The sequence below is a fragment of the Rhizobium sp. CBN3 genome, assembly GCF_030518245.1.
GTDB lineage: Bacteria > Pseudomonadota > Alphaproteobacteria > Rhizobiales > Rhizobiaceae > Rhizobium > Rhizobium aethiopicum_A.
The window spans coordinates 1-115343 of record NZ_JAULSE010000008.1 but is presented as its reverse complement, the minus strand read 5'-3'; the positions used below and the strand labels follow the sequence as shown (position 1 = coordinate 115343).

Here is a 115343-nt window from a genome sequence, read left to right as displayed (position 1 = left end):
CAGCAGCGGGTCGCGATCGCTCGGGCGCTGGCCATGGATCCGGAGGTCATCCTGTTCGACGAGGTGACGAGCGCGCTTGATCCCGAACTGGTGAAGGGCGTGCTCGACCTGATGGCCACGCTCGGCCGTCAGGGCATGACCATGGCCGTCGTGACGCACGAGATGGGATTTGCCCGCCGCGTGGCCGACCAGGTGGTCTTCATGGACGAAGGCCGCATCGTCGAAGCCGGCTCACCGCAGCAGATTTTCGACACGCCGCAAAGCGAGCGGCTGAAGCGCTTCCTTGCGGAAGTTCTCTGAGGCGCCAGCCGTAACGCGTTCAATTCAGTTCGATCAAGCAAGAGCAGGAACAGGGTACCCGCATGAATGCTTCCACAAAACCTTCGAAGGTCGTTGTCATCGGCGGCGGTATTTTCGGCGTCTCGACCGCGCTCCATCTGGCCCGGCTCGGGGTTGATACCATGCTCATCAATGACGGCCCACTTGCCAACGGGGCGTCCGGCCGGTCGCTCGCCTGGTTGAACTCGGCGCGAAAACGCTCCGATGCCTATCACCGGCTGCGTCTGGCAGGCATCGACCGCTATCGCACGTTGGCTGCTCGATATCCCAACGCGCCGTGGCTGCGCTTCGACGGCGGTCTGACCTGGGACGCGGACGACGCCAGCAACGAGATCGCCGAAGTCTTCGAATACGAACGTCACCTCGGCTATCACGCACAATGGCTCACCTCGGAGAAGGTCGCTGCGGTGACGCCCGGCGTCGACCCAAGCGCCGTGACGCCGCAAGGCGCAATCTTCAATCCCGGGGAGGGGTGGGTCGATCTTCCATCCCTGATTGGTAGGCTTGCGGAAGAATTCCGTGCGCTGGGCGGCGAGATCATCACAGATGCCGGGCCAGCAGCGGTCGATATCAGAGATGCGCGTGCCCGCGGCGTGATCACGGCGGACGGCACGCGCCGCGACGCCGACGCCGTGCTGCTCGCTGCAGGCAGCAAGGTTCCCACGATCGTAGCGGAGGCCGGCCAGCAGATCGAGGATGCGACGCCCATCGCCCTCCTTGTCAGGACAAAGCCGATCCGCCACCCGTTGAAGGCTGTGCTCAACACGCCGCGCGTCGCCATTCGACCGATGCCCAATGGCGGCTTCGCACTCGATTCCGCCTGGTCGGAGGACGAGGTGAGCGCCAACCCCGACGGAAGTTACAATGTCAGGCAATCGACGCTGCAGGGACTGCTGCGAGAGGCATCGAGAGTCCTCGAAGGCAATCCGGTGCTTGAGATCGAAGATTATGGCGTTGGTCCGAAGCCTATTCCTGGCGATGGCGAGCCTGTTTTCGGCGAGCTGTCATCGGCCCCCGGTTACTTCGTCGCCTTCAGCCATAGCGGCGCCACCCTTGGCCTGATTGCCGGCGAGCTGTTGGCGGATGAGATCGCCACGGGCCGCCGCCACCCGCTGCTTGCGGACTTCCGCCCTGAGCGCTTCAGCACATCGTGCCGGTGACGTCCTCGATATGGGTGGCTGCCCGCCTGATCGGCGCACGGATCATTTAGAGCTATCGTGCGTTCTGCCGCAAGGAACCAACGGGAGACGCATCATGTTCAAGGATCGAGCCGTCGTTTTCGGTGCGGAAAATAACCGCGGCGATGCCGCTGCTTCAGGGCCGAATGGAGAAGAGCCGACCATCAATCCGGATCTCGTTCGCCGTGAGGGCTTCGCGAACGAGGCGGAATACCGAGCCTACTTTGCCACATTAAGCGGAGATGTGTCTGCCCCGACCGACGATCATGTCGGGGAAGCGGTGCGGACCTCGGGGCAGCACATTCTGGAACGCCGGCTGCAGGAATTGAGGTGGGAGCTCGAGATCCTTCGAGCTCGCCTTCATGGGATCAGGCGCCAGGCCGCAACGATTGTCACCGAAAACGTCCGGTGGGCTGATTCCAGCGCCCATGCCCAGCTCGGCGATCAACCGTGGCTGAAGCTCGCCGGCGCGATGGCGGGTGCCTTCGTCATCACCAGGGGGCTGAGACGGCTGCCTTGGGGAACCGTTGTGACAACGGCGCTGCCGCTTGCCGTCGCTGCGATGAATCGAAAGCTTGCGCGGCGGTGATGGCAGTAGTGGTTCTCTGTGAGATCGCGCGTCGGTTTCTTCACCATGGAAGGGACGCCATCATCTCGCCGAAGTGTTCGTGACATCCTACCGCTTTAACGGAGGCGAACATGGCTGGACATGACGATCGCTACGTCGAGATTACGACGCGTCTTCGCTCGGTGCGGTCGTTCTGCGACTTCCTCTCGCAGGGCGGAACTGTCCGCGTCGCCGTATCGGAGGGCGAACCGTACAAGGATGTTACTGCCGTGCTGCTGGAGCGGAACCGCCGGGAGGCGGAAGCACTCGCCCGCACGCGCAGACATCTTTACCCGGAGCTCGCCGACGAAGAAGTAGCGCCGCCGCTCTACAGCCGTCACTGACGCACCCGCCATCACGACCTTCACCTGCCGCGTGGCGAACATCTGCAGTTCGGGCAGCCTGTCGACGGTCTGAGTGGCATTATCCCTCAAGGGGCGAAGTCGAATGTCGTTTTTGTGCCGGATGCTTCGGAGTGTGGCCCGCGCGGGCGACGGCGAGTGATCAGGCGAAACTGATTTCGGCAAGGAGAGGCAGGTGGTCGGAGGCGACCTTCGTCAGACGGGTTTGGAGGACCATTGCGCGTCGGACAACAAGGTCGTCGGTGACGAAGATGTGGTCGAGGCGCATCAGCGGGTAGCGGGAGGGGAAGGTCGCTTTCGGGGCATCCCCGCCGGCAAGCTGCGCATCCCTGAGGGAGCGCGCGACGAGCCGATATGTCGCCGACGAGGGAATGGCGTTGAAATCGCCGCAGAGAACAGTTGGCAACGGAGCTTCCGCGGTTCCGTGCAGCCAGCCGGAATTCAACAGCGTCGTCATCTGTTGGATGCGTTCGCGGCCGCGAAGGCCGAGATGGGTGTTGACGACGAGCAACTTCCTGTCACCGGCGATGATTTCCACCGAGAGCGCCCCCCTGGTCTCGCCGACCGAGGGCAGCGGGCCGGCCTTGATCACGCCTGTCGGTAGGGCGGTGATGATCGCATCGCCATACTGTTCTTCGGCGACCGACAAGGCGGGGTGGAAATGCGCCTGCATTTTCAGAAGCGAAGCGATAACGTGTGCCTGATCGATGCCGCCTGTCCGGCGCCTGCCGACGTCGACCTCCTGAAGCGCGATGATGTCGGCCCCCGTCTCGGCAATGACGGAAGCGATGCGGCCGGGATCGAGTTTCCGGTCACTGCCGATGCAGCTATGTACGTTATAGGTCAGGAGTTTGATTGGTCTATCCTGCATGGCCCTGTAAATGCTCGTTCCCCGAGGAAGCGGATAACCGTTCCTTCTCCGGGGAACACTGAACTCCTTTGATCGTTCCAGAAGACGAGCCTCGCCGCCCTAATGTCGGAATGATGATCGATGAGCCTGAAAAAAATTATCTTGAATGGACTGCTCGTTGCCGGGCTTTGTCTTGCGTTCTTCCTTCTCTACCGCGTGTTCCAGAAGTATAGCCTGGACCAGATCGTCCAATCGGTGCGCAGCATTCCTCTGTCGACCTTCTGCATCGCGCTGCTCTTCGCGGCCGCATCCTATCTCTGCCTCACTTGTTTCGATCTGCTGGCGATCCGTTCGCTCGGCAAATCTCTGCCCTTCCGAAAGATCATGCTCGCCTCGTTCATCAGTCTTTCGCTCGGCCACAATATCGGCTTTGCGGGCCTGAGCAGCGGTGCCTTCCGCTATCGCTATTATTCCAGCTGGGGGCTGACTGCCGAGGATGTAGCGAAGATCGTCCTGTTTTGCGGCGTCACTGTGGGACTCGGGCTCGTCACGCTCGGTGGGCTGGCGCTGACCATCAATCCTGATGATGCAGCACGCCTGCTGCACACCGATGCGGCAAGCACACGCATCTTCGGGCTGCTGGCGCTGATCGTGCCGGTTGTCTATTCAGGGCTGGCGTTCTTCATTCGCGGCCGGCTCAAGCTGTGGCGCTGGTCGTTTCAACTGCCACGCTTCTCCATCGCTGTCGCGCAGGTGTGTGTCGGCACGACCAATTTCATGTTGGTGTCCGCCTGCCTGCACCAGATGCTCTCGACCTTCGGCGACGTGGCCTTCTTCAGGTCGGTCACGGCTTACGTCCTCGCCAATTCGGCGATCCTGGCGACGCATGTGCCGGGCGGCCTGGGGGTGCTGGAGGCGACCGTCTCTTATGCCGTGCCGCAAGAGGCATCGATCGGGGCGCTGATTGCGTTCCGATGCGCTTATTTCTTCATCCCGCTGGCGCTCGGCACTGTGCTTCTTCTCATCACCGAGTTTGTCTTCCGCCGGTCACGCGGTGCGGACGAAGCGGCGGAGGAGAGCGCCCAGGCCCAATCGGTGTAGGAGCAGGAAAGGCCGCGCGGGATCGAAGATCGCCGTACCTGTGATCGGCGAAATTCTGCCGGAAAGATCGACGGGAAACTCTCTGAGGCCTGGAGCGCCGTTCAGCGCGTCGATCGCCGCAATTACCGAACCGCTTTGCCCGTAAGCCGCGGCAAAGGTATCGGTGGTCGTTCCCAGATATTCCGCCAGCAGGCGATTGCGCAGATCCGCGATGGCGCGCCGATGTTCGCCGTCACCAGCCTCGAGCAGAAGATCGCATTCCGTATCAAGCCCCTCCGAGCGATTGTTGAGATTCGAGGAGCCGATTCGGATCAGTTCGTCGTCGGCGATTATCAGTTTCGAATGAATGAGCACCTCAATCTCGCCTTCATTCCCCGGCGCAGGTCCTGATACGACCGCATAATACACACGCAGCCGGTTTGCCCGATCGGCGCGTTTGAGGAGGCGGATGACGCGATCGCGATTGGTTCCCATAACGAGCTTTTCGATCAGCCCGTGAGAGCTGCGCGTGCAGATGACGATGACCTCTGGTCCATTCTCCTCCTGCAGCCGTTTGGCAATGGCTTCGGCAACGCGGAAGGAAGCGAGATATTGCGCCTCTATATAGAGTTGGCGCCGGGTGCGGGCTATGATCTCCAACGTTGAAGCAATCCCGTCGCAGATGCCGGTGCGCCAGGTGGTCGCGGGCTCCGTCAGCACGAAGCCAACGGGAATGTCCCGCATGGCAACTGCAAGATCATCCGGCCAGGCGAAGGGCATGTCCTCGGAAAGCGGCTGATGCTTTTCGCCGGTCGCCGCTTCCCAGCGCCGTCTGGCGATATCGCCGATCAGCCGGGCGGCGTCACCAGTGACCATGGCCTGCACGTCATGCAGCGGATCGTAGGGAGTTCCTTCGGGGTCGCGCCGCAGCCTGTCCTTGGCGCGATGGCGCTTGGTATCCCATCGCCTTGCCGTCAGGTCGATGCCGCCGATGAAGGCGACGGTGTCGTCGATGCAGACAAGCTTTTGATGATGACAACCGCGCAGGACACTCTGAAGATCGAAGCGCAGATCGATCCTGGCATTCCTCGGGAAGTTCTTCTTCCGGAGCAGATCGATTGATTTGTCAGAATAGATCGGCCCCAACGTCCAAACAAGAATGCGTATCTCGAGCTCGGGATTTGCCGCAGCCAGAGCATGCAGCAGGTCGGCCAAGGTTTCATCGGACTTTTCGGGCTCCATGCGAATATCGGGATGGAAATCCCATCCAACGATCCAGACGGCACGTCGCGCCTGCCGCAGCGCCCGTGAGACTTCGGCGAAATATTTGTTGCCGTTGATCAGAAAGGCGGCTTTTTCCGCACGTCCCTGGAGCCGCAATGCCGTAGATCCCTCTTTTTCGCCGCTCGGATGTTGCGCTTTTGTTCGGGTCAGGTACGGTTGATCGGACATGGTTTGAAATGCGGTCATGTTTGCCTCGGCGTTTCGACTGAAAGCAAACGCCTGAAATTTCGAGCGGTTCCCGACTAGGACGCTGCTGCCGGGGCGGACTGGCATAGACGATGTAGGAAAAGAAATGTCACGACGAGCAGGCAGTGCCGACCTTCCCCTTCACGGGGGGCGCGTCCCGCATTGGCTCGGCGACCGGATGACGCGGCTGGGAACGCTGATCACAGAAGCGATCGTTCATCATTACGGCCGCGATGAATTTCTGCGCCGGCTCGCGCATCCTTTCTGGTTCCAGTCCTTCGGCGCGGTCATGGGCATGGATTGGCATTCCTCCGGCATTACGACAAGCGTTCTCGGTGCGTTGAAGCGCGGGCTGAAACCGCGCGCCGGCGAGCTCGGCCTGCATGTCTGCGGCGGCCGAGGCACGCATTCGCGCAAGACACCGCAGGAGCTCGTCTCGATCGGCGAGCGCGTCGGTCTCGATGGGCAGGGGCTGGCGACGACGAGCCGGCTTATCGCCAAGGTTGACAGCGCCGCGTTGCAGGACGGCTTTGATCTATATCTGCACGGCTTCATCGTCGCCGATGACGGACACTGGGTGGTAGTGCAGCAAGGCATGAATGGCGACAGGCGGCAGGCCCGGCGTTATCACTGGCTCTCCGAAGGGCTCGAAAGTTTCGTCGACTCGCCGCATGCGGCAATTGAAGGCAGAAGTCAGGGCGAAATTGTCAATCTCGCCGATAAACGCGCCGAGCGCTCACGGCGTGGTCAGCTCGACCTCTTGGCAACGCTCGGCCCCGACAGGATCATTCGTGAGGCTGCCGCGCTGATGCGTGCGGAGGAGCCGGCGCCCGAACCCGCCGATCAGCCGATGCTGCCGCATTTGATCATGCCCGCCCATCACGACGTGCGCGAGAGCGATGTTCACATGCGGCGCCTGCATGGAAATCTGGCGGCTGCGGCCGACCGCGGGCCGGTGGACTTTCAGGAGCTGCTCCTCGTTCCCGGTGTCGGCGCCCGGACGGTGAAGGCGCTGGCGATGGTGGCGGAAGTGGTACACGGTGCGCCCTGCCGTTTTTCCGACCCGGCGCGCTTCTCCATCGCCCACGGCGGCAAGGATCGTCATCCCTTCCCGGTGCCGCTCAGGGTCTATGACGAGACGATCGGCGTGATGAAATCGGCGGTGCTGAAGGGCAAGCTCGGGCGCGAGGAAGAACTGCAGGCGCTCAAGCGCCTGGACGAGCAATCCCGGCAGATGGAACGCTATGTTACGGGTCCCGATCTCAAGGAGATCATCGCCGGCGAATTCCGCCAATCCGCCGATTTCGGCGGCCGCAGCGTCTTCGGCTGGGAGCCGCCGCCGGCCGCGGACGATTAATTCTCAGTGCCCATCCGGCGGGACGGCTTCGGCCGGAATCGTTTCCTTCAAATTCTTCCGATGGAAGATGAAGAGACCGGCAAAGACGATGATTGCGGCACCGATGATGATCTGCGCATCGGGAATGTCATTGAAGAAGATGTAGCCCAGTACGATCGCCCAGAGCAGCAGCGTATATTGCAGCGGCGCCAGCAGCGATGCCGGGGCGAGCTTCAGCGACCGGGTGATCAGCAGATGGGCGCAGGTGGCGACGATGCCGAGCAACAGCATGCCGGCCCAATCGATCGATGTCGCCGGCTGCCAGTGGCCGATGCTGAGCAGGATCCCGGTGGCAAGGGCGGCGACCGTCTGCCATGTCACCAGCGTCGTGTCGCTGGTCGAGCGCAGATAGCGGCTCATCACCAGTGACAGCGCGAAGCAAAGGCTGCCGGCAAGGCCGAAGAGTGAGGGAAGCGACAGCATTGCCGTCGACGGACGCAACGCGATAATGACGCCGGCAAAACCGACCAGAACGGCGAGCCAACGGCGCCAGCCGATCTTTTCCCCGAGAAAGACATGCGAGAGCGCCGCAATGTAGATCGGCCCGGCCATGTAGAAGGTCATGACATCGGCGAGCGGCAGATAGGCGACGGCGGCGTAGAACAGGGCGACATCCCCGGTCGCCATGACGACCCGCATGAACTGCAAGCCCTTCTGCTCGACGCGGAAGAGCGCCATCGGTCCCTGCCGCAGGATCATCGGCCCGAGCAGGATGAAAGCGCCGACCGAACGGATCACCAACACCTGGCCGACGGCAAAGCTCGTCACCAGCCACTTGCCCATCGCATCGTTCAGCGCAAACAGCAGATCGCCGAGCAGCATCAGCACGACGCCCGTCATGATCAGGTTTCCGGCATTGGCGACGGCCGTGTTGGTTTTCATCTTTCGAATCCTCGCAAAAACGGCCGCGCGTGCGCGGCCGAGTGCGGCTTCGGCTTTAACACGGCCGATGTCAAGCATTCGATGATGCTGAAATGCATTCCGACTGCTTCGGGTTAAAGCCGAGTGATCTGAGAGGCAAGGATCGCGCATAGGCCCGTCGCGTGTTCGGGTTGCGGATCTGGGCGGTGAAGAATTCCAGGAAGTGGTACGCCGTGCGATCGCCGGCGCCGGGAATCAGTGCTGGCAGGGGTGTTTCGACATTAATGATGGTTAGGTTCTTTCATTGGAAGGGCTCGCGCATCGTGGACGGAATTGCATCAAAGCCTGCGGCGATTGAGCCGAAGAAGCGATGCATGCCGTCCAGCAGGCCAAAGGTATAAGGCCTATAGAGTGCGTCGAACTTCGGAATTGCAATCAGGCTCACCGGCGGCAGCGATGTGCCGTTGGAAATAGCAGTCAACACACTGACCATGCGCACGCGGTCAAACCCACGGAAATCCTTTGGCGCCATCGCATTACGAAAGGCGGCGCAATGTCCCGTAGCGAGATCGCCCAAGAGGCTGCATCCTCCGCTAGGTAGGTCGGCGCCGATGGCATGAAGCCTGCCATGCCGGCATCAGTCCACCAGTCATCAGGAATTTCGAATTCGGCTGGAAAATATGAAAGAAAAACCGCATTCGACGGCGGCAGCCTCAATTCACGATGGAAGACATTATCATGAATTGAATCACGGCGACAACGGCGCGCGGAGCCGTTGTCATAAATTCGAGAGCAGGGAGCCAAAACGCCAAACACGCGGAAGCCACCATTCTTATGATGCCCGACCATACATCCTGCTCGCCCGCAGCAGGCGCTGCGAATAGGGGTGCTCGACGGCCCCCTTTCGCAAGGCTTCGATCTTAACCTCTTCGACGATCTCACCCGCTTCCATGATGGCGACGCGGCTGCACATGTGGGAGACGACGGCGAGGTCGTGGCTGACGAGGAGATAGGTGAGGCCGCGCTCCTTGCGCAGGTCCTGCAGCAGATTGAGGATTTCGGCCTGCACCGAGACGTCGAGCGCCGACGTCGGTTCGTCGAGAAGCAGGACATCGGGGTTCAGCATCAGGGCCCGGGCGATCGCCACACGCTGCCGCTGGCCGCCGGAGAGCTGATGCGGAAACCGGTAGCTCAGCGCTGGGTCGAGGCCGACGGATCTCAGCACGGCGTTCACATCGACAGAATTCCTATCCAGACCCTGGTTGCGCAACGGCTCCTGCAGCTGCGACCGGATGGTCTTGCGCGGATGGAGCGATCCGTATGGATCCTGGAACACCATCTGCACCCGGCGGAAGAACGGTCGGCCGCGCCGCCGGTCCAGCGTCTCGCCGTTGAGCGCGATCTGCCCGTCGTAATTGGCGTTGAGGCCGGAGAGCGCCCGAAGGACGGTAGATTTGCCGCAGCCGGATTCACCGACGAGGCCGAAGGCCGTGCCGCTCTCGACGGCGAGATTGACGTCTCTGACCACAGGCCTTTGCCCGTGTCCGAAGCGGATGGTGAGATTGTCGATCCTGATCATCGCGACGGCTCCACTGCAATATCGTCAAGCCAGGCGGGATCACGCTTCAGGATCGGCAGCCGCGCCGGTGGATCCTCGATCTTCGGCAGGGAGGCCAGCAGCCCTTGGGTGTAAGGGTGCCTGGCCTTGTCGAGATCACGCGCCTCGAGCACTTCCACGACGCGGCCGGCATACATGATGAGGACGCGGTCGCAGAAATTGCGAATGAGGTTGAGGTCGTGGCTGATGAAGATCAGGCCGAGATTGCGGCGTAGGACCAGCTCGTCGAGCAGAGCCAGGATCTCGAGCCGCACCGTCACGTCGAGCGCCGATGTCGGCTCATCGGCGATCAGCACTTCGGGTTCGGCAATCAGCATCATGGCAATCATCACGCGCTGGCCCATCCCGCCCGAAATTTCGTGCGGATAGAGACGGGCGACGCGCTCGGGATCGCGGATCTGGACGGCTTCAAGCATTTCGAGCGCCTGGGCGTGAGCTTTTCTGACGCTCGCCTTAGGATGGTGGAGGCTATAGGTCTCGGCGATCTGTTCGCCGACCCGCATGACGGGGTTGAGCGAATATTTCGGGTCCTGCAGGATGAGCCCGATCCGTCTCCCTCGGATCGTCATCATCGTTTTCTCGTCCGCCTTCAGCAGATCGAGTTCGCCAAAGCGCATTCGATCGGCGCTGACCTCAGCCGTCGGCGGCAGGAGTTTCATGATGGCGCGGCCGACGGTGGACTTGCCCGATCCGGATTCGCCGACGATCCCGAGTTTTTCCTGTTCGAGCGTGAAGCTCACGCCGCGCACCGCGCGCATGTGGCCGCCGCCATAGGCGATTTCGAGGTTGCGAATATCAATCAGCTCGGTCATTCCGCCCCCCTGGGATCGAGGACGTCGCGAAGCGCATCGCCGACGAGATTGAAAGCGAGGCTGACGAGCGCGATGGCCATGCCGGGCGCGGCGATCACCCAGGGGCTGTCGAGCATGAATTCGCGCCCGCTTGCGGCCATCGAGCCCCATTCCGGCCACGGCGGCTGTGCGCCGAGGCCGAGAAAGCCGAGGCCGGCGGCGGTGATGATGATGCCGGCCATGTTGAGGGTGACGCGGACGATCACCGAGGGAATGCACATCGGCAGGATGTGGCGGGTGATGATCGAGATTGAGGTCGCGCCCTGCAAGCGTACGGCGGCGATGTAATCCGCCTTGCGCAGGCTGAGCGTCTCGGCGCGCGCCAGCCGCGCGATCGGCGGCCAGGCCGTCAGCGAAATCGCAATGATCGCATTTGTGATGCCGGGGCCGAGGGCGGCGGCAAAGCCGAGCGCCAGCACCAGCCCGGGGAAGGAGAGGAAGATATCGGTGATGCGCATCAGGATCTCGTCGACGATGCCGCCGAAATAGCCGGAGAAGGTGCCGATCAACAGGCCGAGCGGTGCGACGATGATCGTCACGAGCATGATGATGTAGAGCGTCGTGCGCGCGCCGTAGATCACCCGGGAAAAGACGTCGCGGCCGAAATTGTCGGTGCCGAGCCAATGCTCGGCCGAAGGCGGCGCGAGCCGCCCGGCCATATCCTGGACGATCGGATCGTAGCTCGTCAGCAGGGGGGCTGCGGTCGCCACCACGATCAGGAGCACGATGACGATGAGGCCCGCCAGCCCCAGCGGATGCAGGCTGAACTTCTGCCAGCCCTGATGGAGCTGCTGCGCCGACGAATGGAACCAGCCCTGCGGCTCCGGCGCCAGCAGCCATCCGCGAAAGCCATCGGCATTACTGCTGTCTGCGTCTTCGGTGGAGATCGTCATGGCGTCACCGTGTTCTCGGATCAAGGATACGATAGAGGACGTCGGACAGGATGTTGATCGTCAGGAAGACGGCGCCGATCGTCAGCACCGAGCCCATCACGACGTTCATGTCGTTCATCTGCAGTCCGCGGGTGAGGTACTGGCCGAGCCCCGGCCAGCCGAAAACCGTCTCGATCAGCACCGCGCCTTCGAGCAGCCCGCCGAAGGTCAGCGCCAGGATCGTCAGCAGCTGCACGCGGATATTCCCGAAGGCATGGCGCCAGACGACCTTGCGGGTGCCGAGCCCCTTTGCCCTCGCGGTGACGATGTATTCCTGGCTCAGCTGTTCCAGCATAAAGCTTCGCGACATGCGGCTGATATAGGCGACGGAGTAATAGCCGAGGATCGCCGCCGGCAGGATGATGTGGCCGAGCGCGTTGTAAAATACGTCCCATTGGCCCTGGATCGCCGCGTCGATCAGCAGGAAGCCGGTCATCGGTGTGACGAGGCCCTCGTAGAAGACGTCGACCCGGCCCGATGCGCCGACGAGCTTCAGCTTCGCATAGAAGACGAAGAGCGCCATCAGACCGGTCCAGAAGATCGGAATGGAATGGCCGGCAAGGGCAACGATGCGGGCGATGTGGTCGATCACGGTTCCGCGCCTGACGGCGGCGGTGATGCCGAGCGGGATGCCGATGATCGCGCCGATGATCATGGCGATGATGGCAAGCTCGATAGTCGCCGGAAAGATCGTCATCAGGTCGGTCAGGATCGGCTGGCCCGTCGTCGCCGACGTGCCGAGGTCACCTGTGGCGATCTTCCCGACATAGGAGAGAAACTGCATCCATATCGGCTGGCCGAGCCCCAGCTCGTTATAGACCCGATCGTAAACCTCCTTGCTGACCTCCGCCCCGGTGATCGATAGCACCGGGTCGGCGGGCAGCAGGCGGCCCATCGAGAAGGTGAGGAAGAGCAGGCCGAGCAGCGTCGTGACGACTGCCACCACCCGCCCCGCCAGGCGCCGCAGCAGGCTGATCAGAGGGTGCGGGGCCGCCTCGGCGAACCCGCCCTCCGCCAAGCGGCGGCTCGCCTCCTGCTTCGATAGCAGATCGGCGCTCGCCACGCGCTCTACTCCTTGGTCACATCATGCCAGCGCGTCGACCATGTCGTGTGCCCGTGATAGCCCTTCACGTTAGCGCGCACGACATAAGGGTCGGTGCGCTGGAAGAAGATGACGAGCGGGGAGGCCATGCCGGCATAGATGCCGTCCATCTTTTTGAAGATGTCGGTGCGTTTGCCCGTGTCGCGCTCCTTCATCGACTGATCGATGAGCGTGTTGAGCTCGTCCACCTTCATGCCGGTACGCCAGAGATAATAGCTGCCGAGACGTGCCTCGTCGCTATTGTCGGGGTTGAAGGCGTATTGGGTGGCGACGGCGAAGGGATCGGGCAGACGGGCGCCGGAATTGCCGAGCAGCACCTCGAATTTGCGCTCGCGGAAGGCGGGCGTGAATTCGCCGGGCACGAGGTCGAGATTGAACCCGGCGGCCCGTGCGCTCGCCTGCAGCGCTTCCGCGAAGGGCAGGGTTGGTGCCCCCGACGGATTGAGCACTTTCTTCAGGCCATTGGGATATCCGGCCTCCGCGAGCAGCTGCTTGGCCTTGGCGGGATCGTAGTCATAGCGGACACCAGCCTCTTCGGGAGCACCGATCATCCCGCGCGGAATCATAGACTGCCAGGGAAAACCGGTATAGCGCATGATGTTGCCGGAGATCGCCTTCCAGTCGAAGGCGTGCTGGAAGGCCTCGCGAACCTTCGGCTTCTGCAGGTCGGGATCTTTCTGGTTGAGGGCGATATAATAGAAGCCGAGACCCGGAACGTTCTCGATGACCATGTCCTTGTTGGTGGAGAGTGCATCGAGATCGCCGCTCGCCACATACTGGCCGACATCGACGTCGCCGGCCTCCAGCTGAAGCCTGAGATTGCCGGATTCCGGAATGTGGCGGGCGACGACGCGCGCCATGGCGGGTTTGCCGCCCCAGTATTTCGGCTGCGCGTTGAAGATCGCCACGTCGTTCGGCCGCCATTGCGCCAGAGTGAACGGGCCGCTGCCGGCGGAATTGGCCGAGAGCCAGGCGCCGCCGAAATCGCCGTTCGCCTCGTGCGACAGCACCGTCTTTTTGTCGACGATGCCGATCGAGGAGCCTGCCAGCGAATAGAGCACCAGATCGGTATTGACCGCCTGCGGCAGCTCGATCTCCAGCGTGTGTTCGTCCTTGGCGCGGACGAGCTTTTCGACGTTATCGGCCGTGAAGCCCCAGAGCGCGACGTCGGTGGAGCCGACCTGGCCCATCTTGATGACGCGCTGGATCGACCAGGCCGCATCCTCGGCGGTCACCTTGTTGCCGCTCTGGAAGACCGCGTCGTCGCGAAGGGTCAGCGTGATGACCTTACCATCAGGTGAGACCTCCCATTTCGTCGCAAGCATCGGCTTCAGCGTCTTGAGGTCATCAGGCGACAGCTGCACGAGATTGTCATAGAGGTTCGAGATCAGCTCGGAGACCGTACGGGCGTTGTTCTGAGCCGGATCGAGCGTCCGGATACCTGTCAGATTCGTGCCGATGACAAGCATGTTGGGTGGCGATGCCGCCAGGCTAGGCTGCGCCGCCATCAGGGCGCCTGTCATTGCGATCGTCGTCAGTAGCTGTTTCAGCATCTCAAGACCTCCCAATCCTGTTGTTTGCGGATTAAAGTTTCGAACTCAGCCGGCCGCCTTCACGTCCTGCCGGTCCGTTTGGATGGCGCCCTCGGCCTCCCAGCCTCGAAGCAGCCGATGCAGCTCGTCGCGATCCTGCGCGTCGAGCCGCGATAATCCCGGCACGCGCACCGGGCCGACATCGAGGCCGGAATAGGTGACGGCCTCTTTCACGACGGTGACGTTCGCGCCGTTGCGGAATTTGGTGCGCATCCGCTCGAAGGGTTCGAGCTTGTTGACGATCGCTCTGGCCGCGGCGAAATCGACTTTTTCAAGCGCTTCGTGGACGGCAAGCGAAAGTTTCGGCGCGACGTTGACGAGGCCCGAGGTGAAGCCGCGCGCGCCGGCTGCGGTGAATGTCGGCGCCCAGCTCTCCGCCAGGCCGCAGACGAACAGCGCGCCATTCGGATCGGCCGCGGGGATCGCCCGCGACAGCAGCATCAGATCAGTGGTGGCGAACTTGATGCCGGCAATATTGCCGTGATTGGCCAGGCGGACGATCTCGGCGACGCTGAAGCCTTCCGCCCTGACATAGGCGACGAGCGGCAGGGCGGATGCATCGGCGAGATTGCAGAAATAATCGATCTGGGCCGATGGTGCCGCGAAAGGATCGACGGGCTGATGCGACATGACCGCGGAGGCGCCGATCGCGGCCGCATCCCTGGCCATGCCGATCGCCTCGCGCAGCGACCGGCCGATCGCCGCCGTCACCGGCGTGCGGCCGTCGACTCCGGATACCGCCGCCTCGTGGACGATTCGGATCTCCTGCGGCGTCAGGGCATAGAATTCCCCGGTGTTGCCAGCGGCGACGATGTTGTGAATGCCGGCCACGGCCACCCGCTCATAGACCTTCGCGGTAATCCGGGGCTCGACTTCACCTCCGGCGTCATAAGCCGTGACGGGAACGCCCGACACGCCCCTAAGCGCCTTGCGCATGATCGCGATGCTCATTTTTCTCCCCCGTTCGCCTTTCTTCCAGTTGATCGTCAGCCGAAACGGAAGGGCGGCAGCCCCTCCGCATTCACATCGAAGGCAATGACCGTGCCCGCCTCGAAACGTCCGGTGCGGTCGCTCGACAGGCTCGTGACGTAGAGGGTTCTGAGGTCAGGTCCTCCGAAGCACGGCATTGTCGGTGCTGCGACCGGCAGAATGTAGATTTCGACGATTTCGCCGTCGGCCGATATTCTGTTCAGGCGACCGGCGGAAACGCCGGCGCTCCAGTAGAATCCATTGCGATCGGTCGCCGCCCCGTCCGGCCGCCCTTGTTCCTCCGTGAAACTGCGAAGGCGGCGTCCTTCGCCGAGCTCACCCGTTGCGGGATCGAAATCGAAGGCCTGCAGAAAGCACTGCCGGCTGTCGGAGTGATACATCCGCCGGCCGTCCGGCGACCAGGCAAGGCCGTTGGAACTTGTCAGCCCCGTTGTCACCGTCCTCGTGCTGCCATCGGCGCCGACGCGGAAAAGCGCCGCGTCATTCACCTGCGGCTTGGCCTCGCTGATCGAGCCGACCCAGAAATGCCCATCGGGGCCGACCTTGCCGTCGTTGAGGCGGCCATTGATGTCGCGCCCGACCGGATCGCAGAGAAACTCGATATCGCCTGAGACGGGATCAAAGAGATGGACGCCCGTCTGCAGGGCAACGATGATCCTGTTGTCGCGGCAGAGCCCGAGGCTGCCGACCGCAGCCGGCATGTCGAAACGATCGACCTTGCCTTGCGGGGAAACCCGCAGAATTGCCGGCGCCAGGATGTCGACAAGCCAGAGAGCGCCGGTTTCCTCGTTCCATACCGGCGATTCACCGACCGTCAGCGGTTGCTGCAGCACGGAACGGATCTTCGGTTCAATGATGCGCGGCGCCGTCACGAAACCGTCTCCAGATCTTTGACCAGGCCCTCGGCATCGCGTATGCGGATGTTGCCGTCGTGATTGAATTCGCAGAAACCGCCGCCCTGGAACGCGCGGGCGACCCGCCCCTCCGCTCCGTCCTCGATACGGGCGTGATCACGCGGCCGATCCTGCGGCTGGTAGCCAAGCCGCGTCGCCAGATCGTTGTCCCACCATTTCGTGTCGGTGTCGGAAACACCGTAAACAACCGTTGCGGCGATCTGCGGATGGGTAAGGCCGATCCGCACCAGTTGCGCCAAATCCCGGGCGCTGATCCAGATCGCGATCGTGCGCTCGCTGTTGGGGTAGGTGCCGGCATTGCCGATGCGGATGGAAAGGGAGCGGATGCCCGATGTGTCGTAATAAAGCCCCGCCACCAGCTCGCCCCAGCATTTGGAAAGTCCGTAGGGACTGTCCGGTCGCATGGGATCGAGCGGCGAGATGACCTCGCCGCGGGGATAAAAGCCGGTCGCATGGTTGCTTGAGGCGTAGACGACCCGCTCGACCTTGTTGATCCGGGCGGCCTCGTAGAGGTTGTAGGTGCCGAGCACATTCGCCTGCAATATCGCGTTGATATCAACGCCGCCCGCAAGACCGGCGAGATGAACGACACCGTCGATGGCGCTCAGCGCAGCCGTCGTCTCGTCGAGCTTTGACAGATCGGCGCCAACGAAGCCTTCATTCTCGGCCAGATCCGCAGGCTCGTGAATATCGACCAGGCGGAGATGCTCAACATGCTGCCGGAGAAACGGGCGCAGCAGCGTCCCGACACGTCCGGCGGCACCCGTCATGGCAATCCGTCTCATCGTCCTTCCTCCCATTGTCGCTCAAACCCCCTGAAACATGCGGGCGCGCGCATTCAGTATGTGTGTCTTCATCGCATCATGCGCTTCGGCTTCCCGCCGCGCGAAGATCGCCTCCACGATGACCGCATGCTCGTCCTGAACGCTGCGGATCTGCTCCGGAGTCCGTTTCAGGCTCAGGCTTCGCGTTACGGAATGGCCGATGGCGAAATGCGGCTTGAACCATTCGCGCACGGTGATGTGAAACTGATTGCCTGTCGCCATCGCGATCGCGTCGTGCAGGGCCTGGTCTTCGTCGGCGCCGAGTTCGCCGTTCCTCAGACATTGTTCGATCGCAAGAAGCGCCTCCGTGATCCGCTCCTTGTCCGCCGGCTGCCAGTTTCGCGCTGCAAGCTCCGCAGCTTCGGCCTCGAGACCGGCGCGGAATTCGAAGAACCGCTGGACATCAGCAAGCGAGCCGACCGGAACCATTTTCAGCATCGACGAATCCGGCCGCTGCCGGACATAGGAACCGGAGCCCTTGCGGGAAACGACGAGGCCGTCGGCTCTCAGACGTTCGAGCGCTTCTCGCACAACGGGTCTCGATGCGCCGAAATCGGCTGCAAGCCTGGTCTCCGACGGCAGCCGCTCGTTGACGGGAAAATTGCCGTCCGCGATCATCCCCACGATCTTCTCGTAGATGATGTCGCTGAAGCGCGTTGCGCCCCGGTTCGAAACGGCATCGACTGCAAACGTCATTATCGCTCTTTTCTCCCCCGCCAAGTGGCGAATCCGCCCCGTCGGCTCTTCGCCCGGCGAGCAGAAGCCGGATATGCCTTCTCGACCGTGCGCCGGGATGGCGCCGCGCCGTCACCGGCCGCGATGCGGCCCGTATACAGCTTCTGACAGGTCTGTCTTCTTTCCCTATCCAAGGCAGGATTGCCAATGGCTTGGCGTTGTGTCTGATACGGCATGGCTATCCAATCTGTAATTATCTGTCAACTCTTGTAATCATTTGAGAACGTGTCTATGGTTTCGTTCCGGCGCCGAGGAGGGCGCAAAACGGCAGGTCGGAAGCCCGCCTGTGCCGGCATAAAAGGGGAGGAATCAATGCCCAATGAAATTCTGTCTCGCGGTGTCACCCGCCGCGCCGTTCTCGGCGGCATGGCTGGTGCTGCAGCACTGTCCATCGCCGGTCGTGCCTTCGCCGCCGGCGGCGAAGCACCTGCGCTGGCGCAACTGGTCAAAGACGGCAAACTGCCGCCGCTGGCCGAGCGCCTGCCGAAGAAGCCGATGGTGGTAACGCCGTTCGAGAAGGTCGGCACCTATGGCGGCACGTTGCGCCGGGGTCTGCGCGGTTCATCCGACCATAACGGCATTCTGCGCATGGTCGGCAACCAGAGCCTTGTGCGCTGGAACCTGGAATTCACCGCCGTGCAGCCGAACCTCGCCGAGCGCTGGGAAGTCAGCGACGACGCGACGCAATTCACCTTCCATCTGATCGAAGGCGTGCGCTGGTCAGACGGCCACCCGTTCACGGCCGACGACGTCGTTTTTGCGATCGAAGACTGCGTGAAGAACACCGAGCTTTACAGCGCGACGCCGGCGCAGCTTGCCGTTGCCGGCAAGCCGGTCACCGTCGAGAAGATCGACGATTATACGGTGAAATTCACCTTCGCGGCGGCCAACGCGCTTTATCTCGAAAATCTCGCCACGCCGCTCGGCCAACATCCGACGCTCTTCCCGAAGCATTACTGCAGCCAGTTCCTGCCGAAATACAATCCCAACATCGAGGCCGATGCGAAGAAGGCGGGTGTCACCAGCTGGACGGAGCTCTTCCGCAGCCGCTGCGGCGACATCGAAATTCCGACGCGCTGGGGCAATGTCGACAAGCCGACACTCGATCCCTGGGTCGTCAAGGAACCCTATGTCGGCGGCGCCACGCGCGTCGTCATGACCCGGAATCCCTATTTCTGGCAGGTCGATACATCTGGCAACCAGCTTCCCTACATCGATGAGATCAACTTCGGCATTTCGCAGGACGTCGAGTCGCTGATGCTGAACGTCATCTCCGGCAAGATCGACATTCAGGAACGGCACATCAGCGTGCTGGCCAACAAGCCGACGCTCTCCCAGAACATGCAGAAGGGCGATTATCGCCTGTTGACGCTCGTGCCTTCCTCCTCCCAACAGTGCCAGATCTACTTCAACATCACCCACAAAGATCCCGCCATGCGCAAGATGTTTGCGGACAAGTCGTTCCGGCAGGCGCTCTCGATCGGCATCAATCGCCAGGAACTCATCGACATCGTGTATTTCGGGCAGAGCGAGCCTTATCAGGCCGGGCCGCGTCCGACCCATCCCTGGTATCATGAGAAATATGCGCGTCAATTCACCGAATACGACGCCGACAAGGCAGGTGCGATGCTTGATCAGGCCGGCTACAAGAAGGGGCCTGACGGCTTTCGCCTGCGGCCCGACGGTCAGAAGGTGTTCTTCTCGGTCGACGTCATTCCGACGCTTTATCCCGATCTCGTCGATGCCCTGGAACTGGTCAAGACGCATTGGTCGCAGATCGGCATCGACATGAAGGTCAATACGATCGAGCGGGCGCTCTACTATACCCGCGGCGACGACAATGCTCATGATGCGCAGGTGTGGCCGGGGCCGGGCGGTCTCGATCCGATGCTCGACCCGCGCGATTTCTTCGCATTCCACCCGCAGGGATCACGTTACGCCATCCCGTGGACGCTCTGGTATACCTCCAACGGGGCGCGCGGCGAAGAGCCGCCGGAAAGCCAGAAGAAGCGCATGAAGCTTTTCGACGAGGCGCGTTCGACGGCCGATCTCGACAAGCGCGGCGCGGTCATGAAGCAGATCTTCGATATCGCTGCGGAGGAATTCGAGACAGTAGGGCTTTGCCTCGCCGTCGGCGGCTTCGGCATCATCCGCAATAATCTGCGCAATGTTCCCGAGAAGCAGCCGGATAGCTGGTCCTGGCCCAATCCGGGACCTGCGATGCCGCAGCAGTTCACCTTCACGAGCTGATTTTGATCGAGCGCCGTACCGACGGTACGGCGCTTTCTTCGGTTCGCCTTCCGATGCCTTGCCGGCGATGAGAGCCGGTTAGGCCCGGAGGGCGGTACTCAATGCAAGAGGCGCCCATGCTGGTCTTTATCGCCAAACGTCTGCTGTGGATGATTCCATCGCTCTTTGCCGTCAGCTTCCTCGCTTTCGTGCTGATCCAGCTGCCGCCGGGCGACTATGTCACGACCTATATTGCGACGCTGGCGGCCTCCAACGAAATCGTCGATCAGAACACCGCGGCACAATTGCGCGAACGCTTCGGACTCGATGACCCGATGCTCATCCAATATTTCAAATGGATCTGGGGCATCCTCTCGCGCGGCGACTTCGGCATTTCCTTCGAATGGCAGCAGCCGGTGTCGGATCTGATCTGGGAGCGTATGGCGCTGACCCTCGTCCTGGCTCTCTCGACATTGATCGCCACCTGGGCAATCGCGCTGCCGATCGGTGTCTTTTCCGCCGTGCGCAAATACTCGATCGGCGACTATTTCTTCACCGCCTTCACCTTTTTCGGTCTGGCCGTTCCGTCCTTCCTGCTGGCGCTGGTGCTGATGTATATCGCGGCAGTCGAATTCGGCCAGGACGTCGGGGGATTGTTTTCGCCGCAGTATGAGAATGCGCCCTGGAGCTTTGCCAAGATGGGCGATCTCTTCTCGCATCTCTGGCTTCCCGTCATCATCCTTGCCGTCTCCTCGACGGCGAGCCTCATCCGCGTCATGCGCGCAAACATGCTCGACGAGCTGCCGAAGCCTTACGTGACGACGGCACGGGCAAAGGGGCTCTCGGAATTCCGCCTGCTGATGAAATATCCGATGATGATCGCGCTCAATCCGTTCATCTCGACGATTGCCTGGCTACTGCCCAATCTCATCTCCGGCTCGGTCGTCGTCGCCATCGTCCTCAACCTGCCGACGGCAGCCCCATTGCTGCTGCAGGCGCTGATGGCTCAGGACATGTATCTGGCAGGCGCCTTTGTTCTGCTCATCTGCGCGCTGACGCTGATAGGCTCTCTGATCAGCGACATCCTGCTTGCGCTGGTCGATCCCCGCATCCGGTTGGAATAGGAGCCCGATATGGCCGACATCGCCGTCACAAACATTCAGCCGGACCGCGCCGCCGTCGCATCGCAGTGGCAGCTGATCTGGTGGGCTTTCCGCCGCCACAAGCTGGCCATGGTGGCGCTCGTCGTCACCGTGATGATGTACATCGTTGCCCTGGTTCCGGGCTTCTTCGCCATCAACGATCCGAACCTGCAAAATGCGCGGGCGACCTTTCATCCGCCGCAGCAGTTGCACCTGATCGATACTGAGAACGGATTTTCCTTCGGTCCGCACTATTATCCGATGAAGCTGACCCGCGATCCGGAAACGCTTGCCGCCATCTTCAAGGAAGACACGACGAAGCGCGTCGACGTCCAGTTCTTCGGGCGCGGCTATGAATATTCCGTGTTCGGCCTGTTCAACACCAACATCCATCTGATCGCCTCGCCCGACAAGACGACGCCGCTGCTTCTCTTCGGCGCCGACCGGCTTGGGCGCGATGTCTTCAGCCGGACGGTGCAGGGTTCGCAGGTTTCGCTGTCGATCGGCCTGGTCGGCGTCTTCCTGTCATTGATGCTCGGCATCGTGATCGGCGGCATCTCCGGATATTACGGCGGCCGCATCGATTTTTTCATGCAGCGGGTAATCGACTTCGTGCTGTCGCTGCCGACAATCCCGATCTGGCTCGCCATGGCTGCCGCCCTGCCGCAGGATTGGCCGGCGACGCTGCAATATATGATGATTACGATCATCCTGTCGCTGACCGGCTGGGCCCAGCTTGCCCGGGTCGTTCGTGGTCGTTTCCTGTCGTTGCGCACCGAGGAATTCGTCGCTGCCGCCAGGCTGGATGGCGTTCGCGAAGGCCGCATCATCTTTCGCCACATGCTGCCGAGCTTCGCCAGCCACATCATCGCGTCGATCACGCTTGCTGTGCCGGCGATGATCCTTGCCGAAACCTCGCTTTCCTTCCTCGGGCTCGGGCTGCAGCCGCCGACCATTTCCTGGGGCGTGCTGTTGCGCGAGGCACAGAACATTCGCTCGATCGCCACGGCGCCCTGGCTCTTCCTGCCGGGCTGCGCGGTCGTGGTCGCCGTCATGGCGCTCAATCTCCTCGGCGACGGTCTGCGCGACGCAGCCGACCCCTACAACAAATGAGGACGGCATGACCGACATCGTTCCCATTGCCGGCAGACCGCTGCTCGAAGTGAAGAACCTCACCGTCGAGTTCCCGCTGCGCACCGGCGTCTTTCGCGCCGTCAACGACCTGTCCTTTACAATCGCGCCGGGCAAGACGCTCTGCGTGGTCGGTGAAAGCGGATCCGGAAAGTCGGTGACGGCGCGCTCGATCCTGCAGATCGTCGATGCGCCCGGTCGCATCGCCGGCGGCTCGATCACACTGAACCATCCGAAGGGCGGCTCGATCAATCTAACCAGCCTCAATCCGCGCGGGCGCCAAATCCGCGCAATCCGCGGCCGCGATATCGCCATGATCTTCCAGGAGCCGATGTCGTCGCTGTCGCCCATCCACACCGTCGGCAACCAGATTATCGAGGCGCTTCGACTTCACACCAGGATGAGCAAGGCGGAAGCGCGAGCGGAAGCCATATCGCTGCTCAAACAGGTTGAAATTCCTGCGCCTGAGAAAGCGCTGGATCGATATGCCTTCCAATATTCCGGCGGCATGCGCCAGCGCGCGATGATCGCCATGGCGCTCGCTTGCAAGCCGCAGCTGCTGATCGCCGACGAGCCGACCACGGCCCTCGACGTGACGACGCAGGCCGAAATTCTCGACCTGATCGCCCGGCTGCAGAAGGCCAACGGAATGGCCGTTCTCTTCATCACGCATGATATGGGCGTCGTGGCGCAGATCGCCGACGATGTGCTTGTGATGCACAATGGCGTTGCCAAGGAATATGCACCGGTCGAGCAGATCTTTCACGCCCCGAAAGACGACTATACCCGCATGTTGATCGGTTCGGTGCTGAAGCTGGAGCAGAAGGCCGAGATTCGCCTGGCGCGCGCGCCGCTGGACAGGACGGCGGCGCCGATCCTGGAATTGCGTAATCTTTCGATGGACTTCGGCGAGGTAAAAGCACTCGACGACGTCTCCATTTCGCTTTTGCCGGGCGAAACTCTTGGCATCGTCGGCGAAAGCGGATCCGGCAAGACGACGATGGGCCGCTCGATCATGCGGCTGCTCGATCCAACCGCCGGTGAAATCCTCTATCGCCGGGCTGATGGCGGCATCATCGACCTGGCAACGGCAAAAGGCCAGACGCTTGCCGCCGCGCGCCGCGAATTGCGCATGGTGTTCCAGGATCCCTTCGGCTCCCTCAATCCACGCATGACCGTCTCCCAGATCATCGGCGAACCGCTGCTGGTCAACGGCGTCGCCAAGGGACGGGCGCTGGACGAGCGCGTCTGCCACCTGATGGAGCAGGTCGGCCTTGATCCCAGGGCGCGCGAACGTTATCCGCACGCCTTCTCCGGCGGCCAGCGCCAGCGCATCGGCATCGCCCGCGCCATCACCCTCAATCCGCGCGTCATCGTCGCCGATGAGGCGACGTCGGCGCTCGACGTCTCCGTACGCTCGCAGGTGCTCGATCTCCTGATGCGCCTGCAGGACGAACTCGGGCTCGCCTATATCTTCATCAGCCACGACATCGGTGTCATCCGCTACATGTGCGACCGCGTCGGCGTGATGTATAAGGGCCAGCTCGTCGAAATCGGCGAGGCGGAGAAGGTCTGCCGCACGCCCGAGCACGCCTACACGCAAGCGCTCATATCAGCCATTCCGCGCCCCGATCCACGGGACCGCGATCGTTCGCGGCGCTTCCGCTATGTCGCTCCAGACGGTCTGAAGAACGGGAGCTCGCAGCGATGAAGATCACCGGCATCAGAACTTTTCTCATGCATGTCGGTCAGCCGAGCGGCGGCAATGTCTCCGTGCCGGTGCCGGAGACCTCGGGTTCCTACAATCCCGGAACCTATAACGAGCACGTCTACGTGCAGACACGCGTGGCGCGCCACTGCTATTTCAATCGCTAGAAGGACAGACTGATGAAGATCGACCGCATGCGGGTGTTCATGACCCGCGACAAGGACCGTCCCCGCGTGATCGTCGCACTGGACACCGATGACGGACTGACGGGCTGGGGCGAATGCTACAATCACGGCCCCGACAAGGCGCTGCCGCCGCTGCTCGACTATCTCTATGGCTTCCTCTCCGGCCAGGATCCGACACGCGTCGATTATCTCGTCAACCTGCTGATCCAGCAGAGCCGCTTCCCGCCGGGCGCACTCGGCCTTGCCGCGATTTCGGCGCTCGACCATTGCCTGTGGGATCTGGCGGCCAAAGCAGCGAACGTTCCCGTCTACAAGCTGCTGGGTGGCGAGGTGCGCGACCGCATCAAGGTCTATGCCGGGGTCTATACCGCCCCCGACGCGCCCGCTGCCCGCGACGAGTTCGATCGCCTGAAAGAGGAATGGGGCTTCACCGCCTTCAAACTCAGCCCCTGGCGTATCGACATGCATTCCCATCGTTGGGGGAATGTCGTGAAAGCCTCGGCCGATTATTTCCGCTCACTTCGCGAGACGGTCAATGACGAATACGAGATCGCCTTCGATGCTCATGCCAAGATTTTCGAACCGATCGCCGCAAGGCAACTCGGCAATGCACTGGCGCCCTATGATCCGCTGTTCTACGAAGAGCCGCTGCGTCCGGAGAATATCGAGGCCTGGGGCGATCTGAAACAGGGGCTCAACTGCGTGCTGGCCACCGGCGAGTCGCTTTATAACAGGAACGAATTCCTGCGGCTGCTGCAGGTCAAGGGCGCCGATCTGATTCAGCCCGACATCTGCGTCGTCGGCGGCATCAGCGAAATGCGCCGCATCGCCACGCTTGCCGAAGCCTATTTCGTCGGTGTCGCTCCGCACAACCCGATGGGACCGCTGGCGACGGCGGTCAATGTGCATTTTTCGGCCGCGGCCCAGAACTTCCGCATCCTCGAATACCGGCTGCCAAAGGGCCAGGCCTATGTCTACGGCGGCCTCGATATCGAGAAGCGGCAGGGGGAAACGCGCTATGTGGTCGATCCCTATCTGCCGAAAGACGGCTATCTCGAACTGCGCCCCGACCGGCCCGGCTGGGGCGTCGAGATGGACGAGAAGGCAATGGAGGAGGAAGGCTATATCCACTGGCAGCGGCGTGTGCCGAAGCGGCCGGATGGTTCTTACGCCTTCGCTTAGAGACGCCGCTCGAAAGAACCGGGACAGGCCGCTGCCGCACAGCAGCAGCCTTTTCCTTAGTTGTCAGGCGACACCGACCTTATGCCTGATCATGGCATCTCCAACATCTCGCATGTTAGAGGACCCAGTCATCCCGATTTTGGACTTCGGCAGCTCTGTCCTCGCGGCAAATCGTTTCCAGCGCCAACGAGGCACGGCTGGAGTGTCTTTGTTTGTGCCGCAGGATTGCGAACTGGCGGGACGGCAAGGGAAAACGCGCCTTTACCAACAGACCTTGCATCAAGAGCGGCGCGGCCACTGCTCCGGAAACGACCGTTGCGCAGAGGCCTTATCTTGCTGCCGATATGACGGCTTCGTTCGATGGCAGCTCAAGCGCGACAGTCAGATCTCCGGAGCCAATGCCAAGATTGGAAATCGCCGCCTCGAAAGCCGACCGGGTTCCGGACCCCTTTTCCCGCATGACCCATTTTGTGCCCGAAACCAGCTCCGCCGGGGCGATTGGTTTGCCACGCGCCCAGGGATGGCGCGGACCGACAACGACAAGGAGTTCGTCCTTGGCAAGCGGCTGAACATTCAGTGCCGGCTCATCAACGCTGCCTTCGACGAAACCGACTTCCGCCAATCCATCGAGAACCGCTTTTGCCGCCGTGGTCGTATTGCCGATCACCAGCTTCAGGTCGATGCCCGGATAGCGGGTCTTGAGACGCATCAGCATCGCGGGTAGCCAATAGCTTGCGATCGTCTGACTGGCAAAAACAACGAGCTCACCCTTTTGCAGGCCGCCGAGATCGGACAAGACGAGCGCTGCGGCTCTTGCGCGCGCGAGTGTGGCTCTTGCCTCCCCCAAAAACACCCGCCCTTCATATGTCAGCTCTATGCGCCGTCCGACACGGTGAAAAAGCTGGACCCCATAGGAGGCCTCGAGATTGCGGATGGCCGAACTGACGGCTGATGGCGTGAGACCGATCGCCGAGGCGCCGTTGGTCAGGTGCTCGCGTTCGGCAACCGCGACGAAAATGGAGAGCTGTTCGAAGGTCATGACGCGATCGTTCGATTTCACCGAATGAACTATATAAAACTATTCAATGGAAGGCGACAATCGAATATGGGACAGTGAAGCATTCCGCAAGGTCTTGCCCATGCTCGTTTCCGTCTCACGTTCCCCGTCGCTTGCTCTGTCCTGCCGGGACTTTTCTTTTGCGCGGCAGTCGCGATCATTGCGCAGTTGGTCGAGCGGTTGCAGCTGATGATGTTCGGCGCGCACTGGATCGAGAGCCTCGTGCCGGCCATTCTAATCGGCATTGCCGTGCGCTCCTCGATCCGTCTTCCGCAGACTTTCACTCCAGGCATTCACTTCGCCGCCAAGACGCTGCTCGAGATTGCCGTCGTGTTGCTAGGCGCCTCGCTCAGCACGGCTGCCATCCGGCAGGCCGGATTGCCGCTTGTCGGCGGAATTGCCGTCCTGGTTGCTCTGTCCCTGGCCGGCAGCTTTCTGCTCGGGCGGCTGCTGGGGCTGTCGACCGGCCTAGCGACCTTGGTTGCCTGCGGCAACTCGATCTGCGGCAATTCAGCGATTGCCGCTGCAGCCCCTGTCATCGGCGCGAAACCGGAGGATATCGCTGCCTCGATAGCCTTTACCGCGCTGCTCGGCGTTGGTGCCGTGCTGGCGCTGCCGCTTCTGCATCTGGTCCTGGGGCTCAGCACCGTACAATATGGCGTTTTCGCAGGGCTGACAGCCTATGCCGTGCCGCAGGTGTTGGCAGCCACAGCCTCTGCCGGAGCCGTCAGCACCCAGGTAGGCACGCTCGTCAAGCTGATCCGCGTGATGATGCTCGGACCCGCCATTCTTGTGCTCGGCGCAGTTCATCGCCGCCCTCCCGGTGGCTCCGCAGTCAATCTCCGCCATCTTCTGCCATGGTTCATCCTCGGTTTTGCAGCCATGGCGGCGCTTCGCTCCTTTGACGCAATCCCGGCGCCGCTGCTGGCCGGGATGTCGGCTCTCTCCGCTGCCTTCACCGTCACCGCCATGGCCGCGCTAGGTCTCTCCGTCGATGTGAGATCCATCACCCGTGCCGGCGGCCGGGTCCTTGCAGCGGCGGCGCTGTCACTGCTGGCTCTGGCGGCTCTTGGGTTTTGCTTGATGGGGCTGCTTGACATCGGCTGATCGAGGCGATCTGCCCAAAATACCGGCAAAGATTCCGGTTGCCTTCCAAACGATCGGCCGTTAGCCTGTATATACAGGTCGGTTGGAAACAAAGATCGTCATGCGGGTCATCTCTTCACAGCAGGCTGCGGATCTCCTCGAAGACGGGATGACGGTCGCTGCTTCGGGTTTTGGAGGATTCTGCCACCCCGAGGCCATCACGGCTGCGGTGGAGGAGCGTTTCGTCGCCTCTGGAAAACCCCGCAATCTCACGCTCTTGTTTGCTGCCAGCACGGGCGATCGTCAGACGCGCGGCATGGGGCATTTTGGCTATGAAGGGCTCGTCGCCTGCGTGATCGCCGGGGGTTGGCGAGGAACGCCGCGCCTTGGCAGGCTGGCGATCGAGGAAAAGATCGAAGCGCATTGCTGGCCGCAAGGCGTTATCGCCCAGCTCTATCGAGCGATTGCCGCCGGTCAGCCTGGGGTGATCACCCATATCGGGCTCGGTTCTTTCATGGATCCGCTGCATGGCGGCGGCCGCATGAATGCGACGACGCCGCGCGCGCTTGTCGAGCGTGTGTCGTTGCGCGGCAAGGAATGGCTGCTTTATCCCTCGATGCCGCTCGACTGCGTGCTTTTGCGCGGTACGACGGCCGACGAAGACGGCAACATCAGCCTAGAGGACGAAGCCTTTCCCCTCGACGTGCTTGCCATGGCACAAGCAGGCCGAAATTCCGGCGGTATCGTCATCGTGCAGGTCAAGCGGATTGCCGAGCGCGGCTCGCTGCCGCCGGGCGATGTTCGCATCCCGGCGGCGCTGGTCGATTATGTTGTCATCTGCGAAAATCCGGCCCAGCACGGCGTCAATTTCGCCGAGAAGGACAATATCGCCTATACCGGGCGCGTCCGGATGGCGGCGAGCCGTCTGCAGCCGGCGCCGCTGTCGGCCGATAAGATTATTCAGCGCCGCGCCTTCCTGGAGCTGGCGCCGCTCCATCGCCCGACGATCAACCTCGGCATTGGCATTGCCGCCGGGATCGGCCGTATCGCCAGCGAAGAGGGATTTGACGATTATACGGTGACGATCGAATCCGGCGTCATCGGTGGCGTGCCGGCCGAGGAACTATCCTTCGGCGCTGCCGTCAATCCGACCGCGATCGTCCCACAGGCTTCGCAGTTCGACTTTTACGACGGCGGCGGCCTCGATATTGCCTTTCTCGGCATGGCCGAGGTGGATAGGTACGGTGCGGTCAATGTCAGCCGCTTCAACAATTCCATCGTTGGGGTCGGTGGCTTCACCAATATCTCGCAGACGGCGGGGCGTGTTGTCTATCTCGGCGCGTTTTCGGCTGGCGGCGCGGAAATTGCGGTTGCCGACGGCAGGCTCGACATCATCCGGGACGGCAGAGTTTGCAAGATCGTCGACCATGTCGACCAGATCAGTTCGAGCCCGGCCTTTGCGCCGGAAGGGCAGACACAGCTCGTCGTCACCGAGCGGGCGGTCTTTCGGGTGATCGACGGCTGCCTGACGCTGACGGAGTTTGCCCCCGGCATCGATCTCGCCGCCCACGTTCTCGACCGCCTGCCGAAGGGCGTCGCGGTGTCGGACCAGCTGAAACAGATGGATGCGCGCCTGTTTTCCACCCACGCAATGAAGGACTCTGCCCCATGAAAATCGATGGAGCCGTCATCATCGTCACGGGCTCGGCAACAGGCGTCGGGGCCGCATGCGTGAAGCAGTTCGCCGAGGGCGGTGCCCGGGTGGTGGTCAATTACAGCCGCAGCAAGAAAGAGGCCGATGAAACGGCCGATATCTGCCGCAGCCTGGGCGCGCAGGTCGAGATCGTCCAGGCCGACGTTGCCGACGATGCGGCCTGCCGCCGGATGGTTGCGACGGCCGTTAAACGGTGGGGGCGGCTCGACGCCCTGGTGAACAATGCCGCAACGACGGTCAAATCGGATCCTTTCGATCTAGAGACATTGTCGGCAGAGGATTTTCAGAGTGTTTTCGGGGTCAATGTCATCGGCGCCTATCAGATGTGCCGGGCGGCGGTGCCTGCCATGCGTGACAGCGGCGGCGGTGCGATCGTCAATGTCTCATCCAACGTTGCCTTTACCGGCGGCGGCAGTTCGCTTGCCTATACGGCCTCCAAGGGCGCGCTCAATGCGCTGACCCTGGCGCTGGCGCGCACCTGCGGTCCCGATATCCGGGTGAACGCGGTTTGCCCCGGCATCATCGATACGCGCTGGATGCGCGATACGCTCGGGCCGGATGCCTATGGCGCCATTGCCAAGCGATTTTCGGAAACGGCGCCACTCGGCCGGGTCGCAACACCGGAAGACGTTGCCGGCGCCATTGTCTGGCTTGTTCAGGGGGCAGACTTCGTCACTGGCGAATTGCTTTCCGTCGACGGCGGCATCCGCCTGTCCGGTGGCATTCGCAAACCCGTGGCATCCGGCGGAGCCGCATCGTGACGCTGTCAGCCCAATCCATTCTCGATTTCCCGGTGCCGCAAGCGACGCATGTGGTCACCGCAAGGGATGCCATCCTCTACGCCCTGTCGGTCGGCTACGGCACCAACCCGCTCGACGAAAACGCGTTGAACTACGTCTACGAACGCGATCTGGTCACTGCGCCGACGCTTGCCAATATCGTGGCGCATCCGGGCCCGTGGATGCAGCAGACGGGTGTCGACTGGGCGCGTCTGGTGCATTCCGAACATCGCCTGGCGATCCACCGGCCGGTCCCTCTCGATGTGCCGCTGATCTCCCGGTCGCGCGTCTTGTCAGTGGTCGATCGCGGCGTTGAGAAAGGCATGTTCGTCAGCTTCGAGCGCATGATCGCAACCGTGGACGGTGACGAGCCGATCGCGACGATCGTGCAGACGAACGCCTGCCGCGGCGACGGTGGCTGCGGTTCGGCGGGATCGGCGCCTGAACCTCTGTCCAAAGTCCCGGACAGAGAGCCGGACGTCGAATTCAATGTCGACATCCCTGATAACGCCGCGCTGCTTTATCGCCTGAACGGCGATCGCAATCCGCTGCATGTGGACCCACGGGCAGCGGGCAGCAGCGGCTTCGATCGGCCGATCCTGCATGGGCTATGCAGCTTCGGTTATGCGGGCTACGCCATCATCGCCGCGATCGATCCAGGGATGGCTACCGGTTTGAGCGCGATCGCGGCGCGGTTCAGCGCACCGATCTTTCCCGGAGAAACGATCACCCTGCAGATGTGGCGCAACGCCGCTGAAATTCGCTTCCGGGGGATCGTTGCTTCCCGGGGCGTGACCATCCTCGACAATGGCATGGCGAGGCTGTCATGACGAAAGCGGTCAAGCCGGCCGCCAGCGAGGCGCGCCAATATATCAGGATCAAGGAGCAGATCCTGGCCGAGATCGCCGAGGGCAAGCTGCAGCCGGGAGACCGGGTATCTTCCGAAAGCGAACTGGTGGCGGCATTCGGCGTCAGCCGCATGACGGCGAACCGGGCGCTGCGGGAGTTGATGTTCGAGGGTGTCCTCAAGCGATCCGCCGGCATCGGAACCTTCGTGTCGCCAAAGCACCTTGACGTCGATCTGCTTCAAATCCGCAACATAGCCGACGAAATACTGGAGCGGGGTCACACGCACAAGGCGGCGGTTGTCCAGGCCGGTTTGATGAAGGCGGATGCCAACGTTGCCGACGCGCTCGAACTGACCCTCGGCGCTGAGGTGATGCATTCGCTGATCGTGCACCTGGAAAACGACCAGCCCATTCAGGTCGAGGAGCGCTACGTCAATCCGCTGGTCGCGCCAGACTATCTGTCGACCGATTTCAGCAGCATGACGCCGAATGAATATCTGACGAAGGTGGCGCCGATAACGGCGTTCGAACATATCGTCCAGGCCGTCAAACCGGACACGACGATCCGCAAATATCTTGGCCTGAAGAATGATCACCCTTGCCTGCGCGTCTTTCGAAGGACCTGGTCGGGCGAGGCCGTCGTGACCTGTGCGCTGTTATACTATCCCGGCGCGCAATATCGGCTGGAAGCGCGGTCCACCAAGGGTCCTTCGAAGCCCGTCGCCATTCTCGGAGAGAAGCAGTGAGCGCCACCCATTCTCCATCGATCACCTTCAGCGCGTCGCCGCCGACGATCGAGGACATCGCGGCAATTGCCCGTCGTCACGCCAGGATCGAAATCTCCGCCGAGGTCGAGGCCCGGATTATGGCGGCGCGCGCCGTCGTCGATCGCTATACGGAAAGGGATCTGCCGGTTTACGGCCTGACGACGGGACTGGGAGCGGGGGTCGATACACGACTTCCAACGGAAGATCTGGTGGCGTTTCAGATGCGTGTGCCGCAAGCCCGCGCGGTCGGCGTCGGAAAGCCGCTTGCCCAGGAATCCGTGCGGGCGATGATGGCCGTCAGGGCTGTCGGCATGGCGGCGGGCGGTTCCGGCGTTTCGCTGAACGTGTTCCGTGGTCTGATCGCTGCCATCAATGCAGGTGTCCATCCTGTCGTCCCGTCATTGGGCTCGATCGGTGCGGCGGATTTGGCTCCGCTTGCCCATATGAGCCGGGCGCTTCTCGGCTTCGGCGAGATCGAGCTTGGCGGCGAAGTGCTGCCGGCCGGCATCGCCCTGGAAAGGGCCGGCCTGAGACCTCTCGAATTGGCGCCGAAGGACGGGCATGCGCTTGTCGTGGCCAACAGCCTCTCCATCGGCCTCGCCTGCCTGGCGCTTGAGGATATCGAGCGGCTTTTCGATTGGTCTCTGAAGGCGATTGCCGTTGCTTTCGAAGCGTTCAGGGCCAATGTCAGCGTCTTCGACGACCGCGCTCTGGCTGCGAGACCGGCCTTCGGGCAGCGCCGCGTCGCCGCTCAGCTGATGGAGTTGCTTTCGGGAAGCTCCTTGCTCGCCGCCGATGCCGCAAGACGTCTCCAGGATCCATTGAGCTACCGCTGCACGCCGCAGGTCTGGGGTGCGTTGAGGCATGCGATCGATGAGGCAAGGCAGGCGACGGAGATAGATCTCGTCAGCTCCAGCGACAATCCTGTCGTCATCGCCTCAGAGGGCGTCATTCTTGCACACGGCAATTTCGACATGACCGCTTTTGTGCTCGCCTGGGAAAGGCTGGGGCAGGCAATGGCGCATTGTGCGGCAGGCACCGCCTATCGGATCATGAAGATCATGTCGCCTGGCATGTCCGACCTTCCACGCTTCCTGACCCCGATGGGCCAGAGCCGGACCGGTTTTGCCACGGTGCAAAAGACCGTCTCGGCCATGGAAGCCGAAATCCGTCATCTCGCCATGCCGGTTTCGCTCTCGCCCCTTCCGGTCGCCGATGGGGTCGAAGATCAGGCGTCGATGGCCCCGGGCGTTTTGGCAAAGACCCAGGCGATCGTCGAGCGCCTGCGTTATCTCGTCGCCATCGAACTGATCGCCTCGGCACAGGCCCTCGAGCTGCGCGGCGTCGCAGGCGAATTGGGCAGGGGATCGGCCGAGGCCTATGCTTTCGTCCGCAGCCATGTCCCGGCGCTTGAAGAGGATCGCGCGCAGGGGCCGGATTTTGCGACGATCGCCGCATTGATCGGGCTTGGCCCGCAATAAGCCCGGTTCGCCACTGCCCCACCAAGAAGGGCAGGGCCGACCGGTCATGCCGACGGTTATTCTGGGGAATGCCGCCGGTTCGTTCATTGAAAAGTCAACAAGAGGGAATGATTATGAAAAATTGGACAAAGGGCATATTTGCAGCCGGCATCATGGCAGCCGTCATGTTCCAGTCTGCATCCGCAGAGACCATCAAGGTCGGCAGCAAGAATTTCACCGAGCAGTTCATCCTCGCTGAAATGTATTCAGCCGTTCTGGAAAACGCCGGCTTCACGGTCGAGCGCAAGATCAATCTCGGCGGCACGCTGATTGCGCATCAGGCATTGGTGGCCGGCGAGATCGATCTCTATCCGGAATATACCGGGACGGCGCTCGCGTCTGTCGTCAAGGGCGAGATGTCGACCGATGCCGACAAGGTCTACACCCAGGTCAAGGACTTCTACGCCAAGCAATTCAACCTCACATGGCTGAAGCCGAGCGGCATCAACAACGGCTATGTCATCGTCGTCCGGCAGGAAACGGCGCAGGCGCACAATCTGAAGAGCCTGTCGGATCTCGCCAAGGTCTCCAAGACACTGGTCTTCGGCGGCGGTGCTGAATTTCCGGATCGCGCCGACGGCCTGCCCGGCCTGAAGCGCGTCTACGACGCCGAGTTCAAGGAGTTCAAGCAGTTCGCCAAGCTTGGTCTTCGTTACGACGCGCTGGAACAAAAGGACATCGACGTTGCCAACGGTGCAGCGACCGACTGGCAGATCGGCTCGAAGAACCTCGTGCCACTGGCAGACGACAAAGGTCTGTTTCCGCCCTACTACGTGGCGCCCGTTGTCCGCCAGGACGTGCTCAAGGCCAACCCGAAGGTTGCCGAACTGCTGGAAGCGGTTGGCTCCCATCTCGACAATGAGAAAATGCGGGTCCTCAATGCCAAGGTCGAGACTGATCACGAGGAAGCCAAGGACGTGGCGGTCGACTTCTTGAAGGAAAACGGCCTGCTGCTGAAATGATTGTCATGCCCCCGTGGCCGGATATCCATCCGGCCGCGGTCTGGCGCGGCGATCCTTTCAAGGGTTTGTTCGAAAATCCGTCCGGTCGGCAGCGGGCAGGAATGTGGAGAAGCGAGAAATGCAGGAAATCTGGATCGATTATCTCAACGCCCTCGATGCCAAGGCGCTGGCGCTGACCAATGGCGAGATTCTCGATGCGGTGTCGAAGGCGCTGGATGCGCAGGGCAGGGGTGAAACCGTCATCGAGCCGCGGGTTCATCTTGTGCCGGAGAGCTCCGACAAAGGCCATTTCAATGTGCTTCGCGGCTATGTCAAAGCGCTGAATTATGCCGGCGTCAAAGTCGTCGGCGACTTCGTCGACAACTACAAGGTGGACCTGCCTTCGGAGCTTGCGGTCCTCAACCTGTTCGACCCGAATACGGGTGTGCCGAAGGCCATCATCGACGCGACTGCCATCACCGACATGCGCACCGGCGCCGTCACCGCTCTTGGCGCAAAATATCTCGCTCGCAACGACAGCAAGGTGCTCGGCCATATCGGTGCGCGCGGAACCTCTTACTGGAATGTCCGACTTCTCGACCATCTCTTCGACTTCGAGGAAATCCGCGTGCATTCGCGCCGCCCGGAAAGCCGCAATGCCTTCGCCAAGCGTCTTGAGGCGGATCTCGGCAAGAAGATCGTCGTTACCGACAATTGGGAGGATTGCCTCAAGGACGCCGACATCATGGTCGAGGCCAGCCGCCTGCCGGCACCGGCGCCGCTGTTCAAGACCGAATGGGTCAAGAAGGGAGCCTTCGTTGTGCCCTATGGCACGATGAGCGCACTCGAATTCGATCTCACCGACATCATGGACAAGGTCGTCGTCGACGATTGGGGACAATGCGGCCCCGGCAAGCCTTTTGGGGCGCTTCGCCGTCACGTCGATGAGGGCAAGGTGACGGCCGAGAACCTGCATGCCGAAATCGGCCAGATCATCTGCGGCAGGAAGCCCGGCCGCGAGAGCGATGAGGAGACGATCCTGTTCTGGCACCGCGGCCTCAGCACCACCGATGTGGCGCTCGGCGCCGCCATGGTCGACAAGGCAAGAGAGATGAACATCGGCCAACGGCTGCGGTTCGCATAATTGCCATGGTGATGTCCAAGCCGATCGCCTGTTCGAGAATGTATAATCTCAGTCCGCGCATTCGCGGCCTGTGGGATGCGCTGTTTGCGCAGATCAGTCTGCAGTCCGGCATCGAACTCGAGATCATCGCTCACGCAGCACCGGCACCGTTGTCGGACCTGTGGGCGAGGCCGGACATGGGAGCGGTCTTCATGTGCGGCTATCCGTTTTCGCACATGCCCGAGGCTGCGCGACCGACGGTGCTTGCCGCACCCGTCTCGAGCGAGGCATGGTCTTTGGACCAGCCGCTCTATGCCAGCCACATTCTCGTCGCCTCCACCGGGCCGGTAAACGCTGTGGAGGATCTCGCAGCGGCACGCTGGGGCTGGACTGTGCGCGATTCCCAATCGGGCTACCACGCGGCGCGTTCTTTCCTTGCCGACCGGTTTGCCGGGAAAATGAAGCGGAGCATGACGGTCGGACCGCTGCTCAACCCGTCAGGCATCGTCGCCGCCCTCAAGGACGGCAGGATCGATGCGGGTGCGATCGACGCTTGCGCCTTCCAATTGTTGCGGATGCACGAACCCGATGCGATCGATGGCCTCCGTATTCTGGCGACGACCGATCCGCTTCCTGCGCCGCTGCTGGTTGCCGCGCAGACATTGCCGTTGGACATGGCCGCAGCGTTGCAGCAAAGCCTCGTGACATTGCATGAAACGCCTGAGGGAGCGGCGGTTTTGGTGCGGCTCGGCCTCAGGCGGTTCTCAACGGTCATTCTCTCGGCCTACGATATTCTGCCGCAGAGAGCCGACGACGCCGATCGCAAATTGGTGATCCCATGGTAGACAGGCGAAAGAGCGCCCGGTGCGGAGGTCTCGACGATGAAATGGGTCCCTAAACATCTAGACCGGCTATTCGAAGCGCTGTTGGAGCACCTCTATCTCGTTTTTTCCTCGGTCGGCATTGCCCTGGTGATCTCGCTGATCGTCGGGATATGGGCGGCAAGGCGGCCGCGGAGCTTTGCCGTGATCGTCATCTTCACTGGTATCCTGTTCGCGGTGCCGAGCCTGGCGCTGTTTGCGCTTCTCATTCCCATCATGGGCATCGGTGCGGCACCCGCCATAACCGGTCTTGCCGCCTATTCGCTGATGATCCTGATCCGCAATATCGGCATGGGATTTCAGGCTATTCCGCGTGACATATTGGAGGCTGCCGATGGCATGGGCTACGGCACGGCGCGGCGGATCTGGGAAGTCGAACTGCCGCTGGCAGTGCCCTATATCGTCGGTGGGCTCCGCATCGCCATGGTGACGGTCATCGGCATTGCGACTGTTGCCGCCTATATCAATGCCGGCGGGCTCGGCGTCATCATTTTCGAAGGCATCGACCAGCGCTTTCCTGAAAAGATCATCGCAGGCGGGCTGCTGACGTCATTTCTGGCGCTCTTTGCCGACTACTGTTTTGCCTCCTTCGAAAAGCTGCTGCGTCGGCGCAGCGGAGGGAAGGTAGCATGATCCTCATCGATGCATTCAGCTGGATCTTCAACAATTCCGGTACCTTCTTCAACGCTTTCAATCGCCATCTTCTGATGTGCGTCCTATCGCTCGGCATCGCCTTCGTCATCGCGGTACCGCTCGGATTTGTCGTCGCACGGGCACCGCGCGCCGCCTTTGCGGTGGTCAATATCGCCGGCGCCCTGCGCTCCATCCCAAGCCTTGCGATCCTGTCGGCGACGATGCCTTTTCTCGGCATCGGATTGCTGCCGTCGGTGATCGCCCTCATCGTCCTGGCCGTGCCGCCGCTATTGTTGAACACAATCATCGGCATCCGCGAGATCGACGCCTCGGTGATCGATGCGGCGGATGGAATGGGCATGAGCGCCGGACGGATGCTGTGGGAGATCGAACTTCCCCTGGCCGTTCCGGCGATTCTGTCGGGCGTCAGGACGAGCGCCATCCAGGTCATCGGTGGGGCGGCGCTGGCCTCCTTCATCGGCGGCGGCGGGCTTGGCGATTTCATCAATGCCGGCATTGCGATCATGAACATGCCGCGCCTTCTCGTCGGAGCGGTGCCGATAGCCCTGCTCGCAATCTTTGCGGAATTGGCCTTCGGCGCCCTGGAGCGCCTCTTCACTCAACGGCGCTGAGCGGCCGAAAGCGGATATCAGGATGATTCATCTCGATCATGTTACCAAGAAATACGACGGAAGCGGCCCGCATGCGGTCGACAATCTCGATCTGCTGATCGAGACCGGCACGACGGTTGCCCTGATTGGTCCTTCGGGCTGCGGCAAGACCACGACCATGCGGATGATCAATCAGTTGGAGACGCCGACAACGGGACGCGTGCTGGTCGACGGAAGAGATATAGCCAGGGTCGATCAGAAGGAGCTCCGCCGCAGCATCGGCTATGTCATCCAGCAGGTCGGTCTGTTTCCGCATATGTCGATCGCACGCAATGTCGCGACCGTCCCGCGGCTTCTCGGTTGGGAAAAGGCGCGCAGCGATCGCCGCGTCGACGAGCTCCTGGATCTCGTCGGTCTTGATCCGGCCATCATGCGGCAGCGCCTGCCGCACGAATTGTCGGGCGGGCAGCGTCAGCGCGTCGGTTTCGCGCGTGCGCTCGCAGCAGACCCAGCAATCATGCTGATGGACGAACCTTTCGGCGCGATCGACCCGATCACCCGCGTTAGGCTTCAGGACGAATTCCGCGACATTCTGAGGAAGGTGAAGAAGACCGTCGTCATCGTCACGCATGACCTCGACGAGGCCATTAAGATGGGCGATCGCATTGCGATCATGCGGGATGGCCGCCTTCTTCAGTATGATAGCCCGCAGGAGATTCTTGCGCGTCCCGTCAACGAATTCGTCGAGAACTTCCTCGGCCCTGACCGAGCGATAAAGAGGCTGAGCTTGATTGCCGTATCGACGATCATGACCGCCCCGGAACCGTCCAACGGCGATGCCGAGATTGCCGCTGATGCCACGGTTCACGATGCCTTGGCGATCATCCTCTCCGGCGAGATGCCGGGCCTCCATGTCAGGTCACCCGATGGGACGCTTGCGGGATATCTGTCGCGAGCCACCTTGTTGCGCGCCAATCGGCTGTAGAACAACTCCGGCCAAAGTCTGCAGCGGTTTTGCTCGACGTGAACAAGACCACCTGCCCTTGCCCAAGGCTCAATACACCAATGCTACCCACGCGTGCGGAAAGGGTCTGCCGATCGCCTGTCTCAGGCTGTCGGTGAGTTTCACACAATGGGATTGTGGCGGCTGGATTGACGTCAACTCCGCTCGTTCATTCTCTGCGCTTGTCTAGGCGTCTTTCGGCAGTACTGAGCGAACCCTTGCGATGAAGGCATGGAAGTCCTTCATGAATGTACGCAGGAAATCGGCGGTGCTCTCGTTGGTGACCTCGCCGTCATCGGTGATCAGCCCCGGAGTGAATTGGATGTAGGCTTCCGGAGCATTCATCTGCGGAGAGTTGCAGAAACTGAGCACGCTGCGCAAATTCTGCTGTGCGACGGCTGTGCCAATCGCGCCCGGCGACGTGCCGATGACCGCCGACGGCTTGCGTGTGAACGAGTTGGTGCCGTAGGGGCGGCTCGCCCAATCGATTGCGTTTTTCAATCCGCCGGGGATGGACCGATTGTATTCGGGCGTCACGAACAGCACGGCGTCGACGGCCGCGATTGCCGCCTTGAATGCTCTGCCGGCCGGAGGGTAGTCGGCGTCGTAATCGTAACTGTAGAGTGGCAGGTCCTTGAAGGAGATCTCCGACATTTCAAGTTCCGGCGGGGCAACGCGCACCAACGCCTTGGCGAGCTTGCGGTTGATCGAGCCCTTGGCGAGGCTGCCGATAAGATAGCCTACTTTATGCGTGGTCATGGCGTTCTCCAGTATCCCGCATGATAAGGGACCTATCATACGCGGAATTCTCGACAGGGTCTCTGTTCTTTAAGTGCAAGCAACTATTCGCCGATGAAGGTGACCGTTTCGGCCAGCGGGGCGCGGCCCGTACGGGCGTAACTGACGGCAGGGTCTTCGTAGCCGATCGACATGCCGCAGAAGAGGATCAATCCGTCCGGGGGTGACAGGACCTCGGCGACCGTCTCGCGAACCTGCGACCACGCCATCTGCGGGCAACTGTGCAGTCCTTCGGCGCGGAGCAGCAACATGACGGTCTGCAGATACATGCCGACGTCGGCCCATTGGGGCAGGCCCAGGTCGCGGTCGATGTAGCAGAACAGGGCGGCGGGCGCGCCGAAGCAGTTCCAGTTGGCGATTGCTGCCCGTTGGCGCGCCTCCCAGTCCTCGCGCGCAATGCCGAGCGCGCTGTAGCGCTCCTTGCCGAAGGCGGAGCGGCGCTCGCCGTAGGGGGGCTTCAGCACGGAGGGGTACATCTCGTACTGCCGCTTGTCCCAGGCGTCGCCATGCGCCACACGCTCGACGGCTGATGTCTTGAGTTCGGCCAGCGGCGCACCGGTCATCACGTAGGTATTCCACGGCTGGATGTTCGATCCTGACGGCGACCAAGCCGCGGCGGCCAGCACGCGCTCAAGTATTTCCATCGCCACAGGCTTGTCTTTAAATCCGCGCACCGACCGTCGGCTTGTGACTGCCTCATATACGTCCATGATCGCCTCCATGCTCCGGGCCGTTGGTTCCGTTCCTGATGTGATTCATTATCTCCATTCGCAATGGAGACGTAATCACACCGTGGTCTAGGAGGCGTACATCAAACGTCCATCAGCGATCGACGTGGTCGAGGGGCATGTCAGCAGAATTGAAGACCAATCATGAGCGGCAGCGTGAGCGTTCCGCCATAGGCGTCAGGTGCCCACGGCTCGGGCACGTTCTGTGGCCGTACTACGATGCGATCCGAAGATGTCCGCGAGCGTATCTAGCATTGCCCTGACCCCCTCAGATTGAAGTGAATAGTAGATCGTCTGCGCAGCCCTTCGTGTTTGCACGAGTTCCTGGTCTCGAAGAATTGCCAGATGCTGAGACGTCGAAGATTGGCTCAATCCCACTTCGTCAGCCAGGACGGTTACGGACATTTCTCCTTCGGTCAACAGATGCAGAATGTGAAGCCGTTTGGAATTCCCGATAGCCGACAGGAAGGTTGCTTCGGTGTCGAAGGCATTGGTTTTAGGGGAAGGCGCGACTGACGATTGATTGTTCAAGGCGAGATCTCCTTTGGGGAACCAAAGCCGGGTACGATGTCATATCCCCGAACTTTAATTTAGAGATAACGCAAGCGTGCGGGGCCGAAACCCATTACCCGGCGCCGCATCGTCTTTTTTGGCGCGAATCGGATACGGCCTGCATCAAATGGACAGCCAGCGTTCTTGGCTCCTTGATTAAAAGCTAACGCGCCCCAGCCTGACGCATCTGTGCCGGCAATGTTTCCCAGGCTCGGATCAGTTCGCCGATGGAGGCGGCCTCCATCTTGTGCATGACATTGCTGCGATGCAGCTTGACCGTCACTTCGCTGATGCCGAGATCGAAGGCGATCTGCTTGTTGAGGCGCCCGCGTGCCACTTGGTGCAGAACCTCGCGCTCGCGCTGCGTCAGCGTCTCCAGCCGTTCGATATTGCGATTGGCGATCGCTGCTTCCGCCCGTCGTTCGCCGTCCATTGAAATGGCGGCGGTTACGGCATCAAGCAGCGTCTGATCCCGCGCCGGCTTGGTGAGGAAATCCACGGCGCCGGCTTTCATCGCCTGGACGGTCATCGGGATATCGCCATGGCCGGTCAGGAAGATGATCGGCTTGGCGATGCCGTTCTCGGCCAGATGGCTCTGCAGGTGGAGACCGCTTACCCCCGGCATGCGCACATCGAGGATCAGGCAACCTGGTCTGTCCAATATATCCGCGTCGAGCAGTTCGCGCGTCGAAGCAAAGCTGACCGGCTGAAAACCGGCCGACAGGATCAGCTCCGACAGCGCCTCGCGAATGGATGCGTCGTCGTCCACGATCATGACGAGCGGCTGATCCTCTTCACGTTCATGCTGCACTGACAAAGGCGCCGATCTACGTACGAACGGCTGGTCAACCCTCATGTCACCCTCCATCTCTCGATTTGTGTAAGGCATTGGCGATGGCCGCGATCAGGGCCTGGGCATCGAATGGCTTGCGGAAGAATCCGCCGGCGCCTTGAGCGCGGCCCTGATCCGCGATCTCGTGGCGGCCCGTAATCAGGAAAACCGGCAGCTCCGGGCGTGACTTCCTGACGAGATCGCGAAGTTCGAAGCCGTCTATGCCGGGCATTCCGATATCGGTGATGAGCAGATCCAGGTCCGACAGCCCGTTGACGAGCAGCGAGCCTGCCGACGAGAAGCTGCGGGCGACATAGCCCGCCGATTCCAGAAGGTCGCTCATCGATTCAAGGAGCCTTGGATCGTCATCGACAATGGCCACGACATGTCTTGTCTTGTTCATGTTCAATTCCCTCCCACCCGGCGCGAGTGGGTTATCGGTATTTCCAGTTTCTCCGCGATGCGCACGAGATCGGCGAGCGATGCCGCCGCCATCTTCTGCATCACGTTTCTTCTGTGGATCTGCAGTGTGACTTCGCTGATCCCCAATTCCGCGGCCGCCTGCTTGTTGAGAAGGCCGCTGACGACGAGCGGCAGCACCTCGCGTTCGCGCGGCGTCAGGTCGAGATAGTGTTGCCTCAGCATGCCGAGTTCGGCGCGCTCGGCCCTCTTTTCCCGATCCTGGGCGATCGCCGCCTGGATTGCCGCCATGAGATCCTCGTCGCTGAACGGCTTCGTCAGGAAATCCACTGCGCCGCGCTTGATGGCGCGCACGGAGGAGGGGATATCGCCATGTCCGGTGACGAAGACGATCGGCGGATGATCGACGTCGGCGATCTGCCTCTGCAATTCGAGGCCGTTGATATCGGGCAGTTCGATATCGAGGATGAGGCAGGCGGGAACATCCGGCTTGTCCGCTTTCACGTAGTCGCAGGCGGACTCGAAGGCGATGGCGCGTATGCCGTGCGAGTCCAGCAGCTCGCCGAGCGCCTCGCGGATCCGTTCATCGTCATCGACGATGAAGACAATATGGTCGTCCGCCGTCATGACGCCGCCTGTGTTTCAATGGGCAACGTGAAGATCAACGTTGCTCCGCGCGGATTATTCTGCTCCGCCCATAACCGTCCGCCATGCAGTTCGACGATCGAGCGGCAGATCGCCAGGCCCATGCCCATGCCATCTTCCTTCGTCGTGAAGAACGGCTCGAACATTTTTTCGGGAAACTCGATCCCCTGGCCATGATCGCTGATTTCCGTCTGCACGGCATTGCCGATGTGACGCACGCGCACCTCGATCACCCTGTCGCCGGCAACAGCGTCCATCGCTTCTATGCCGTTGCGAATGAGATTGATCAGAACCTGCTGGATCTGGGTGCGATCGATGGGAATTGGTGGGAGCTTGCCGTCGATCTGCAACACCATGCGGGCGTGACGGCGCGCCATCTCGTCTGCCATGAGGTTGCGCGCTTCGCTGACGATGCCAGGCATCGTCGTATGAACCCTCCTGTCGGCTGATTGCTTGAACAGGGCGCGGATCCGGCTAACGACATCCGCGGCCGAGTTGGCGTCTCGAATGATGCGCTCGATTGTCCTTTGGGCCCGCTCCATATTCGGCGGTTCGGCCATGAGCCATCGTTGGCAGGCGTGTGAATTTGCGACGACGGCCGCCAGCGGCTGGTTCACCTCATGGGCGATGGAGGCCGAAAGCTCGGCAAGGCTTGCCACCTGGCTCGCCCGTGCAAGGCCTTCCCGCGCCTGACGCAGATCTTCCTCCGTCCGAACCTCACCGTCGATATCAAGGCAGATGACATTCCACTGGACGATCACGCCTTCGGCATTGCGCATCGGCGCGGCACGTGTCTCGACCCAGCGATATTCTCCATCGAACCGCCTCAGGCGGTGCCGTCGTGCATAGGGCTCGCCGGTGCGCAACGAATGGGCATAGTCCGCTTTGACACTCGCCACGTCGTCGGGATGAACGCCGGCATCGAGGGTCCCGTCCAGCCGGGTTTTTCCCGTTCCATCAAGCTCTTCGAGCTTATAGCCGAGGAAGTCGCGGAGCTGAGGGTTGCGATAGACCGGCTCTCCGTCCGGGGCCGCGCAATCGATCATCGCCGGCAGCGTTTCAACGATTTGCCAGAGCGAACGTTCCCTTTCCCGCAGCTCTTGCTCGATGCGCAATTGATCGTCGATGTCATGCGTGAGGCCGTACCACTGTATGATTTGCCCGCTCTCGTCCCTGAGCGGTTCGGCGCTACCTCTGACCCAGCGGTAGACGCCGTCAGCGCGCCGCAGGCGATACTGTTTCGAGAAGCGCTCGCCGGTGGCGAAGGAATGCTTTAGCGCCTCGGAGAGGCTCTCCGCATCGTCGGGATGGATGGCGGCTTCTATTATGGCGGACAGCCGGTTCATGCCGGGCTTTTCTGTGTCTGCAATGTCCGGGCCGAGAAAATTGATCAGCCGCTTGTTGAAGAAAGTCGGCTCGCCATCCGCATTCAAGCGCCAGAGAAGGCTGGGGACGATGTCGACGAGCTGTGACAGCTCCCGCTCCCGCTCACGCAGGGCCTGTTGCGCACGCACTTCGTCATCAATATCGATCGCAGCGGCATACCATTGCACGATCGTTCCATTTTGATCCCGCAACGGCTCTGCGCGCCCTTCCATCCACCGATACGCGCCGTCGGCGTGGCGCCGGCGATACTTTATCGTATAGGGCTCGCCGGTCGCGAGCGCACGACCGAGCACCTCGCGCATGCGAGGTCCATCGTCGGGATGCACGGTTGCTCCGATGATCACCGCCAAACGGCCGAGATCGGGTTTGTCCCAGGCTGCGACATCATCCAACCCGATGGATTGCAATGTGCGCCTGCTGAAGAAGGTTGGCTCGCCATTGGGCGCCATGCGGGCAATGTGAACCGGGACCATGTCGACGAGCTGTGAGAGTTCGCGCTCGCGGTCACGCAATGCCTCGAGCGCACGCACCTCTTCGTCGACATCGAGGGAAACGCCATACCACTGCACGACCGCTCCGTCATCGTCGCGCCGGGGCTCTACCCTGCATTCGGCCCAGCGATAGACGCCATCCTTTTCGCGCCAGCGGAACCGCATCGAAGTGCCGCTGCCGCTTTCGAAGCAATCGCGCAGCGTGCGATCTACGCCGGGTGCGTCGTCGGGATGGATCAGCTGCTGCAGCAGTTCTTCGATGCGTGGCGCGCCGAGAGTGTCGAAACCAGCAATGACCGCGCGGAAATGGTCCTGGTACCGCTTGTTGAAATAGATCGCCCCGCCGGTGGGCTCGACGCTCCAGATGCGGACCGGGACGGCATCGATCATCTGCTGCAGTTGCCGTTCGCTTCGCCGGACCGCCTCTTCGGCGCGGACCTGATCGTCGATGTCGTGGCAAAGCCCATACCACTGGAGGGTGTTGACCGCCTGATCCCGCAGCGGCTCGGCGCGGCTCGACATCCATCGATACACGCCGTCGGCGCGGCGCAGCCTATAGCGCATGGCGAAGATTTCGCCGGTGACGAGGCAGTGGCTAAGCGCTGTCCGGAATTCGGCTGCGTCGTCGGGATGAACGATGGCCTGAAGTACCGCTTCCAGCCGGCTCATATCCGGCTTGTCGGAATCGGCCACGTCAAGGCCGAGGAAATCGACCATGCGCTTGTTGAAGAAGGTCGGCTCGCCCTCGGGCGTCAGACGCCAGACGTGGCTCGGAACCATGTCCACCAGTTGCGAGAGCTCGCGCTCCCGATCGCGCAATGCTTCAACGCTTTGTCGCAACGAAAGCGACGCCAGTTGATGCTGGCGGGATATGGCGGCGACGATGAGCGCCGAAAGCGCCGAGATGGCCAGAAAAAGCTGCAGCATGATCTGCTTGTGTTTCTGGGACTCCGGGTCGCCCGCGAATTGACCGGCGCCGGTGATCGTGAAGACCGCCGTGATCAGTGCCAGCAGCACGAGCGATATTGCCGCGCCCTTGAACTCGAAGCGGACTGCCGCCCACAGAAGAGGCGGCATGATGATATAGGCGAATGGAAGGTAGCCGCTCAGGGAAAGCGCGGCGACGGCGAGGAAGATGAGGCCGAGAACGCAAGCTTCCATCCATTGCGTGGTCGACAACTGCGGTCTGCCCCGCCAGCTGTGGAGCACGACGAGCGCCAGCGGCGCCACGATGAGAACGCCGGTCGCATCGCCGATCCACCAGAGAGGCCATGCCGTCACGAAGGATTGCGACAGGATGCTAAACCACGCCAGCGTGGCGCTTCCGATGGTGGCGCTGACAATCGGAGCAATTCCCGCGCCCAGCGCTACGAAAGTCAGCACCTCCTGCAGGCTTTCCAACCGCACTGGCCGCTGCAGCGTGCGGTTCACGAGCCAGGCTCCCACCACCGCTTCCAGAGCGTTGCCGACATAGATCAGGAAGGCGGCAAGCGGTGGACTGTGAAACCATAGAACATTGCTGAACATCTCCGCCAGGCAGCCGCCCAGCACCCACCAGGGCCAGCTATACCCGGAACTGAGAATAAGCGTTGCGATGAAAAGCCCGCTCGCCGGCCAGATGGAAATGCCGGTTCCAGGCACGATCGCCAGAGTTTGCGCGAAGCCGCAGGCGAGCACATAGGCGGCGATAAAGAAGCCCAGGTGCAACGGCTTGGGGCGGTGCGACCAGACGTTCATCATCTGCCGCTCCTGCCGGGTTGAGAAGACCGGAGGATCGTCAGCATTTCCTGCGGCGCTTGTTTTCGATTTCGGGGCCCGCGAGCTCATGATCGAACGCTAATCCTGTAACACCACAACCGCAACTCATGGAAACCTATGCATTGCGCGGGAATGTAGCCGGAAACTTGGCCGCCGAACGGGCAACAGAACGGTCTTCTTTTTTGCTGGGGCGTCCTGGACCTCGGGCTGGCTTCGCTACGCCCTGTGTCTCACGCGCCCAACCTCCAGCACAATGGAAGGCGTCCGGCGTTCCGGTCATTCTCCGTCCGCGCGGGCATATAGACGATGCAACAGAGGATGCCGACATGAAAATCATGATAGCGGGAGCAAGCGGCCTTATCGGAACGCAACTGGCGGCGGATCTGCAGCGTTCGGGCCACGACGTCGCGGCCGCATCTCTGTCGCTCGGTGTCAATACGGTGACCGGCAAGGGCCTGGAAGCGGCAATGACAGGTGCCGAAGTCGTTGTCGATGTGACCAATGCCGCCTCCTTCGGCGATAATTCGGCGCTCGATTTCTTCAAGGCATCGACGAAGAACCTGCTCGCCGCCGCGGCGCAAGCCCGCGTCCGGCATTATCTCGCGCTTTCCATCGTCGGCACCCCGCGCCTGGTCGAAAGCGATTATTTCCGCGCGAAAGCCGTGCAGGAAAATCTCATTCGGGCCTCGGCTCGTCCCTACACGATTCTCCGCTCGACGCAGTTCTACGAATTCATCAACGGCGTGATCGACATCGGCGCCGAGGGCAACGTCGTTCGTTTGCCTCCGGCCTCCGCGAGGCCGGTCGCGGCTCATGAAGTCGCGGCATTCCTGGCGGAACTGGCGACAGGAGATCCCTTGGGCAACATCATCGAGATCGGCGGCCCCGAACAGTTCGGCATCGATGACATCGCCCGGATCTATCTCGCCGCGAACGAAGACCAGCGACAGGTGATAACCGATCCTTCCACCTCGTATTTCGGCGTCGAACTCACCGGTGACGTGTTGCTGCCTCATGTCGGGGCGCGCGTGGCGACCCAGAAGCTCTCCGACTGGCTCTACAGGTCGATGGCGGCTTAGCGGCCATCTTGAATTTGCCGAATGAAGTAATACCTTCTTCTTGGAGAGTATTACAGAAGGCGTTCGCTATGACCACCACCGTTACTGCGAAAGGGCAGGTGACCATTCCGAAGCCTCTACGGGACATGCTTGGCATCGTTCCTGGCAGCCAGGTCGATTTTCATCGTGCTGCCGACGGCAGTGTGGTTCTGACTTGCGCCGACAAGAAACGGCCGGCGAGCCGCTTCGAGAAACTGCGCGGCCATTCCGGCAAGGGTCTCGATACCGACGCCATTATGGCTTTGACGCGCGGCGAAACGTGACACTCGTCGATACCAATGTGCTCCTGGACCTCGTGACAAACGACCCGGAATGGGCGGACTGGTCTATCGCGCAGCTCGAGACGGCAAGTATCGAGGGGCCTCTCCTGATCAACGATGTAATTTATGCCGAACTTGCGGTTCGGTACGAGAGAATCGAGGCGCTGGAGGCTTTCCTGGAAGAGGCTGGCCTCAAGATGATCTCGATGCCGAAAGCCGCTTTGTTTCTTGCCGGCAAGGTCTTCACGCAGTATCGCAAGGCAGGCGGGATGCGCACCGGCGTGTTTCCTGATTTCTTCATCGGCGCTCATGCCGCCGTGCAACAGCTGCCACTCCTGACAAGAGACCGCGGCTATTGCAGCTATTTCCCCTCGTTGAGATTGATCGCGCCCGGTGCCTGAGGCGAAGACCTGCGTTATGGCAGATTTCAACAAATCTCCTGCAGCGGGGCTCAAGCTTTTGGGCGGCTCCAACACTGTCGGCCGGTTTGGCCCTCGCATCAAAGGGTGAATCCTGTTCTATTGAACAACCAGAGAATGATGCCCACCGAGACGGGATCATGCTCCAGCCGTGCAGTGCCCCGCCGGCTCGACCTCCAGCCTATCGCGGCCCATGCGCCCCATCGAAGATATGCCGCGCCTTGGCCCTCGGCGCAGCGACGGAATGACGATTGACCAGCGAGCATTCGAGCTTCGTAATTGGATAGCGCTTGCCGGGCATGGTCTGCAGGTTGAGATGTTCAATTGCCCACTGACCCATGGCGAGGTGCGGAAGGACCGAAGTGGTCAGTGCCGGTACCAGATGTCTCGAAATTTCTTCGTCGTCGTAACCGACCACCGACATGTCCTGGGGAATGCGAAGCCCGGCATCTTTGAGCGCTTCGTAGCATCCCACGGCAGTGCGATCGTTCTGGCAGAAAATCGCGGTCGGGGGTTCCTGCAAAGCAAGCAATTGCATCGTAGCGGCATAGCCGGCACCGGCCGACCAGTCGCCTTCAACGACTAATTCTGGATCGAAGGGTATATCGGCGGTCGCCAATGCACGGCGGTATCCCGTCAGCCGGTCTTGCGCAGCCTGCATCCAGATTTCACCAGTGATCGTCCCTATGCGATGGTGGCCGTGCGTGATCAGATGCCGGGTGGAGCTCTGGCCTCCGGCGATTTCGCTTGGCACCACGGCTGGAAAGGCATGATCCGCCGTGTAGCAGTTCAACAATACCGTCGGGATGTTGAGTTCACACACATACGAAGGGAGTTGGACCTCTCTGGTATAGATTGTCATGTATATGAGTGCGGATATGCCTCCGTTCGTCAGGGCCCCGATTGCTTTTGGCTCCATGACGGGATCACCGAGCGTTTGGGTAACCAATAGCACGTTGCCCGTATTCCACGACGCTTGGCGGGCGCCCTCGATCGCGACGATCGCTTCCGGGCTGGTAGCGAGCTGATCCACGGCGAAACCAATCACGTTGTCCAGGCCCGAATAAGAGGCCTTCATGGTATAGCTTGTCCCCATGTAGCCGAGCGCGCGCGCCGCCTCCAATACCCGGTCGCGTGTCTGCTGCGAGATGCGGGTGCCGGGCGTGTCGTTGAGCACGAAGGAAACAGCAGCCTGCGAGCAGCCGGCCGCCGCAGCGATGTCCATCATGGTCACGCGGGCGGGCTTATCCACTTCAGGATTCTTTTGGGTCTTAGGCTTTCGCATTCGGGGGAATGATCTCCGGATCTTGGAAGAAGTTGCGTTTTAGGTAATTAATATTAGCATTTATCCGAAAGTGCTGGCAATCGCGCGAGCGCCTGCAATGCTTGCCAATCCTCACCGCAAAACTTCATTCTCACTGTTCGGCGATGAAATGTTTTGATGTGCATTGATAATACTATTTACTAATTAAGATTCTTGTATACCGTCGAGGGGCGATCGGAACCTATGCCACTCGTCGCTTTTTGCGGCGGCCCTAGGAGGGGGCGCGCATTCGGCCGGCCGTAATTCGCAAACGGGCCCATGCGACTGCGGCCCCTCGGGAGGTATATTATGAAACAGCTGAAACGGAATGCAGCCTTGTTCCTTGCCGGGCTGATACTGAGTGCGGCGCCGATTGCAGTATCCGATGCCGCCGACAAACCGACCCTTGCTTTCGTCGTCAACGGAGCGTCTGACTTCTGGAAAGCTGCGGAAGCGGGCGTGAAGAAGGCCCAGGCCGAATTGCCAGATTACCAACTGGAGCTGAAGTACCCTGAGCAGGCATCGGTAGCCATCCAGCAGCGCCTGATGGAAGACCTCGTCAGTGCTGGCATCAAGGGGATCATGGTGTCCGCAGTCGATCCCAAGACTCAGACCGAGGGCTTGAACAAGATCGGCTCACAAACAGCTCTCTTCACGACCGACAGCGACGCGCCGCAGACCAACCGCGTTGCCTATATCGGCTCATCCAATATCGACGCCGGTCTGCAGGCGGCCGAAATCGCCAAGAAGGCAATGCCGGATGGCGGCAAGTGCATCGGTTTTGTCGGGCTCCTCGGAGCCGATAATGCCAAGGAACGCATTCAGGGTATGAAGGATGGGCTTAAGGGCACGAAGATCGAGCTGACAGATGTGCGCGGCGACGATATCGACCAGACACGCGCAAAAAAGAATGTCGAGGACGCACTGGTGGCCAGCCCGGACGTGACCTGCATGGTCGGCTTCTACTCTTACAACACGCCACGCATCTATGAGGCGCTGCGCGACGCCGGAAAGCTTGGTCAGATCACTGTCGTCGGCTTTGACGACGATCCGATCACGCTCGGCGGCGTCAAGGAAGGTACGGTCGCGGCAACCGTCGTGCAGCAGCCATTCGAATGGGCTTATCAGGGGATGAAGCTGATGGCCGCCTACCTCAAGGGCGACAAATCAGGTGTTCCCAGCAACGGCTTGATCATCATTCCGACAGTGATCATCGGCAAGGATGACGTCGATAAATATGCCGCTAACCTGAAGGCCATGGCTGGAAAGTAATTCTCTTTCGCGGCGGGGGTACTCCCCGCCGCGAAAGACGTTTCATGCCGCAGCACCCGCAGTCATGGACAGGCAATGAATCATAGCTCAGACATCCCGTCACCGGACGCGCCTGCAACGCCGTTCCTTTCGCTTTCCGGCGTTGGCAAGACTTTTCCAGGCGTCGTAGCGCTTGAGGGCTTGTCGCTCGACATCGTGCCGGGAGAGGTCATCGGCTTGGTCGGCGAGAACGGGGCCGGGAAATCGACGCTGATGAATATTCTTGGCGGCGTGATCGCTCCGGATCGGGGCACGATCCTGCTCGATGGCGCAGAGCTTCGCCACCTCACTGTGGAGACGAGCATCGCATCCGGCATCGCTTTTGTGCATCAAGAACTCAACCTCTTTGACAATCTCGACGTCGCCGCCAATATCTTCCTGGGCCGTGAGCCGTTGAAAGCGGGACCTTTTAAGTTTGTCGACCGCGCTCGGCTTCGAGAAATGGTGACCCCGCTCTTGAAGCGCGTAGGGGCACATTTTTCCGCCGATACACCCGTTTCGGCGCTTTCCCTTGCCGAACAGCAGATGGTGGAAATCGCCAAGGCACTGTCGATCAAGGCCAGGCTTGTCATCTTCGATGAACCCACGTCCAGCCTGCCGCTGGCCGAAACCGAACGGCTGCTGAACATCATCAAATCGCTGAAAGCGGATGGCATCAGTGTGATCTTCATCTCGCACCGTCTCCACGAGGTTGAGCGCGTAGCAGACCGGGTAGTCGTATTGCGCGATGGCACGCTCGTGGGGACCCTCGCCAAGAAGGACATTGGCCATGATCAGATGGTCAAGCTGATGATCGGCCGGTTGCTCGCGGCCCGGACGGCAAAACCGCAGCGTTCGCCAGGCCCGGTCGCATTGAAGATAAACGGTGTGCGCACCGAGGCCTATCCCAGCCGCCCCGTTGACCTGGAAATCAGGTACGGAGAAATCCTGGGGCTTGCAGGCCTCGTCGGATCTGGCCGCACCGAGCTTGCAAGGGTACTCTTTGGCATCGACCGGAGTTACGGCGGAGCCATTTTGCACGACGGACGCCAAATTGCGATCGGTTCTGCTCGGGACGCCGTCGCCCGCGGCATCTTTCTGGTGCCGGAGGATCGCAAGCGCAATGGCATTCTTCTTGATCTTCCGATCGCCCAGAACATCACGCTTGCCGATCTTCCCAGGATTTCTAATCGCTTCATGGTCTCCTCTGAACGGGAGATGGAGGCCGCTGAAAAGCAGCGTGTTCGTCTCGGTATCAAAGCGCCCTCAGTTTCGACGCGAACCGGCACTCTGTCCGGCGGCAACCAGCAGAAGGTGGTTCTAGCCAAATGGTTGTCGATGAGCCCGAGGGTAATGATCTTCGATGAGCCGACGCGCGGCATCGATATCGGCGCGAAGAACGAAATCTATGGCCTGATGCGAGCGCTTGCCGATGCCGGTGTCGCGATCCTGATGATCTCCAGCGACATGGAAGAGGTGATTGGCGTTTCTGACCGCATCGCCGTCATGCACGAGGGCCAGATTGCCGGCATTCTCGAAGAGGACGAATTCAGCCAGGAAAGCGTCCTTTTGCTTGCTGTCGGCAAAAGCGTAAAATAGCGGCTGCGGCCATTATGAATGGGTATCGGGGGATGGGTCTCGAATGATCAAGAAAGATCTTGGACTGCTGCTTTTGATCGTCGTTGTCGGCGTCGTTGTCGCCATCATCAACCCGCGCTTCTTGCTGCCGATCAACCTTGCGAACACCGCCAACCTGATCGGCCTGTTCGGCATCCTGTCGATGGGGCAAGCTTTTGTCATTATTACGGGCGGTATCGAGCTTTCGGTGGGCTCGCTCGTAGCGCTTCTTGGCGTACTGTTCGTCGATTTCATTGCCGTACAAGATATGCCCTGGATGCTGGCGCTACCGCTCATTCTCCTGCTAGGCGCAGTCATAGGCGCCGTTCACGGTTGGCTCATCACCCGGCTCAACTTGCAGCCATTCGTCGTCACCCTCTGCGGCCTCCTGATCTATCGCGGGGCAGCGCGCTTCTATACGGCCGACGGAACGGCGGGATTTGCTTTCGGCCAGAATTTTCCGGAGCTTGAGTTTCTAACCGCGGGGCGGTTCTATGGCATTCCGAGCACCTTCATTGCTATGGTCGTCATTGCCGTGGCCATGTGGCTGGTGCTTCATCGCTCTGTGTTCGGCCGTTATCTTTACGCGATTGGAAAGAACGAAGAGGCTGCTCGCTATTCAGGTATCCGGACCGACCGTTTGGTTATGACGGCCTATGTCATATGCGGACTGCTTACGGCGCTTTCGGCGATCTACTTCGCTATGTACACGCGGTCGATCTCGCCGGCGAGCCATGGCCAGTTCTACGAGCTCTACGCGATTGCCGCCGCCGTGCTCGGCGGCTTTTCACTCCGCGGCGGTGAGGGATCGATCGTCGGGGTCGTGCTGGGCACAGTCCTACTGCAAGAGTTGCAAAATCTTGTGAACCTGCTCGGCATTCCCTCGTCGCTGAACTTCGCCGTCATGGGTGGCGTGATCCTCATCGGCGTCCTGATCGACCAACAATGGCATTCGATCCGCGCAAGGCGACGTCTCGTCTCCGCCGCACGACAGGCTGAATCCCGCCATCCGAATGACGGGACCTTGCCACTCGTTGCAAACAGGGATTAGGCAGTTTAGTCGAGTATTTACTGCTGCTCGTCGAGGTGAGCGTGACCGAAATTAGAGGACATTGTCGCGCCTTGGCCAGATCGATCATCGCCTGCCAATTTTCCTCAAGAAATCCGCTCCTCCCTCCGCGAGCGACATCGTTCGTGAAAGTAACCGGTAGTAATATTGCCGCGAACGCGACTGATCTGGCGGCGCGAACCAAGTGATAAAATTCTCGTGTTCCGCTGTCGGCCAATGCACCGGCAACGTCCAAAATGGTAAGGTTGTCGAGCAGTCTTCTGCCGATGACTTCTCTCAACTCACCCCTGGTCGTTAACTTTCCCACCCAGGCCAGTCATTCAAATTGATCAGCATGTGGTTTTCTATTCGATCAATTGTCCCTTCATTCTGCGTCAGAAAGCTAGCAGCTTTGGGCGACTTAGGTGCCTTCGAGCCTGCTCGAGGCAGGGCATCGGGCAATTTCGTTGCTACGACAAGCTCCAGTGCCACGGCATCGTGTGAAGTGAATTCGCGGCGGCAAAGGAGCAGCTTCAGGACAGGCCCCGGCGACCCTACCTGCTCCGGATGAGCCTGAGAATCCGCGTTAATCAGGTCATTGCGTGCTTCTTTACAATCATGATTGGCAGCGCTACCATCGGCTGCGTGACGCCCTCGGGAGGAGCCCATCCGGCGTCATTTGGATAGCGTATCGACATGCATTGCCGGACCGGCAACCGACTGCAGAACAAACTGCAGCGGACAGTCGATGATTCCGACACCCATTCGATGCCGATCCGAACATGGCAACAAATGGGAGGATTCGATGTACAAGACATTGGTCGGCGGCCTTCTCGCCGCGGCTGCATTTACGCTTTCCCACTCCACGGCTCTTGCCCAACCGGAAATTGTCAGCGGGCCTGCGGCCGACCCTGACTGCTTCGTGCCGTGGACGGCGGATACCAAGTTCTTCAAATTTCCGAAAAAAGACGGGCCTTATCGCATCGCGCTCGCCAATGGGTATATCGCCAACACCTGGCGCATTCAGATGATCCAGACGGCGAAAGCTTATGCCGCTCAGCCGGATGTCGCCGCCAAACTTAAGGAGTTCAAGGTCGTTTCCACCGGTGAAGACGTGCCGGCGCAGATTTCTGCGATCAACAACTTCATCGATTCCGGTTACGACGCCATCGTCGTCAATGCCCAGAATCCGACGGCATTCGGACCGGTCATCAAGCGCGCCAAGCAAACCGGCGTCGTCCTGGTCGCCTTCGACAATATTCTCGATACGCAAGACGCAATCAACGTCAACGTCGATCAGAAGGGCCTTGGCGTGTTGTGGGCGAACTGGCTGGCAAAGCACCTGCCTGACGGCGGCAAAGTTCTCGAGGTGCGCGGGGTTGCCGGAACGTCAGTCGATACCGACCGCCACAACGGCATACACGAAACCCTGGATGCCACCGGCAAGAAGTGGGATGTGGTCGAAGTACTAGGCAAGTGGGACGACCCGACGGCACAGAAGGCCACCGCCGACGCGATAGCCGTGCACAAGAAGTTCGACGGCATCACCGCGCAAGGCGGCGATACCGGCGTCGTGCAGGCAATGATCGATGCCAAACATCCATTCGTGCCGTTCGGTGGCGAAACCGAAAACGGCTTCCGCAAGTTCTGCGCCAAATATGCTGGCGAAGGCCTGAAATGTTCCTCGGCCGGCACCGGGCCTGCCCAGGTGGCGGTTGCCATCAAGACGGCGATCGCAGCACTTGAAGGACAGGTCGTGCCGCAGTCCATCAAGCTGCCGCTGGCAATCGTCGAAGACCCGAACTTCAAGGCGGGCCAGGACTTCTATCCGGATCAGTCGGACAATTTCTTCGTCGGCAACGCTTTTCCGACCTGCGGCATCAATTTCACCGCACAGGAGATCATGGGGCAGTCGAAGGAAAACCAATAGGCCGGGGTCCAACCGGATCGCTTGAGCGGCGTGCCGCGGCTCGCCCGCGGCGCGCGAGAAACACTGCCCCGAGGACATTCATGACGGTACCAGAAAAAACGGCGGCAACCCCGCTCTTTGAGATGAGCGGTGTATCGAAGCGTTACGGCGGCGTGCATGCGTTGGAAAACGCCAAACTCACCGTGGAAGCCGGGAAAATTCACGCCATTCTCGGCGAGAACGGGGCGGGCAAATCCACGCTGATCAAGATCATGGCCGGCGTCGTCGCGCCGGATGAAGGCCGCATGCTGCTCGACGGGCATCCGGTGACCTTCCGCTCTCCGGCCGAGGCTTCCGCCGCCGGCGTCACCTGCGTATTTCAGGAACTCTCGCTGATCCCGGACCTCAGCGTTGCCGACAACATCTCTATCGCCGCTCCGCCGCGCCGTTTTGGCCTGATTGACCGGAAAGCGCAACGCGTCATCGCCGAGGAGATGCTCGCGCGGGCAGGCGCCAGCGACATTCATCCGCGCGAGCTGGTCAAGGACCTGCCGCTCTCGCGCCGACAACTGGTGGAGATCGCCAAGGCGCTTGCCTGGAAACCGCGCATTCTCATTCTTGACGAAGGAACGTCGGCACTGACGGCAGCCGATGTCGCCGAGGTCTTCTCCGTTTTGCGGCGGCTGCGGTCCGAAGGGCTGGCACTCCTTTACATTTCTCATCGCATGCAGGAGATCGCCGAATTGGCGGATCAATGCACGGTCTTGCGCAACGGCCGCAATGTGGCGAGTTTCCCGGCAGCCACGCGCAGCGATGGCGAGATCGTCGAAATGATGATCGGTCGGGAATACAGCCGCGCCTTTCCGCCGAAACCGGAACGGGTTGCGAAGGATGAAGTCCGTCCGGTCCTGGAATGCCGCAAGCTCGGCTGGGCCGATACGCTGCACGACATTTCACTCACTGTCGGTCGTGGTGAAGTCGTCGGCCTTGGAGGCCTGGATGGACAAGGGCAGCGCGAGCTGCTGCTTGCGCTCTTTGGCGTCCTGCGCGGGACCACAGGTTCCGTCCTTGTCGACGGCAATGCGGTTACGCTCGCAAGCCCGGCAGCGGCAAAATCCGGACAGATCGGCATGGCGCTCATCCCCGAGGACCGCAAGACGGAAGGCTTGATGCTGCCGATGACGGTCCGGGAAAATCTATCCTTTGCGGTACTGGACCGGGTGTCCAGAGCGTGGGTCATAGATCAGGAAAAGGAAGAACGGCTGATCGAGGAGATGGTACAGCTACTGGCGATCAAGACGGCAGGTCTCGACATTCCGGTCGGAGCGCTCTCCGGCGGCAACCAACAGAAGGTCGTCATCGCCAAGTGGCTGATGCGCAAGCCGCGGATCATTCTGCTCAACGATCCGACACGCGGCATCGATGTCGGCACCAAGCAGGAGATCTATCAGTTGCTGCGGCGCTTGGCCGAAGCGGGAGCAGCCATTCTCTTTTATTCGACGGATTACGGCGAGTTGATCGGCTGCTGCGATCGCGTTCTCGTCTTCTATAACGGCAGCATCAGACGCGAATTGAAGGGCGACGGCATCACCGAGCATGCGCTGGTGGCGAGCGCACTGAATGTCGGCAGCGAGAATGTGGGGAGCGTGGCATGACGGAGTGGCGTTACCGGTTGGGCGAACGGCGCGGCACGCTGATGGCAGCCGGCATATTCCTCGTCATGTTTGCAATCTACGTCTCCAATCATCCCGCCGGACTGACGGCCAATGTCGTCCAGACCGCGGCGAACAAGGGCGTGCTGCTTGCCTTCGTCGCGATGGCTCAGACGTTGGTGGTGATCACCGCCGGCATCGACCTCTCGGTCGGCATGATCTTCATCCTGACCAATGTGCTGGCCTCCTGGCTCGTGCTCGGCTCGTCGCTTGAAACTGCTCTTGGGGTGATGGCCGTCCTGGCAACCGGTCTTGCCTGCGGCGCGCTCAACGGCCTGATCGTCATCTATGGACGGTTGCAGCCGATCGTTGCCACGATCGCCACCGGCGCTGTGTTCTTCGGCATCGCCCTCCTGCTGCGACCCTTTCCCGGCGGATCGGTCAACGAGGAACTGGCCGACGTCATGACCGGCAAGGTCTTCGACCTCTTGCCGGCCAGCCTTGTCGCGCTCATCGCCGTCGTTCTCGTCATATGGGTACCGTTCAGCCGCTCCCTGATCGGGCGGGCAGCCTATGCCTCCGGTTCATCGGAGATCGCGGCTTATATGTCCGGCCTGCCCATCCGCCGCGCGAAATTCACCGCCTATGCGCTCGCCGGTCTTCTTGCGTCGATTGGCGGGCTCTTCCTCACCTTCTTCACCTTCACCGGCGAGGCAGCCTTTGCGAGCGGCAATGCCTATACGCTGTTCTCAATCGCTTCGGTGGTCCTCGGCGGCGTATCCCTGTTCGGCGGCAAAGGCAGCGCGATCGGCGCGATCTTCGGAGCCCTCGCCTTCCGAACCATCGGCGACCTGCTCTTCGTCTTCGATTTCGATCCGCTGTGGCAGCCGCTGTTCCAGGGTGTGGTGCTGCTCGTCGCGGTGAGCCTTGGCGCGTTCGCATTGTTCCGTGTGCGCAATCGCCTGGAATGGTTCGGATGAACAACCTAATGCGAGAACACTCAGTGACCCGGCTTTCCAAGTTCATGCATCGGCTGGACCCGGCCATCGCGACCGCCTTCGCCTGCATTTTCCTGCTGCTCATCATCGGCAGTTTGTATTCGGCGAGTTTCCTGTCGCCGGAATATCTCCTGCAGCAGTTGAAGGTCGCATCCTTTCTTGGCGTCATCGCCACAGGCATGATGATCGTTGTGCTGCTCGGCCAGATCGATCTTTCCGTACCGTGGTCTGTCGCCGTCGGCGGAATGATGGCGTGCGCGGCTGCCGCTTACGGCCCACTCGGCGAGGCTCTGGCCATTCCCTTCGGCATTGCCTGCGGCATGGCGATCGGGCTCGCCAACGGGATCGGCGTCGCCTATTTGCGCATCCCCTCGATGATCATCACGCTGGCGACCAACGCCGTCGCGCAAGGACTGATGGTCGTCTATACTGGCGGCTTCTCGCCGCAGGATTCGGCAACATTTGCGATGCGCTATCTGGCAACCGGCTTCCTTCTGCCCGGGCTACCCAATGCCGTTCTCATCTGGGCGGTCGTCGGCGCCGCAACGGCCTTCGTCCTTAACCGCACGACATTCGGCCGGTCCGTCTATGGTATCGGCAATCGGGAGAGTGCCGCCTATCTTTCCGGTATCAATACCCGCCGGATCGTCTTGATCGCCTTCATTGCCTCAGGGGCGCTGAGCGCCTTCGGCGGTGCCCTGCTTGCTGGCTATGCCTCGAAAGCGGCGCAGTCCATGGGCGATTCTTATCTCCTGCCCTCGATCGCCGCAGTCGTCCTCGGCGGAACCTCGATTCTCGGCGGCAAGGGCTCCTATCTCGGCACCGTTGCCGGCGTGATCCTGATTACGCTGCTGCAATCGATCCTCTCCGTCATGCAAATGCCGGAGGCAGGGCGGCAGATCATCTACGGCGTCGTCATCATCGCCATGCTTTTGCTTTACGGCCGCAGCCCAGCCAACCGGCAATAGCGCGCCTGCGTTACTGCAACGCCGGATCAAAATCGCAGGACCACCGCCGCCCCGTCTGATGAAAAAGAAACGCTGCTCTTTTCCAGTAGCCCCTGGCACGTGCATGTTCAGCCAAATCGAGAAATTCCTTCGAAGCCTCTATCCGCTCGTTAAAATGCTCGGTCGCTACGCGGAGGCTATCCTCCGTCGAGAGCGGTGGGCTCAGGCAGTGGCTCATCGTCCAGTTTATAAAGAACGGAGAGGCACGATGGGGGATCCGGGCCACGGTGGCCGGGGAAGCTATTCTGAAGCTTCACGGGCTTTCAGCCATACTTGAACTCCGACCGGCCTGCCAATCGAATGTCGCCGTCGAGATGGCTTGCAAAGCAGTGAAATCTATCTCACTCGGTTAGCCGTTTGGGATCTGGACGGTGCTGTTTGTTAAGCGTTTGTAAAATGCCAACGAATCGGGGCATATAGCAACTGCGCAACTGAAGTGCTTTCGTTCAAAATTGCGCAGTTACGCGGGAAAGAGATCATGCAGCCGAGTCTTGCTCTTCAAGACGATCAAGAGCACCTTCCGTCGCTTCTGGCAACGGATGCGAAGGAGTTATCCTATCAACTTCAGCAGCATCAGGCCAAAATCTTTCCCCCGCTGTCGCAAAAGACGATCAGGACATTTTCGCCGGCGGAAGCTGCGGCCTTCATCGGCATCGGCGAAGGTTATCTCCGGCAGGTGGCGGCCGACGGCCATGGCCCGGATCCGCTGGCAAACGGACGCCGGCTTTATAGTGCAACCGACATGGACCGGATCCGGCGCGTCCTCGACGAACGGAACGGCACGCCGAAATATGTGCCCGCTCGCAGGCCGGGCGAAAAGCTCCAGATCGTCTCGGTGATGAATTTCAAGGGCGGCTCCGGCAAGACCACGACCGCGGCCCACTTCGCGCAATTCATGGCGCTCCGGGGCTATCGCGTACTCGCTGTCGACCTTGACCCGCAGGCCTCCCTGTCTGCCCTGTTCGGTCATCAGCCGGAATTCGACGTCGGGGAGGGCGAAACGATCTACGGCGCGATCCGCTATGACGATCCGCGCCCGATCGCCGACATCGTGCGCGCCACCTATACGCCGAACCTGCATCTCATTCCCGGCAATCTCGAACTGATGGAATTCGAGCACGAGACGCCGAAGGCCATGGCATCGGGTACGGCGGAGACGATGTTCTTCGCCCGTATCGGCGAGGTGCTGACCGACATCGAAAGCCTTTACGACATCGTCGTCGTCGACTGCCCGCCGCAGCTTGGCTTCCTGACGATGTCGGCGCTCTGCGCCGCGACCTCGGTCCTGATCACGGTTCACCCGCAGATGCTCGACGTCATGTCGATGTCGCAGTTCCTGACGATGACCAGCGAGTTGATGTCTGTCGTCGAGAAGGCCGGCGGGCGCACCAGCTATGACTGGATGCGCTACCTCGTGACGCGGTTCGAACCGAATGACGGACCGCAAAGCCAGATGACCGGCTTCATGCGGGCGATCTTCGGCAATCGCATGCTCCACAACGCGATGGTGAAGTCGACGGCCGTTTCCGATGCCGGCGTCACCAAGCAGACACTCTACGAAGTCGAGCGGTCGCAGTTCACACGCGGAACCTATGATCGGGCGCTGGAGTCGCTGAACCTCGTGAATGGTGAGATCGAAGCGCATATTCGCTCCACCTGGGGAAGGAGATAGGATGGCGCGCAAGAACCTCATCGAATTTTCCGCACCGAGTCCGGCAAGGGCGGAAGCGGTCGCGCCGCGCGATAATCGTCCGATTGCCGGCTTCGTGCCGCAGGAGCGCAGTGGTGGGCCGGTCGGCGGCATTACCAAGACGCTAGGCAACATCACCGAGAAGATGGAACGCGCCAGCGAGCTGGAGCGGCAGCTTGCTGCTGGCCAGATGATCGTCGAGCTCGACCCTAGCCTGATCGACGCGTCTTTCGTCAGCGATCGCCTGGCGATCGACGCGGCTGAACTCGCCGAGCTGGTCGAGCAGATCCGCGAACATGGGCAGCAGGTCCCGATCCTCGTGCGTCCGCATCCGGAAGCCAAAGGCCGCTATCAGGTCGCCTATGGCCATCGCCGCCTGGCGGCCACGAGAGAGATCGGCATTAGGGTCCGCGCGGTCGTCCGTGACCTGACCGACGGCCAGCTGGTCGTTAGCCAGGGACAGGAAAACAGCGCTCGCACCAATCTCTCCTATATCGAGCGCGCGCTCTTCGCGTCGCGGCTCGAGGAACGCGGCTTTGGCCGCGACGTCATCATGGCGGCGCTGAGCGTCGACAAGGCGGCGCTATCGAGGATGCTGATCGTGATACGGCAGGTGCCCCTTGATCTCATCAACGCCATAGGTGCTGCGCCTGATATCGGCCGGCGGCGATGGCTGGAACTCGGCGAGCGGCTGGAAAATGCCGATGTCGACAAGATCATCGCGGAGTTGTCCGCGGACGACGCACGCAAGATGCCGAGTGACGAGCGGTTTCACCGGGCATTCGTTCTGGCAACGAAGAAGGTCGCGGCACCGGAGCCGGCGGTCGTCAAATCCGAGGTCAGCGGCGTGCCGGTGACCGTCAAGAAAACAGCGTCCGGCGCCACCTTTGTCTTCGACGGCAAGAGCGCCCCCGGTTTCGATCAATTCGTCCAGGAACGGCTGCAGGGCCTGTTCCAGGAGTTCAACAAGTACAGAGGAGCGTAGCGCGCAAAAGAAAAAGGCCCCCAACGACGCCGTCGTGGAAGCCCTTCTCAGATCTTAAGCACATCGAGAATCGCATTTCCACGAATCACAGTCAAGCGTCTTAGGCACCAAAGTGGTGGACTGTTTTCTTTTGCCTGAACGAAGGTGAAGGCAAATGGAGAGTGGATATGTGACGACGCCCTTTGGGCGGCGGCCGATGTCGCTCGGCATGCTGGCAAGCCAGCAACTGGCCGAGAGCATCGAGCCAGGGATAAGACGTAGCAAGTGGAAACTGTTCAGGGCGATCTGCGAGGCGCGGCCGGCGCTTGGCGTGACTGATCGGGCGCTGACGGTGCTCGATGCGCTGCTGACCTTCTATCCCGACGACGAGATTTCCGAGGAGAAGGGCCTGATCGTCTTTCCCTCGAACGCGCAGCTTTCGCTTCGCGCCCGGGGGATGACGCCGGCGACGCTGCGGCGGCATCTTGCCGTGCTGGTCGAGGCTGGCCTGATCCTGCGCAAGGACAGCCCGAACGGAAAGCGCTATGCGCGCCGCGACAGGGAAGGGGAGATCGGTGAGGCGTTCGGCTTCAGCGTCGCGCCGCTTCTGGCGCGTGCAGTCGAAATCGAAAACCTGGCCGCCGAGGTGGTTGCCGACCGAGAACTCATCCGGGCGATCAGGGAGCGCCTCACTGTCTGCCGGCGGGATATCTCCAAGCTGATTGCAGCAGCGCTCGAGGAAGCTGTGCCTGGCGACTGGGAGCAGATGTCGCTGATGTTTCGCGATGTCGTTCGCAGGATTCCGCGCGTCGCAGGGGCCGAGGAATTGGCTTCACTGCTCGACGAGATGGGGCTGCTGCGCGACGAAGCCGTCAACTTGCTGGAAAGACACATAAAAATACAAAAATTAGACGCCAATGAGTCTCAAACTGAGCGCCACAAACAGAATTCAAACCCCAACTCCATATCTGAACTTGAACCAAGCTTCGAAACGAAGCAGGGCGCGAAGCCGGCGACCGATAACGACCCGCTCGCCGTACCGCATGATGAGCAAAGATTGAAGCATCCGGCATCGGCCGGCGCAATGAGCGGCAGGAAATCCGGCGCGGCTGAACCGGCGGCGGGACATACGCTGAAATCCTTCCCGCTTGGTCTGGTTCTTCAGGCCTGCCCGCAAATTCTCGATTATGGGCCGGGTGGAACGATCGGCAATTGGCGCGACCTGATGTCGGCTGCGGTTGTTGTCCGCTCGATGCTCGGCGTCAGCCCCTCGGCCTATGAGGAAGCCTGCGCCGGCATGGGGCCGGAAAATGCCGCGACCGTGATCGCCTGCATTCTGGAAAGGGGCGGGCATATCAATTCGCCCGGCGGTTATCTCCGCGATCTCACCCGAAGGACCGAGAGAGGCGAATTTGCGGTCGGCCCGATGCTGATGGCCCTGGTGCGGGCGAATGGTGGAGTGCGGCGCGATGTCGGCTGATGAACTTCAGTTGCTACACACTCGGCCATCGAGCGGTTGCTCTCATCAGCGCGGCGGCGCGGTACTCTCCCGCAGGATCAGCTCGACTGGCCACAATTCGTGGATCTCGTCTGCGGGGCGGCCAGCGATAAGCTGTAGTGTCAGCTCGGCGCAGCGTGTGCCGGCGGCACGCATGGAGGACCGCGTGGTCGACAGCGATGGGACCATGTTCTCGGCCGTCAAATAGGGGAAGACGTCGTCATGGGCGATGACGGAAACATCCTGTCCGACCGTCATCCCAAGCGAACGGACGGCACGGTAGACACCAAGCGCTGTCATGGTGGAACCGGCAACGATGGCGGTCGGGGCATTGGCGCTCTCCAGAAAAGAGCGGGCGTGGCGAAAGCCGCTCTCGTCGGAGAATTTATCGCAAACCATCAGGCTGGGATCCGTGGTGAGCCCACGCTCCTGATGGGCGATGCGAAAACCCTGTTCGCGATGGATCGAATATGTCTTGCCACGCAGGCCATTGATCATCGCAATGCGCCGGTGACCGAGATCGAGCAGGTGTTCGGTGGCCCGGCGAACAGCACCTTCGTTATCGATGTCGAGCCAGGCATGAACGTGCTCGGTCTCCGAGCGGCCGTGGACCAGGAAAGGCACGCCCAAGCCGTTTAGCATCTCGATCCGCGGGTCCCTGGGGCGAGGCGAATGAATGATCACAGCATCCACTCGGCGGCTCTCGACCAGGCGCCGATAGGCCTGGATCTCGTCGTCATCATTGTGCGCGGTAATTGGTGTGATGAGAATATCGGTATCGGCCGTTTCCAGGCGCTGCGCCATCCCCGACACGAACTCTGAGAAATGAATTTCACCCGAACGCCCCATCAGAACGCCGATCGCTCCGGCTCGGCCGGTCTTCAGGCGCACGGCATTGATATCGGGGCGATAGCCAAGCCGGATTGCTTCGCTCGCAACCCGGGCGCGCGTGGCTTCGCTCACCTCCGGATAGCCGCTAAGTGCGCGGCTGACCGTTGTCGGAGAAAGCCCAAGCTGCTTTGCAAATTCACGAAGTTTCATCGATGTCTTCTTTGTCCGGGAAATCAATGGACGATGCGTTGATGATGCGCAACGGGCAAGTGCCGATTCAGTTCAAATTGAAAACGATTTCAATTATGTCGCGTTGAAATGCCGGCTACGGATGCCGAATATACGCCCTTATCCGCGCAGCATGGCTATTATGCAACCTCCAGGAGCTGGTTTTGGTGTCTTGACGTCATCAAAGCCTTCTGCAATGTTCCGTTTGCCAAATCGATTTCAATTTCTGGGAGGAGATTATGAAAAAGTTTGCTCTGGCCTTGTCCGCGCTTGGACTTGCTCTCGCGGCTGACCCCATCCACGCCGCAGAAATTTCGTTTGCCGCGAACACCACCGGGAAAAACGTCGAATTCCTGAACAAGCAGCTCGCGATTTTTGAGAAGGAGACCGGCAATCAGGTGAAGCTCGTCACCATGCCATCGTCGAGCAGCGAACAGTTCTCGCAATATCGCTTGTGGCTTGCCGCGGGAAACAAGGACATCGACGTCTATCAGACCGATGTCATCTGGGCACCGCAGCTCGCCGATCAGTTCATCGATCTCAAAGAGGCCACCAAGGACGTGGCCGGCCAGTTCTTCCCGTCGATCATCGCCTCGCAGACTGTCAACGGCCGGCTCGTGGCGCTGCCGTTGTTTACCGATGCTCCGGCGCTGTTCTACCGAAAGGACCTGCTCGAGAAATATGGCAAGCAGCCGCCGAAGACCTGGGACGAGATGGCCGCAACCGCCAAGGAGGTACAGGACAAGGAACGTCAGGCCGGCCAGAAGGATGTCTGGGGTTACGTCTTCCAGGGCAATTCCTATGAGGGGCTGACCTGCAACGCGCTCGAATGGGTGAAGTCGTCGGGCGGCGGCCAGATCGTCGAGCCGGACGGGACAATCTCGATCAACAATGAGAAGGCGGCAGCAGCGCTCGAACGCGCCAAGGGCTGGATCGGCACGATTTCGCCACCCGGCGTGCTCGCCTATCAGGAAGAAGAATCGCGTGGCGTCTGGCAGACCGGCAACGCAGTCTTCATGCGCAACTGGCCCTATGCCTATTCCCTCGGCAACGGTGCCGACAGTGCCGTGAAAGGCAAATTTGACGTGATGACGCTGCCGGTTGCAGCCGCCGGCGACAAGCCATCCTCGACGCTCGGCGGCTGGAATTTGGCGGTGTCAAAATATTCCGAGAAACAGGAAGCAGCCATCGCACTGGTAAAATTCCTGGCGTCGGAGGACGTTCAGAAGGCTCGCGCCATTGAGCTCTCCAATCTGCCGACGCTGACCGACCTTTATGACGACAAGGATGTTGCCGCAGCTCAGCCCTTCATGCCTAACTGGAAACCCATTTTCCAGGATGCGGTGCCGCGTCCTTCGGCGACAGCCAAGGTGAAGTACAACGAAGTGTCGTCGAAGTTCTGGACGGCAGTGCACAATACGCTGTCCGGCAGCGGCTCGGCCGCCGAGAATCTCGAGCTCCTCGAGGCCGACCTGACGACCCTCAAGGGCGACGCCTGGTGAGTATCGGACCGGCGACTGACAGGTCGTCGGTCCATCCTCCGGATGGGCTTAACAGGGGATAGGCTTTCATGACTGAAATCGTAGCTCCACAAGCAGTTGAACCAAGGGCGTCCCGTCTCAGCGCCTCTACGGAGCTGCGATCCGAGCGCGTTCGATCGGCCTGGATGTTTCTGGCGCCGACGCTGTTGATGCTGGCAATCGTCGCTGGCTGGCCGCTCTTCAGAACGATCTATTTCAGCTTTACGAATGCGTCACTCAACGATCTTGGCAATGCGCAATTCGTCGGCTTTGCCAATTATCTCTCGTGGGTGACACTGAAGAGCGGAAAGACCGTCTATCGCGGGCTGCTTGCCGATCCGGTCTGGTGGAATGCCGTCTGGAACACGGCCAAGTTCACTCTCCTTTCGGTGGCGATCGAGACCATGCTCGGCTTGATCGTCGCACTGGTGCTGAACGCGCAGTTCGTCGGGCGTGGAATCGTCCGCGCCGCAATCCTCATTCCTTGGGCAATACCGACCATCGTCTCGGCCAAGATGTGGGCCTGGATGCTCAACGACCAGTTCGGCATTCTCAATGATATCTTGCTCGACTTGGGCCTGATCAGTGAGAAGATCGCCTGGACCGCCAATCCCGAAACGGCGATGATCGCCGTGCTGATCGTCGACGTCTGGAAGACGACGCCCTTCATGGCGCTTCTGATCCTTGCCGGACTTCAGATGGTGCCGGGGGATATCTATGAAGCGGCCAAGATCGATGGCGTCAATCCGGTCAAGGTTTTCTGGCGTCTGACGCTGCCGCTGATCCGCCCTGCCATCATGGTTGCCGTGATCTTCCGGATGCTGGATGCGATGCGCATCTTCGATCTGATCTATGTTCTGACGCCCAACAATGCGCAGACGAAGACCATGTCGGTCATGGCGCGCGAGAACCTGTTCGACTTCGACAAGTTCGCCTATGGCGCCACCGCCTCGACGGTGCTTTTCCTCATCATCGCCTCTGTCACCGTCCTCTATATCTGGTTCGGCCGCGTTAAGCTCGGCGGGGAGGAACGCTGATGCTGCTTTCGATCACCAAGAACACGCTTTTCTACCTGCTCGTTACGACCATCGTCATCATTGCAGTTTTCCCGTTCTACTATGCGATCCTCACCAGCCTGAAGACCGGCACGGCCCTTTTCCAAGTCGATTATTGGCCGACCTCGATCTCCTTCGGCAACTATGCTTCCGTCATGGGGCAGGGCAGTTTCGTTCGCAGCCTTGCGAATTCCGCGATGATCGCCTGCGTCGTGGTTTCAGCATCGCTGCTGCTCTCGATCACCGCTTCGTTCGCTTTGGCCCGGGTTCACTTCCGCGGACGGGCACTCTTGATGCTGACCATCCTGTCGGTGTCGATGTTTCCTCAGATTGCCGTGCTTGCGGGCCTCTTCGAACTGATCCGCTGGATCGGCATCTTCAACACGCCCTTCGCGCTGATCTTTTCCTACGTGATTTTCACGCTGCCATTCACTGTCTGGGTGCTGACGACCTTCATGCGGGAATTGCCGATCGAGATCGAGGAGGCGGCGATCGTCGACGGCGCCTCGCCATGGGTCATCGTCACTCAGGTCTTCATGCCGCTGATGTGGCCGGCGCTGGTGACAACAGGGCTGCTCGCTTTCATCGCCGCCTGGAACGAGTTTCTTTTTGCGCTGACGTTCACATCGTCCGATACGCAACGGACGGTGCCGGTCGCCATCGCCCTGCTTTCGGGCAACAGCGCGTTCGAAATTCCCTGGGGCAACATCATGGCGGCTTCGGTGATCGTCACCGTGCCGGTTGTCGTTCTTGTTTTGATATTCCAGCGCCGGATCATTTCGGGGCTGACCGCCGGCGGCGTCAAGGGTTGAGGGAGTAGGACATGGCAGAGATACGACTGGAGAACATCCGCAAGAGCTTCGGCGCTTTCGAGGTGATCAAGGGCGTGACGATGGAGATCCGCAGGGGCGAGTTCATGGTGTTCGTGGGGCCGTCCGGATGCGGCAAGTCCACGCTACTCAGGCTCATCTCCGGGCTCGAGGACATCACCTCGGGAACCCTCGCCTTCGACAATGAGACGGTAAACCGGCACGCGCCGTCGAAGAGAGGGATCGCCATGGTCTTCCAGTCCTACGCGCTCTACCCGCATATGACGGTCTTCGACAACATGGCGTTCGGCATGAAGCTTTCCGGGAGCAACAGAGACGAATGCCGCCGGCGGGTCGAGCAGGCGGCCGGTATGCTGCAGCTCTCATCCTATCTGGACCGCTTGCCGCGACAGCTTTCCGGCGGACAGCGTCAGCGTGTCGCCATCGGCCGGGCGATCGTACGCGATCCCAAGGTCTTTCTCTTCGACGAGCCGCTGTCCAATCTCGATGCGGCGCTTCGAGTCGCGACAAGGCTTGAGATCGCCAAGCTTCATCGCAGCATGCACGGTACGACGATGATCTATGTGACGCATGATCAGGTCGAGGCCATGACGCTGGCCGATCGGATCTGCGTGTTGAGAGACGGCGTCGTCGAGCAGATCGGCACGCCCCTGGAACTTTACGAAAGCCCGAACTCGGTCTTTGTCGCGGGCTTCATCGGTTCGCCGAAAATGAACTTCCTGTCGGGCGGGCTGGCACAGGCCTATGACAGCCATACGATCGGTGTGCGCGCCGAGCATGTGCTCATCACGGCCGAGTCGCCGGTTTGGAGCGGCACGGTCATCCATTCCGAAATCCTCGGTTCCGATAGCTTCGTCTATCTGGACATCGGAGCGGATGAGCCGCTTGTCGTGCGAGAGGCCGGCGTCTCTCGTCATAAGCCGGGCCAGACGCTTGGCCTCACGCCACTTGCCGGTCACATCCACCGTTTCGACCAGTCGGGCCGGGCGCTCGAACGTGAATCCATGCGGGCTGCCTGATCTTTCAGGCATCGATGTCCTTCCCAGGCTCGATCCGCTTCAACTACAAGGAGAAAACGACGTGACCATACGCACCATTGTGTGGGGTGAAAATATCCACGAGAATACCAATGCGGTCGTCCGGGGCATTTACCCCGAGGGCATGCACACGACGATCGCCAATGCGCTGAATAGCGATCCCGCCATATCCGCCACCACGGCGACGCTGCAGGACCCGGAGCACGGGCTGAGCGAAGCCCGGCTTGCCGAGACCGATGTCTTAACCTGGTGGGGCCACAAGGATCACGGCGCGGTGTCAGACGTCGTCGTCGAGCGCGTCGCCAAGCGCGTCTGGGAAGGCATGGGCCTTCTCGTCTTACATTCCGGCCATTTCTCGAAGATCTTCAAGCGGCTGATGGGAACACCCTGCGCGCTGAAATGGCGCGAGGCGGGCGAGCGCGAGCGGCTGTGGACGATCAACCCGCGCCATCCGATCGCCGCCGGCATCGGCGAGCATTTCGAGCTCGAGAACGAGGAAATGTATGGCGAGCAGTTCTCGGTGCCGGAGCCGCTCGAAACGGTATTCATCTCCTGGTTCCAGGGCGGGGAAGTGTTCCGCTCGGGCCTGACCTGGCGCCGCGGCGCCGGCAACATCTTCTATTTCCGCCCTGGCCATGAGACCTATCCGACCTATCACGACGTCACGGTGCAGAAGGTGCTGATCAACGGCGTCAAGTGGGCCTACAACCCTGAAGGCGCGTTGACTGGCATTACCGATGCTCCAAATGTGCCGGTAGAGAAGGCACTGGAGCCGATCGTCGAACGCGGCCCGAAACTGCACCAGGCCGGCGAAGCCGGTTACCGCTGAATTCGATAAACGACCATGAGGACAAACATGCGCTTGATCATTCTCGGAACCGGAGGATGGGCAAATACCCATGCCATGAATTTTTCGGAAATCACCGGCGTCAAGATTGTTGCCGCCGTCGATACGGACGAGGTCCGGCTGCGGGCCTTCGCGCTCAGGCATGGCATTCCGCTTACCTTCACATCGCTCGATGACGCCCTTGCGTGGGGGGAGTTTGACGCTGTGACCAATGTGACGCCGGATCGCGCGCATTATTCCACGACAATGAAGATACTCGGCGCCGGCAAGCATGTGCTCTGCGAGAAGCCCCTGGCCGTCAACTACCGCGAGGCCAAGGAGATGGCCGACGCCGCGGCGGCATCCGGCAAGGTCACGATGGTAAACCTTACCTATCGCAACGTGGCGCCGCTGCAAGCAGCGCGAAAAATGGTGCTGGACGGCCGTCTCGGCGCGATCCGTCACTTCGAAGCCTCATATCTGCAGAGCTGGTTGGTTTCGAAGGCCTGGGGCGATTGGACCAAAGAATCCCAATGGCTTTGGCGCCTGTCGACGAAGCACGGCTCCAATGGCGTGCTGGGCGATGTCGGTATCCACATTCTCGACTTCGCGGTTTTTGCCGCCGGAAGCGATGTCAAGGCGGCGGCATCGCATCTTAAGGTTTTCGACAAGAGCCCCGGGAACCGGATCGGGGAATACGAGCTCGATGCAAATGACAGCTTCCTGATGATGGCCGAACTCGAAAACGGCGCGGCTGGCGTCATCCATGCGACGCGCTGGGCAACCGGCCATCTGAACGAATTGCGCCTGCGCCTGCATGGAGACAAGGGAGCGCTGGAGGTGGTGCATACGCCTGAAGGTTCGACCCTCAGGGCCTGTGAAGGCGCCGATGCCGACAAGGCGATCTGGCGCAAGATCGAGGTCGAACCGGTGATCACCAATTTCCAGCGATTTGCAAACGCCGTGCAAAAAGGGAAGCCGGATGAGCCGGGTTTCGGCCATGCCGCCAAGCTGCAATTTGTTCTTGATCACGCAGTCAAGACGGCCGGCGCCCTGACCGAGCTTTAGACAGGTTCTTCGGAGGGCGATCGAACTCGTCAAATGCGCCGGTTCAGCTCGTCTTCGCTGATGCCGAAATGCTCGAGGATGATGCCGACGTTCCGGCGGTGAGACTTGAAATAGACGTCGAAGAGATCGCCGATCAGCGGAACCGTGCCGCAGGCGGCGTCGACGCCGAGATTGACCGCCATGCGGGCGAGCTTGTGGGTGGGAAGGCCGAGACGCCTTGCTTCGTCGATGATGAAAAGACCGATGAGGGAACCGGCAACGTCGCCGACGGCCGGGATAAGGCCGAGAACCGAATCTGCGCCGATCCGTACGCCGAAAGGCAATCTGACTGCGGTGTCCATGAGCCGAGCGATTGCGGCGGCGCGGCGGATTCTGCCGAGTTCGGCGGCGGTGGGGTATCTCATAGCATGGGAAGTTGGCATCAGCGACCCGGCCGAGCGATGGAACGCTGCGCCTCCATCACGAAGGCAGGGACGCCTTCGATTGTCCGAAGCTGCGAGCATTCGATGTGATCGAAAGCGTTGTTCATGGCGGTGGAACGCCGCAAGCCCGATAAGGTTCGTGCGGCGCGCCGGAGATCATCTCGCGTCGGGAACGACGACCAGTTTGCCGACAAAATTCTTCGCCATGAATTCGGTCTGTGCCCGGTGGAAATCCGACAGCGGATAGACGCCGCCGACAAGAGGCCGGATTTTACGGCTTTCGATATAGCCGATGAGCCTACGGAAATCGGCGCGGCTCCCCTGGCTCGATCCATGCATCTCGAGTTGCTTCAGATACAGAGTGCGCAGATCGAGCTGCACGACGGGGCCGGCGATGGCGCCGGCCGTGGTATAGCGGCCTTCCGGGCGCAAGATCTTCAGGAGATCGTTGAACAACGGTCCGCCCACGAGGTCTGCGACCACGTCGATCGGCTGGCCACCGCTTGCGGAATGGACGGCTTGGACAAGATCCCCCTTGCCGCGGGTCACGACCGCTTCGGCGCCGATATCGATCATCGCCGCCTCCTTGCCGAGTCCCGCGACCGCGATCGGGATGGCGCCGCGGGCGCGAGCGAGCTGGATGATCGCTGAACCGACGCCGCCCGAAGCGCCGGTGACGAGAACGCGCTCGCCGGCGACAAGCCTTGCCCGTTCCAGCATCCGTTCGCCGGTCAGATAGGCGCAGCAGAAGGTGGCGAGCTCGACATCGGTCATATCGGTCGCGACGACATGGGCGTTCTCGCCAGGCAGCACCATATATTCGGCGTAGCCGCCATCGCGCCCGTGGCCGATGTAATCGATGTCGGCAAGACTGTCGTCGTCGCGATTATAGATCGAGAAGTCGACCATGACGCGTTCGCCGATGCGTCTCGGATCAACGCCCGCGCCGACGCCGACGATATGACCGACGGTATCGGTGCCCTGGATGCGCGGGAATGTCAGCGTGTTGCCCTGCCTGCGCCAGGTGGAGAGGGCGGAGGGATCATCCTCTGTGCCGTAGGCGCCTTCGCGCACCCAGACGTCGGTATTGTTCATGCCGCAGGCGGCAACACGGATCAGCACCTCGCCCTCCGTCGGCGTCGGGACAGGCACATCCGTGGCATAGATGAGCTTTTCCAGGCCGCCATGGCCGGTGAGGAACACCGCCGCCATCTTTTCCGGGATCGTCATGTGGCTCTTCTCCTCAGATGGTTTTGAAAACACTTTCAATCGCGTCTGCAGCCGCCTTGACGACGACGTCTGCTTCTTCGCGGGTGAGGCAGAGCGGCGGAGCGAAGCCGAGAATGTCGCCCTGCGGCATGGCGCGGCCGATGACGCCGCGTTCGAGAAGAGCGGATGCGACCTGCGGACCGACCTTGCGGCCGGGATTGAAGAACCGGCGGTCGTCTCTGTCCTCGACGAATTCGACCGCGGCCATCAGACCGTCGCCGCGGACTTCACCGACATTCCGATGGCCGCCAACGGCTTCTTGCAACTGCGACCGGAAATAGCTGCCGGTCGTGCCGGCATTGGCGACGATGCCGAGTTGGTCGATCAATTCCAGATTGGCGATGCCCGCGGCAGCGCAGATCGGATGGGCGGAATAGGTCCAACCATGGCCGATGGCGCCGAGCTGATCGGAGCCCTGCACCAGGACCTGCCACATCTTGGTCGAAACGATCGAGCCGGAAAGCGGAGTATAGGCCGAGGTCAGGCCCTTGGCGATGGTGATCAGGTCCGGCTTCATGCCGTAGTGATCTGAGCCGAACATCGTGCCGAGACGGCCGAAGCCGGTGACGACCTCGTCGGCGACCAGCAGGATATCGTATTTGTCGAGCACGGCCTGGATCTTCTGCCAATAGCCCTGGGGGGGCGGGACGATGCCGCCGGTGCCGAGGATCGGTTCGCCGATGAAGGCGGCGATGGTGTCGGGCCCCTCGGCAACGATCATCTCCTCCAGTTTGTCGGCGCAATATTGCGAGAATTGCTCCTCGCTCATCGACCGGTCGGCCCGGCGGAAATAATAGGGCGCTTCGGTGTGGAGGATCGGGGCGCGCGGCAGATCGAAGGCATTGTGAAAAAGCGCAAGACCGGTGAGGCTGCCGGTCATGACGCCGGAGCCGTGATAGCCGCGCCAGCGTGAGATGATCTTCTTCTTTTCCGGCCGGCCGAGAATGTTGTTGTAATACCAGATCAGCTTGATGTTGGTCTCGTTGGCATCCGAGCCGGAAAGGCCGAAATAGACGCGGCTCATGCCCGCGGGTGCGCGGTCGATAATCATTTTCGCAAGCGTAATCGATGCTTCTGTGCCGTGGCCGACATAGGCGTGGTAGTAGGCAAGGCCTTTCGCCTGTTCGGCGATGGCGTCGGCGATCTCCTGGCGGCCGTAGCCGACATTGACGCAATAAAGCCCGGCAAAGGCATCGAGGCTTTTGCGGCCGCTCGTGTCGGTGATGTAGACGCCTTCGCCCCCTGCGACGACACGCGTCGGCGTCTCGCCGCGCGCGTGCATGCCCATATGGGTGGAGGGGTGAAAGAAGTGGTCGCGGTCCCAGGCGGTGAGTTCGTTGCTTTTCTCGAGCATATCCTATCCTCTCTTGAAATGGGCGCTCAGGCGGCGGTGTCGATGCAGAGATATTTGAGCTCGGTGAAAGCCTCGAGCCCGTGGCGGGAGCCTTCCCGGCCAAGGCCGGACTGTTTCCAGCCGCCGAAGGGGATCGGACCGCCGGTGATCTTCACGCGATTAATCGCCACCATGCCGTATTCCAGCGCGCGGCCGAGGCGCATCTGGCGGGCGCCATTCTCGGTGACGACATAGGCGACCAGGCCATATTCGGTGTCGTTGGCACGGGCGACGACCTCTTCCTCCGTATCGAAAGTGACAAGTGCGGCCACAGGCCCGAAAGTCTCCTCGCGCATGATCAGCGCATCCGCCGGCACATCCGTCAAAAGCGTCGGCTGATAGAAGAGTGGGCCGGCTCTATGGCGGCTGCCGCCGGCAGCAAGACGGGCGCCCCGCTCCAAGGCGTCGGCGACCTGGTCCTCGACCTTGACGACGGCGCGTTCATGTATCAGCGGCCCGATTTCGCTTTCAGCCTCGATGCCTGCGCCGACCTTCAGTGCAGTGATCCGTGCGGCAAAAGCCTTAGCGAAGGCATCGGCGATGCGTCGCTGGACGAAGATGCGGTTGACAGCAAGGCAATCCTGGCCTGACGTGGCAAACTTGGCGTCGACGGCAATCTCGACGGCTTTTGCGACATCGGCATCGTCGAAGACAATCAGCGGCGCGTGCCCGCCGAGTTCCATTACCAGCCGCTTCATGGTCGGCGCGCACTGGGCGGCGATCAGGCGGCCAACCTCGGTCGAACCGGTGAAGCTCATGGCGCGCAGGCGGCTATCGCTGCACATCCGTCCGACGATAGTTGCGGCATGGCCGGTGACTACGTTGAAGACGCCGGCGGGAATACCGGCCCTTTCGCCGAGCTCGGCAAGCGCGAGGGCAGAAAGCGGCGTCTCGGAGGAGGGGTGGGCGACGACCGTGCAGCCGGCGGCAAGGGCCGCGGCGGCCTTTCGGGTGAGCATGGCAGAGGGGAAATTCCAGGGCGTGACCACGCCGACGACGCCGAGCGCCTCGCGCCGGACGATCATTTCCGCGCCGGGCAGGTGGCTGGTGACGCTTTCGGCGTTCAGCCGTTTGCCTTCCTCGGCATACCATTCGACGAAGGAGGCGGCGTAATCGATCTCGCCACGCGATTCCGCCAGCGGCTTGCCCTGTTCCAGCGTCATGATCAGCGCCAGGTCCTCTCTGGCCGCGAGCATCAGCTCATGCCATTTGCGCAGGATCGCTGCGCGCTGCTGCGGCAGCATCGCGCGCCACGCGGCAAAGGCCTGCGACGCCGCATCGATCGCCATCGCCGTCTCCTCCGCACCGAGGCTCGCAACCCAGGCCAGCGTTGCCGAAGAGGCCGGATCGGCAACAGCGAAGCTTTTGCCTGTCGCCCCCGCGATCCACCGGCCGCCGACATAGGCGAGATCGCGCAGGAGATGAAGGTCGGCAAGCCGTGACAGCGCATCATGATAGTCGGGGCGGGCAAACACGGCGGGCATGTCCAATCTCCTCCTTGCGGGTTGACGCAAGTCTTGCACAAGAGCGGACGAGAGATTGTCCTTTGCCGAAGGCGGAAAGAGACAGACGGTCTAAAGGGCGGCCGCCTGCTAGAGAGATTGTCTACGAGGCGCTCTGCTCCTCGCCGGAGGCGGCGAGGGAAGAGACCGGAAGGACTGTTTCCTCCTTCACCGTCTTGGTGACAATGTAGGTGAAGTAGCGGTCGATGCCGAGTTCGCGATCGAGAAGTCCGTCGACCAGCCGCTGATAGGCATCGATATCGGCTGCCATGATTTTCAGGATATAGTCGACGCCGCCGCCGACCGACCAGCAGGCGACGATCTCGGGGGTTGCGGCAACGGCGCGCTCGAAACGCTCGAAATCGGCCTGGCGATGATTGGCGAGCGTCACCTCCATCATCACGCTGGCCACCGGCGCTATGCGCCGCGGTGCGATCCGGGCGTGGTAGCCGGTAATGATCCCCGCCTTTTCGAGCTTGCGCAGCCGCATCCAGCACGGCGTCGGCGACAGCCCTGCCTTTTCGGCGAGCGCCAGCTTGGTGATGCGGCCGTCGTGCTGGACGGCGTCGAGGATGCGCAAGTCGATGGCGTCGAGCTTCATGGCGCTTTCTTTAGCATGAAATCATTTCAAACGCGGTGAAAAGACAATGGAAGCGTATTTTGGCATTGTCAATTGACCTGATTTTCAGCAGTGTTGAAATCATGACAAATTGGCGCCCTGATCCCTCGCAACTCCGCCGGCCTGCCTATCTCTCGCTCGCCGAGCAGATCGCCAATGCGATCACCGACGGCAAGCTCGCCGACGGCATGCAATTGCCGCCGCATCGCAAGCTGGCCGACGATCTGCATCTTTCCGTGCAGACGGTGAGCCGCGCCTATGACGAGCTGAGCCGCCGGGGGCTGATATCAGGCGAGATCGGACGCGGCAGCTTCGTGCAGACGCGGCCGCGCGAGCCGGAACCGCCTTATCTGCCGGAACGGCTGGGCGAGGTCATCGATCTCTCTATCCTGAAACCGGTCTGCGAGCAGATTCATCTGGAAAGGCTGCGCCAGGCCTTTGGCTGGCTCTCCGAAAATCTGCCGTCGAGCTCGGCCCTGTCGTTCCGGCCGAACATGGTCTTTCCCCGCCATCGCGTCGTTGCCACGGAATGGCTGGCGCGCTGCGGCCTCGACGTATCGCCGCTGAACATCAGCCTGACGAATGGCGCGACATCGGGCATGACGGTAGCGCTGATGAGCGTCGCCCCGCCCGGTTCGACCATTGCGACCGAGGCGATCAGCCATCATACGCTGGTGCCGCTCTCCAGCTATCTCGGCCTGCATCTCGAGGGGCTGGCGATCGACGAGGAGGGCATGATTCCCGACGCGCTGGACGAGGCCTGCCGGACGGGGCCGATCCGGGCGATTTTCCTCCAGCCGTCGGTGATCAATCCGATGGCGGCGCTGATGAGCGCAGAGCGCCGGCAGGCGCTCGCCGCCGTGGCCGCCAAGCACGACATAGCGATCATCGAAAACGACATTCTCGGGCCGATGATCGAGGACCGCGCGCCGCCGATGGCCGCCTTCGCGCCGGAGCGGACGCTTTACGTCACGAGCTTCACGAAGATCACCGTTCCGGGTCTCAGGATCGGCTATCTCGTTGCGCCCGACCGCTATGTCGCCGCCGTTGCCAACCGGCATCTGGTCTCCAGTTGGATGGCGACGCCGGCGATGGCCGAAATCGCCACGCGCTGGGTCAGCGACGGCACGGCGATGGAACTCGTCAACTGGCAGCGCCGCGCCCTTGTCGGGCGCCATGCGATCGCGGCGGAGATGCTGACCGGCCTGTCCTATCGAACGCATCCGCAAAGCCTGCACGTCTGGCTGCCGCTTTCCGGCAGCCATACGGAGGACGGTTTCGTGTCGCAGGCAAGGCTGCGCGGCGTGGCGATCGCGCCGGGCAAATCCTTCCGCACCGCCGATCACGGGTGGACGCCGGCGGTGCGCATCTCGCTCGGCTCGACGACGGAAGGCGAGCTGCGGACGGGACTGGGGATCGTTGCCTCACTGGCGCAGGGAAATCCAGAAGAGCTGCTGCTCGCGATTTGAGGCGGGCGCCTCATTTGCCGGCAGGCGCAGAATAATTGTCATGATATTATTTTACGAATTGACATGATTTTCGAGCGCCGTCATCGTTAGGTCATTGCTTGTCTCAACAAGGAGAGACATGAATGCCTGCGCCTATCATCCGCATCGACAACATCGTCAAGAAATACGGCCCGCTGACCGTGCTGGACGGCCTGTCGATGAATGTCATGCCGGGTGAGAAGCTGGCGCTGATCGGGCCGTCCGGCTCCGGCAAGACGACGATCCTGCGCATCCTGATGACGCTCGAGACGATCGGCGGCGGCCATATCGAGGTCGATGGCGAGCAGCTCTATCATATGCCGAACGGCAACGGGCTGGTGGCGGCCGATGAACGGCATCTGCATCGCATGCGCGAGAAGATCGGCATGGTCTTCCAGCACTTCAACCTGTTCCCGCACAAATGTGTGCTCGATAATGTGACGCTGGCGCCGATGCTGACCAAGGGCGTCAAGCGGCGCGAAGCCGAAAAGCGGGCTATGGAGCTTCTCGACATGGTCGGTCTCGCCGATAAGGCTAAAAGCGTCCCGGCGCAGCTTTCCGGCGGGCAGAAGCAGCGCGTTGCCATCGCCCGGGCGCTGGCGCTGTCGCCGAAGATCATGCTGTTCGACGAGGTGACCTCGGCGCTCGATCCGGAGCTGGTCGAGGAGGTGCTGAACGTCATGCGACGACTCGCCTCCGAGACCGACATGACGATGCTGCTCGTCACCCACGAAATGGGTTTTGCCCATGACTTTGCCGACCGCGTTCTGTTCTTCGATCGCGGCAGGATCGTCGAGGAAGGCAAGCCCGGCGACATTTTTCGCAATCCGACGCAGGAGAGGACGCAGACCTTCCTGCGCAAGATCATCGCGGCAGGGCACCGCGTCTGAGATCCGACATTGCCCGCAAAATAAAGCGCAAGGAAAGCCAGAGGAGTTGGGAACGATGAAAACGGGATATTTTTTGAGCGCCATCGGCCTGTCGGCCCTGCTGATGACAGCGGCGAGTCAGGCTTCGGCCGCTGATGACAAGCTCGAACAGTTGAAGGAGCAGGGCTTTGCCCGTATCGCCATCGCCAACGAGCCGCCGTTCACGGCGGTCGGCGCCGACGGCAAGGTCTCGGGTGCTGCGCCCGATGTGGCGCGGGTGATCTTCGAGAAGCTCGGCGTCAAGGAAGTGGTCGCCTCGATCTCCGAGTACGGCGCGATGATTCCCGGCCTGCAGGCCGGCCGACACGATGCAATTACGGCGGGCCTCTTCATGAAGCCCGAACGCTGCAATGCCGTCGCCTATTCCGAACCGATCCTGTGCGACGCTGAAGCCTTTGCTCTGAAGAAGGGCAACCCGCTGAAGCTGACCAGCTACAAGGATATCGCCGACAACCCGAACGCCAAGATCGGCGCGCCGGGCGGCGGCACGGAAGAGAAGCTGGCGCTGGAAGCCGGCGTGCCGCGTGACCGCGTCATCGTGGTTCCGGACGGGCAGAGCGGCATCAAGATGCTTCAGGACGGCCGCATCGACGTCTATTCGCTGCCGGTCCTGTCGATCCACGACCTGTTGACCAAGGCGAACGATCCGAACCTCGAAACCGTCGCCCCCGTCGTCAATGCGCCGGTCTATTGCGACGGCGCCGCCTTCCGCAAGCAGGACGTTGCGCTTCGCGACGCCTTCGACGTCGAGCTGAAGAAGCTGAAGGAATCGGGCGAATTCGCCAAGATCATCGAACCCTATGGCTTCTCGGCCAAGGCGGCGATGTCGACGAGCCGCGAAAAGCTCTGCGCCGCCGCCAAGTAACCTGACGTAAGCAGCCGGCCATGCTCCCGCCATGGCCGGTTTGCCCTTCGCACCATCTCCAGAGAAGTGAGCTGCCGATGTCGGTCTGGTCCGGCTATCTGACACTGATCCTTCAAGGCGCCCTGGTGACGCTCGAGCTGACGATCATGGGCTCGGCGCTGGCGCTCGTCATGGCCTTCCTGGCCGGTCTCGCCCGCCTGTCGCGTTTCTTTGCCCTCCGGGCTCTGGCGACCGCCTATATCGAATTCTTTCGCGGCACCTCGATCTTCGTCCAGCTCTTCTGGGTCTATTTCGTCCTGCCCTTCGCGGGATTGACGCTGACGCCGCTGCAGGCGGGCGTGCTGGCGCTCGGTCTGAATGTCGGCGCCTATGGGGCGGAGGTGGTGCGTGGCGCCGTCAAGGCGGTCGGGCGCGAACAATCCGAAGCCTGCATCGCGCTCAATCTGTCGCGATACCAGCGCATGCGCCACGTCATACTGCCGCAGGCGTTGCCGCTGATGCTGCCGACCTTCTGCAACAATGCGATCGAGCTTTTGAAGGGCACGGCCGTCGTGTCGCTGATCTCGCTGACCGACATGACCTTTCAGGCGCAAGTGGTGCGGGCGCAGACCGGCAATACGCTGGTGCCCTTCGCAACGATCCTCATCCTCTATTTCCTCATGGCCTCCGCCATCTCGGCGGCGATGCGCCTGTTGGAGCGACGGATGACACGCGGCCTCGACGGCATGAGGACCTGATCATATGGAATGGGATTGGGATTTCGTCTGGCAGATCATGCCGACCCTTCTCGAAGGGTTCAAGATCACCATTCTCGCGACCATCCTCGGCGCTGCTGTCGCCATGGTCGCAGGCCTCGCGCTTGCCATCGCGCGGCGGTCACCTGTCGCCGCCATTTCCACAACTGTCGGCTTCGTCTCGGAATTCATCCGCGGTACGCCGCTGCTGGTGCAGCTCTACTTCATCTTCTACGTCCTGCCGGATATCGGCATCCGGCTGTCGCCGCTCACCGCCGGCGTCATCGGCATGGGCATTCACTATGCGACCTATACGGCCGAGGTCTATCGCGCCGGCATCGAGAACGTTTCGCGCGGACAATGGGAGGCGGCCAAGGCCACCAATCTGACGACGCGCCAGGCCTGGATCCACGTGATCTTGCCGCAGGCGATCCCGCCGATGATCCCGGCGCTCGCCAATTACTTCATCGCCATGTTCAAGGAAACGCCGCTGCTGTCGGCGATCACCGTGCTGGAATTGATGAACCAGGCCAAAAGCATCGCCAATAGCAACTATCGCTATATTGAACCCATGACGCTCGTCGGCGTCTTTTTCCTCGTCATCAGCTTGATTTCGGTTCTCGGATTGCGCTGGCTCGAGGAGCGCTATGCCAGGGTGGATGACTGACATGACGACATCGATCGAGATCATTCCCACCGGCCGACTGCCACGGCTGGACGACCGGCCGCTGGAAAAGCGCATCGGCCTCGTCATCCTGGCGACCGACCACACGACGGAAGTCGACTTCCGGCGGATGGTCGCCAGCGACCGTATCGGCGTCTATGTCAGCCGCATCCACTACGCCAATCCGGTGACACCGGAAAATCTTCTGAAGATGCAGCCTTCGCTGACGCAAGGCGCAGGGCTCATTCTGCCGGGCGAGACGCTGGATGCCGTCATGTATTCCTGCACCTCCGCCTCGGTCGTCATCGGTGACCGCAAGGTCGAGGAAGCGATCCAGGCGGCCAAGCCGGGTGCTTCGGTGGTGACGCCAACGGCGGCTGCTGTCAAAGCCCTGAAGGCGTGCGGCGCCAGGCGGATTTCCGTGCTGACGCCTTATACGGTCGAAACCAGCCGGCCGATGGCGGATTATTTCAGCCGACTCGGTTTTGCGATCGACCGCTTTACCTGCCTCGGCCTCAGCGACGATCGCCAGATGGCACGGATTGCGCCGGACGAGATTGCAGCCTTCGCGAACCAGGCGCTGGCGCCGCAATCCGATGTACTGTTCATTTCCTGCACTGCCGTGCGCGCCGCACAGGTCGCCGCCCGCATCGAAGCGGCGACCGGCAAGCCGGTGGTGACCAGCAATCTCGCCACCGCCTGGGCCTGTCTGCGGCTCTGTGGCGATGATCAGGCGCGGCCTGAGCTCGGTCAGTTGATGACCAGACCCTATGGGGAAGGCTGAGCGCATGAGGGGCGTCCTGCCAATTTCGATGGAGGATATCCGTGCGGCGGCGCATCGGATCGCCGGCCGTGTTGTGGAAACGCCGATCGTGTCGTCGGCATCGCTCGGCGAGATCGCGGGTGTTCCGGTTTGGCTGAAGCTCGAACATCATCAGACGACGGGTAGCTTCAAGCTTCGTGGGGCGACCAATGCGGTGGCGTCATTGTCGCCGGCGGAGCGCGTGCGCGGCGTCGTCGCCGCCTCGACGGGAAATCACGGCCGGGCACTTGCCCATGCGGCGAAGGCACAAGGCATAGTCGCGACGATCTGCATGTCGCGGCTGGTGCCGGAGAACAAGGTTTCCGAAATCCGCCGTCTCGGCGCCGATGTGCGCATCGTCGGTCGATCACAGGACGAGGCGCAGGAGGAGGTGGACCGGTTGGTGCGAGAGCAAGGGCTGGTGATGGTTCCGCCTTTTGACCATCCGGCTGTCGTAGCCGGGCAGGGGACGCTGGGGCTCGAGATCGTCGACGCATTGCCGCAGACAGCCACGGTTCTGGTGCCGCTCTCGGGCGGCGGTCTTGCTGCGGGCGTTGCCGCTGCGATCAAGGGCGTCAATCCGAAAACGAGAGTGATCGGCCTGACGATGGAACGCGGCGCCGCGATGAAAGCGAGCCTCGATGCCGGACGGCCGGTGCAGGTCGAGGAGGTGAGAAGCCTCGCGGACTCGCTCGGCGGCGGCATCGGCCTCGACAATCGCGTGACTTTCAGCATGTGCCAGGCGCTTCTCGACGATGTCGTCCTGCTGACGGAGGCGGAGATCGCCGCAGGCATGCGCCATGCCTATGCCTGCGAGCGCGAGATCGTCGAGGGCGCGGGAGCTGTCGGAATAGCAGCGCTGCTGGCGGAAAAGATCAGCTCCGGCGGCCCGATCGTTGCGATCCTTTCCGGGCGGAATGTCGACATGGAACAGCACCGCCGGGTGATCAACGGCGAGGGTGCGGCATTCGAGGAGGATGGCCCATGAACCGCATGATCATTCTGACGGAAGCGGAACTGCGCAAGATCGTGGTGCTCGATCGCGATGCGGTCGCCTGTATCGAGCAGGCTTTCGCGGCGCTTGCAACGAAGGCGGTCGCCATGCCGCCGATTTTGCGGCTCGACATTCCGGAGTATCGGGGGGAGGTCGATGTGAAGACCGCCTATGTACCGGGCATTGAAGGTTTCGCCATCAAGATCAGCCCCGGTTTCTTCGACAATCCAACGATCGGCCTGCCGAGCACCAATGGCATGATGGTGCTGCTGTCCTGCCGGACCGGCCTGGTGCAGGCGCTGCTTCTGGACAATGGCTATCTTACCGATGTGCGCACCGCGGCAGCCGGCGCCGTCGCTGCGAAATACCTGTCACGGCAAGACTCCAGCGTGGCCGCAATTTTCGGCGCTGGCATGCAGGCTCGGCTGCAGCTCGAAGCACTGACGCTGGTGCGGCCTATCGCCGAGGCCAGGATCTGGGCGCGGGATGCCGCCAAGGCGCAGAAGGCAGCGGCCGAATTGAGCGGGGAACTCGGATTTCCCGTCATCGCTACGTCGGATCCGAGAGAGGCAATCTCCAGTGCCGATATTATCGTGACCACCACGCCTGCGGAAAAACCGATCGTCGAAGCCGGGTGGCTCGAATCCGGACAGCATCTGACGGCGATGGGGTCGGATGCGGAGCACAAAAACGAAATCGATCCCGCGGCCATCGCCCGGGCCGGCCTCTACGTCGCCGACAGCCTGAAACAGACGCGCCGCCTCGGCGAGCTGCACCACGCAATCGAAGCCGGTCTGGTCGCGGCCGATGCGGATTTCGCCGAACTCGGCCGGATCGTTTCCGGCCGGACGCCGGGCAGGACGAGCAGCGACCAGATCACCATTGCGGACCTCACCGGCACCGGCATCCAGGACACCGCTATCGCCACCCTCGCCTTCGCCCGCGCCGGCGCGATGAAGGCAGGAACCACGTTCGAAAGCTGACCGGCGCGGCGCCGGAAAAGAAGGGAAGAAACATGACCCAGCCCAATCTGAAGTTCTCGCTCGGCGAATATGCCGCGCGGCTGGAAAAAACACGGCGTGCCATGGAAGCGAAGGGTGTGGACCTGCTTGTTGTCAGCGATCCCTCGAACATGGCCTGGCTGACCGGTTATGACGGTTGGTCCTTCTACGTGCACCAGGCGGTGATCGTGCCGCCGCAAGGCGAGCCGATCTGGTTCGGCCGCGGTCAGGACGCCAACGGCGCTAAGCTCACCGCCTATCTCGCGCACGACAATATCGTCGGCTATCCCGATCACTACGTGCAGTCGACCGAGCGTCATCCAATGGATTACCTCTCCGGCATCCTGACGGAGCGCGGCTTCGCCAAGCTGACGATCGGCGTCGAGATGGACAATTACTGGTTTTCTGCCGCCGCCTTCGCCGCGCTGCAGAGACATCTGCCGAATGCGCGCTTCGTCGACGCAACCGCGCTGGTCAACTGGCAGCGCGCGGTCAAGAGCGAGACCGAAATCAAGTACATGCGCAATGCGGCCCGGATCGTGGAAGCCATGCACGCCCGCATCTTCGACAAGATCGAGGTCGGCATGCGCAAGTGCGATCTGGTAGCGGAAATCTATGACGCCGGCACCCGCGGTGTCGACGGCATTGGCGGCGACTATCCGGCCATCGTGCCGCTGCTGCCGTCCGGCGTCGAAGCATCCGCACCGCATCTAACCTGGGACGATCGGCCGTTGAAAAAGGGGGAGGGCACCTTTTTTGAGATCGCCGGCTGCTACAACCGCTACCATCTGCCGCTGTCGCGTACCGTCTTCCTCGGCAAGCCGACGCAGGCCTTTCTCGACGCCGAGAAAGCGACGTTGGAAGGCATGGAAGCCGGTCTTGCTGTCGCCAGACCCGGCAATAGCTGCGAGGATATCGCCAACGCCTTCTTCGCGGTGCTGAAGAAATATGGAATCGTCAAGGACAACCGCACGGGTTACCCGATCGGGCTTTCCTATCCGCCGGATTGGGGCGAGCGCACCATGAGCCTGCGGCCGGGCGATCGGACCGAGTTGAAGCCCGGCATGACCTTCCATTTCATGACCGGCCTCTGGCTCGAGGATATGGGTTTCGAAACAACGGAGAGCATCCTCATCACCGAGAGCGGTGTCGAATGCCTCGCCAACGTGCCGCGCAAGCTGATGGTCAAGGATTGAGGCTGTCATGACAGAGACTGGCTTGCGGCCGTCGCCGATCAGCGCGACGGTGGATTTCGCCGCCGAAGGCGTCCAGCACGGGTTCCTGAGGCTGCCCTACAGCCGCGACGATTCCGCTTGGGGCTCGGTGATGGTTCCGATAACGGTCGTCAGGAACGGCAAGGGACCGACGGCGATCCTGACCGGCGGCAATCATGGCGACGAGTACGAGGGACCGATTGCGCTTTTCGATCTCGCCCGCTCGCTGCGGGCAGAGGAGGTGAGCGGCGCTGTCATCATCGTGCCGGCAATGAATTACCCAGCATTCCTTGCGGGAACCCGGACCTCGCCGATCGACAGAGGCAACATGAACCGCAGCTTCCCGGGTCGTCCGGACGGCACGGTGACGGAAAAGATCGCCGATTATTTCCAGCGTGTGCTTCTGCCGATGGCGGATCTCGTGCTCGACTTCCACTCCGGCGGCAAGACGCTCGATTTTCTGCCGCTCTGCGCAGCGCACATCCTGCCGAACAAACAACAGGAGGCGCAGGCTTTCGATTTCGTGACAGCCTTTGCCGCACCCTATTCGATGAAGATGCTGGAGATCGATGCGGTCGGCATGTATGACACGGCGGCCGAGGACATGGGCAAGATCTTCATCACGACCGAGCTGGGCGGTGGAGGTACCGCCACGGCCAGAAGTGCGGCGATCGCCAAACGCGGCACCATGAACGTGCTGCGGCATGCCGGTATCGTCGCCGGCGCCGTCGATACCGGGCCAACGATCTGGCTGGATATGCCGGATGGCCGCTGTTTCTCTTTCGCTGAACAAGGCGGATTGATCGAACCCGCGATCGATCTCGGTGAAGCGGTCGCCAAGGATGCCGTCATCGCTCGCATCTATCCGACGGGCAGGACGGGTGAGGCGCCGCGCGAGATCCGTGCCGCCATGGACGGTATTCTCTGTGCGCGGCATTTCCCAGGCCTGGTCAAATCAGGCGATTGCGTTGGGGTCGTGGCGATTGTGACGAACTGAAACGACGGCGGCGCGTGAGATGAATGTCATCTTCCGATCAACATCAAGCTGCCTTCCGCGCTCTTGACCCGGCAGCTGCCGCATCGGTCTGGAAGCGACCGACAATCCCTTCCAGCGTCTGCGTCTGGCCACCGAGCGCGCGGCAGGCTGAGACGGTTTCCGCGGCCATGGCGGCGTTGCGCTGTGTGACCTCGTCGAGCGCATTGACGGAGGCATTGATTGCCCCGATCGCCACCGCCTGCTCGGAGGAAACCGAAACGATGCGGGCGATCAGGCCGGCGACCTGCTCGACCTGGCCTTCGATTTCCATAAGCGCCTTGCCGGTGCGATTGACAAGCTCCACGCCGGTGGAAACCTGAGACGATGACGTGGAAATCAGAGATCTGATCTCCTTGGCGGCATTGGCCGAACGGAGGGCGAGCTCACGTACTTCCTGCGCTACAACGGCGAAGCCTTTGCCCGCTTCGCCCGCGCGGGCGGCTTCCACACCGGCGTTGAGCGCCAGAAGGTTGGTCTGGAAGGCGATCTCGTCGATGACGTTGACGATCTCGCCGATCTGGGCGGACGAACCTTCGATCTCCTGCATGGCAGCGATCGCATCGCGAACGATGGCGGCCGAATGTTCGGCGCTGCTGCGGGTCTCGGCCATCATGCCGGTCGCCTTGCCGGCATGGTTCGAAGCGTCCTTGGCTTTGGCGTTCATTTCGCCGAGCGCGCTCGTAGCCTCTTCAAGCATCGCTGCCTGCTGTTCGGTACGCAATGCAAGGCTGTCGGCGGCATTGGTGATGCCGGCGGAGGAGCTGCCGACCTGCCTGGAGGTCTGGGCGACCTCCGCCATCGAGGCGGAAAGCGCGTTCATGCTGTCGTTGAACTTGGCGCGCAAGCTCTCATAGGCGGCGGCAAAGGATGTCGTGATACGGCAATCAAGATTGCCGTGCGACAGCTGGTCCAGGCCATATGTCAACTCGTTGATAACCGTTTCGCGTGTCCGCTCCTCGGCCGCCTTCTCGGCCATCTGGCTGCGCTCGCGTTCGAATTCGGCATCGCGAAGGGCCGCTTCGCGCTTCTGCGCGTCCTGGCGTTCCAGCGCATTGCAACGGAAGACCGCGACTGCCTTGGACATGGCGCCGATCTCGTCTGAACGGTTCGCATAGGGAACTTCGGTTGAAAAATCGCCCTCGGCAAGATTGCGCATATAGGCCTTCATGCCGTCGAGCGGCACGATTGCCCGGCGGCGCAGGAGATAGAGCCCCGCCAGCAGCAGAGCGAAGGAGCCGAAGCCGGCAGCGCCCGCACAGATCGTCCAGGTGACGATTTCCGAAGCTGCGTTCTTTTCCTCGCCCTTCAGGAAAGCGTCGGAATTCGCGACGAGCTTCTCCACAGCATCCTGGTGCGTATGGAAGGCGACGCGCAATTGCTCGATCGCGCCGTGCGCCTTGTCTTCGTCCTTTGCTTTCAGCGCCGGGATGATCTCGCGGTTCATCACGTCCCAGAATGCATCGCCCTTGGCGAGCACATCATTTTCAAGCTCGTCCTTCAAAGCCTGCGGCAGCCTGGTGGTTTTCCAATAGGCGCGACGGTCGTCGTAAGCGGCTTTCAGATTGGCGATCTTCGCCAGATTGGTTTCGGTAAGTTCGGGGAATTTGCTGGCTTCGAAGGAGAGCATATAGGATTCGACCACGAAGAGCGGCGGCGGCAATATATCGGCGATGAGATCCTTGCCGTAGACGACCTGCTCGTAAACCGGGCCGTTGACCTTCAGCCTTTCCAGCGCGGATTGCTGCAATCCAATCGACATGAAAAGACCGGCTGAAACGGCGATGCCAAACGCCACCAGGCTGCGCGCAATGGTAAATGCCAAGACTGTCTCCAAATAACTTTTGGCTTCTCTTCTTCGAGATGCCTGATCTACGTATGTCATTATTTCGCGAGAACACTGAAATATGGTTAAAGTTCTTGTCGGATTGTTCGCGATTGGAACGAACGCCGCAGTGGCACCGACCTTGTGATTTTTGTGCAACAATACGTTGAATTTGCCTCCGGCCATCGCCTGGTCTCGTGCGGGCGGCAGAATTGTGATTTACACTTATGCTGTTATTTGTCTCCCGTGAATGATCAGGAAAGCATTTTGTATCAAATGCTTAAAGATGGGCCGGCTTGCGATGCGCTCAAACCGTGATGTGGCTGGCAATTGCAAGCAAGATCGCGTGAAACGGGAGCCTGTAGGTGTGCCGACGCGACGGCACTGTTCACCGGTCGTGGACGAGGCGCGGCTTCGGAAGACGATCGCCGCCGCAAATGCGAAAACAAACATCTCAACGCGCACGCATCCACCAGCATTCAGAAGACCTCACTACGGATGACCGGCCGCAGTCTTGTCGCGCCCGTCTTCCTGTCGGGCATTGGCGCCGAATGCAATTGAACACTAGGGTCAAGGGAACATCATGTTGTCGATGAGTGCCGCCGTCCGCCAGAAAAGAGCCGAGAGTTGGAATGGAATTTCTCGTGCCGCGCTTTCTTCCACATCGTTGATCGCTCTGACCGGAATGTTGGTGTCCGCGCCGCATAGCGCTTACGCAGCCAGCGAATGCGGCGCGCCGGTCGGCGGCGTGGTTACTTGCAGCGGCAGCAGCTATCCGGCGCCGGGGATCCGCTATGATGTTACAAGCAACCTGACCCTGACCCTCAACAATCCAGCTTTGGTCGCCGTGAAGGCGTCGACTGGCCAGGGCGCCGTCTACGTCAGCGGCTCCGGTATCAACGACATCGTCATTAACGCGCTCCTATTCCAATCGGCTCAGACGACTGGTACTTTGTCTATGGGCATAGGCGCGTCGAATTCGGGAGCCGCCGGCAACGTCGTCATCCGGATGGACACCGGCACCGCGACGGCGAGCGGCAATGCCTTATCCAGCGCACTCCTTACGAGTATTACTAACGCCGCCAACGCTGGCAATCTTTTGATTACCCTCAATGGCGGCCAGGCCAACAATACGGGGTTGGGACAGGGCGTGAGCGCCCAGCACTCAGGCTTGGGCAATGCCGCCGTTATGATGACCGGCGGCTCGGTCAGTTCCGTCACGGGCACAGCCATGCGCGCCATCATTAGCAACGCTAACTCTTTCGGCGCCACGAGCGTCACCATTGGTGGCGGGACGGCCACGACGACTTCCGGCACGGCTGTCTTAAGCCAGTCGGAACGCGGCAATGCCGACATCGCTATGACGGCCGGCACGGTCACGGTTCAAGGCGGCGCCAACCCCGCCCTGAACGCCGTGGTCAACAACGCCGCCGGCACTGGCACGGCCAGCATCGCCATGAGCGGCGGCACCGTCACGAACAGGGGCAGCGGCGACGGCCTCTTCGCCAACAATAAGGGTACGGGGACTTACGACATCAGCGTCACAGGCGGCACGGTAACCGGCGGTTCCGGCACGGGAGCCGCCATCCATGCAGCCGCTGCTTCGGGCGGCACTATCGACATCGGCTCCGGCGCCACCGTCAATGCGGGAGCCTCGGGCATCGCCCTCAGCCAGACCGGGGGCGCGGCGACAATCACCACCGCCGGCACAGTGAACGGAAACGTCAACCTCAGCGCCGCCGGCAATACCCTATCCATCACGGGCGGCACCATCGGCGGCAACATCAGCGGCGGGGGCAATACGGCACTGAGCTTCGACCTCGGCACCGGCAGCTTCACCTACGACTCCGCCTATGCAATCGGCGGCATGGGCAGCGTCGCCATGAATTCGGGGTTGGCCGAGATCGACGGCGGCCTCGCCACCAACACGCTTGCCGTCAACGGCGGCAGTCTCATCCTCAACGGCGTCGGCACGGCCGCGGGCGGCGCCACCGTGTCGGGCGGCACGTTCGTCGTCGGCGACGCCGCGCACGCCTCGGCTACGCTCACAGGATCGCTCGACGTGCTCGCCGGCGGCCGTTTGCAGGGCTTCGGCACCATCATCGGCGATGTCGGCAACGCCGGCATCATCGCCCCCGGCAACTCGATCGGCACGCTGACGGTGAGCGGCAACTATACCGGCAACGGCGGTACGCTGGAGATCGAGACCGCACTTGGGGACGATGCCTCGGCCACCGACCGGCTGGTCGTTACCGGCAATACCTCGGGCAGCACCAACGTCAAGGTCGTCAATGTCGGCGGCGGCGGCGCGCAGACTGTCGAAGGCATCAAGATCGTCGACGTCGGCGGCACTTCCACCGGCACGTTTTCGCTCTTGGGCGACTACGTCTTTCAGGGCGACCAGGCGGTGGTCGCAGGCGCCTATGCCTATCGGCTCTATAAGAACGGCATCAGCACGCCCAGCGACGGCGACTGGTATCTCCGATCGCATCTGACCACCGAGACGGACGGAGACACTTCGCCGCTTTATGCACCGGGCGTGCCGCTCTACGAGATCTATGCGGGCGTCCTGCAGACCTTCAACCAACTGGGCACACTCCAGCAGCGCACCGGCGGCCGTTCCTGGGCGGGCGGTGATTCCATCGGCAACGTTGGCGAGAATACGAGTCCGCTGGGCATCTGGGGACGGATCGAGGCTGCGCATAGCCATCTGGAGCCGGGGACATCGACGACCGGCACCGACTACAACTCGAACATCTGGAAGCTTGAGACGGGCGCGGACGGGGCGTTGGCCGAAAGCGCGGCCGGCGCCCTGATTGGCGGGTTCAGCGTTCACTATGGTACGACTTCCGCAGACGTATCCTCTCTGTTCGGTACCGGCGACATCGACGCCACCGGCTACGGGCTCGGCGGCACACTGACCTGGTATGGCAATAGCGGCCTCTATCTCGACGCTCAGGGGCAGCTGACTTGGTATGACAGCGATCTTCGGTCCGACGACCTGAGCACGACGCTGACAAAGGGCAATGACGGCTTCGGCTATGCAGTGAGCATCGAAGCCGGACAGAAGATCGGTCTTGGCACCCAATGGTCGCTGACGCCGCAGGCCCAGCTTTCCTACTCGTCCGTGCGCTTCGACGACTTCACCGATCCCTATGGTGCCGCCGTATCGCTTGGCGACGGCGACACTCTGATCGGCCGCCTTGGACTCTCCGCCGATTATGAGAAGGAATGGAAGGATGCCAGCGGTCGGGCGAGCCGCGCAAGCGTCTACGGGATTGCCAATCTCTACTATGATTTCCTCGACGGATCCGATGTCGATGTCTCCGGAGCGCGGCTTGTCAACGAAAACAGGGCGCTGTGGGGCGGATTGGGCCTGGGCGGCTCCTACAACTGGTCGGACGAGCGCTATTCGATCAACGGCGAAGCATTCGCGCGCACCAGCCTCCAGGACTTTGGCGACAGCTATTCGATCGGCGGCAAGGTCAGTTTCGATGTGAAGTGGTGAGGGTAACTGCTCCTTGTGACGGTGCGGCAGCGCCGCTGAACGAAAATGGTCCACTTTTCTGAAAACAGAGGGTTCATGGGCGCCGTCACCTTTCATGCTGGTTCAACGATATTCAAAGCGGCAGAACTCCAAGCCGGCGACATCACGCCAACCGCATCAGCATTTCATTCAGGTCGCCGATTTCACGCAGAAGCTCGATCAGCTTATCCGTATCGTCCTGGCTGAGCCGACCCATTCCGCCGCTTTTATTCCACAAATCCTGGAATTCCCGGCTCATTTCACGCGCGCGATGCATAATTTGGATGATTTGCGTGCGGTTTTCCCAGGTTGCAACGACGCTCGGTTCGTCCATCTCCATCGGCGGCATCTCGGGTTCGCGTTCCAGCAAAAGCAATGTCGGGTTCCTCTTGGGCGACGAGGGTTTCGGTCGGACGGGCCTTCGGGCGGAGGAGGCCATCCACGGAGAGTTACTCGGGAACGCGGTGTTCGACGGTTGAATGCAATGGGAAACCAACGATTGGCTAGCGGGTGTGGGGCGGTACCCGTTAGCCAATCGGCAAGCCCTATTTCGGAATCATCCGAACGAAGGATCGCAGGGCCAATAAATGGGAAATTTTCCCATTTGTCAAATGTTCAATTACACCGTCAGGGCTGGCCCGGAAAATCCGGTGGTGGTCCAGGCGGCGGCCCCGGCGGCGGACCATTCGGTCCCGGCCCCGCCCCGGGCCCTGGTCCCGGTCCGCCCGGGCCGGAAAAGCCGTCAGGACCGGCTCTGCCAAAGGGCGAGTGATCATGCGGCGGACCATCCCAGAAGCCGCGTGGCGGCCGGGAATCGATGCCCCCGGGAGGATGCGGGTTTGGAAAGTCGGTCAGTCTGTTCGAATCCCGCACGCCGATATCAACGAAGCCGTGACCATCCAGGGATAGCCGCATCGATCCGAAAGGTGGCGAACCCCCGGGACCTGACCTCGGTCCGTCCTTGTCGCTCGCCCGGAAAGTTTCGATATTGACGGTACCGCGTTTGAGGCCCGGCACTACCGGTTCGGGCTGAATGCGGGTGATCGCCAACCGATCAGCCGCTGTCTTGAGATGCACGACGGTTTGCTTGCCGACCAATTGGCGGTGCGCGCCTCCGAGCGAAAGGCCGCCGATCAGGACGCGATTGCCGCTCTTGACGGGGACGCCGCGGACATGAGCGCCATCCGAGACGGAGCGGGTTTCGATGCGCCGGGCTACGATTGTGCCGTCTGGTTTGCGGATGCCGAAGACGGCGACCCGCTTGCCTTTCCGCAGGCCCTTCGTCGCCAGACCGGATGTGTCGACGGTTTGCGAAAGGATGGTTATCGAAGCCTTGCTCAACCGGTCGATGCGGCCCTGGACCTCGCTGACGATCGTGATGCGGGCGGCGCGCTTTCCCTTCAGCAGCACCCGCGCGACATGGCCGACCTTCATCGCGCTTGCAGGAACACGCCGTCCATCGATCTCGATCGGCGTGGTCGCGCTGAACGGTATGTGGATGCCGTTGACGATGATGCTGCCAAAACCCTGGATGGTCCCGACGATGCCGGTTCCGCCGATGCCGTGGTCTTCATTCTCGCCGCCGCCCTGGATGGAGGTGCCGGACCCGCCGATTCCATGATCGTTGGTGCTGGTCGACTGCGCGGCGGCAAATCCCGGCTTCAAGGTCTGAAGCGCTATGCCGGCCAGCAGAAACTGTCTTCTCGAGATCATCGACGGGCTCATTCGTCCGCCTCCGTCTTGGAAGCGGCGCCTGCCTGGAGACCCGTCTCACCCTCTTCGGTCATGACATAGAGCCCCGCGATCCAGCGGCTGTTGCCGCCGGGATCCTCCTTGATCGCCTGATGGGCGACCTTGTTGAGCTTCAGGAGCAGCGCCATCGCTTCCTCGCGCGCGAGCGCATCGAGCCGGGCGGCGAGCGCGGCAGATATGCCGTCATAATGAACCGCGCGTTCGAAATAGGGCGGAGGGTCATTCATCAGGTTGGCGACCGCCGCCTGCACGTGGTCGCGAAGGTTGCGGGTGAAATAATGCCGGCGGGCGTCGTCGCCGGCATTCGGGACGATCGATGAGAGGTCGAGCCGGACGCGGCCGTCCTCATCGAGAACGACGATGCCCCTGTCCAGCCAGTCGTCCAGGATGGAGCGGGGGTGGACATCCTTGGTGATATCGCTCACCAGGCTTTCGAATGAAGGGCTGCCGTCGCTTGTGGTTCGGGGCAGGGCGCTCGGCCTGTCCTCGGCATCGCAATAGAGCGGGTCGGCCAGCCATCGGGCAAGGATGCGGCTCGTTTGCGAGACGCCGACAGGCAGCAACGATGTCGAGATCTCCTGTCCGCGTAGCCTGTTGACGTCCTTGCGATGCACGCCTGTCAGAAGCGAGATGCGGCTGTCCGTCTGCTGCTTGTTCGGCAGCGCGAATTCCTTTTCGGCAACCTCGATATAGAGCCGGCGAAGAATGGCCGAAAAGGCGGTGAAGTTGAAGCCGGAAGCGAGTGCGAGCTTCACCAGCGGACGCAGCACGCGGACGAGCATGGCCTGCAAGGTCTCTTCGGAGAAGGGTAGCTTCGCGCGCGGCTTCGACATCAAGAACACACTCGGTCTCTGAAAGACCATTGCCGGCAGACTTCGATAGCCGCCTTCACTCTCCTATGACAAAGTCCGGAATGCCGCAACGGACTAGCCCATGCAAGATCGGCCTACGCCGTACTTCCTGCCAACCTGGCCGCGATCGTGCCGCCATAGGGAAGATGTTTCGCGCCTTCTGTCAATGCGTTACCGGATGGGGCTCGGGCGAGAGCACCGCCCCGTGGCTCCAGTCGATCAGCCGGTCGATCCGCGCAATCTTGTGGAAAACCTCGAAGACGTCGAATGCCGCACCCTTTTCGATATGGCCTGCCAGCAGCTCGCAAAGCTCGAATATTTCAGGCGGCGTGGTGGTCATTTCGACGCCGTCATCGGTGAAGACACCTGATCGCGGCCACGCCCGCACCTGCTGCTCGTCGAGCTTGCAACCGACGAATGGGATCGTATCGATGATGCCGGAGGCAAGCGCGAAGGCTGCTTCCGCCACGATTTCGGAGCAGGACGTGTTTGGCTCGTTTCTTAAGGCCGGTATCTGCGGCCGCTTGAGTTCGCGCATTTTCAATCCGTCAGAGATAGTTGACCAGGCTGAGATTCTGGAGTTTCGAGACGAGCGTGTAGGCGGCTTCCAGCTGTGTCTGCAGCTGGTTGACGAGCGTCGAAGCCTCATAGGTGTCGACCCCCTGCAGGTCGACGAGCTTTCCTTGCAGCAGGCTCGACTGGGCGTCGAGCGCGTCGTTTGCCTTTTCGAGCCGCTCCTGTGAGAGGCCGAGCTCGCTCTGCTGCGTCACGATGCCCGAAGTCGCCTGGGCCGCATAGCCTATCGCCTTGGATGCGACGGTGCTCTGCGCGTCCGAGCTCAGATCCTGGCCGAAGAGGGCGGAGACGACGACGGAGGCAAGTGCCAGGTAACGCATGCCTTCGGAATTGGCGTTGGTCGAGGAGGTGATGGTTTCCGATGCGCTGATCCGGCTGGTCATGTCGGTACTGGATGCGCTCGACCAGCCGCTCGAAGCGTCCGTCCAGCTGCTTTCAGAGAACATCGGCTCGACAGTATCGGTGATGAAGCTGCCGATTTCCTCGCCCGTCAGCTCGTTGACGTTTTTTCCGAGACCGGTTGCATAATCGGTGAGCGCCGTGACGATCGTATCCGAGACTGCGGACGACTGGTCGGTCAGGGGCTGGCTGTCGAGGTTCGTTCCGCCGAACAGGAACTCGCCGTTGACCGAGGTGTTGGCCGTCGAGATCAGCTGCGAAATTGTGGAACTGGCCGATTGCAGGGCAACAGCGATGCTCGTCGTATCCTGGCTTGCCTGAAGCGCGGTCAGGTTGGAGACCAGGCTGTCGCCGGCATCCTTGAGGCTGGAAAGAGCGGTTTGCGACGCTTCCATGCGCAGCGCGACGACGGAATTGCTCGTCTTGAACGAGGCGGCCTGGGCGATCGCGCTGGTGAGATTGATCGATTTTGCGGCGCCGCTTCCGAGGGAGACGCCGATATCGGCGTAAGTTCCTGTGGTCGCCTCCGTCGAGGCCTGCTGCAGCTTGTTCTGGGACTGGCTGATGGTGAGCCGCAAAACATTCTGCATCGCCGATGATGAGACAAAAGATGCTTTCATGACTAGCTCGCTATGTCGAGGAGCGACTGGAACATCTCGTCAATGACGTTCAGGATCTTCGTCGCTGCCTTGTAGGATTGTTCGATGTCGAGAAGGAGCGTCAGCTCCTCGTCGAGATTGACGCCGGCTTCGTTGGAATAGGCTTCATCGGAGCGAGACAGTGCGGCGGCCGTGGTTTCGGAGGCCGACGTCGCATCGCTTCGATATTGTTCGAGCCAGCCGATGGAGGCGCTGGCATAGTCCGTCAGGCTTTGCGTTGTGGAGAGACCGGCGTCGGCGGAGAACGAGCGTTGTTCCGTCAGCGCCTGATAGAGGGCGTCGAGATTATCGGAAAAACCGCTATCTCCGGAGGTGTTGAGATTGGTGATGCCGCTGATCGTTCCGTCGCGCAGCTTGGTCGCATCGCCGCCTTCGCTCGTGACGACGGCAAGACTGACCGAGATGGTGGAGGCAATCCCGGTAATATCATCGGTATCAGACGGTGTTTCTCCCGTTGTCCCCGATGCCGTCGTCCAGGTAAAAAGTCCCGGCGCGCTCGTGCTGCCGTCGGTTTCCGAGAAGACCTGGACGAGGGCCTTGGCGATCTGGTCGAGCTGGTCCTGGAAGGTCGGGGCGATCTCGTCGCGGAGCTGCAGCAGCGCCTGCAGGCTGCCCGAGGCACTCGTCGTCGAACCCTCGCCGGCATCGAGCGCCACGCCGTCGATATAGATGGCATTGCCCTCGGTTCCGGCGACATAAGTTGCCGTCGACGCGAATGTGACGGTGCGCGGTATGGTCTCGAACAGCACGGTGCCGTCCGAGGTATAGAGCGCCATGTCGTTATTGTCGCGCACGACGGAGGTGACGCCGACGATCGAGGAGATCTGCTTCAGGAGCTTCTCGCGCTCGTCGAGCGCCGAGGATGTATCTGCGCCGGTCGATGTCGCGAGCTTAACCGCGTTGTTGGCCGCCTCGAACTGTGACAGCAGCGTATTCAGCGTAGAGACCTGCGTGGCGATCTCCGCATCCGCCTCGGCCCTGATCGACTGGACGCCGTCGCTCGCGGTATTCAGCGAATTGGCGAGATCCTGCGCGGCGGTGACGGCCGATTGCGCCGCGGTCGTGTTGCTCGGCGAGGTCGCATATGTCTGGAGCGCCTCCTGGAAGGCCGCCAGATAGGTGCTCGGCGATGTCTCGTAGTCATTGCCGCCCATCAGAGACTGCAGGCTCTCGAGGCCGGTCACGAGCGTCTGCTGGGCGCTGTCCTTGGCGTTGGATTGCAGGTACTGGGCGAGCAGCGCAGTTTCCTGCGCCCGGCTGATGCTGACGACCTGAGCGCCGGAAAGAGACGTCGTGATCGACGCCTCCCGCCTGACATAGTCGGAATTTCCGACATTGGCGATGTTGGTCGAGACGACGCTGCTCTGCTGGCCGGTATTGTTGAAGATACTCTGCACGCTGTTCAAGGCTGACGTGAGCGACATCCAGACGTTCCCTCTATCGCTTCAGGTTGACGAGGACATCCATGATGTCGGAGCCGGTCTGAAACACCTTCGAATTGGCGGTGTAGCTGCGCTGCGCCTCGATCATCTCCGTCAATTCGCCGGCGAGATCGACATTCGAGCTTTCGAGCGCGCCGGACTGGATGGAGCCGAGCCCGTTCGTCTGCGGAAAGCCGGTGACGGTGACGCCGGACATGCCGTTGGCGGTGTAGACGTTGCCGCTGAGCAGGGTCAGGTTGTCGGGGCTTGCGACCGTCGCGAGAGGGATCTGGTAGAGGGATTTCGTCGTGCCGTTGGCATAGGAGACCGACACCACGCCGTCCGTGCCGATCGAGACTGAGCTCACCGCGCTTGCGGCCTGGCCGTCGGCGGAACCTGTCGCCGAGAAGTCGGAGGCAAGCTGGGTGAAGTCCGAATAGTCCATGGTGATCGTCTTTGCCGTCACCGGATCGACGATGTCGGTGTCGGTCGCAGACGTCAGCTGGCCGTCGGCGTCGAAGGAGAGTGTCGCGACGCTGACCGCGCTGGAGGAGTAGGGGAAGGAGGTCGTGCCGCCGGTCGCGGCATCGGCATTGCGATACACCGCGACTTCCCACGTGCTGCCGGTGACCGCGCCGCTCACATCGGTCGTGACACCCGTCTTGGTGAAGTAATAGTCGTACTGGACGGTGGCGCCGAGGCTGTCATAGGCAACCAGCGACATCTTCTGCGTATCGTCCGTGACGCCTGACGTGTTGGCGCTCGGCAGCGTCGTCGTATCGGTGACGACGGTCGCCTCGGAATTCAGGTTGCCGCTGAAATAGGCGCTCGTCGAAGCGATCGCGCTCAGGCCAGATTGGGATACGTTGACCGGCACCAGCCCGTCGAAGCCGTTGACGACAACCGCCGGAACGCCTGAATCATAGGAATATCCCATCAGCGTGTAGCCGGCGCTGTTGACGAGATTGCCGTCGCTGTCGACCGAGAAGTCGCCGGCCCTGGTCAGCACCGGCGTGCCGTCGGCGCTTTCGACGATGAAGAACCCGTCTCCCGAAATCGCGAGATCGTATTCGGAGGTCGTGTAGGAAATGTCGCCCTGCTCAGAAATCGCCTGGCGTACGGATGTCTGGACGCCGCCGGAATTGTAATTGCCCGAGGAAGAGGGCAGGACCAGCGACGAAAAGGAGGTGGAAACGGCCTTGTAGCCGACGGTGTCGGCATTGGCGATGTTGTCGGAAACCGTGCTCAGCCGGTTTGCCTGCGCGCTCATGCCGGAGACGGCGGTTTTCATGCTTCCAAAAATGCTCATGGCTCGATCCTTAAAGGTTTGGGAACATGCCATGTGACGACAGGCTTCCAGGGCCCGGATTGCGGGCGCAAGACATCGTCAGGCGCCGGGCATAGGCCGGCTCCGGTCGATGATCTGATTGTCTGGACTGACCCCGTGATGGCTCTCGTCGCGTCGGTTCATCCGAGCGTGTGACATCGTGCGCCTGATACCGCGCACCATTCGAGTAATAAGAAGCGGCCCGGCCGAAGGCTCTGCCGGCTCAACTGCCGGGCCGCTTCACACCGTCGCCATTGCAGTCCTCCAGAAACCGCATGGCGACGACTGCTTGCCGCGTCAGGCCGCAAACTTTGTGGACAGTAAGCCCGTGCTTGAGGTGTCGAGCAGATCGAAGAGCTGGCTTGCCTGGCTTTCAGTGACATCGTCAGGCTTGCCGGACATGAATTCGTCGAGGCTCACCACCCCATCGCCATTCGTATCGAGATCGGAAAGCAGGGAGGCGAACTGGTCTTCGTCCTCGGACGGCGGCGGTCCTTGGGGACGTTCCGACTGTTGGGCGGACATGGCCTCGGTCAGCGCATCGACCGACAGCGAACCTGCGCCCTCACTGTCAAAGCTGTCGAATAGCGTTCCTGCCTGATCTTCGCTGACATCGGACGGACGGCCTGCGACGAATTCGGCCTTGCTGACGAGTCCGTCGCCGTCGGTATCGAGATCGGAGAGCATGGACGTCAGCTGATCATCGTCGCCTGGCGGGGGCGGGCCATCGGGACGTTCCGACCGCTGAGCGGACATCGCCTCGGCGAGTGCATCGACCGACAGCGAACCGGCGCCTTCGCTGTCAAAGCTGTCGAACAGCGTTCCGGCCTGATCCTCGTTGACATCGGACGGCCGGGCCGCGACGAACTCGGCCTTGCTCACATAGCCGTCGCCGTCGGTATCCAGATCAGCAACATCCATGCCTGTGTCGCCGTCCCCTTCGCCGGTGGCGCCGGACTGGCCGAAACGGTTCATTGCCAGCGTCATCAACTGGGCCATCAGTTTGTCGGCACTGCTGGACGAGTCGTCGTCGAGCTGCCCGCTTGTGGTTGATTTTTTCGCTGAAACCGTACTACAGGATAGGATGTCCTGGGATGCGGATGTCGAGCTCTTGCTATAGGAATAGGAAGAGACTGACGTGGCGGCCGAAATGGTCGTCATAAGCGCTCCATCGCTAGAGGGTGGGGATGCAACGCATTACAGAACTTATGAGTTCTCTAAATCGAAATTGCTAATGCCACAACCGAAAAAATCATCCCTCAGAAATAACAGGCTGCTTTTCAGGATTGTCGGCATGCGTTTCGGCATGGCGGTCTGATCGTCATGGATATTGTCGACGAGCCCGCAGACGAGCCGCGCAGAAGAGGCCGGCCGAAAGTCTCCAGCGACGAAGATAAGCGCACGCATATCGTCGAAGTCGCCCGCCGCGTTTTCGTAAAATACGGCTATGCCGGAAGCACGACCGCGGTCGTCGCTTCGGAGGCGGGTGTTTCCAAGCAGACGCTCTACAAGCTGTTTCAGAGCAAGGAAGAGCTGTTTGCCGCCGTCGTCGGCGCGCATCGGCGGCTGATGCTCGACCTGCCGAGGCCTGCCGAAGGGATTCCGATCGCCGAGAGCCTCGAACGTATCTTCATGATCGACATGGATGAGGAGACGGATGCGGAACGCGCCGGCTTCCTGCAGCTTGTCTTTCGCGAAGCCGCGCAGTTTCCCGAGCTTATCGACATTCTCCAGCGCGAAGGCATACTCGCCAGCCGGCAGCATCTCGCCGACTGGCTAAGCGATCGCCGGGCGGAAGGCAGGCTGTCGCTGGACGATCCGGAGAGCGGCGCCCGAATGCTGATGGATATGATCTTTGGCGGCATGGGCCCGCCGGAAGGCCGCGTGCAAGCCTGGCCCGACCGGGCCCTGATGCTTGCCCATCTTAACCGCTGCATCGCGATCTTCGCCGCCGGCGTGGGGGCCGCTTGAACTGGTGGTGGAGATCCCTCCATTTCAAGCTTCCAATTCCCGATTGAATAATTTATAGAACTATAGGGTTCCATTAAGTCGATTCGGCCACATGTAAGTGGCTGTGCTTCGCCATGACCGGCGACGACATTCCCGTAAAGACGAAAAATTCCACCGTGGCGGCCGGCAGGCTTTCGCGCGCGTTGACGCGTCTATGAAGAGGACGGACGTTGGTTTCCACCTATGTAAGCTATCTCGCGGTCGCGCGGAATCTGAACGCCAGTCTCTCCAGCGTGGCTTCACAGGCAACGGTTGCTCGCGACAGCGCCTATTACAAGGAAAACATCGACAAGGTCACCACCGTCGATGAATTCATGAGCGATTACAAGCTCTATTCCTACGCCATGAAGGCCTACGGCCTCGAAGACATGACCTATGCCAAAGCCTTCATGAAGAAGGTACTGGAGAGCGACCTCAGCGATTCATCGAGCTTCGCCAACAGCTTGAGCGACGGTCGTTATGCCGAGTTCGCCGCCGCCTTCAAATTCTCCGGCGAGACGAAGACGGCGCAATCGGATGCGCAGCGGGACAGCCTGCTCGATGCTTACGAAGACTCCTTCGATACCGAAGCCGAGAACATCGAGGATGAGACCGATTATTTCGAGGAGAATATCTCGTCGATCACATCGGTCGACGATTTGCTGTCGAGTTCGCGGCTGAAGAACTATGTGCTGACGGCTTTCGGCCTCAGCACCGAATATACTTCGACTAGCTTTCTGAAGAATGTTCTGACGAGCGATCTCGACGACTCCGAGAGTTTCGTCAACCAGCTCGACGACGATGTCTATGTCAGCCTGGCAAAGGCCTTCAATTTCAGCGAGGACGGCTCGGTCGACGGCGAGGTGATGTCGGAAGACCAGCTATCGCTGGTGACAAGCGCTTATGCCGTGGCCTCGTCGACGATCGCTTCCACGGAGACCGGGGAGGCTTATGATACTTATTTCGCTGCTCAGATCGGAAACATCACCTCCGTCGATCAATTAATGAGCGACGAGAAGCTGGTGTCCTATCTCAGAACGGCCTACGGTCTTTCCGACACCGAAACAGACAACTTCATTTCCGCGGCCCTGAAAAGCGCCGACACCGCCGACGCGATTGGCTTGTCCGACCTGCACGACGCCTTCAATTTCGATGAGGACGGCGCGCTTGCCGACGGCGACACGGCCCAGACGTCAGAACAGACGGCCGCGACCACGGCGGCCTTCGATGAAAACTACCAGGTGCTGATCGCAAACACCGACACGGAAGATGCGGTCGACAATTATACGACGCGCATTGCCAGCGTCACCTCGATCGACGATTTCCTGGTGTCGAACGGCGATGATGACGATGACGACAACGACGATCTTCCTGAATTATGGGAGATGGCGCTGCGGGCATTTGGCATAGACTCCGGCGAGGTCTCGAAAAGCGAAGTCCGGAAGATCCTCGAAAGTGATCCCAGCGATCCGAAGAGCTATGTCAACAGCTTGCAGGATGATCGGTTCGAGGCGTTTCGCAATGCCTTCAACTTCGACAGCGAAGGCGATGTGAATGTCCCGCTGCAGGCGATGTCGGAATCCGTCGTCGACGACTATGCCGCCTATTACAAGCAGAACAAGATCCGATATCTCGAAGGCGACGAACTCACCGAGGCGACCGACGCCGCGGACGAGGAGATCACCTATTTCCGCGACCAGATGGCGACGATCACCTCTGCCAGCGAGTTTCTCGCCGACGACCGGCTGGTTGCCTTTGCGCTCGAGGCGAAGGGCTTGGATCCGGAGGACGTCACGTCGGAAGATCTGGAGAAGATGTTTTCCTCCGACCTCGACGACGAGGACAGCTACGTCAACAAGCTCGAAGACAACCGCTTCGCCGAACTGGTCGGCTCGTTCAATTTTGACCAGGACGGAAATATCTCGGCCGATCCCAGCGGGGCGGTGCAGCAGCGCGGCGACGTCTTGGAAACGGTCGACGCCTATGTCAGGCTGACGCTCGAGGATGATCAGGGTGACAGCAACACCGGCGTGCGCCTCGCACTCTATTTCGAACGCAAGGCGCCTGAAATTTCGAGTGCCTATGACATTTTGGGCGACAGCGCGCTGTTCGAATTTTTCACCACGAGCTTCAACCTGTCCAGCTATGTCTCGAATATGGACGTCGACAAGCAGGCCGAGATGATCGAGAATTTCATCGACATCAAGGACCTCGCCGATCCGGACAAGGTCGCCGATCTGATCAAGCGCTTTACCGCCATGTACGACATGGTCAACGGCACCGGCACCACATCGACGGCGCTTTCCATCCTGACCGGCTCGGCGACGATCAGCGCCGATACGCTGCTTGCGATGGCACAATTGAAAAGCGGCTGAGTCGCTTCTCCGGCGGGTAACGCCCCTTCAAAAAAGAGACCGCGTGGCTAAATCCATCAAGGCCCTGTGAATGTTCGTGTGCACGCCGGTCTGCGCGGCGATGACGCCTGTTGCGGTGCCTGAAGGTCTTCCGCTTCCTATATCCTGCCGCCAGAGGCTGTCGGCGCTGCTGCGAGCGCTACCGAAAACCAACCGGAAAATGCTGCGCTGCCAAAAAAATCGCCAAGCACTCTGCTGCGCGTTTTTTCGGCATGCCCCATTGACAATTCACCGCCGATGGCACTTGATATCGAAATCCAATAAAACAGACAGATGTCCAGTATATTGGATCATCGAAACATCTACAAGGGGAACGCCATGATCATTTCCTTTCGCGCCGGCCTGATGTCGCTGGCCGTCGCCGCCCTGGTGTCGACGCCTGTGCTCGCCGAGGGCAGCAAGCTCGACGAAGTGCTGGCCCGCGGCCATCTCGTGCTCGGCACAGGCAGCACCAATGCGCCCTGGCACTTCAAGAGCGCGGACGACAAGCTTCAGGGCTTCGATGTCGATATGGGCCACATCGTCGCCAAGGCTCTGTTCGGCGATCCGGATAAGATCGAATATGTCAACCAGTCGTCGGACGCCCGCATTCCGAACATCACCACCGATAAGGTCGATATCACCTGCCAGTTCATGACTGTTACGGGCGAACGCGCCCAGCAGGTTGCCTTCACCATTCCCTATTATCGTGAGGGCGTCGGCCTGATGCTCAAGGCGGACGGAAAATATGCCGATTATGCCGCCCTGAAGGCTGCCGGCTCCTCGGTCACCATCTCGGTTCTCCAGAACGTCTATGCCGAAGCTATGGTGCACGCCGCATTGCCGGAGGCGACCGTCGACCAGTATGAATCCGTCGACCTGATCTATCAGGCGCTGGAGTCGGGGCGCGCCGATGCCGCCGCCACGGACCAGTCGTCGCTCGCCTGGTACATGACGCAGAACCAGGGCCGCTACAAGGACGCCGGCTACGGCTGGAACCCACAGACCTATGCCTGCGCCGTCAAGCGCGGTGATCAGGATTGGCTGAACTTCGTCAACACCGCTCTTCACGAAGCGATGACCGGTGTCGACTTCGACTTTTACGCCAAATCCTACAAGACCTGGTTCGGCAAAGATCTGACGCCGCCGCAGATCGGTTTTCCGGTCGAATTCAAGTAACCGCCATGCGGGGCGGGAGTTTAATCCCGCTCCGCTGGAACGGAATGATTTAGGTCTGGTCGGCCTATCTTCCGGTTCTGAAGTGAATGGTTAGAGGATGACGCCGTTCGAACCGCTTGCACGTTCGGCATCATGCTCCGGTCTGAAAGGACCCGCATGGGTTACACGCTGAATTTCGCTGCCGTCTGGCGCAATTTCGACTTTCTCTTAAGCGGACTTGCTCTCAGCCTCGGCCTTGCCGTGATCTCGATCCTGATCGGGGCCGCAATCGGCCTTATCGTGGCTTTCGCGCTGACGTCGAGGAGCCGCTTCGCGCTCGCGCCGGCGCGCGTCTACGTCACCGTCATTCGCAATCTGCCGATTCTCGTCCTGGTGCTTTTCGCCTTTTTCGCGCTGCCGCAGATGGGCTTGCGCCTCGACAAGATGAAGAGCTTCGTGCTGGTTCTCTCGCTCTATTCCGGCGCCTATCTGGCCGAGGTGTTCCGCGCCGGACTGCTGTCGATCCCGAGAGGACTGACGGAAGCCGGGCTCGCCATCGGCCTGACGGCAATGCAGATCCGCAGCTCGATCATCGCCCCGCTGATGCTGCGCAACGTGCTGCCATCGCTCTCCTCGACGATCATCTCGCTCTTCAAGGACACCTCGCTCGCCGCCGCGATCGCCGTGCCAGAGCTGACCTTTGCCGCCCGCAAGATCAATGTCGAGAGCTTCCGCGTCATAGAAACATGGCTGGTTACATCAGCCCTCTATGTCGCGACCTGTTTCCTCATCGCCGCCTTGATGCGCCTCATTGAGCGCCGTCTGGCCCTGCCGAGATAGTTCCGATGTCTCACACCTTTCTCGAACAACTCTGGATCGCCCGCTACGTCATCATGAACGGCATGGCCATGACCGTGTCGATCTCGCTGCTGGCCATTCTCGCCGGCTCCGTTCTCGGCGTTTTTGTCGGCCTGGCACTGGTTTACGGCGGCATTGTCTTACGTCTCCTCGTGCGTGCCTATACGGATATCATCCGCGGCACACCGGTGCTCGTGCTCGTGCTGGCAAGCTATTACGTCTCCGCCGCGGTCGGTCTCGATCTCGGACCGTTCTCCGCTGGCGTCCTCGCCCTTGCCATCTTCTGCTCTTCCCATGTCGGCGAAATCGTGCGCGGCGCGCTTCAGGCGATCCCGAAGGGTCAGACCGAAGCCGCCAAGGCGATCGGCCTAACCTTTACCCAGACGTTCACCTCGGTGCTGTGGCCGCAGGCCATGCGCCAGTGTCTGCCGGCCTGGGTGAATACGGCGGCTGAGATGGTGAAGGCCTCGACGCTGCTCTCCGTCATCGGCGTCGCGGAGCTTCTCCTGCGCACGCAAGAGATCATTTCCCGCAATTTCATGAGCCTCCAGTTCTATTTTCTGGCCGGCGGTCTCTATTTCATCGTCAACTACGGCATCGAGCACTTCGGCAAATATGTCGAGCGCAAGACCGCCCTGCCGTCCTGAGGAGACTTCCCGATGGCCAAGACCATTCTCGACATCAAGGGTCTGCGCAAGACTTACGGTGTCCACGAAGTTCTCAAGGGCGTCGATTGCGCCGTGCAGGAAGGCGAGGTCATCTCCATCATCGGCTCGTCCGGCTCCGGCAAGACCACCTTGCTGCGCTGCGTCAACATGCTCGAGGAATTCCAGGGCGGCACGATCAGACTCGACGGCGAGGAGATCGGCTATCACGTCGACGGCGCGACGCGGCGGCGCAAGAGCGAGAAGGAGATTGCGCGCCAGCGCGCGCTGACCGGCATGGCTTTTCAGCAGTTCAATCTCTTCCCGCATATGAGTGCTGCCGAAAACGTCATGCTCGGCCTCGTCAAGGTGAAGAAGATGACGAAGCCGGACGCCCGCATCATTGCTGAAAAATGGCTCGACCGGGTCGGCCTCGCCGCCCGCGCCAGCCATTATCCCGGACAGCTCTCCGGCGGCCAGCAGCAGCGTGTCGCAATTGCCCGCGCCATCGCCATGTCGCCGCGGCTGATGCTGTTCGATGAGGTGACCTCCGCGCTCGACCCGGAACTGGTGGGCGAAGTGCTGCAGGTGATCAAGGGGCTTGCCGCCGATGGCATGACCATGCTGCTCGTCACCCATGAGATGCGTTTCGCCTACGAGGTTTCGTCCCGCGTGATCTTCATGAACCAGGGCATCATCTGCGAGGAGGGCGATCCCAAGGAAATGTTCGTGCGCCCGAAGACCGAACGGTTGGCGGAATTTCTCAAAACCTCCAGCTTCAACTAAAAAGGCGATGGCGGGCTCGCCCCGTCAGATCGCCGGCGTCGCCTCAAGTCGGGCGGGGTCTTGAGCGGCGGCATCGGCCAGAGGGCCAATGTCGGGGGAGGGAGAGCGCCTGCACAATTTACGTTCAGTCTGCATTCCCGGCAGGCAAATTTTCCACCAAAAATCCGGGGCGGTTTGAAAAGCCTGAGCGCGGGGTTTTTGGCACGGGCTTTGCTTCCTGTCTTGTATGCAAGAGAGCCACACATCCGAGACCGCGCAGAAATCCATTGAGGCAACGATCGTCTCCGGGATCCTTTCTGCCAAGATCCGGCCGGGCACGCGGCTTGGCGAAAATCAGCTGGCGGCGCTCTTCGGCGTGTCGCGAACCCGTGTTCGTGAAGCGATGATGCGTCTGGAGACGCGCGGCATCGTGCATGTCAGCCCCCGGCGCGGCTGGTTCGTCGTCGAGCCGTCCGCTGAGGATGCGATCGCCGTCTACGAGGCGAGGCGTGTCGTCGAGGCGGGATTGCTGCGCAGCATGGCCGTGCTGACAGAGGAGGGATGCAAGGCTCTCGCTACCCATCTGAACGAGGAGCGGAACGCGATGGCGGCGGGCGACCGCCAGCGCCTGACCTATTTGATGGGCGATTTCCATATCCGCATCGCGGAATTGAGCGGCAACACCATCATCGCTGACATCCTGCGCGACCTGACCGCGAGGACGATCCTCATTTCGATGCTCTATCAATCCGAATTTCATGCGGCGCAGTCGCACGAGGGGCACTGCCGTATTTTCCAAGCCATGCAGACAGGTGATTTCGTCAGAGCTGCGCAGCTCTCCGTCGAACATCTTGATGAAGTGGAAATGGGCCTCGACCTCACCACGCGCCCGGATCCCCTTTCGGATCTGCGCAGTTCGCTGTCGCTTCCGCCCAGGACCGCGTCCTCCATTTCCCAGCAGCCACACCCAAAAATCACACCTTCAAAGGAGCAATGAACACATGCTGACAAGACGAATCTTCTTCGCAATCGCAGCCCTGGCCGCGACTTTCAGCTTCAACTCGCCGTCTCACGCCGATGCGCTCGCCGACATCACGGCGCGCGGTACGCTGCGTGTCGCAGTCCCGCAAGATTTCCCGCCTTTCGGCAGCGTCGGTACCGATATGGCGCCGATGGGCTACGATATCGACATGGCCAATCTCATTGCCGAAAAGCTTGGAGTCAAAGCCGAGCTCGTGCCGGTCACGAGTGCCAACCGCGTCCCCTATCTGCAGACGAACAAGGTCGATCTCGTCATATCGAGCCTCGGCAAGAACCCGGAGCGCGAAAAGGTGATCGATTTCTCGGTCGCCTATGCGCCCTTCTTCAACGGCGTGTTCGGGCCGGCCGATCTTTCGGTCGCCAAGGCGGAAGATCTCGCCGGCAAGAGCATCGGCGTCACGCGCGGCGCCGTCGAGGATCTCGAGCTGACGAAGATCGCCCCCGCCGATGCGACGATCAAACGTTATGAGGACAATAACGGCACTATCTCGGCCTTCCTCTCCGGTCAGGTCGACATCATCGCCACCGGCAACGTCGTGGCGGCTGCGATTCTCGCCAAAAATCCTCCCAAACGCCCTGAACTGAAGTTCCTCATCAAGAACTCGCCCTGCTACATCGGCCTCAACAAGGAACAGTCCGCGCTTCTGGAGAAGGTGAACGGCATCGTCGCCGCCGCCAAAGCCGATGGCAGCTTGAATGCCATTTCGCAAAAGTGGCTCGGCGCCGGTCTGCCGTCCGACCTGTAAGGAAACCGGGTCTCGCGCATATCATCCCGCCTCCGCGGGATGACATGCCCTCCGTCACCGCAAGAGGGGACATTCCTTGAGCTACCATTTCGAATTCGGCTGGCTGCTTCAACATTATCCCGAGATCATCAAGGGTGTGCTGATCACTCTGGAGCTTATCGCGATCGGCGGTGTGCTCGGCATTTCGCTCGGCATCGTCTGCGCCTGGGTGCGGGCGCTCGGCCGGGTCTGGCTGAAGCCGGTCATTGCGGCCTATGTGGAACTGATCCGCAACACCCCGTTCCTGATCCAGCTTTTCTTCATCTTTTTTGGCCTGCCGTCGCTCGGCCTCCACCTTTCCGAATTGACAGCCGCCAACCTTGCGATGGTCGTCAACCTTGGCGCCTATAGCTGCGAGATTATCCGCGCCGGCATCCAGGCAACGCCGAAAGGCCAGTTCGAGGCCGGCGAGAGCCTCGCCATGACGCGCTTCGAGACCTTCCGCCACGTCGTGCTCGTACCGTCGCTGCAGCGCATCTGGCCGGCGCTGTCGTCGCAGGTGGTCATCGTCATGCTCGGCTCGGCGGTCGTATCGCAGATTGCCGCCGAGGATCTGACCTTCGCCGCGAATTTCATCCAATCGCGAACCTTCCGAGCCTTCGAGGCCTACATCGTCTCGACATCAATCTATCTCGCGCTGGCGATCCTGCTGCGGCAGGTGCTGGGCCTGATCGGCTGGTTCATTTTCCCGAGGAGAGCAGCACGATGATCACGTTCACGCTCTGGGACATTCTGCGCAACCTGCTGCTCGCCACCCGCTGGACGATCCTTCTTTCGCTCGTCTCGTTCGTCGGCGGCAGCCTGGTCGGCCTGGGCCTGCTGTTCCTGCGTATCAGCAGGCGCAAGGCCGGCCGGGCATTCGCGAAATATTACATCGAGCTCTTCCAGGGTACGCCGCTGCTGATGCAGCTCTTCATCGCCTTTTTTGGTCTCGGCCTCTTTGGAATAGACGTCCCGGCCTGGCTTGCCGCGGGATTGGCGCTGATCCTATGGAGCGCCGCCTTTCTCACCGAGATCTGGCGCGGCTGCGTCGAAGCGGTTGCGAAGGGGCAATGGGAAGCCTCCGCCAGCCTCGGCATGGGCCGTCTGCAGCAGATGCGCTACGTCATCCTTCCGCAGGCGCTGAGGATCGCCATACCGCCGACCGTTGGTTTCTCCGTTCAGATCATCAAGGGCACGGCGCTGACCTCGATCATCGGCTTCGTCGAATTGTCGAAGGCCGGCACCGTGGTCACCAATGCCACCTTCCAGCCCTTCACCGTCTACGGGCTTGTCGCGCTCATCTATTTCGCCCTTTGCTGGCCCTTGTCGAAAAGCAGCCAGATCCTGGAGAGAAAACTCAATGTCGCTCATCGAAATCACTGACGTCCGCAAGAGCTACGGATCCAACGAGGTACTGAAAGGCATCAACCTCAATGTGGAAGCCGGCGAGGTCATCGCCATTATCGGCAAGAGCGGTTCGGGCAAATCGACCCTGCTTCGCTGCATCAACGGTCTTGAGACCATCACCAGCGGTTCCATCTCCGTGGCCGGCGCACAGCTTCTCGATGACGAAGTCCATCTGAAGGCGCTGCGCCTCAAGGTCGGCATGATCTTTCAGCAATTCAATCTTTTTCCGCATCTGACCGCCGGCGGCAACGTCATGCTGTCGCAAACGGTGGTCAAAAAGACACCCAAGGCCGAAGCGGAAGCGACCGCCCGCAGGATGCTGGAGCGGGTAGGTCTGGGCCACAGGTTCGATGCCTATCCCGACGAGCTCTCGGGCGGACAGCAGCAGCGCGTCGCCATCGCCCGCGCGCTCGCCATGCAGCCAACCGCCCTTCTTTGCGACGAGATTACTTCGGCGCTCGATCCGGAACTGGTCGCCGAAGTTCTGGCCGTCGTGCGTGAACTTGCCGCCGAGGGAATGACGCTGCTGATGGTCACGCACGAGATGAGGTTCGCCCGCGACGTCTGCAGCCGCGTCGTTTTCATGCATCAGGGCCGTGTCCATGAAGCCGGCCGGCCGGAGGATGTCTTCGCCGATCCGCAGACTGCCGAGTTGAAGCAGTTCCTCGGGGTCAACTAGTTCAGTGGCTCAGCATCTCCTCGGCGATCTGTTTCCCACTCAGGCTCGCGGGGTAATAGGTCGGCCAGTTGGTGACCTCGTTCAGTAGCGCGGCGCGGTCATTGCCCCAATAGAGATGATAGTGATCCGCCTTCTCCGGGGCGACGATGTGGTCGCTGAACTGGATGAACCGAGGTGCGGCGTCATCGCCGGCGCTTTTCCTGAAGATGAAACGAACCCCTCGATTACCCTTCTTGTAGGTGAGGATTTCGTGCCCATCCGTCTCGTAGTCTCCGCTGACGGAGTCCTTGCCGCGGAAAAAGGTAACCTTCTTTCCGTTGATGACGATGCGGTCGACGTCGGTCTTGTATCCCGTGTCGTAGTAGGCGCGATTTTCCCCGGCGCTCTTGTCGCCATGTTTCGCCTTGTCGGCCATCACCGGATCCAAGGTTCCATCGACAAGATAGGGGTAGACGGACTGCCAATCGCCTTCCCAGTCCGACAGTTTACGCGCCTTTACCTGATCGTCATCGAAATACCCATGATACACCGACCCCTGTTGATCGTGGGAATGGCTGTGGCTGTGATTGTTTCCCGAAGATGTCTCAGCGCCTGCCATTCCTGCAAATGTTAATGTTGCGGCTACAGCCAGTGCGTATCTGAGTGTTGTGATCGCCTTGTTCATTCACTGAAACCCTTTTGATTGGCTGGCACGACTCGCGCCCGGTTTGTGATGTAATAACATTACAAACGCCAATTAGCGTGCTTTGACGGCAAGCGCAAGGCGAAAACCGCTGATGCGCGTTGCACCCAAGTTGATTGGGAGGCGCCCGCTGCAAGGGCTCCGATTCAACCTGCATCAGTGCCCAAATCCAGGATCGTGCTGGCGTCGCGCGGTCGGCGCACACGCTTAGCCGGCAACCCCTGACCGGATCACCGGCAGCGCCGTACATTCTTCGACTTGCTCGGACTGCAACGTCAGAGTTCGACGTGCGGCCGCTCTGTCTTCGATCTCTCGACGGGCGGCCGCTCCGGCAATGGTCAGTTCTTGTTGCCGGGGGGCGGGGGGAGCAAGACGGGCTCGGCCGAGTGCTTTGGTGCCATCAGCTGTGCAAGGATGTCGTCGGCCGATTCACTCGAACCGCCAATGCCGGCCTCGCGCAGCTGACGATCGAGATCGCTGCCGTTTTCCAGCGCTGCCAATTCCGCGCCGGCCTCGATGCGCCCGGCCGTCATTTCCTGGCGCTTCTTGATACGTTCGAGGCTTTGGACGGCGCTGCCGAGACGGGTATTGATGCCCGACTGGTTATGGGCAATCGCCGACTGGGCGCGCAGCAGCGACTCGTTGGCTTTGACATTCTCCACCTCCCGTTTCATCTGAGCGATCCGCGATTCGGTTTCCTGGATCGTGCGCAGCATCTGCTGCTGGCGGGGCAGCAGCCGATCGAGCTCTTCCTGGTCTCGCTGCGTTTCGGCGCGAATGGTGGCAATGCGCTGCGCGAGACCCTGCGCAAGATCCGTGCGGCCCGCAGAGATCGCCGCGCGAGCGCTGTCGGTGTCCTTGGCTTCCTTCGTGCGGTTTTCTTCAAGCCGGCGCATGACGCTCTTGTTCGATGCCATGATGCCGGCCAGATCGGATCGCGCCCGGCGCAGCGACTGTTCGGCATCGCGGATTTCCTGGTCGAGAATGCGCATCGACTGGCTGTCGGCGGCCGCTTCCGCTGCCTCGTTGATGCCGCCGCGAATGGCGGTGAAAATCTTTCCCCAGGTGCTCACGCTGCAATCTCCCCGCTTTTCCATTCTTCAATCATATGTGCCGCGTCGACCGCATTGGCAGCTAGAATGGCGACTTCCTCGACAACGGTCTCGGCCGACGAGCGTGCCGACAGCGAGCCGAACAATTCATACCATTCATCACCGTCAATCGTGGTGATGCCGAAGCTCGACAGCGGCACGAACTTGTGCGTCTTGAGAACCATCCGTTCGAAGGCCTCCCGCTTGGGCACCTCCTTGCATGGCACCAGGACAACACTGACAAGAATATCGCGTTCTCCGCTCACCGCGACGAAGACGTCGAGATCGCCTCTTTCCTTGAGGGTTACGCAGATGACGTCCCCGTGTTCGGGCACGGCTACATCCACATCCCCTAGCGCTTCCGGGTCGGCCGCGAACAGGCGTGTTAAAGTGGTAAGGCTCCAGGTCTCCAAAAAGTCCTCCATCGGTTAGAGCGTCGCGAATATCTGGGTAATCGGTTTACAACTTAAAGGTCTGGCGCGCGAAATAAATTTCGGTAGGGTAGGGGGCAGCAACGGGGGCGAATCGCTTGCCATTTATCGCTTCATTACTGCGGCGTGTATATCTGTCGCTTGGCGAATTGGCGTGGTCAGCCCTTGTTATTATCCTCGTTGTGCATCTGGTTGCTTCCTATCTGCTCTTTATGCTGGCCGGCGAAGGTGATCTCGTCGGCAATCCGGTCGACTTTCTTTACTATTACATGGTTACGGCAACGACTGTCGGTTATGGCGATCTTTCCCCAAAATCGGGCCTCGGCCGGATCATTACTGTCCTGGTCGTTCTGCCAGGCGGCATCGCCATCTTTACCGCTGTTCTTGGCAAGTTGTTGACAGCGATCGGTACGATCTGGAGAAATCGCATGCGCGGATTGGGTGACTACAGCGAACGCACCGGCCATATCGTCGTTTTGGGTTGGCAAGACGGCCAGACGTACCAGACGTTGCGGCTGCTGCACTCCGAACGGCATGCCAACGAACCGATGACGGTTCTGGTCGCCAAGGATCTGCCGGAAAATCCCGCCAGCAATTATGCTGACTATGTCCGCACGGAACGGCTTGCCGATGCCGACGCTTTGCTGCGGGCCGGAGTGGCCCAGGCGCGGGCAGTCATCGCCCGCGGCGCAAATGACGATGAAACACTGGCCGCGGTGCTGATTGCCGAGGATCATGCGCCCAAAGCCCATATCGTCGCCTATTTCGCCGACGACCGCACAGCACAGATGGTCAAGCAGCGTCGGCCGCGTGTCGAGGCGGTGGGTTCGCTCGCCGAGGAGCTTCTGTCGCGTTCCGCACGTGATCCGGGTTCTTCGGAAATCGCCGCACGGCTGTTGTCGGCTGCCTCCACCGACACGGCCTTTTCCGTGGCGGTGCCGGCCTTGCACACGCCGCTCTCCTATGGCGACATGTTTTTAAGCCTCAAGCGTCGGCATCATGTGACGCTCGTCGGCATGCTGAGCCACGGCGTAACGGACCTTAATTGCCGGGACGAGACGCTGATGCGGGGCGGCGAGACGCTTTACTACATCAGCGAAATTCGGCTAGATCCCGCTGCCATCGCCTGGGCTCGAATGGGAGACGTGACATGATCGGCTGGTTCGGCGGAAACAAGAACGAGGGGGCCTTACCCGAAGAGCTCGGCCCCTTGAGTGCGGCCATCGGCGGGGCGCTCGAGATCGATTTCCTCTCGCTCGAAGCCGATGCTTTGGGCGGCGAGCCGGCCATGCCGCTGCCGCGAAGCGGGCCGTTCATCATTGCCGGCTACGGGGAGGTTTCGCTCGATGCCGCGACCGTTCTGTCGCGCTACTACGATGAAGAGAACCGGATGATTCAGGTGATGTCGGCGTCGGGCAAGCCGGGTGAGGCGATCGACGACATCAGCTTTTATCAGCCTTGGGACAGCGTTGTCCCCGCCGGCCAGAGCGAATGGAACCGCTGGACCGGGCCGGCTGGCCTGATCGGCCAGCCATCCTATGATGCCGACGGGATCCTCTATAACCGGTTCTGGGGCGACGGCCCGGAACGGGCGCAACTGGTGGAATTTGTCGAGAGGGTCAGTGATGGTGAAACGCAGCGCTCCATCCACCAGACCTGCATGCTGTATTACCGCCCGCTTGGCTCGACGCGGGAAATGCTTCTGATCAATGTCGAGCGCGACCTCGATCTCGGCCAGGCCCAGGCGGGCAGCTCGGTGGAATTTCTGATCGGTTATGGATTGGCTGCGGCCGACGTTCGTCGCGTCTGAGGGATCTGTCAATTTCAACGGAGGACATTTTCGATGCTCGACTACGTGGCGGGCCTGCCTGCTTTCCTTGGTTATTTCGCCATCGGGCTCGCCGCCTACGGCGTTTTCGCGGTGATCTACACCTGGTTGACGCCGCAACAGGAGGTCCAATTGATCCGGGCGGGCAATCTTGCGGCCGTCACCGCGTTCTTGGGCGCGCTTGTCGGTTTCAGCCTGCCTCTGGCTTCTGCCGCAGCCAATTCCGTCAGCGTCGTCGATTACGTCATATGGGCAGTGATCGGCACTCTGGCGCAGATCCTCGCTTTCTACATCGCGAACTTCACGATGAAAGACCTGCATGAAAAGATCACTGCCGGTGAAATCGCGGCGGGCATATGGGGCGGTGGAATCGCGCTCGTCGTCGGTATTCTCAACGCCGCCTGCATGACCTATTGAGGGAGGGAAAGATGCGCAGACGCATGAGCGGGCACAGGCGACCTTTCCTGGCCCTTGGCACCATCGCTGCCTCGACCCTGGCGCTGTCCGGCTGCGGCGAGGAGGCTCCTTCGGATATAATGTTCACCTCCGTCGACCAATGCGTGGCGGCGGGCATGGATCGGCAGGTCTGCCAGGCCAGTTATCAGGATGCGATGCGCGCCCATCTCGCTACCGCGCCACGTTTCAACGGCATGGCCGCCTGCGAGGCCGAATACGGTGCTGGCCAGTGCACGGAACAGCCGGCCAACACTGTCCCCAACAATAGCGGCGCAAGCGGCAGCTTCTTCGTGCCGTTCCTGGCCGGCTACGTGCTGTCTTCGGCACTCAACAACATTGGCGATTATTACGATTATCGCCGGCGCCAGGAGGAAATCGGCTACTATTACGGCTCGACACCGATCTATCGCAATCGCTCGGGGCAGACGGTCACAACCACCGTTCGCTCGGGTGGCACGCGCATCGACAGCGTGACCGCGCCCTCGCGCCAGAGTGTCAAGCCGGTCAACGTCAATACCCGCACCGTGGCCCGGCAGGGCTTCGGAGGCCGTTCGTCCTTCAGTTTCGGCGGCTGACATGAAGCGCATCACGCTCCCGGCGCGTCCTGACTGGCGTGACAAGGCGCAGGCCGTCGGCTTCGGATTTCACGTCATGTATGGCGAGCCCTACTGGCTCGACGATGCCGCCTATACGTTCACGCTCGAGGAGATCGAGAAGCAGATCGAGGAGCCGAGCCAGGAACTGCATGATATGTGCATGGATCTGGTCGGCGAGATCGTCAGCAGTGAAGAGGCGCTCGACAGGCTGGCCATTCCGGAGGACCTGCGCGATGTGGTGCAGCGGTCCTGGGAGCGCCGCGACCGGCACCTCTACGGCCGGTTCGATCTTGCATATGATGGCAGTGGCCCGGCCAAGCTACTCGAATACAACGCCGATACCCCGACCTCGGTGTTCGAGACGGCCTATTTCCAGTTCAACTGGCTGACCGATCAGATCGCTTTGGGTGTTCTCCCCAAAGATGCGGACCAGTATAATTTCCTGCAGGAGAGTCTTGTCGAGGCGTTCGATCAATTTCCCAAGGAGTCGATCTTCCATTTCGCCGCGATAACCGACAATGAGGAGGATCGCGGCACGACGGTCTACCTCATGGACTGTGCGGTGCAGGCGGGCCATCGCGTCGAGCTGCTGGACATTCGGGAGATCGGTATCGATGCGCAAGGCCGCTACACCGACCTCAAGGATCGGGTGATCGACCGCTGCTTCAAGCTGTACCCATGGGAATTCATGTTGCGCGAGCCTTTCGCCCGCGAACTCGCCCGTTCGGGCGATGTTTTCGTCGAACCGGCCTGGAAGGCCGTGCTCTCCAACAAAGGGCTTCTGCCGCTGCTCTGGCAGCGCCACCCCAATCACCCCAACCTGCTGCCGAGTTATTTCACCGATGATCCGGCGGCTTCGGCCTTGACCGACTACGTGCGCAAACCACTGTTGTCGCGCGAGGGCGAGAACGTCACGATTTTTCGAGACGGGCGGGAAGCGTTTTCCGCACCGGGCGATTACGGCGACGAAGGTTTTGTCATCCAGGCCTATGCCCCGCTTTTCGAAAGCGATAACGGCTTTGCTGTGCTCGGCAGCTGGGTTGCCGGTGATCGCGCCTGCGGTCTTGCCGTTCGCGAAGACCGCTCGCGTATAACGGCCAATCTATCCCGTTTCGTTCCGCACGTTATAATGGAATGACAATTAATAATTCCCGTACTGCGTGCATGTCAAAGCTGATTAGGAATGCGACTCTGCCAACCGATTAGAAATGCGACGCTGGCACTGACGCTCAGCCCCCGATCCGACCGGCTGAGCCGGGTTGCAAGGGAGGAGCG

General features: G+C 61.2%; 107 protein-coding genes and 3 pseudogenes (1 of these 110 running past the window's edge). 70 read left to right on the top strand and 40 right to left on the bottom strand.

Annotated elements, in window-relative coordinates:
* The 4 genes from QWJ46_RS14420 to QWJ46_RS14405 form a co-directional block, all read left to right on the top strand.
* Positions 1-300 carry the 3' portion of an amino acid ABC transporter permease/ATP-binding protein gene (locus QWJ46_RS14420; RefSeq protein WP_302751756.1) on the top strand. The gene continues 1236 nt to the left of window position 1, outside the view, so the window shows 300 of its 1536 coding nt (coding positions 1237-1536); the start codon falls outside the window, past its left edge; it ends in the stop codon at positions 298-300.
* A gap of 62 nt (positions 301-362) precedes the next feature.
* Positions 363-1499 (top strand): FAD-binding oxidoreductase, encoded by a 1137-nt coding sequence (locus tag QWJ46_RS14415; protein WP_302751754.1) that lies wholly within the window; start codon positions 363-365, stop codon positions 1497-1499.
* Positions 1500-1593: 94 nt separating this feature from the next.
* Positions 1594-2106 (top strand): hypothetical protein, encoded by a 513-nt coding sequence (locus QWJ46_RS14410; RefSeq protein ID WP_302751753.1) that lies wholly within the window; start codon positions 1594-1596, stop codon positions 2104-2106.
* 110 nt (positions 2107-2216) lie between these two features.
* The gene (locus QWJ46_RS14405) at positions 2217-2468 is read left to right on the top strand and encodes a hypothetical protein (protein WP_184456398.1); all 252 of its coding nucleotides are present in this window, start codon (positions 2217-2219) and stop codon (positions 2466-2468) included.
* Between the two features lie 160 nt (positions 2469-2628).
* Here the strand turns inward: QWJ46_RS14405 and QWJ46_RS14400 are convergent, their stop codons facing one another.
* On the bottom strand, positions 2629-3357 hold the full coding sequence (locus QWJ46_RS14400) for an endonuclease/exonuclease/phosphatase family protein (RefSeq protein WP_302751752.1): 729 nt from the start codon (positions 3355-3357) through the stop codon (positions 2629-2631).
* 120 nt (positions 3358-3477) lie between these two features.
* Between QWJ46_RS14400 and QWJ46_RS14395 the strand changes: the two genes are divergently transcribed.
* Positions 3478-4437, top strand: a complete 960-nt coding sequence (locus QWJ46_RS14395) for a lysylphosphatidylglycerol synthase domain-containing protein (RefSeq protein ID WP_302751751.1) — start codon at positions 3478-3480, stop codon at positions 4435-4437.
* Here QWJ46_RS14395 and QWJ46_RS14390 read toward each other — a convergent pair.
* Complete coding sequence (locus tag QWJ46_RS14390; protein WP_302751750.1) at positions 4384-5886, bottom strand: phospholipase D-like domain-containing protein; 1503 nt, start codon at positions 5884-5886, stop codon at positions 4384-4386. The genes QWJ46_RS14395 and QWJ46_RS14390 overlap by 54 nt on opposite strands.
* A 106-nt stretch (positions 5887-5992) precedes the next feature.
* Here QWJ46_RS14390 and QWJ46_RS14385 point away from each other — a divergent pair, with 106 nt between their 5' ends.
* The gene (locus QWJ46_RS14385) at positions 5993-7243 is read left to right on the top strand and encodes a DUF763 domain-containing protein (RefSeq protein ID WP_184456406.1); all 1251 of its coding nucleotides are present in this window, start codon (positions 5993-5995) and stop codon (positions 7241-7243) included.
* Between the two features lie 3 nt (positions 7244-7246).
* Here the strand turns inward: QWJ46_RS14385 and QWJ46_RS14380 are convergent, their stop codons facing one another.
* From QWJ46_RS14380 to QWJ46_RS14330, 11 genes are all read right to left on the bottom strand, one after another.
* A complete protein-coding gene (locus QWJ46_RS14380) occupies positions 7247-8164 on the bottom strand; it encodes a DMT family transporter (RefSeq protein ID WP_302751749.1) in 918 nt (305 codons plus the stop codon).
* 280 nt (positions 8165-8444) lie between these two features.
* Positions 8445-8720, bottom strand: coding sequence for a hypothetical protein (locus tag QWJ46_RS14375; RefSeq protein ID WP_184456409.1), 276 nt, complete (start codon positions 8718-8720; stop codon positions 8445-8447).
* A gap of 255 nt (positions 8721-8975) precedes the next feature.
* Positions 8976-9722, bottom strand: coding sequence for an ABC transporter ATP-binding protein (locus QWJ46_RS14370; RefSeq protein WP_302751747.1), 747 nt, complete (start codon positions 9720-9722; stop codon positions 8976-8978).
* A complete protein-coding gene (locus QWJ46_RS14365; protein WP_302751746.1) occupies positions 9719-10573 on the bottom strand; it encodes an ABC transporter ATP-binding protein in 855 nt (284 codons plus the stop codon). The genes QWJ46_RS14370 and QWJ46_RS14365 overlap by 4 nt, the downstream gene beginning before the upstream one ends.
* Positions 10570-11505, bottom strand: a complete 936-nt coding sequence (locus QWJ46_RS14360; protein WP_302751745.1) for an ABC transporter permease — start codon at positions 11503-11505, stop codon at positions 10570-10572. Before QWJ46_RS14360 ends, QWJ46_RS14365 begins: the two co-directional genes overlap by 4 nt.
* Positions 11506-11509: 4 nt before the next feature.
* Positions 11510-12607, bottom strand: a complete 1098-nt coding sequence (locus QWJ46_RS14355) for an ABC transporter permease (RefSeq protein WP_302751744.1) — start codon at positions 12605-12607, stop codon at positions 11510-11512.
* Between the two features lie 5 nt (positions 12608-12612).
* Positions 12613-14199 carry an ABC transporter substrate-binding protein gene (locus tag QWJ46_RS14350; RefSeq protein WP_184456419.1) on the bottom strand — a complete coding sequence of 529 codons (1587 nt, stop codon included), beginning with the start codon at positions 14197-14199 and terminating at the stop codon, positions 12613-12615.
* A 45-nt stretch (positions 14200-14244) separates the two neighbouring features.
* Positions 14245-15189 carry a dihydrodipicolinate synthase family protein gene (locus tag QWJ46_RS14345; RefSeq protein ID WP_302751743.1) on the bottom strand — a complete coding sequence of 315 codons (945 nt, stop codon included), beginning with the start codon at positions 15187-15189 and terminating at the stop codon, positions 14245-14247.
* Positions 15190-15224: 35 nt separating this feature from the next.
* Entirely contained in the window at positions 15225-16100 is an 876-nt protein-coding gene (locus QWJ46_RS14340; protein WP_302751742.1) for an SMP-30/gluconolactonase/LRE family protein, read from the bottom strand.
* Positions 16097-16927, bottom strand: coding sequence for an NAD(P)-dependent oxidoreductase (locus tag QWJ46_RS14335; RefSeq protein WP_302751741.1), 831 nt, complete (start codon positions 16925-16927; stop codon positions 16097-16099). Before QWJ46_RS14335 ends, QWJ46_RS14340 begins: the two co-directional genes overlap by 4 nt.
* A 21-nt stretch (positions 16928-16948) precedes the next feature.
* Entirely contained in the window at positions 16949-17662 is a 714-nt protein-coding gene (locus QWJ46_RS14330; RefSeq protein WP_085861882.1) for a FadR/GntR family transcriptional regulator, read from the bottom strand.
* 351 nt (positions 17663-18013) lie between these two features.
* Between QWJ46_RS14330 and QWJ46_RS14325 the strand changes: the two genes are divergently transcribed.
* From QWJ46_RS14325 to QWJ46_RS14300, 6 genes and pseudogenes are all read left to right on the top strand, one after another.
* Positions 18014-19951: an ABC transporter substrate-binding protein gene (locus QWJ46_RS14325; protein ID WP_302751738.1), complete on the top strand. Its 1938-nt coding sequence runs from the start codon at positions 18014-18016 to the stop codon at positions 19949-19951.
* Between the two features lie 116 nt (positions 19952-20067).
* On the top strand, positions 20068-21054 hold the full coding sequence (locus tag QWJ46_RS14320) for an ABC transporter permease (protein WP_064807967.1): 987 nt from the start codon (positions 20068-20070) through the stop codon (positions 21052-21054).
* Between the two features lie 9 nt (positions 21055-21063).
* Positions 21064-22185 carry an ABC transporter permease gene (locus tag QWJ46_RS14315; RefSeq protein ID WP_184456430.1) on the top strand — a complete coding sequence of 374 codons (1122 nt, stop codon included), beginning with the start codon at positions 21064-21066 and terminating at the stop codon, positions 22183-22185.
* Between the two features lie 7 nt (positions 22186-22192).
* The gene (locus tag QWJ46_RS14310; RefSeq protein WP_302751734.1) at positions 22193-23914 is read left to right on the top strand and encodes an ABC transporter ATP-binding protein; all 1722 of its coding nucleotides are present in this window, start codon (positions 22193-22195) and stop codon (positions 23912-23914) included.
* A gap of 41 nt (positions 23915-23955) precedes the next feature.
* Positions 23956-24078: pseudogene (locus tag QWJ46_RS14305) on the top strand (mandelate racemase/muconate lactonizing enzyme family protein); the annotation flags it as partial.
* Between the two features lie 12 nt (positions 24079-24090).
* Complete coding sequence (locus tag QWJ46_RS14300) at positions 24091-25278, top strand: galactarate dehydratase (RefSeq protein WP_302751732.1); 1188 nt, start codon at positions 24091-24093, stop codon at positions 25276-25278.
* A 115-nt stretch (positions 25279-25393) separates the two neighbouring features.
* Here QWJ46_RS14300 and QWJ46_RS14295 read toward each other — a convergent pair.
* Positions 25394-26317, bottom strand: a pseudogene (locus tag QWJ46_RS14295) (LysR family transcriptional regulator).
* A 100-nt stretch (positions 26318-26417) separates the two neighbouring features.
* Between QWJ46_RS14295 and QWJ46_RS14290 the strand changes: the two are divergent.
* The 12 genes and pseudogenes from QWJ46_RS14290 to QWJ46_RS14235 all read left to right on the top strand — a co-directional run bounded on the left by QWJ46_RS14290 (position 26418) and on the right by QWJ46_RS14235 (position 38223).
* Positions 26418-27442 (top strand): annotated as a pseudogene (locus QWJ46_RS14290) (YeiH family protein).
* Positions 27443-27542: 100 nt separating this feature from the next.
* Positions 27543-29093, top strand: coding sequence for an acyl CoA:acetate/3-ketoacid CoA transferase (locus QWJ46_RS14285; RefSeq protein WP_184456441.1), 1551 nt, complete (start codon positions 27543-27545; stop codon positions 29091-29093).
* Positions 29090-29896 (top strand): SDR family NAD(P)-dependent oxidoreductase, encoded by an 807-nt coding sequence (locus QWJ46_RS14280; RefSeq protein ID WP_184456443.1) that lies wholly within the window; start codon positions 29090-29092, stop codon positions 29894-29896. The genes QWJ46_RS14285 and QWJ46_RS14280 overlap by 4 nt, the downstream gene beginning before the upstream one ends.
* Positions 29893-30744: a MaoC/PaaZ C-terminal domain-containing protein gene (locus QWJ46_RS14275; RefSeq protein ID WP_368046087.1), complete on the top strand. Its 852-nt coding sequence runs from the start codon at positions 29893-29895 to the stop codon at positions 30742-30744. The genes QWJ46_RS14280 and QWJ46_RS14275 overlap by 4 nt, the downstream gene beginning before the upstream one ends.
* A complete protein-coding gene (gene hutC / locus QWJ46_RS14270) occupies positions 30741-31508 on the top strand; it encodes a histidine utilization repressor (protein ID WP_085781647.1) in 768 nt (255 codons plus the stop codon). The genes QWJ46_RS14275 and hutC overlap by 4 nt, the downstream gene beginning before the upstream one ends.
* A complete protein-coding gene (gene hutH, locus QWJ46_RS14265; RefSeq protein WP_302751727.1) occupies positions 31505-33010 on the top strand; it encodes a histidine ammonia-lyase in 1506 nt (501 codons plus the stop codon). Before hutC ends, hutH begins: the two co-directional genes overlap by 4 nt.
* A 68-nt stretch (positions 33011-33078) precedes the next feature.
* On the top strand, positions 33079-34011 hold the full coding sequence (locus QWJ46_RS14260) for a glycine betaine ABC transporter substrate-binding protein (protein ID WP_184456448.1): 933 nt from the start codon (positions 33079-33081) through the stop codon (positions 34009-34011).
* Between the two features lie 118 nt (positions 34012-34129).
* On the top strand, positions 34130-35134 hold the full coding sequence (locus QWJ46_RS14255; protein WP_184456451.1) for an ornithine cyclodeaminase family protein: 1005 nt from the start codon (positions 34130-34132) through the stop codon (positions 35132-35134).
* A 5-nt stretch (positions 35135-35139) separates the two neighbouring features.
* A complete protein-coding gene (locus tag QWJ46_RS14250; protein ID WP_302751724.1) occupies positions 35140-35958 on the top strand; it encodes a phosphate/phosphite/phosphonate ABC transporter substrate-binding protein in 819 nt (272 codons plus the stop codon).
* A 36-nt stretch (positions 35959-35994) separates the two neighbouring features.
* Positions 35995-36627, top strand: coding sequence for an ABC transporter permease (locus tag QWJ46_RS14245; RefSeq protein WP_302751723.1), 633 nt, complete (start codon positions 35995-35997; stop codon positions 36625-36627).
* Complete coding sequence (locus tag QWJ46_RS14240) at positions 36624-37259, top strand: ABC transporter permease (RefSeq protein WP_302751722.1); 636 nt, start codon at positions 36624-36626, stop codon at positions 37257-37259. The genes QWJ46_RS14245 and QWJ46_RS14240 overlap by 4 nt, the downstream gene beginning before the upstream one ends.
* 22 nt (positions 37260-37281) lie before the next feature.
* Complete coding sequence (locus QWJ46_RS14235) at positions 37282-38223, top strand: ABC transporter ATP-binding protein (protein ID WP_302751721.1); 942 nt, start codon at positions 37282-37284, stop codon at positions 38221-38223.
* A gap of 204 nt (positions 38224-38427) precedes the next feature.
* Here the strand turns inward: QWJ46_RS14235 and QWJ46_RS14230 are convergent, their stop codons facing one another.
* The 7 genes from QWJ46_RS14230 to QWJ46_RS14200 form a co-directional block, all read right to left on the bottom strand.
* A complete protein-coding gene (locus tag QWJ46_RS14230; RefSeq protein WP_184456462.1) occupies positions 38428-39000 on the bottom strand; it encodes an NADPH-dependent FMN reductase in 573 nt (190 codons plus the stop codon).
* Positions 39001-39083: 83 nt separating this feature from the next.
* Positions 39084-39749 carry a nitroreductase gene (locus tag QWJ46_RS14225; RefSeq protein WP_184456464.1) on the bottom strand — a complete coding sequence of 222 codons (666 nt, stop codon included), beginning with the start codon at positions 39747-39749 and terminating at the stop codon, positions 39084-39086.
* Between the two features lie 195 nt (positions 39750-39944).
* Entirely contained in the window at positions 39945-40298 is a 354-nt protein-coding gene (locus QWJ46_RS14220; protein WP_184456466.1) for a metalloregulator ArsR/SmtB family transcription factor, read from the bottom strand.
* Positions 40299-40482: 184 nt separating this feature from the next.
* On the bottom strand, positions 40483-41175 hold the full coding sequence (locus QWJ46_RS14215; RefSeq protein ID WP_302751717.1) for a response regulator transcription factor: 693 nt from the start codon (positions 41173-41175) through the stop codon (positions 40483-40485).
* Between the two features lies 1 nt (position 41176).
* Complete coding sequence (locus tag QWJ46_RS14210) at positions 41177-41554, bottom strand: response regulator (protein ID WP_184456470.1); 378 nt, start codon at positions 41552-41554, stop codon at positions 41177-41179.
* Between the two features lie 2 nt (positions 41555-41556).
* Positions 41557-42198, bottom strand: a complete 642-nt coding sequence (locus tag QWJ46_RS14205) for a response regulator transcription factor (RefSeq protein WP_302751715.1) — start codon at positions 42196-42198, stop codon at positions 41557-41559.
* Positions 42195-45833: a PAS domain-containing protein gene (locus QWJ46_RS14200; protein WP_302751713.1), complete on the bottom strand. Its 3639-nt coding sequence runs from the start codon at positions 45831-45833 to the stop codon at positions 42195-42197. Before QWJ46_RS14200 ends, QWJ46_RS14205 begins: the two co-directional genes overlap by 4 nt.
* Before the next feature lie 344 nt (positions 45834-46177).
* Between QWJ46_RS14200 and QWJ46_RS14195 the strand changes: the two genes are divergently transcribed.
* The 3 genes from QWJ46_RS14195 (at position 46178) to QWJ46_RS14185 (ending at position 47630) form a co-directional block, all read left to right on the top strand.
* On the top strand, positions 46178-46930 hold the full coding sequence (locus tag QWJ46_RS14195) for an SDR family oxidoreductase (protein WP_302751711.1): 753 nt from the start codon (positions 46178-46180) through the stop codon (positions 46928-46930).
* Between the two features lie 68 nt (positions 46931-46998).
* Positions 46999-47232: an AbrB/MazE/SpoVT family DNA-binding domain-containing protein gene (locus tag QWJ46_RS14190; RefSeq protein WP_184456476.1), complete on the top strand. Its 234-nt coding sequence runs from the start codon at positions 46999-47001 to the stop codon at positions 47230-47232.
* Positions 47229-47630 (top strand): type II toxin-antitoxin system VapC family toxin, encoded by a 402-nt coding sequence (locus QWJ46_RS14185; RefSeq protein WP_302751710.1) that lies wholly within the window; start codon positions 47229-47231, stop codon positions 47628-47630. The genes QWJ46_RS14190 and QWJ46_RS14185 overlap by 4 nt, the downstream gene beginning before the upstream one ends.
* A gap of 199 nt (positions 47631-47829) precedes the next feature.
* Here QWJ46_RS14185 and QWJ46_RS14180 read toward each other — a convergent pair whose 3' ends face one another.
* Positions 47830-48933: a LacI family DNA-binding transcriptional regulator gene (locus tag QWJ46_RS14180; protein ID WP_302751709.1), complete on the bottom strand. Its 1104-nt coding sequence runs from the start codon at positions 48931-48933 to the stop codon at positions 47830-47832.
* Between the two features lie 327 nt (positions 48934-49260).
* Here QWJ46_RS14180 and QWJ46_RS14175 point away from each other — a divergent pair, with 327 nt between their 5' ends.
* From QWJ46_RS14175 to repC, 10 genes are all read left to right on the top strand, one after another.
* A complete protein-coding gene (locus tag QWJ46_RS14175) occupies positions 49261-50223 on the top strand; it encodes a sugar-binding protein (RefSeq protein ID WP_302751708.1) in 963 nt (320 codons plus the stop codon).
* A 75-nt stretch (positions 50224-50298) separates the two neighbouring features.
* Complete coding sequence (locus QWJ46_RS14170) at positions 50299-51840, top strand: sugar ABC transporter ATP-binding protein (RefSeq protein ID WP_302751707.1); 1542 nt, start codon at positions 50299-50301, stop codon at positions 51838-51840.
* Positions 51841-51883: 43 nt separating this feature from the next.
* Positions 51884-52909 (top strand): ABC transporter permease, encoded by a 1026-nt coding sequence (locus QWJ46_RS14165; RefSeq protein WP_302751706.1) that lies wholly within the window; start codon positions 51884-51886, stop codon positions 52907-52909.
* An 802-nt stretch (positions 52910-53711) separates the two neighbouring features.
* Complete coding sequence (locus QWJ46_RS14160) at positions 53712-54836, top strand: sugar ABC transporter substrate-binding protein (RefSeq protein WP_302751705.1); 1125 nt, start codon at positions 53712-53714, stop codon at positions 54834-54836.
* An 80-nt stretch (positions 54837-54916) separates the two neighbouring features.
* The gene (locus tag QWJ46_RS14155; RefSeq protein WP_302751704.1) at positions 54917-56470 is read left to right on the top strand and encodes a sugar ABC transporter ATP-binding protein; all 1554 of its coding nucleotides are present in this window, start codon (positions 54917-54919) and stop codon (positions 56468-56470) included.
* On the top strand, positions 56467-57447 hold the full coding sequence (locus QWJ46_RS14150) for an ABC transporter permease (protein WP_302751703.1): 981 nt from the start codon (positions 56467-56469) through the stop codon (positions 57445-57447). The genes QWJ46_RS14155 and QWJ46_RS14150 overlap by 4 nt, the downstream gene beginning before the upstream one ends.
* Positions 57448-57455: 8 nt before the next feature.
* The gene (locus QWJ46_RS14145) at positions 57456-58433 is read left to right on the top strand and encodes an ABC transporter permease (protein WP_302751702.1); all 978 of its coding nucleotides are present in this window, start codon (positions 57456-57458) and stop codon (positions 58431-58433) included.
* Between the two features lie 517 nt (positions 58434-58950).
* Complete coding sequence (gene repA / locus QWJ46_RS14140; protein ID WP_184456495.1) at positions 58951-60144, top strand: plasmid partitioning protein RepA; 1194 nt, start codon at positions 58951-58953, stop codon at positions 60142-60144.
* A 1-nt stretch (position 60145) separates the two neighbouring features.
* Positions 60146-61147: a plasmid partitioning protein RepB gene (gene repB, locus QWJ46_RS14135; protein WP_302751701.1), complete on the top strand. Its 1002-nt coding sequence runs from the start codon at positions 60146-60148 to the stop codon at positions 61145-61147.
* Between the two features lie 154 nt (positions 61148-61301).
* Positions 61302-62606: a plasmid replication protein RepC gene (repC, locus tag QWJ46_RS14130; protein WP_302751700.1), complete on the top strand. Its 1305-nt coding sequence runs from the start codon at positions 61302-61304 to the stop codon at positions 62604-62606.
* Positions 62607-62651: 45 nt separating this feature from the next.
* Here the strand turns inward: repC and QWJ46_RS14125 are convergent, their stop codons facing one another.
* Complete coding sequence (locus QWJ46_RS14125; RefSeq protein WP_302751699.1) at positions 62652-63665, bottom strand: substrate-binding domain-containing protein; 1014 nt, start codon at positions 63663-63665, stop codon at positions 62652-62654.
* Positions 63666-63922: 257 nt separating this feature from the next.
* On the opposite strand from QWJ46_RS14125, the gene QWJ46_RS14120 reads away from it, so the two are divergent.
* The 6 genes from QWJ46_RS14120 to QWJ46_RS14095 all read left to right on the top strand — a co-directional run bounded on the left by QWJ46_RS14120 (position 63923) and on the right by QWJ46_RS14095 (position 70019).
* The gene (locus QWJ46_RS14120; RefSeq protein WP_302751698.1) at positions 63923-65185 is read left to right on the top strand and encodes an ABC transporter substrate-binding protein; all 1263 of its coding nucleotides are present in this window, start codon (positions 63923-63925) and stop codon (positions 65183-65185) included.
* 68 nt (positions 65186-65253) lie between these two features.
* Positions 65254-66240, top strand: coding sequence for a carbohydrate ABC transporter permease (locus QWJ46_RS14115; protein WP_302751697.1), 987 nt, complete (start codon positions 65254-65256; stop codon positions 66238-66240).
* Positions 66240-67070, top strand: a complete 831-nt coding sequence (locus QWJ46_RS14110; RefSeq protein ID WP_302751696.1) for a carbohydrate ABC transporter permease — start codon at positions 66240-66242, stop codon at positions 67068-67070. Before QWJ46_RS14115 ends, QWJ46_RS14110 begins: the two co-directional genes overlap by 1 nt.
* Positions 67071-67081: 11 nt before the next feature.
* Positions 67082-68107, top strand: coding sequence for an ABC transporter ATP-binding protein (locus QWJ46_RS14105; RefSeq protein WP_302751695.1), 1026 nt, complete (start codon positions 67082-67084; stop codon positions 68105-68107).
* A gap of 61 nt (positions 68108-68168) precedes the next feature.
* Complete coding sequence (locus QWJ46_RS14100) at positions 68169-68954, top strand: ThuA domain-containing protein (RefSeq protein ID WP_302751694.1); 786 nt, start codon at positions 68169-68171, stop codon at positions 68952-68954.
* 27 nt (positions 68955-68981) lie between these two features.
* On the top strand, positions 68982-70019 hold the full coding sequence (locus QWJ46_RS14095; RefSeq protein ID WP_184456513.1) for a Gfo/Idh/MocA family protein: 1038 nt from the start codon (positions 68982-68984) through the stop codon (positions 70017-70019).
* Between the two features lie 29 nt (positions 70020-70048).
* Here QWJ46_RS14095 and QWJ46_RS14090 read toward each other — a convergent pair whose 3' ends face one another.
* The 5 genes from QWJ46_RS14090 to QWJ46_RS14070 all read right to left on the bottom strand — a co-directional run bounded on the left by QWJ46_RS14090 (position 70049) and on the right by QWJ46_RS14070 (position 75206).
* On the bottom strand, positions 70049-70441 hold the full coding sequence (locus QWJ46_RS14090) for a DUF4112 domain-containing protein (RefSeq protein ID WP_184456515.1): 393 nt from the start codon (positions 70439-70441) through the stop codon (positions 70049-70051).
* Positions 70442-70597: 156 nt separating this feature from the next.
* Positions 70598-71671: an alcohol dehydrogenase family protein gene (locus QWJ46_RS14085; RefSeq protein ID WP_302751693.1), complete on the bottom strand. Its 1074-nt coding sequence runs from the start codon at positions 71669-71671 to the stop codon at positions 70598-70600.
* 13 nt (positions 71672-71684) lie between these two features.
* Positions 71685-73064, bottom strand: a complete 1380-nt coding sequence (locus QWJ46_RS14080; RefSeq protein ID WP_302751692.1) for an aspartate aminotransferase family protein — start codon at positions 73062-73064, stop codon at positions 71685-71687.
* A gap of 26 nt (positions 73065-73090) precedes the next feature.
* Positions 73091-74587 carry an NAD-dependent succinate-semialdehyde dehydrogenase gene (locus QWJ46_RS14075; RefSeq protein ID WP_302751691.1) on the bottom strand — a complete coding sequence of 499 codons (1497 nt, stop codon included), beginning with the start codon at positions 74585-74587 and terminating at the stop codon, positions 73091-73093.
* Between the two features lie 121 nt (positions 74588-74708).
* The gene (locus QWJ46_RS14070) at positions 74709-75206 is read right to left on the bottom strand and encodes an Lrp/AsnC family transcriptional regulator (protein ID WP_184456523.1); all 498 of its coding nucleotides are present in this window, start codon (positions 75204-75206) and stop codon (positions 74709-74711) included.
* Between the two features lie 101 nt (positions 75207-75307).
* Between QWJ46_RS14070 and QWJ46_RS14065 the strand changes: the two genes are divergently transcribed.
* The 10 genes from QWJ46_RS14065 (at position 75308) to doeB (ending at position 84911) form a co-directional block, all read left to right on the top strand.
* Positions 75308-76693, top strand: a complete 1386-nt coding sequence (locus QWJ46_RS14065) for a PLP-dependent aminotransferase family protein (RefSeq protein WP_302751690.1) — start codon at positions 75308-75310, stop codon at positions 76691-76693.
* Between the two features lie 122 nt (positions 76694-76815).
* Positions 76816-77601: an ectoine/hydroxyectoine ABC transporter ATP-binding protein EhuA gene (gene ehuA / locus QWJ46_RS14060; protein ID WP_302751688.1), complete on the top strand. Its 786-nt coding sequence runs from the start codon at positions 76816-76818 to the stop codon at positions 77599-77601.
* A gap of 55 nt (positions 77602-77656) precedes the next feature.
* A complete protein-coding gene (gene ehuB / locus QWJ46_RS14055; protein ID WP_302751686.1) occupies positions 77657-78505 on the top strand; it encodes an ectoine/hydroxyectoine ABC transporter substrate-binding protein EhuB in 849 nt (282 codons plus the stop codon).
* Positions 78506-78582: 77 nt separating this feature from the next.
* Positions 78583-79242 (top strand): ectoine/hydroxyectoine ABC transporter permease subunit EhuC, encoded by a 660-nt coding sequence (gene ehuC, locus QWJ46_RS14050; RefSeq protein ID WP_184456532.1) that lies wholly within the window; start codon positions 78583-78585, stop codon positions 79240-79242.
* Between the two features lie 4 nt (positions 79243-79246).
* Complete coding sequence (gene ehuD / locus QWJ46_RS14045; protein WP_184456534.1) at positions 79247-79906, top strand: ectoine/hydroxyectoine ABC transporter permease subunit EhuD; 660 nt, start codon at positions 79247-79249, stop codon at positions 79904-79906.
* A gap of 1 nt (position 79907) precedes the next feature.
* Positions 79908-80687 (top strand): ectoine utilization protein EutA, encoded by a 780-nt coding sequence (eutA, locus tag QWJ46_RS14040; protein ID WP_302751683.1) that lies wholly within the window; start codon positions 79908-79910, stop codon positions 80685-80687.
* A 4-nt stretch (positions 80688-80691) separates the two neighbouring features.
* Positions 80692-81693: a hydroxyectoine utilization dehydratase EutB gene (eutB, locus tag QWJ46_RS14035; protein WP_302751682.1), complete on the top strand. Its 1002-nt coding sequence runs from the start codon at positions 80692-80694 to the stop codon at positions 81691-81693.
* Positions 81690-82682, top strand: coding sequence for an ectoine utilization protein EutC (gene eutC / locus QWJ46_RS14030; protein ID WP_302751681.1), 993 nt, complete (start codon positions 81690-81692; stop codon positions 82680-82682). Before eutB ends, eutC begins: the two co-directional genes overlap by 4 nt.
* A gap of 32 nt (positions 82683-82714) precedes the next feature.
* Positions 82715-83896, top strand: coding sequence for an ectoine hydrolase DoeA (gene doeA, locus QWJ46_RS14025; RefSeq protein ID WP_184456542.1), 1182 nt, complete (start codon positions 82715-82717; stop codon positions 83894-83896).
* 7 nt (positions 83897-83903) lie between these two features.
* Positions 83904-84911, top strand: a complete 1008-nt coding sequence (gene doeB, locus QWJ46_RS14020) for a N(2)-acetyl-L-2,4-diaminobutanoate deacetylase DoeB (RefSeq protein WP_302751679.1) — start codon at positions 83904-83906, stop codon at positions 84909-84911.
* Positions 84912-84954: 43 nt separating this feature from the next.
* On the opposite strand, the gene QWJ46_RS14015 is transcribed toward doeB, so the two are convergent.
* The gene (locus QWJ46_RS14015; RefSeq protein WP_302751677.1) at positions 84955-86772 is read right to left on the bottom strand and encodes a HAMP domain-containing methyl-accepting chemotaxis protein; all 1818 of its coding nucleotides are present in this window, start codon (positions 86770-86772) and stop codon (positions 84955-84957) included.
* A gap of 691 nt (positions 86773-87463) precedes the next feature.
* Here QWJ46_RS14015 and QWJ46_RS14010 point away from each other — a divergent pair.
* Entirely contained in the window at positions 87464-90280 is a 2817-nt protein-coding gene (locus QWJ46_RS14010) for an autotransporter outer membrane beta-barrel domain-containing protein (RefSeq protein WP_368046085.1), read from the top strand.
* Positions 90281-90422: 142 nt separating this feature from the next.
* Here QWJ46_RS14010 and QWJ46_RS14005 read toward each other — a convergent pair whose 3' ends face one another.
* The 8 genes from QWJ46_RS14005 to QWJ46_RS13970 all read right to left on the bottom strand — a co-directional run bounded on the left by QWJ46_RS14005 (position 90423) and on the right by QWJ46_RS13970 (position 98444).
* A complete protein-coding gene (locus QWJ46_RS14005) occupies positions 90423-90674 on the bottom strand; it encodes a hypothetical protein (protein WP_302751676.1) in 252 nt (83 codons plus the stop codon).
* Between the two features lie 251 nt (positions 90675-90925).
* Complete coding sequence (locus QWJ46_RS14000; protein ID WP_302751675.1) at positions 90926-92023, bottom strand: DUF5666 domain-containing protein; 1098 nt, start codon at positions 92021-92023, stop codon at positions 90926-90928.
* Positions 92020-92913 carry a DUF6502 family protein gene (locus QWJ46_RS13995; RefSeq protein WP_302751674.1) on the bottom strand — a complete coding sequence of 298 codons (894 nt, stop codon included), beginning with the start codon at positions 92911-92913 and terminating at the stop codon, positions 92020-92022. Before QWJ46_RS13995 ends, QWJ46_RS14000 begins: the two co-directional genes overlap by 4 nt.
* 151 nt (positions 92914-93064) lie before the next feature.
* Positions 93065-93439: a hypothetical protein gene (locus QWJ46_RS13990; protein ID WP_184456549.1), complete on the bottom strand. Its 375-nt coding sequence runs from the start codon at positions 93437-93439 to the stop codon at positions 93065-93067.
* Positions 93440-93449: 10 nt separating this feature from the next.
* Positions 93450-94496: a flagellar hook-associated family protein gene (locus QWJ46_RS13985; protein ID WP_302751673.1), complete on the bottom strand. Its 1047-nt coding sequence runs from the start codon at positions 94494-94496 to the stop codon at positions 93450-93452.
* A gap of 2 nt (positions 94497-94498) precedes the next feature.
* Positions 94499-95959, bottom strand: a complete 1461-nt coding sequence (flgK, locus tag QWJ46_RS13980; RefSeq protein ID WP_302751672.1) for a flagellar hook-associated protein FlgK — start codon at positions 95957-95959, stop codon at positions 94499-94501.
* Between the two features lie 13 nt (positions 95960-95972).
* On the bottom strand, positions 95973-97265 hold the full coding sequence (locus tag QWJ46_RS13975; RefSeq protein ID WP_302751671.1) for a flagellar hook protein FlgE: 1293 nt from the start codon (positions 97263-97265) through the stop codon (positions 95973-95975).
* 315 nt (positions 97266-97580) lie between these two features.
* Positions 97581-98444, bottom strand: coding sequence for an EF-hand domain-containing protein (locus tag QWJ46_RS13970; RefSeq protein ID WP_302751670.1), 864 nt, complete (start codon positions 98442-98444; stop codon positions 97581-97583).
* A gap of 162 nt (positions 98445-98606) precedes the next feature.
* Here QWJ46_RS13970 and QWJ46_RS13965 point away from each other — a divergent pair, with 162 nt between their 5' ends.
* From QWJ46_RS13965 to QWJ46_RS13915, 11 genes are all read left to right on the top strand, one after another.
* On the top strand, positions 98607-99254 hold the full coding sequence (locus QWJ46_RS13965) for a TetR/AcrR family transcriptional regulator (protein ID WP_302751669.1): 648 nt from the start codon (positions 98607-98609) through the stop codon (positions 99252-99254).
* A 209-nt stretch (positions 99255-99463) separates the two neighbouring features.
* Positions 99464-101647, top strand: coding sequence for a DUF1217 domain-containing protein (locus QWJ46_RS13960; RefSeq protein ID WP_302751667.1), 2184 nt, complete (start codon positions 99464-99466; stop codon positions 101645-101647).
* A 357-nt stretch (positions 101648-102004) separates the two neighbouring features.
* Positions 102005-102844, top strand: coding sequence for a transporter substrate-binding domain-containing protein (locus QWJ46_RS13955; RefSeq protein ID WP_184456562.1), 840 nt, complete (start codon positions 102005-102007; stop codon positions 102842-102844).
* Positions 102845-103000: 156 nt separating this feature from the next.
* On the top strand, positions 103001-103663 hold the full coding sequence (locus QWJ46_RS13950) for an amino acid ABC transporter permease (protein WP_184456564.1): 663 nt from the start codon (positions 103001-103003) through the stop codon (positions 103661-103663).
* 5 nt (positions 103664-103668) lie between these two features.
* Positions 103669-104328 (top strand): amino acid ABC transporter permease, encoded by a 660-nt coding sequence (locus QWJ46_RS13945; RefSeq protein WP_184456566.1) that lies wholly within the window; start codon positions 103669-103671, stop codon positions 104326-104328.
* 12 nt (positions 104329-104340) lie between these two features.
* Positions 104341-105111, top strand: coding sequence for an amino acid ABC transporter ATP-binding protein (locus QWJ46_RS13940; protein WP_302751665.1), 771 nt, complete (start codon positions 104341-104343; stop codon positions 105109-105111).
* A 226-nt stretch (positions 105112-105337) separates the two neighbouring features.
* Entirely contained in the window at positions 105338-106087 is a 750-nt protein-coding gene (locus QWJ46_RS13935) for a GntR family transcriptional regulator (RefSeq protein WP_302751664.1), read from the top strand.
* A gap of 4 nt (positions 106088-106091) precedes the next feature.
* Complete coding sequence (locus QWJ46_RS13930) at positions 106092-106877, top strand: transporter substrate-binding domain-containing protein (protein ID WP_302751662.1); 786 nt, start codon at positions 106092-106094, stop codon at positions 106875-106877.
* Between the two features lie 76 nt (positions 106878-106953).
* Positions 106954-107625: an amino acid ABC transporter permease gene (locus QWJ46_RS13925; protein WP_302751660.1), complete on the top strand. Its 672-nt coding sequence runs from the start codon at positions 106954-106956 to the stop codon at positions 107623-107625.
* Positions 107622-108281 (top strand): amino acid ABC transporter permease, encoded by a 660-nt coding sequence (locus QWJ46_RS13920; RefSeq protein WP_184456575.1) that lies wholly within the window; start codon positions 107622-107624, stop codon positions 108279-108281. Before QWJ46_RS13925 ends, QWJ46_RS13920 begins: the two co-directional genes overlap by 4 nt.
* Positions 108259-108984, top strand: a complete 726-nt coding sequence (locus tag QWJ46_RS13915; RefSeq protein WP_302751658.1) for an amino acid ABC transporter ATP-binding protein — start codon at positions 108259-108261, stop codon at positions 108982-108984. Before QWJ46_RS13920 ends, QWJ46_RS13915 begins: the two co-directional genes overlap by 23 nt.
* Before the next feature lies 1 nt (position 108985).
* Here QWJ46_RS13915 and QWJ46_RS13910 read toward each other — a convergent pair whose 3' ends face one another.
* The 3 genes from QWJ46_RS13910 to QWJ46_RS13900 form a co-directional block, all read right to left on the bottom strand.
* Positions 108986-109648, bottom strand: a complete 663-nt coding sequence (locus QWJ46_RS13910; protein ID WP_184456579.1) for a metal-binding protein ZinT — start codon at positions 109646-109648, stop codon at positions 108986-108988.
* A gap of 356 nt (positions 109649-110004) precedes the next feature.
* The gene (locus QWJ46_RS13905; RefSeq protein WP_184456581.1) at positions 110005-110739 is read right to left on the bottom strand and encodes a PspA/IM30 family protein; all 735 of its coding nucleotides are present in this window, start codon (positions 110737-110739) and stop codon (positions 110005-110007) included.
* Positions 110736-111182, bottom strand: coding sequence for a YjfI family protein (locus tag QWJ46_RS13900; RefSeq protein ID WP_368046084.1), 447 nt, complete (start codon positions 111180-111182; stop codon positions 110736-110738). Before QWJ46_RS13900 ends, QWJ46_RS13905 begins: the two co-directional genes overlap by 4 nt.
* 104 nt (positions 111183-111286) lie before the next feature.
* Here QWJ46_RS13900 and QWJ46_RS13895 point away from each other — a divergent pair, with 104 nt between their 5' ends.
* Genes QWJ46_RS13895 through QWJ46_RS13875 form a run of 5 tightly spaced genes read left to right on the top strand, consistent with a single transcriptional unit; the run spans position 111287 to position 115206 of the window.
* On the top strand, positions 111287-112342 hold the full coding sequence (locus QWJ46_RS13895) for an ion channel (protein WP_184456585.1): 1056 nt from the start codon (positions 111287-111289) through the stop codon (positions 112340-112342).
* Positions 112339-112998, top strand: coding sequence for a DUF2491 family protein (locus QWJ46_RS13890; protein ID WP_184456587.1), 660 nt, complete (start codon positions 112339-112341; stop codon positions 112996-112998). The genes QWJ46_RS13895 and QWJ46_RS13890 overlap by 4 nt, the downstream gene beginning before the upstream one ends.
* A gap of 33 nt (positions 112999-113031) precedes the next feature.
* Entirely contained in the window at positions 113032-113433 is a 402-nt protein-coding gene (locus QWJ46_RS13885; RefSeq protein WP_085781593.1) for a DUF350 domain-containing protein, read from the top strand.
* 11 nt (positions 113434-113444) lie between these two features.
* A complete protein-coding gene (locus tag QWJ46_RS13880; protein WP_184456589.1) occupies positions 113445-114047 on the top strand; it encodes a DUF1190 domain-containing protein in 603 nt (200 codons plus the stop codon).
* 1 nt (position 114048) lies between these two features.
* The gene (locus QWJ46_RS13875; RefSeq protein WP_184456591.1) at positions 114049-115206 is read left to right on the top strand and encodes a glutathionylspermidine synthase family protein; all 1158 of its coding nucleotides are present in this window, start codon (positions 114049-114051) and stop codon (positions 115204-115206) included.
* Positions 115207-115343 lie beyond the last annotated feature (137 nt).

What these genes read in the sequence shown, in the direction of transcription:
- QWJ46_RS14330 (WP_085861882.1), bottom strand. Translation starts at nt 17,662, where the DNA reads ATGACGTTTGCAGTCGATGCCGTTTCGAACCGGGGCGCAACGCGCTTC.
- QWJ46_RS13880 (WP_184456589.1), top strand. Translation starts at nt 113,445, where the DNA reads ATGCGCAGACGCATGAGCGGGCACAGGCGACCTTTCCTGGCCCTTGGC.
- QWJ46_RS14110 (WP_302751696.1), top strand. Translation starts at nt 66,240, where the DNA reads ATGCTGCTTTCGATCACCAAGAACACGCTTTTCTACCTGCTCGTTACG.
- QWJ46_RS14320 (WP_064807967.1), top strand. Translation starts at nt 20,068, where the DNA reads ATGCTGGTCTTTATCGCCAAACGTCTGCTGTGGATGATTCCATCGCTC.
- QWJ46_RS14390 (WP_302751750.1), bottom strand. Translation starts at nt 5,886, where the DNA reads ATGACCGCATTTCAAACCATGTCCGATCAACCGTACCTGACCCGAACA.
- QWJ46_RS14315 (WP_184456430.1), top strand. Translation starts at nt 21,064, where the DNA reads ATGGCCGACATCGCCGTCACAAACATTCAGCCGGACCGCGCCGCCGTC.
- eutA (WP_302751683.1), top strand. Translation starts at nt 79,908, where the DNA reads ATGACGACATCGATCGAGATCATTCCCACCGGCCGACTGCCACGGCTG.
- QWJ46_RS13955 (WP_184456562.1), top strand. Translation starts at nt 102,005, where the DNA reads ATGATCATTTCCTTTCGCGCCGGCCTGATGTCGCTGGCCGTCGCCGCC.
- QWJ46_RS14075 (WP_302751691.1), bottom strand. Translation starts at nt 74,587, where the DNA reads ATGCCCGCCGTGTTTGCCCGCCCCGACTATCATGATGCGCTGTCACGG.
- QWJ46_RS14280 (WP_184456443.1), top strand. Translation starts at nt 29,090, where the DNA reads ATGAAAATCGATGGAGCCGTCATCATCGTCACGGGCTCGGCAACAGGC.
- QWJ46_RS13920 (WP_184456575.1), top strand. Translation starts at nt 107,622, where the DNA reads ATGATCACGTTCACGCTCTGGGACATTCTGCGCAACCTGCTGCTCGCC.
- QWJ46_RS14255 (WP_184456451.1), top strand. Translation starts at nt 34,130, where the DNA reads ATGCAGGAAATCTGGATCGATTATCTCAACGCCCTCGATGCCAAGGCG.
- QWJ46_RS14000 (WP_302751675.1), bottom strand. Translation starts at nt 92,023, where the DNA reads ATGAGCCCGTCGATGATCTCGAGAAGACAGTTTCTGCTGGCCGGCATA.
- QWJ46_RS14125 (WP_302751699.1), bottom strand. Translation starts at nt 63,665, where the DNA reads ATGAAACTTCGTGAATTTGCAAAGCAGCTTGGGCTTTCTCCGACAACG.
- QWJ46_RS14250 (WP_302751724.1), top strand. Translation starts at nt 35,140, where the DNA reads ATGGTGATGTCCAAGCCGATCGCCTGTTCGAGAATGTATAATCTCAGT.
- QWJ46_RS14175 (WP_302751708.1), top strand. Translation starts at nt 49,261, where the DNA reads ATGAAACAGCTGAAACGGAATGCAGCCTTGTTCCTTGCCGGGCTGATA.
- QWJ46_RS13970 (WP_302751670.1), bottom strand. Translation starts at nt 98,444, where the DNA reads ATGACGACCATTTCGGCCGCCACGTCAGTCTCTTCCTATTCCTATAGC.
- QWJ46_RS14170 (WP_302751707.1), top strand. Translation starts at nt 50,299, where the DNA reads ATGAATCATAGCTCAGACATCCCGTCACCGGACGCGCCTGCAACGCCG.
- QWJ46_RS13940 (WP_302751665.1), top strand. Translation starts at nt 104,341, where the DNA reads ATGGCCAAGACCATTCTCGACATCAAGGGTCTGCGCAAGACTTACGGT.
- QWJ46_RS13975 (WP_302751671.1), bottom strand. Translation starts at nt 97,265, where the DNA reads ATGAGCATTTTTGGAAGCATGAAAACCGCCGTCTCCGGCATGAGCGCG.
- QWJ46_RS14325 (WP_302751738.1), top strand. Translation starts at nt 18,014, where the DNA reads ATGCCCAATGAAATTCTGTCTCGCGGTGTCACCCGCCGCGCCGTTCTC.
- ehuD (WP_184456534.1), top strand. Translation starts at nt 79,247, where the DNA reads ATGGAATGGGATTGGGATTTCGTCTGGCAGATCATGCCGACCCTTCTC.
- QWJ46_RS14370 (WP_302751747.1), bottom strand. Translation starts at nt 9,722, where the DNA reads ATGATCAGGATCGACAATCTCACCATCCGCTTCGGACACGGGCAAAGG.
- QWJ46_RS14300 (WP_302751732.1), top strand. Translation starts at nt 24,091, where the DNA reads ATGAAGATCGACCGCATGCGGGTGTTCATGACCCGCGACAAGGACCGT.
- QWJ46_RS14115 (WP_302751697.1), top strand. Translation starts at nt 65,254, where the DNA reads ATGACTGAAATCGTAGCTCCACAAGCAGTTGAACCAAGGGCGTCCCGT.
- QWJ46_RS14080 (WP_302751692.1), bottom strand. Translation starts at nt 73,064, where the DNA reads ATGCTCGAGAAAAGCAACGAACTCACCGCCTGGGACCGCGACCACTTC.
- QWJ46_RS14215 (WP_302751717.1), bottom strand. Translation starts at nt 41,175, where the DNA reads ATGAGGGTTGACCAGCCGTTCGTACGTAGATCGGCGCCTTTGTCAGTG.
- QWJ46_RS14260 (WP_184456448.1), top strand. Translation starts at nt 33,079, where the DNA reads ATGCCGCCGGTTCGTTCATTGAAAAGTCAACAAGAGGGAATGATTATG.
- QWJ46_RS13995 (WP_302751674.1), bottom strand. Translation starts at nt 92,913, where the DNA reads ATGGTCTTTCAGAGACCGAGTGTGTTCTTGATGTCGAAGCCGCGCGCG.
- QWJ46_RS14410 (WP_302751753.1), top strand. Translation starts at nt 1,594, where the DNA reads ATGTTCAAGGATCGAGCCGTCGTTTTCGGTGCGGAAAATAACCGCGGC.
- QWJ46_RS13900 (WP_368046084.1), bottom strand. Translation starts at nt 111,182, where the DNA reads ATGGAGGACTTTTTGGAGACCTGGAGCCTTACCACTTTAACACGCCTG.
- QWJ46_RS14210 (WP_184456470.1), bottom strand. Translation starts at nt 41,554, where the DNA reads ATGAACAAGACAAGACATGTCGTGGCCATTGTCGATGACGATCCAAGG.
- doeB (WP_302751679.1), top strand. Translation starts at nt 83,904, where the DNA reads ATGACAGAGACTGGCTTGCGGCCGTCGCCGATCAGCGCGACGGTGGAT.
- QWJ46_RS14155 (WP_302751704.1), top strand. Translation starts at nt 54,917, where the DNA reads ATGACGGTACCAGAAAAAACGGCGGCAACCCCGCTCTTTGAGATGAGC.
- QWJ46_RS14095 (WP_184456513.1), top strand. Translation starts at nt 68,982, where the DNA reads ATGCGCTTGATCATTCTCGGAACCGGAGGATGGGCAAATACCCATGCC.
- QWJ46_RS14180 (WP_302751709.1), bottom strand. Translation starts at nt 48,933, where the DNA reads ATGCGAAAGCCTAAGACCCAAAAGAATCCTGAAGTGGATAAGCCCGCC.
- QWJ46_RS14365 (WP_302751746.1), bottom strand. Translation starts at nt 10,573, where the DNA reads ATGACCGAGCTGATTGATATTCGCAACCTCGAAATCGCCTATGGCGGC.
- QWJ46_RS14205 (WP_302751715.1), bottom strand. Translation starts at nt 42,198, where the DNA reads ATGACGGCGGACGACCATATTGTCTTCATCGTCGATGACGATGAACGG.
- QWJ46_RS14090 (WP_184456515.1), bottom strand. Translation starts at nt 70,441, where the DNA reads ATGCCAACTTCCCATGCTATGAGATACCCCACCGCCGCCGAACTCGGC.
- ehuB (WP_302751686.1), top strand. Translation starts at nt 77,657, where the DNA reads ATGAAAACGGGATATTTTTTGAGCGCCATCGGCCTGTCGGCCCTGCTG.
- QWJ46_RS13915 (WP_302751658.1), top strand. Translation starts at nt 108,259, where the DNA reads ATGTCGCTCATCGAAATCACTGACGTCCGCAAGAGCTACGGATCCAAC.
- flgK (WP_302751672.1), bottom strand. Translation starts at nt 95,959, where the DNA reads ATGTCGCTCACGTCAGCCTTGAACAGCGTGCAGAGTATCTTCAACAAT.
- QWJ46_RS14405 (WP_184456398.1), top strand. Translation starts at nt 2,217, where the DNA reads ATGGCTGGACATGACGATCGCTACGTCGAGATTACGACGCGTCTTCGC.
- QWJ46_RS14395 (WP_302751751.1), top strand. Translation starts at nt 3,478, where the DNA reads ATGAGCCTGAAAAAAATTATCTTGAATGGACTGCTCGTTGCCGGGCTT.
- QWJ46_RS14120 (WP_302751698.1), top strand. Translation starts at nt 63,923, where the DNA reads ATGAAAAAGTTTGCTCTGGCCTTGTCCGCGCTTGGACTTGCTCTCGCG.
- ehuA (WP_302751688.1), top strand. Translation starts at nt 76,816, where the DNA reads ATGCCTGCGCCTATCATCCGCATCGACAACATCGTCAAGAAATACGGC.
- QWJ46_RS13875 (WP_184456591.1), top strand. Translation starts at nt 114,049, where the DNA reads ATGAAGCGCATCACGCTCCCGGCGCGTCCTGACTGGCGTGACAAGGCG.
- QWJ46_RS13945 (WP_184456566.1), top strand. Translation starts at nt 103,669, where the DNA reads ATGTCTCACACCTTTCTCGAACAACTCTGGATCGCCCGCTACGTCATC.
- QWJ46_RS14310 (WP_302751734.1), top strand. Translation starts at nt 22,193, where the DNA reads ATGACCGACATCGTTCCCATTGCCGGCAGACCGCTGCTCGAAGTGAAG.
- repC (WP_302751700.1), top strand. Translation starts at nt 61,302, where the DNA reads ATGGAGAGTGGATATGTGACGACGCCCTTTGGGCGGCGGCCGATGTCG.
- QWJ46_RS13985 (WP_302751673.1), bottom strand. Translation starts at nt 94,496, where the DNA reads ATGAAAGCATCTTTTGTCTCATCATCGGCGATGCAGAATGTTTTGCGG.
- QWJ46_RS14195 (WP_302751711.1), top strand. Translation starts at nt 46,178, where the DNA reads ATGAAAATCATGATAGCGGGAGCAAGCGGCCTTATCGGAACGCAACTG.
- QWJ46_RS13965 (WP_302751669.1), top strand. Translation starts at nt 98,607, where the DNA reads ATGGATATTGTCGACGAGCCCGCAGACGAGCCGCGCAGAAGAGGCCGG.
- QWJ46_RS14105 (WP_302751695.1), top strand. Translation starts at nt 67,082, where the DNA reads ATGGCAGAGATACGACTGGAGAACATCCGCAAGAGCTTCGGCGCTTTC.
- QWJ46_RS13910 (WP_184456579.1), bottom strand. Translation starts at nt 109,648, where the DNA reads ATGAACAAGGCGATCACAACACTCAGATACGCACTGGCTGTAGCCGCA.
- repB (WP_302751701.1), top strand. Translation starts at nt 60,146, where the DNA reads ATGGCGCGCAAGAACCTCATCGAATTTTCCGCACCGAGTCCGGCAAGG.
- hutC (WP_085781647.1), top strand. Translation starts at nt 30,741, where the DNA reads ATGACGAAAGCGGTCAAGCCGGCCGCCAGCGAGGCGCGCCAATATATC.
- QWJ46_RS14400 (WP_302751752.1), bottom strand. Translation starts at nt 3,357, where the DNA reads ATGCAGGATAGACCAATCAAACTCCTGACCTATAACGTACATAGCTGC.
- repA (WP_184456495.1), top strand. Translation starts at nt 58,951, where the DNA reads ATGCAGCCGAGTCTTGCTCTTCAAGACGATCAAGAGCACCTTCCGTCG.
- QWJ46_RS14065 (WP_302751690.1), top strand. Translation starts at nt 75,308, where the DNA reads ATGACAAATTGGCGCCCTGATCCCTCGCAACTCCGCCGGCCTGCCTAT.
- QWJ46_RS14335 (WP_302751741.1), bottom strand. Translation starts at nt 16,927, where the DNA reads ATGAGACGGATTGCCATGACGGGTGCCGCCGGACGTGTCGGGACGCTG.
- QWJ46_RS14245 (WP_302751723.1), top strand. Translation starts at nt 35,995, where the DNA reads ATGAAATGGGTCCCTAAACATCTAGACCGGCTATTCGAAGCGCTGTTG.
- QWJ46_RS14285 (WP_184456441.1), top strand. Translation starts at nt 27,543, where the DNA reads ATGCGGGTCATCTCTTCACAGCAGGCTGCGGATCTCCTCGAAGACGGG.
- QWJ46_RS13890 (WP_184456587.1), top strand. Translation starts at nt 112,339, where the DNA reads ATGATCGGCTGGTTCGGCGGAAACAAGAACGAGGGGGCCTTACCCGAA.
- QWJ46_RS14070 (WP_184456523.1), bottom strand. Translation starts at nt 75,206, where the DNA reads ATGAAGCTCGACGCCATCGACTTGCGCATCCTCGACGCCGTCCAGCAC.
- QWJ46_RS14385 (WP_184456406.1), top strand. Translation starts at nt 5,993, where the DNA reads ATGTCACGACGAGCAGGCAGTGCCGACCTTCCCCTTCACGGGGGGCGC.
- QWJ46_RS14085 (WP_302751693.1), bottom strand. Translation starts at nt 71,671, where the DNA reads ATGACGATCCCGGAAAAGATGGCGGCGGTGTTCCTCACCGGCCATGGC.
- ehuC (WP_184456532.1), top strand. Translation starts at nt 78,583, where the DNA reads ATGTCGGTCTGGTCCGGCTATCTGACACTGATCCTTCAAGGCGCCCTG.
- QWJ46_RS13930 (WP_302751662.1), top strand. Translation starts at nt 106,092, where the DNA reads ATGCTGACAAGACGAATCTTCTTCGCAATCGCAGCCCTGGCCGCGACT.
- QWJ46_RS14200 (WP_302751713.1), bottom strand. Translation starts at nt 45,833, where the DNA reads ATGATGAACGTCTGGTCGCACCGCCCCAAGCCGTTGCACCTGGGCTTC.
- QWJ46_RS14415 (WP_302751754.1), top strand. Translation starts at nt 363, where the DNA reads ATGAATGCTTCCACAAAACCTTCGAAGGTCGTTGTCATCGGCGGCGGT.
- QWJ46_RS14190 (WP_184456476.1), top strand. Translation starts at nt 46,999, where the DNA reads ATGACCACCACCGTTACTGCGAAAGGGCAGGTGACCATTCCGAAGCCT.
- QWJ46_RS14345 (WP_302751743.1), bottom strand. Translation starts at nt 15,189, where the DNA reads ATGAGCATCGCGATCATGCGCAAGGCGCTTAGGGGCGTGTCGGGCGTT.
- doeA (WP_184456542.1), top strand. Translation starts at nt 82,715, where the DNA reads ATGACCCAGCCCAATCTGAAGTTCTCGCTCGGCGAATATGCCGCGCGG.
- eutB (WP_302751682.1), top strand. Translation starts at nt 80,692, where the DNA reads ATGAGGGGCGTCCTGCCAATTTCGATGGAGGATATCCGTGCGGCGGCG.
- QWJ46_RS13950 (WP_184456564.1), top strand. Translation starts at nt 103,001, where the DNA reads ATGGGTTACACGCTGAATTTCGCTGCCGTCTGGCGCAATTTCGACTTT.
- QWJ46_RS13990 (WP_184456549.1), bottom strand. Translation starts at nt 93,439, where the DNA reads ATGCGCGAACTCAAGCGGCCGCAGATACCGGCCTTAAGAAACGAGCCA.
- QWJ46_RS14380 (WP_302751749.1), bottom strand. Translation starts at nt 8,164, where the DNA reads ATGAAAACCAACACGGCCGTCGCCAATGCCGGAAACCTGATCATGACG.
- QWJ46_RS14165 (WP_302751706.1), top strand. Translation starts at nt 51,884, where the DNA reads ATGATCAAGAAAGATCTTGGACTGCTGCTTTTGATCGTCGTTGTCGGC.
- QWJ46_RS14145 (WP_302751702.1), top strand. Translation starts at nt 57,456, where the DNA reads ATGCGAGAACACTCAGTGACCCGGCTTTCCAAGTTCATGCATCGGCTG.
- QWJ46_RS14160 (WP_302751705.1), top strand. Translation starts at nt 53,712, where the DNA reads ATGTACAAGACATTGGTCGGCGGCCTTCTCGCCGCGGCTGCATTTACG.
- eutC (WP_302751681.1), top strand. Translation starts at nt 81,690, where the DNA reads ATGAACCGCATGATCATTCTGACGGAAGCGGAACTGCGCAAGATCGTG.
- QWJ46_RS14230 (WP_184456462.1), bottom strand. Translation starts at nt 39,000, where the DNA reads ATGACCACGCATAAAGTAGGCTATCTTATCGGCAGCCTCGCCAAGGGC.
- QWJ46_RS13935 (WP_302751664.1), top strand. Translation starts at nt 105,338, where the DNA reads ATGCAAGAGAGCCACACATCCGAGACCGCGCAGAAATCCATTGAGGCA.
- QWJ46_RS13885 (WP_085781593.1), top strand. Translation starts at nt 113,032, where the DNA reads ATGCTCGACTACGTGGCGGGCCTGCCTGCTTTCCTTGGTTATTTCGCC.
- QWJ46_RS14350 (WP_184456419.1), bottom strand. Translation starts at nt 14,199, where the DNA reads ATGCTGAAACAGCTACTGACGACGATCGCAATGACAGGCGCCCTGATG.
- QWJ46_RS14235 (WP_302751721.1), top strand. Translation starts at nt 37,282, where the DNA reads ATGATTCATCTCGATCATGTTACCAAGAAATACGACGGAAGCGGCCCG.
- QWJ46_RS14240 (WP_302751722.1), top strand. Translation starts at nt 36,624, where the DNA reads ATGATCCTCATCGATGCATTCAGCTGGATCTTCAACAATTCCGGTACC.
- QWJ46_RS14360 (WP_302751745.1), bottom strand. Translation starts at nt 11,505, where the DNA reads ATGACGATCTCCACCGAAGACGCAGACAGCAGTAATGCCGATGGCTTT.
- QWJ46_RS14225 (WP_184456464.1), bottom strand. Translation starts at nt 39,749, where the DNA reads ATGGACGTATATGAGGCAGTCACAAGCCGACGGTCGGTGCGCGGATTT.
- QWJ46_RS14150 (WP_302751703.1), top strand. Translation starts at nt 56,467, where the DNA reads ATGACGGAGTGGCGTTACCGGTTGGGCGAACGGCGCGGCACGCTGATG.